The sequence below is a fragment of the Pseudomonas sp. Irchel s3h14 genome (genome assembly GCF_900187425.1).
In the GTDB taxonomy this organism is placed as follows: Bacteria; Pseudomonadota; Gammaproteobacteria; order Pseudomonadales; family Pseudomonadaceae; genus Aquipseudomonas.
Genome location: NZ_FYDJ01000012.1, coordinates 1 through 113,279, shown reverse-complemented (window position 1 = coordinate 113,279; position 113,279 = coordinate 1). Strand labels below are relative to the sequence as shown.

Below are 113,279 nucleotides of genomic sequence, written 5' to 3'. Positions count from 1 at the left end.
TTTGGCGTGAGGACGCAGGGCCATCAAGACTTTTTCCAGCGCATCCGGTGTGTGGGCGTAATCGACCACGACCAGCGGCTGAGTACCGCCGCCGAGGCGCTGCATGCGTCCGGCCGGGCCTTCGAGTTTCGGCAGCACGCTGAGGATTTCGTCCAGCGCGTAGTCCAGCCCCAGCAAGGCACCGACCGCGGCCAGCACGTTGCTCAGGTTGAAGCGACCGAGCAAGGTGCTGCGCAAGTGATGCTCACCCTGCGGCGTGACCAACGTGGCGCGCACACCTTCGTCATCGAACTGCGCTTCACGGCAATAAAGGTAAGCGCTGGCATCTTCCAGGCTGTAGGTGATCAAGCGTGACTCGCGTTTATCGGCTGCCAGTTGGCGGCCGAATTCGTCGTCGAGGTTAACCACCCGGCACTTCAAATCGTTCCAGGTAAACAGCTTGGCCTTGGCTTCGCCGTAAGCTTGCATGGTGCCGTGATAATCCAGGTGATCGCGGGACAGGTTGGTCATCACCGCCACATCGAACGCCAGTGCGGTAACGCGGCCCTGATCCAGACCGTGGGAAGAAACTTCCATGGCGACGGCTTTGGCACCCGCCTTTTTCAGGTCGGCGAGGGTTGCCTGCACGGCGATCGGGTTCGGCGTGGTGTGCAAGCCGCTTTCGAGCGCGCCGTAAAAACCGGTGCCCAACGTGCCGACGATGCCGCAGTGCTGGCCGAGCAAATCCAATGCTTGCGCAACCAACTGCGTCACGCTGGTTTTGCCGTTGGTGCCGGTCACGCCGATCAGGTTCAGGTGACGACTAGGGTCACCGTAAAAACGCCCGGCGATGTCCGACAGCTGCGCCGCCAGGCCTTTGACCGGAATCAGCGGAACATCGGTAATCGGCAATACGGTCGCACCTTCGACTTCATACGCCACAGCGGCAGCGCCGCGTTGCAGGGCGTCGGCAATGTGCGCGCGACCGTCGAATTTGCCGCCAGGGACGGCGAGAAACAGATCGCCAGCCCGCACGTTGCGGCTGTCCAGGGTCAGTTCGCGGATCAACAGATCGCGGCCGGCGTGGGCGAAAATCTTGTTCAGACTCAGAGACATCAGCCTCGCCCTCCATTGGCTTTCAGCGGAACGACCGGTGCTGCGTTCGCTTGTTGAGTAGGTGGCAGGTTGTCCGGGGTGATGTTCATCAGACGCAAGGTCCCGGACATCACTTTGCTGAACACCGGGGCCGATACCAGACCACCGTAGTAGCCGGCTTTGGTCGGTTCATCGATCACCACCACGATGGCGTAGCGCGGATCGCTCATCGGGCCGAAGCCGGCGAACAGCGAGCGGTAGGAATTCTCGGCGTAGCCTTTGGTACCGACCGACGTTTTACGTGCGGTACCCGACTTGCCGCCCACGTGATACGCCGGCACTTGCGCACGGAATACACCGCGCGGGGCTTCGATCACTTGTTGCAGCATGGTTTGCATGGTTTTCGCGACAGCTTCCGGCAATACCTGTGTGGTTTGCGGCGCCTTGTCGGTTTTGATCAGGGTCAGCGGCGCGAGGCGACCATTGTTGGCCAGGGCCGAGAAGGCGTGGACCAACTGGATCGCGGTCACGGAAATACCGTAGCCGTAAGACAGCGTGGCGGTTTCAGCCTTGCGCCATTCGCGGTAGTTCGGCAGGTTGCCGACGCGCTCGCCCGGGAAGCCCAGGCCGGTGTCCTGGCCGAGGCCGACTTTTTGCGCCAGACGGAAAATCGTTTCGCCGCCGATATCGAAGGCGACCTTACTCATGCCGACGTTACTGGAGTTGATCAGGATGCCCGTCAGGTCGAGCACCGGACCTTCGCTCTTGGAGACGTCCTTGATGGTGTATTTACCAATCTGCAAAGTGCCCGGGTACACCTCAACGGTATCGGTCGGCTTCCAGCGCCCGGTTTCAATCGCGGCGCTCATGGAGATCGCTTTCATCGTCGAACCCGGTTCGAACACGTCGATCATCGCGCGGTTACGCATCATCGCCGGTTGCAGGTTGCGACGGTTGTTCGGGTTGTAGGTCGGCTGGTTGACCATGGCGAGGATCTCGCCGCTCTTCACGTCCATGATCACCAGGCTGCCGGCCTTGGCGCCGTTCTCGATGATCGCGTTACGCAGTTCACGGTTGGCCAGGTATTGCAGACGCAGGTCAATGGACAACGCCAAGGGCTTTCCGGCCTTGGCGTTTTTGGTGACCTGGACATCCTTGATCAGCCGGCCACGCCGGTCCTTGATCACCTGCCGCTTGCCGGGGACCCCGGCCAGCCATTCGTCATAGGCCAGCTCGACGCCTTCACGACCGTGGTCGTCGATGTCGGTAAAACCGACCATATGGGCAGTGACTTCACCGGCCGGGTAGAAACGCCGGAATTCTTCGATGCCATAAACGCCCGGCACTTTCAGATCGAGCACGGACTGGCCCTGTTCGGGGGTCAGCCCACGCACCAGATAAATGAATTCTTTGTTGGCCTGGGCCTCGAGACGTTCGGCCAGGGCTTTCGGGTCCTGCCCCAAGGCAGCTGCCAGTGCAGGCCACTTCTCTTTGGCCGTTTGCATTTCCTTGGCATTGGCCCAAAGGGTGGTGACTGGGGTACTCACGGCCAAAGGCTCGCCGTTACGGTCGGTGATCAGACCACGGTGAGCCGGAATCGGAATATGACGAACACTGCGCGCATCGCCCTGACCTTTAAGAAAGGCACGGTCGACTACTTGCAGATCGATAATGCGCCAGGCAATCGCTGCGACCATGACGCTGAGCAAACCCACCACCAGGCGGAACCGCCATGGAAAGAGTGCGCCCTCGAGTTTCATCATGGCGCCACCATCTGCACTTCAGCGGCGCCGGGAATGCGCATCTTCAGTTGCTCGCTCGCCAGGACTTCGATACGGCTGTGGGCGGTCCAGGTGCTCTGCTCGAGAATCAAACGGCCCCACTCCGCTTGCGCCTTGTCGCGCACGCTCAACTCGTTGTACAGCGAGTTCAACAGTTGACGGTTCCAGTGGGCGCTATAGGAAACACCGATGGCCGACACGAGCACGCCAATAAACAGCAGAAACATGAAAAAGCTTCCGCCGGGAAGTGGCTTGGCGAAAAGCTTACTCACCGCAGCTTCTCCGCGACGCGCATGACGGCGCTACGGGAACGTGGGTTGGCTTTGAGTTCGGCCTCGGAGGCGGACTGCGCTTTGCCATGGATTTTGATTATTGGTTCGAAGGCGACGTGACGTACCGGCAGGTTGCGCGGCAAGTTGTCGGCTTCGCCTTTCACCAGTTTGCGCATGAACAGTTTGACGATGCGGTCTTCCAGCGAGTGGAAGCTGATGACGACCAGACGTCCACCGACTTCCAGGCATTCCAGTGCGGCTTCGAGGCCGGCTTCCAGATCACCCAGTTCGTTGTTGACGTGAATACGCAGGCCCTGAAACGCACGGGTCGCCGGGTTTTTGCCCTTTTCCCATGCAGGGTTGGCAACTTTCAGGACTTCAGCCAGATCGGCAGTGCGCTCGAACGGCTTGATGTCGCGACGCTCGGCCACGGCACGGGCCATGCGGCCGGAGAAACGTTCTTCGCCGTATTGCTTGAACACCCGGGCGATTTCTTCCACGGGGGCCGTGTTGACGAATTCGGCAGCGCTGATCCCGCGGGACGGATCCATGCGCATGTCCAGCGGGCCATCATTGAGGAAACTGAAGCCGCGCTCAGGGTCGTCGAGCTGCGGCGAGGACACGCCGAGATCGAGCAAAACGCCGCTGACCTTGCCGTCCAGACCGCGTTCGGCAACTTCCGAACCGAGCTCGGCAAAGCTGCGCTGTACAACGACAAAGCGGCCGTCTTCGGCCGCTAGCGTTTGCCCGGTGGCAATCGCTTGAGGATCTTTGTCGAATCCGAGTACCCGGCCATCAGGGCCGAGCTGGCTCAGGATCAACCGACTGTGGCCGCCGCGCCCGAACGTACCGTCCAGATAGCAGCCATCAGGACGTACGGCGAGAGCCTCCACGGCTTCGTCAAGCAGTACGGTGATGTGGTTAAAGCCGCTATCAATAGTCACAGGATCAAATCACGCAGTTCATCAGGCATGGCGCCCGGTTGTTGAATGGCAGCCAGGTCAGCGGCAGAAACCGCATCCCAGGCATCCTCGTCCCACAATTGGAACTTGTTCAGTTGGCCTACCAACATCGCGCGCTTATCCAACTTGGCATATTCACGAAGACGCGGTGGAACCAGAAAACGACCACTGCCATCGAGCTCGAGGTCGACGGCATTACCAATCAGTAAACGTTGCAGGCGGCGGCTCTCTTCGCTAAACGAAGGGAGTGTGCGCAGTTTGGTTTCAATAATTTCCCACTCATCGAGGGGGTAAACACACAAACACGGATCAACGGCATCAATTGTGACGATTAACTGACCGGAACTACGCGAAACGAGCTCGTCACGGTACCGGCTCGGCATAGCGAGACGGCCCTTTGCGTCGAGACTGATAGCGTTAGCTCCGCGAAACACGTCAGCGTTTCTCCAAATATTAGCGTTTTGAGCTCAAAAAACCCACTTCATGCCACTTTCCGCCACTTGTGCACACTATAGGAATGCGGCCACCGCACCGTCAAGGCGCGGATTAAAGGAAAAGCCTTACAGAACTGAGATTTAGGAGCGTATTAGGAGGGGTAAGGAGAATCAGACGTGTAATCCCGCTCAATAACTTGAACCAGCACTGATGGCTGCGCTCGAAAGTTAAAGTAATTTGTTAAGAGTAAGATTTTTTTGGTATTACGAAAGTGCTTCTGCTGTTGATTCTGTAAGGAGGGAAATTGCTACTACAGGCGCCCTGCTCAATGATTAAAGCAGGGAGGGGAAAAAGGTGGAGAGTCGATCTGTAAGCCGGGTTCTGTCTTGAACAGTCATTCGTCTACGATGGCCATCACTGGACATCTTTAGCAACCTACCCGGTCCCAGCGCGGGCCACGCCTTGGGACCCTATTTGGTCTTGCTCCAAGTGGGGTTTACCTAAGCCACGAACTGTTGCCAGACGTGCGGTGCGCTCTTACCGCACCTTTTCACCCTTACCGGCGCCGAAGCGCTTAGGCGGTTATTTTCTGTGGCACTTTCCGTAGGCTCACGCCTCCCAGGCATTACCTGGCACTTCGCCCTATGGAGCCCGGACTTTCCTCCCCCCCCTAATTTTCATAGAGGGCAGCGACTGTCCGATCGACTCTCCGCCGCGAAGATTAACGGCAGAGCAGCCGAAGGACAAGCGCTAAACGCCTCGGGCTACGCCTGCACGTCGGTTTTTACTCGCCCTTCTGTTTATCCAGCGCGACCTGATAGAGCACATTCTTGCGCTCGCCGGTAATTTGCGCCGCCAACGCTGCAGCTCGCTTGAGCGGCATCTCTTCAAGCAACAGATTCAGAATGCGCATCGCCTCACTGCTGACGGCGTCCTCGGTCTCGGGGGCAGACCAACCCGCCACCAACACCACGCACTCACCGCGCTGCTGATTGCTGTCCGACTCGACGAACTCGCGTAACTCGGCCAGCGGCAAGCCCTTAAGGGTTTCAAAGGTTTTAGTGATTTCACGGGCCAGCAAAGCCGGGCGCTCCCCACCGAACACCAGTTCCATGTCTTGCAGACATTCAAGGATCCGGTGCGGGGCTTCATAAAAAATCAGCGTGCGCGGTTCTTCCTTTACCAACTCAAGACGGGCGCGTCGACCGACAGCCTTGGCCGGCAGGAAGCCTTCGAAGATGAAACGGTCCGACGGCAACCCCGCCGCTGACAACGCTGCGATCAACGCGCAGGCGCCCGGAACCGGCACTACATTGATACCCGCAGCACGAGCCTGACGCACAAGGTGATAACCCGGATCGGAAATCAACGGCGTGCCGGCATCTGAAATCAGCGCCACATCGTCGCCGGCAAGCAAGCGAGTGATAAAGCGGCTACCTTCATCCCGCTCATTGTGTTCATGGCAGGCCGCCAGCGGCGTAGGAATGCCGAAATGCTGCATCAATCGCTGAGAGTGACGGGTATCTTCGGCGGCGATCAGCGCGACGTCGCGCAGGATTTTCAGCGCACGCGCACTGATGTCGTCCAGGTTGCCGATGGGTGTCGCCACCACATAAAGCGAGCCAGCAGCGGAATTCAAAGCACCTGGAGCAGTCAAAGCGCACACCTCATGATCGGTAAAAGCCGCCATTGTAGCGCGTCGTGAGGTTCGCGATACGCGCAAGCAACCCTCGGTTTTGCAGCCTTTTGTGCAGTGCCGCAACATTTGCACGAGCTAAATTGATCGATTCACACCAGTAACATCGCGCCCCGGCCAGTGCTTGGGTACAATTCCACGCTAATTTGATCGAGTATCAGGAACACTTACATGATCGCTTGCCTGCGGCTGCTCACTGCCCTCTGCCTCGCTGCCTTGCTGGCGGCTTGCGCCAGCTCGCCCTCCTCCAGCCTTGGCGAACTTCCACGGACCCCGGATGCCAGTATCGAGCAGTTGCTCGCACAGGCTGCTCAAAGCAAAGACCCGGAAAAAGCCTCTCTGTTGCGCCTGAGTGCGGCAGACCTGGCCTATCGTCAGGGGAATGCCGGCCAGTCCGCGCAAATCCTGCAACAAGTCCCCGTCGAAACACTCAAGCCTGGCCAACAGGTTTTCGCCAGTACCCTGGCGGCTGAACTGGCCATGGTTCGCAATCAGCCCAAAGCGGCGCTGACTGCCTTGAGTCATCCGAGCCTGCAACGCCTGAGTGAATTGCCGGTTGAGCAACAGGTTCGCACCGGCACTGTTCATGCCCGCGCCCTTGAAGCTGATGGCCAGACGCTGGCCGCCGCACGGGAGCGCATCTTCATCGCGCCAATGCTTGAAGGTGAAGCCGCGAGCAAAAACCACGAAGCGATCTGGACCCTGATCGCCTCGCTGCCGACTGATCAATTGCAGCCAACCGCTACCGACGACCTCGGCGGCTGGATGGGCCTGGCGCAGGCGGTGAAAACTGCCGGCACCCTGGAACAGCAGCAAGCCGCGATCGACAACTGGCGCGAACAGAATCCAAAGCACCCGGCTGCCATCCAGCTGCCGTTGCCACTGACCAAACTCAAGGAACTGGCCAGCCAGCCTCTGAGCAAAATCGCCCTGCTGCTGCCACAAGACGGCCCGCTGGCGTCGGTCGGCAAAGCACTGCGCGAAGGTTTCATGGCTGCTCACTACCAGGCCCAACAAGCCGGGCAGAAGCCGCCAGCCATCGAGTTCTATGACAGCTCGCGCCTGACGTCCCTCGACGAGTTCTATCGCAAGGCTCAGGCCGACGGCGTGCAACTGGTCGTTGGCCCGCTGGAGAAACCGCTGGTCAAACAGCTCAGCGCTCGCCCGCAACTGCCGATCACCACCCTGGCGCTGAATTACAGCGAAGGCGCACAAGGTCCGGCCCAACTGTTCCAGTTCGGTCTTGCGGCTGAAGACGAAGCCCGCGAAGTGTCCCGCCGTGCTCGCGCCGATGGCCTGCATCGCGCAGCCATCATGGTGCCGAAAGGCGAATGGGGCGATCGCGTCTTGAGAGCATTCAGCCAGGATTGGCAGGCTAACGGTGGCAGCATCGTCGCTACCGAACGCGTCGATCAACCGGTTCAACTGGCCCAGCAGATTGCCGACATGTTCCAGCTCCGTCAGAGCGAAGGTCGTGCCAAGAGCCTGCAAAGCACCGTTGGCGGGCAGGTAGCCGCCCAGCCTTCGCGCCGTCAGGACATCGAGTTCATCTTCCTGGCTGCAACGCCTCAGCAAGCCCAGCAGATCAAGCCGACCCTGAACTTCCAGTACGCCGGCGACGTGCCGGTTTATGCCACCTCCCACGTGTTCAGCGCCAGCGGCGATGTGAACCAGTACAACGACATGAACGGCATTCGCTTCTGCGAAACCCCATGGTTGCTGGAGGCCAATGATCCACTGCGCAAACAGGTCACTGCACAATGGCCACAGGCTGCTGGCAGCCTAGGTCGTCTGTACGCGATGGGTGTTGATGCCTATCGCCTGGCACCACGCCTGGGTCAACTCAAGGCTCTGCCGGACAGCCGCATCGAAGGTCAATCGGGCAGCCTGGGCATGACTCAGAACCAACGTGTGGTCCGCCAGTTGCCGTGGGCACAGTTCGTCAGCGGCCAGGTTCAACGCCTGCCGGACACCCCGCGCTGATGCCCGACAGATCACGCCAGCAAAGCGGTAAAGATGCCGAGCGCCATGCGCTCGAGCATCTTCAACAACAAGGTCTGCGCCTGCTGGCGCAGAACTGGTTGTGTAAACGCGGTGAGCTTGATCTGGTCATGCTTGATGGCGATACAGTAGTATTCGTTGAAGTCCGCTACAGAAAAAACACTCAATGGGGTGGCGCGCTCGATAGCATTGATGAGCGCAAACGGCAGAAACTGATTTTTGCCGCGCAGTATTTTCTTCAGCGCGAGTCGCGTTGGGCCAATTCCCCTTGCCGTTTCGACGTGGTTGCCATCGACAGCAACCTCGATCAGTTGAACTGGTTGCAGAATGCCTTCGACAGTTGATCGCGAGCACCCCGAACCGGACACTTTCACCCAACACTTTTGCTCTTTGCTTTGCGGGCTGCACATTCATGTGCCGAGTAGCCGCGCTAATTAAGGTCACACAGATGGACATGCAATCCCGAATTCGCCAGCTTTTTCAGGCCAGTATCGATACCAAGCAAATGGCGATGGACGTACTTGCACCGCACATCGAGCAAGCCAGCCAAGTGATGGTCAACGCCCTGCTCAACGAAGGCAAAATGCTGTCCTGCGGCAACGGCGGCTCTGCCGGTGATGCCCAGCACTTCTCGTCCGAGCTGCTCAACCGTTTCGAGCGCGAGCGTCCGAGCCTGCCAGCGATTGCGCTGACCACCGACAGCTCGACGATCACCTCGATCGCCAACGACTACAGCTACAACGAAATCTTCTCCAAACAGATCCGCGCCCTCGGCCAGCCGGGTGACGTATTGCTGGCGATTTCCACCAGCGGCAACTCGGCAAACATTATTCAAGCGATCCAGGCCGCACATGATCGCGAAATGATTGTCGTAGCATTGACCGGTCGCGATGGCGGCGGCATGGCGTCGCTGCTATTGCCCGAGGACGTCGAGATTCGCGTACCGGCCAACGTCACCGCACGTATTCAGGAAGTCCACCTGCTGGCGATCCATTGCCTTTGCGATTTGATCGACAGCCAACTGTTCGGGAGTGAAGAATGACCCCTAATCGCCTAGGCCTTCTGGCCTTGACCCTGTGCCTCGGCATCAGCGGCTGCACCTCGGTGGTTAACGCCAGCCGTGAAGCACCGATTGAAGATGACCGCGGCACCCGCACCTTCGGCAGTAAGATCGACGACTCTCTGATCGACACCAAGGTCGGCGTGAACATCGCCAAGGCCGATCCTGCCCTGGACAACGACTCACACATCGTCGTCACCAGCTTCAACGGTGTCGTGCTGCTCGCCGGGCAAACCCCGCGTGCCGACCTCAAGGCCAAGGCCGAACAGGCCGCTGCGGCTGTTCAGCGGGTGAAGACAGTCCACAACGAACTGCAAGTCCTGCCACCTTCCGGCTTCCTTGCCCGCCAGAACGACACCTGGCTGACCTCCAAGATCAAGACCCAGATGCTCACCGATCCGAACATTCCGGGCTCGCGCATCAAGGTTGTCACCGAGAACGGCATCGTCTACCTGCTGGGCCTGCTGACCAAGCAGGAAGCTGCCCAAGCCACCAACCTGGTGCAAGGCGTTTCCGGGGTGCAGAAGATCGTGAAACTGTTCGAGTACATCGACTGATACTTGCTTACCGGTGATGGCACTCTTGAGATCGCCATTGACCCGTAGGAGCACAGCTTGCTGGCGATAGCGCCTTCAAGATCGCCATCGCCGGCAAGCCGTGCTCCTACACGTAATAAAAAAGGCGATCCTTGCGGATCGCCTTTTTTATTACTTCACCACCTTCAAACTCGGTCGACCGCTGGGACGCGGCGGCTCGCTGTCGGGTGGCGGAATATCGTCATCCGGCTCGATCTCTTCCTCGTCTTCCATAGGCGATTCCAGATCAAACACCATGCCCTGACCGTTCTCCCGGGCGTAGATGCCCAGGATCGATGCGATAGGCACGAACAGGGTGTGCGGCACGCCACCGAAGCGCCCTTCGAAGCTGACCGCTTCGTTGTCCATGTGCAGATGACGCACGGCTGCCGGCGATACGTTCAGGACAATCTGTCCGTCACTGGCAAAACCCTGAGGCACCTGCACCGACGGATACTCGGAATTGACCAGCATGTGCGGGGTGCAATCGTTGTCCACAATCCACTCGTAGAGCGCGCGGACCAGATAAGGTCGACTGGAGTTCATAGCGGCTCCTTAAGCCTTAGCGCATATCGCGTTCGACACCAGACAGACTCGCCTGGAAAGCCTCACGCGCAAACGAGCGCTCCATGTAATCAAGCAGCGGCTTGGCAGGCCGCGGCAGTTCTATACCCAGAATCGGCAATCGCCAGAGTATTGGTAATAGGCAGCAATCCACCAGACTTTGTTCCTCACTGAGGAAAAACGGCTTGTCGGCGAACAACGGCGACACGCCGGTCAGGCTTTCGCGCAGCTCTTTCCGAGCCACGACACGGGCTGCTTCCTTGGACCGGGAATCCAGGATCAGATCCACCAGACCACACCAGTCACGCTGAATACGATGAATCAGCAGACGGCTGTTGGCACGCGCCACTGGATAAACCGGCAGTAAAGGCGGGTGCGGGTAACGCTCATCCAGATATTCCATCACCACGGTCGACTCCCACAACGCCAGGTCACGATCGACCAGGGTGGGCAAGCTGCCGTAAGGGTTCACTTCAATCAGTTTAGGCGGCTGGCGACCAGCTTCCACGTAAATGATCTCGGCGCTGACACCCTTCTCTGCAAGTACGATACGCACTCGGTGGGAATAGTGGTCGGCGGGGTCGGAGTAACAGGCCAACCGATTGGTCACGCCCATGGCGGTCCTCCTCGCTTGTTGAAATTATCGGAAACGGAAAAACGCGCGCGCCCAGAGGGCGCCTCTCGTAACGCCTGGATCACCAGGCTCGTTACACCTTCAGAGACGCCCTTGGGCGCGCGCGATTGACAGCAATTTTACAGCAATATCAATGGACGTCTTTCCAGTATTCACGCTTGAGCAAGTATGCGAATACGAAGAAGAACGCCAGGTACAGCAACACATAGGTACCGATGCGCTGATGCTGCAGCTTCACCGGGTTGGCCGAGTAGGCCAGGAAGGTCACCAGATTCTTGACCTTCTCGTCGAACTGCTCTTCGTTCAGCGTGCCGGTTTTCGGCAGCACGGTCAGCTGGTCGCAGGCTTCATGAGTCAAAGCCGTGCCCGTCAGCGGATCGTATTGCTTCTTGCCGTCTTCGACGATTTGAACTTGTTTACAGCCTACCACCTGACGACCCTGCAGGCCGACCAGAACGTTAGGCATCCCGACGTTCGGGAACACCTTGTTGTTCACGCCCCAAGGACGCGATGGGTCTTCGTAGAAAGACTTCAGGTAACCGTAGAGCCAGTCAGTGCCACGAACGCGGGCGACCAGGGTCAGGTCGGGCGGCGCCGCACCGAACCAGGTCTTGGCGTCAGCCGGCTGCATGCCGATGCTCATGTGGTCGCCAATCTTGGCGCCGGTGAACACCAGCTTCTCAAGCATCAGCTCATGAGGAATGCCCAGATCATCGGCCACACGCTCGTAGCGCTGGAACTTGGCGCTGTGGCAGCCCATGCAATAGTTGGCGAACGTACGTGCGCCGTCCTGCATGGCCGCTTTGTCGGAGACGTCGATATCGACCTTTTCCAACTCGGGAGCGCCAGCTGTCGAGGCGAACGAGAACACAGGCATCGCCGCAAGAATCAGTACAGCAAATAGCTTTTTCATCAGCCAGTCACCCTTTCCGGAACCGGTTTGGTCTTCTCGAGCCTGGTGTAGAACGGCATCAGAATGAAGTAGGCGAAGTACAGGAAGGTACATACCTGCGACAGCAACGTACGGCCTGGAGTTGGAGCCAATACGCCCAGCACGCCCAGGATCACGAACGAGATGCAGAACACCCAGAGCCAGATCTTGCTCATCCAGCCTTTGTAGCGCATCGACTTGACCGGACTACGATCGAGCCATGGCAGGACGAACAGCACAGCGATAGCCGCGCCCATGGCGATAACGCCCAGGAGCTTGTCCGGAATCGCCCGCAGAATCGCGTAGAACGGGGTGAAGTACCAGACCGGAGCGATGTGCTCTGGCGTCTTGAAGGCGTTCGCCACTTCAAAGTTCGGCTTCTCGAGGAAGTAGCCGCCCATTTCCGGGAAGAAGAACACGATCGAGCAGAAGATAAACAGGAACACCACCACGCCGACGATATCTTTCACGGTGTAGTACGGGTGGAAGGCAATGCCGTCCAGCGGTACGCCGTTTTCGTCTTTGTATTTCTTGATGTCCACGCCGTCCGGGTTGTTCGACCCGACTTCGTGCAGCGCCAGAACGTGCAGCACCACCAGCCCGAGGATCACGATCGGCAAGGCCACAACGTGCAGGGCGAAGAAGCGGTTCAGGGTGATACCGGAAATCAGGTAGTCACCACGGATCCACTGAGTCAGATCGTTGCCGATGACCGGGATCGCACCGAACAGCGAGATGATCACCTGGGCCCCCCAGTAGGACATCTGACCCCACGGCAGCAGGTAACCCATGAAGGCTTCAGCCATCAGCGCCAGATAGATCAGCATACCGAAGACCCACACCAGCTCACGCGGCTTCTGGTACGAACCGTAGAGCAAGCCACGGAACATGTGCAGATAGACCACGATGAAGAACGCCGAGGCGCCGGTGGAGTGCAGCAGACGTAGGATCGAGCCGTACTCGACGTCGCGCATGATGTATTCGACGGAAGCAAATGCCTCTTCCGCCGACGGGGTGTAGCTCATGGTCAGCCAGACACCGGTAACGATCTGGTTGACCAGAACGAGCAGCGCGAGGGAACCAAAGAAATAGAAGAAGTTGAAGTTCTTCGGGGCGTAGTACTTGCTGAGATGGTCTTCCCACATTTTGGTCGCGGGAAAGCGCGCATCAACCCAATCCATGAACTTGCTCATCACGCTTTCTCCGTATCGACGCCAATGACAATGATGTCATCGGTCTCATAGGAATGCGGGGGAACTGGCAGGTTCAAAGGCGCAGGTTGCGACTTGTAGACGCGGCCAGCCAGATCGTAGTGGGAACCGTGGCAAGGGCAGAAATAACCACCTACCCAGTCCTTGCCCAGATCCGCAGGTGCCACTTCTGGACGGAAGGTCGGCGAGCAACCCAGGTGCGTGCAGATACCGATCAGCAGCAGAACCTCTGGCTTGATCGAACGCGTTTCCGGGTCGACATAAGTCGGTTGTGTCGAGTTCTTGGAGGTCGGGTCAGACAGCTGGCCCTCGATCTTTTTCAGATTCCCCAGGATTTCCTCAGTACGGCGGACAATGAACACCGGCTGACCGCGCCACTCAGCAATCATCTGCTGGCCTGGCTCGATTTTGCTGACATTCACCTTCACCGGTGCACCTGCGGCTTTCGCCTTGGCACTGGGAAACCATGACCCCACGAACGGGACCGCAGCCCCCACCGCTCCTGCAGCACCCACCACGGATGTGGCTGCTACCAAGAAGCGACGCCGGCCTGCATTCACGCCGTCATTGCTCATTCAGTCCTCTCCCATCAGCTTTGTGGCCTGTTAAATCAGGCGTCTACTAAGTAAAAATCTGAACTTATAAAAATTTTGCCGAATGGTAATGAAAAGCCCCAATTCTGACAAGGTAATTACCGAGGGGCTCCACTGCCAAGCCTTGCAGTATAGGGCTTCTACGGCTGTGGCAAGTTGTCACAGAGCAATTCTTTGATAAATCGCGCCCATAAAAAAACGCCCAGCTTCGCGAGGAAACTGGGCGTTCTTTTTGAACGTAAAAGCGAATTAACGCTTCGAGTACTGCGGACGCTTACGCGCTTTACGCAGACCAACTTTCTTACGTTCAACTTCACGTGCATCGCGAGTAACGAAGCCAGCTTTGCGCAGAGCGCCACGCAGGGTTTCGTCGTACTGCATCAGTGCGCGAGTGATACCGTGGCGGATTGCGCCAGCTTGACCACTTACACCACCACCGATCACGGTGACGTAGATGTCGAATTTCTCGACAGTCTCAGTCAGTTCCAGCGGCTGACGAACTACCATGCGGGCAGTTTCGCGGCCGAAGAAATTTTCCAGGGTGCGGTTGTTGATGGAGATGTTACCAGTACCCGGACGCAGGAAAACGCGTGCGGTTGCGGTCTTGCGACGGCCAGTGCCGTAATTTTGAGTCGCCGACATAATGAACTATTCCGTTAAAACTTCAGTTCTTGGGGCTGCTGAGCAGTATGAGGGTGTACAGCGCCCGCATAGACTTTCAGCTTACGATACATGTCGCGACCCAGCGGGTTCTTAGGCAGCATGCCTTTGACCGCGGTCTCGATCACGCGCTCAGGGGCTTTAGCGATCAGCTTTTCGAAGTTGATCGACTTGATGCCGCCCGGGAAACCGGAGTGGGAGTAGTAGATCTTGTCGGTGGTTTTAGCACCAGTTACACGAATCTGCTCGGCATTGATAACGACGATGTAATCGCCGGTGTCAACGTGAGGAGTGTACTCAGCTTTATGCTTGCCACGCAGACGGCTCGCGATTTCGGTGGCCAGACGACCCAGGGTCTGACCTGCAGCGTCGACGACAAACCAGTCGCGCTGTACTGTTTCCGGTTTAGCAGTAAAAGTTTTCATTCTTTATAGCCTCAGGGGCCGCCCTGTAAATTAGACGGCGGATCTTACTGAATAGTGCGTACTTTGACAAGTCAAAGGCAGCCGGATACAGACGCTTTCGGGGGCTCGGGTCGGCGCGTCCGTTCAACGGCAAGATTCTTCGGCGGCGGCGCATCACTTCCACTGCAGAAAGAGGTGCGCAATTATGCAGATTGCGAAAAATAATTCAACCTGCTTTTATGATTGTTTTGCCCAAGGAGCACCCGATGGACTATCGACAGCTAGGCCGAACCAATCTGAACGTGAGCGCCATCTGCCTCGGAACCATGACCTGGGGCGAGCAAAACAGCGAGGCTGAAGCCTTCGCCCAGATTGAACGGGCCAAGAGTGCCGGGATCAATTTCATCGATACCGCCGAGATGTACCCGGTGCCGCCCAAGGCCGAAACCTACGCCACCACCGAGCGCTACATCGGCAATTACTTCAAAAGCCGTGGTGATCGCGCCGACTGGATCCTGGCCAGCAAGATCGCCGGCCCCGGCAACACCATCGACTACATCCGCGACAAAAACCTGCGACACAACCGCCAGCACATCACCGAAGCCGTGGACGCCAGCCTCAAGCGCTTGCAGACCGACTACATTGACCTCTACCAGCTGCATTGGCCGGAGCGCAGCACCAATTTCTTCGGCCAACTCGGTTACAAACACCAGACCGAAGCCAACCTCACGCCGCTGGAGGACACCCTCGAAGCGCTGGACGAGCAGGTCAAGGCCGGCAAGATCCGCCACATCGGCCTGTCCAATGAAACGCCATGGGGCACCATGCGTTTCCTCGCCCTGGCGGAAGCCCGTGGCTGGCCGCGCGCGGTGTCGATCCAGAACCCGTACAACCTGCTCAACCGCAGCTTCGAAGTCGGTCTGGCAGAAATTGCCATCCGCGAACAGTGCGGCCTGCTCGCCTATTCGCCGCTGGCGTTCGGTTTCCTGTCGGGCAAGTACGAAGGTGGCGCGCGTCCGCCCAAAGGCCGCTTGAGCCTCTACAGCCGCTTCAGCCGCTATTTCAACCCGCAATCGGAAGCAGCGTGCAGTCGTTATGTGGCACTGGCGCGTGAACACGGCCTGGACCCGGCGCAAATGGCGCTGGCGTTCGTTACGCAGCAGCCGTTTGTGACCAGCAACATCATTGGCGCGACGACGATGGAGCAGCTTGAAAGCAATTTAGCGAGCTTCGAGTTGAAGCTGTCGGATGAAGTACTGGAGGGGATTGAGGCGATTCACAAGGATCACCCGAACCCTGCTCCGTAACTTACGACAATGATCGTTCCCACGCTCTGCGTGGGAATGCATCCCGTGACGCTCCGCGTCACTTCCAAAGCGGACGCAGAGCGTCCATGGCGGCATTCCCACGCAGAGCATGGGAACGATCAACGCTGCATTACAGCGACCGCGCAATAATCTCCTTCATGATTTCGTTGGTCCCCGCATAAATCCGCTGCACCCGCGCATCCGCCCACGCCCGGGCGATCGGGTATTCCCACATGAAACCGTAGCCGCCATGCAACTGCACGCACTCGTCGAGCACCTTGCATTGCAGGTCAGTGCCCCAATACTTGGCCATCGCCGCGGTCGGCACGTCGAGCTTGCCTTGCAGGTGCAGTTCCAGACAGCGATCGACGAAGACCCGACCGATCTGAATCTCGGTCGCCATCTCCGCCAGTTTGAAACGGGTGTTCTGGAAGTCGGCGATCGCCTTGCCGAATGCCTTGCGCTCGCGGGTGTAATCCAGCGTCCATTGCAACGCAGCTTCAGCCGAAGCCAGCCCGCCGATGGCAACGGTAAGACGCTCTTGAGGCAATTCCTGCATCAGGTAAGCGAAGCCCATCCCGGTCTGCCCCAGCAGGTTTTCCTTGGGTACCCGAACGTCCTGGAAGAACAGCTCCGAGGTGTCCTGAGCCTTCATGCCGACTTTTTCCAGACGCTTGCCCTTGGCGAAGCCTGGGGTGTTGGCTTCCACCAGAAACAGGCTGGTGCCTTTCGCGCCAGCCTTCGGATCGGTCTTGGCCACGACAATCACCAGGTCAGCGAGAAAGCCGTTGGTGATGAACGTCTTCGAACCGTTGATCACATACTCGTCGCCATCGAGCACCGCGGTGGTTTTCACCCCTTGCAGGTCGGAACCGGCACCCGGCTCTGTCATGGCAATCGCCGTGACCATCTCGCCAGACACCAGTTTCGGCAGGTATTTGTGTTTCAGCGCTTCACTGCCGTAATGCAGGATGTAAGGCGCGACGATGTCCGAATGCAGGGAAAAACCGATACCGGTCAGGCCGAGACGACCGACCTCTTCGATCACCACCGCACTGTAGAGAAAGTCCGCCCCCAGGCCGCCGTATTCTTCCGGCAGATGCGAACACAGCATCCCCGCCTCCCCTGCCTTGTTCCAGAGTTTGCGGTCGATATAGCCTTGTTTCTCCCATTGCCCATGGAACGGCACGGCCTCTTTTTCGAGGAACGTTCGCACGCTGTCGCGAAAAAGTTCGTGCTCGGAACTGAACAAGGTTCTGGGGATCATGCGGCACCTGTCGTTATTGTTAGCCGGAATTGACCTTCAGAGACTATGCCCTGCATCCGATACAGGACACTGGACACATCCGACAAAAAATAAGACGATCCAGCCGTCTGGTGACCACTTTCCCCTATAAGAATAAAGTTGAATTATGTCTAACCAAGTCTCCACGCCCTTGCGGCGCGTCAGCATCCTGGCTATCGACCGGGTTTTCGCTTCCACCCTCATGCAAGCCAAGGATTTCTTCCACCTGGCCAGCCTGCGTTACGGCAAACAACTGGGCCAAGGCTTGACTCCGGCGTTCGAAACCCGCCTGGTCAGCCCCGACGGCAAACCGGTGAACAGCTTCAGCGATGTGATCATCCCGGTGGACGGCGGCCTGGAAAACGCCGACATAATTGTCCTTCCAGCCTTCTGGGACGATTTCGACACCCTTTGCCAACGTTATCCACAAGTCCTGCCCTGGCTGCGTCAGCAACATGCTCGCGGCGCGGTACTGTGCGGCGAGGCCACCGGGGTGTTCTGGCTGGCCGAGGCCGGGCTGCTCGACGGCAAGGAAGCGACCACTTACTGGCGCTTCTTCAATGCGTTTGCCGAACGCTTCCCGCGGGTTCAGCTCAATCAGGACAAGCACCTGACCGATGCCGACAACCTGTATTGCGCGGGCGGCACCACCTCGGCCTGCGACCTTTACATTTACCTGATCGAACGCTTCTGCGGCGCCAACGTGTCCCAGGCCGTGGCGCGGGACATTCTTTATGAAGTGCAGCGCAGCTACTCGCCAGGACGAATCGGTTTCGGCGGTCAGAAGCTGCACCAGGATGTGATCATCCTGCAGATCCAGCACTGGCTCGAAGAACACTTCGCCGACAAATTCCGCTTCGAAGACGTGGCTCGCGAACACGGCATGAGCATCCGCAATTTCATGCGGCGCTTCCAGACCGCCACCGGTGACAAGCCGCTGCATTACCTGCAACGACTGCGCATCGAAACCGCCAAGGGTCTGCTCTCCGGCAGCCGCAAGAGCATCAAGACCATCAGCTATGAAGTCGGTTACGACGATGCGAGCTTCTTCGCTCGGCTGTTCCGCCAGCATACCGAGCTGTCGCCGAACCAGTATCGGCAGCAGTTTCAACAGGCTGCATAACTGTTGATACAGGCGTCGCCACGGAATTGCCGAGCGGCGCCTGCTTCAGAATTAAACTGCAAACACCAACAACGTTTAAAGTTAACGATCGAGTGATTATTTCCCTTACATGAAAAACGGAATGCGGAGTACCGAACTAGTCCTTTGGACGCTTGCGAGCCGCTGACCGAAAACCCACTCTATTCTTCCCGCCAGCTGAACTGCATTTCAGGGAAGATCAACAATGACAATAGATACAAGTTCCCAGCTTCTCTCACTTAACGACAAGACCGAAAATCTCCAGGCTAAAAATAAATGGTCAGGCCGATTCCCAAATCCGCCAGACTTATGCTTTGACTACCGGGCGTTAATTGAACAGGAACACGGCGTAGCAAAGGCAACTGATCCCACCCATAAAATATGCATCATTGGCGCAGGCGTTACCGGACTCACTGCTGCCCGAGAACTTTATCGTTGCGGTTTTACCGACGTGACACTGATAGAACAATCGACACGCATTGGCGGCAGGCACCTGACCGTCCATGGCAGCCATCCAATAAAAGAAAGTCATACACCTTTCGAGATGGGCGCCATGCGCCTGCCATTCTTCAATAGAGAAAACGAGCCACCCAAAGAAGGTCGATCGCTGATGGCTTACTACGCCAAGGCATTTGACCTGACGTTATCGGACTTCCCCAATCCGGGAAGTCAGTGGGTGAGTTCGACAGGCATTTATCTTCAGGAAGGCAGCCTGGGTGGTCGCGCGGATCCGCACATGTTGATCTGGACGAATGAAGACGGCTTGACGCCTCCACCCGACGAGGCGCTGCAAACGGTTTATGCCAAGTGGAAAGCCTTTGCCGCCAGGATGACTCGCCAGATTGCGCTGATCTACGCCACACAGGAGTGGGAAGCCGTCTGGGCGGCCATCGTCGATAGGTACGAGCGTGTTTCGTTTCGCGACCTGGTCTGCATGCCGGTGCTGGAAACCTGGAACAAGGACAAACCCGGGGATTTCGGCGGAGTCGGAATGACTTCGCATGAATCAACCCTGTTCTATTCGATCGGCATCGGCGATGGCAGCTGGGGCGCTTTTTATGACGTGTGCGCACTCTACCCGCTGCGTACCGCCATTTTCGGATTCAGCAGTCGCCTGCAACTGGTTCACGGTCGGGTCGATTCGTGCGGCGAACCGCTTCCCGCGCCTTACTTGCACAGCGACGCTGTTCTCGATGCGAAGGGCCTGCCTTTCGACAGCCCGCGCTACATCGGCCTCGCGGCGCTGGACGAATGCCTGCTGTTCATGAACACCGACAGCGCGCACACGTCGTTCTACGAACATTGTCTTGAAAGAGGCGACGGTTTTTTCACCGATTCATCCGTCAACAAACTGAAGAAGCTGGACGATCAAAAAGTACGCGTCTACTACACATGGAAATTCAGCCAGCCCTGTCAATCGCAGGAACTGTTCGATGACTTTGACGCTGTCATCATGACCCTGCCTTCATGGTTGATTGAAACAAGTATCCGGCTCGAAAACTTCAATCAGCAGATGCTGCCATTCGCGATGATCAACGCTTACAAAACAGCGCACTGGGAAACAAGTTGCAAAGTGTACGCCCCCTTGAACAAATCATTCCTTTCAAGCCAAACCCGAATCCCCCACGCCATTGTGACCGACAGTTTCATTCACGACGTATACAGCTATCGCTATAACGAGAATTATCCATACGACTGCATATTATTAAGTTACACATGGGAGGATGACGCCACCAAACTGGCGCTGTTTAACGACCAGGAACTGGTGACGAAGTGCGTGGAGGAACTCGACCGGATACTGATGAATTCCGCCAATATCCAGCAGAAGATTTCTCCCTACATTAAAACTGAACATGCCGTGGTCCAACGCTGGATGACGGACAGAAACGCTTTGGGCTGCGCAAAGCTATACAGGCCCGGCACTTATTACGACGCGGTGAGCCTGATGAAGTACAACCGGGATTTCTCGCCTGTGTCCGGCCTGTATTTTTCCGGCGAATCGTTTTCAGTCGATGCCGGCTGGACAGAGCCCTGCTTTCGCGGCGCCGTGGATGCCGTGATTCATATCTGCAATAAAACCGCAGCGGTATTCAACGGCGGATTCTGCATGAGCGACTACCCGCACTACCGCATCCGCAACTGACACCCGGCTCCATCTCGGAACCAATGCGCCCTGCGCGTTGGTTCTGTCTCTGCGTAACCGCTCTATTACGCCACCTTGCGCCCCGACAGAAGTATTCGGGCGCTCTGCCCTGCGCGATCTTCGGACACGGACTACAGCTCAAACGGAAGCCGCTGACTTACGTAAAAACGCCATTTCAACTCTTATAAACACGCAACTAAACAGCGTGAAAAACAATAAAAAAGAGGTCATCGAGAATGAGCGAGCCAACAAGTCCTGTTCGTGTAGCCGTCGTGCAATTCGACCCACAAGTCGGCAAAGAGAAACGCGCAGGTAATCTGCGTCATGGTCTGGAGTTGGCCCTGGAAGCGGTAAACGGCGGTGCCAATCTCATCGTGCTGCCCGAGCTTTGCAGCACAGGTTATTTCTTCAGCAATCGGCAAGACGCGTTCGACCATTCGGAGGTGATTCCCGACGGGCCGAGTGTGCAAATCTGGGTGGACTTCGCCCGCCAGCACAAGGTTTACCTGGTGGCCGGCTTGACCGAGCGCGATGGCATGCGGCTGTTCAACACCGGCGTTCTGGTCGGGCCTGACGGTTTTATCGGCAAGTATCGCAAAGCCCATTTGTGGAACCTGGAGAAGCTGTGGTTCACACCGGGAGATCAGGGCTTTCCGGTTTTCGATACGCCTATTGGCCGTATCGGATTGTTGATCTGCTGGGATATCTGGTTCCCGGAAGTGCCGCGAATCCTCAGTCAGCAAGGCGCGGACATCATTTGCAGCCTGAACAACTGGGTGTGGACGCCTCCGCCGCTGTTCGATGACGCCGGCAAGTGCATGGCGTCGTACCTGACGATGACGGCAGCTCACGTCAACAATGTGTTTATTGCGGCGGCGAGCCGGATCGGCGAAGAGCGAGGTGCACGTTACCTGGGCTGCTCGCTGATCGCGGGCACCAACGGCTGGCCGATTGGCCTGGTGGCCTCAGCAGACAAGCAGGAAATCCTGTTTGCCGACATCGACCTGACCAGCTCGCGCAGCGCGCCCATCTGGAACAACCTGAACGATTTGCATCGCGATCGTCGAACCGACCTCTACGATCAAATGCTCGGTTACACCCAGCACCCTTGTCTGCCGCGCTGATAAGGGGAATGACTGATGGAAACCACAAACGAAAAACCGCAAAACCGGCTTGCCGCCAGGTCGCGGCTGGATATGGCGATCATCTGGCTGATGCTCAGCACGACTCTGTTGATCATCTGGCTCTCATTCACCTACCGGACATCCTGGTCAGCCCATTGGCCAGACTACAGTCACATGGTGTCGAGCCTCCCGGAGCCCAGTGCCTGGCTGCGTTGGGTCTTGGGAGACATCAGCGAGGTGGCGTTCTACAAACATGAGTTCGCTTCGATCGGGTTGCTTGCAGGCGCCTACCTGGCCTACTGGGCGAATAGAACGGGAAAAGCCTGGCAAGGCTTTGCCATCTCCTACGGGACGGGATTATGGCCGTGGCTCGTCACCAGCTCGTTGCTGGGCCTGTTGTTGAGCAACCTGCTGTGGGGCTGGACGGTCACGGCCACCCGTTGGCAACCGACGTTTGCGGCGTTTGTTTCGCTGCCGGCGGCGATGGTGCTGATGTTTGGCGGCGGCTGGAAGGTCACAATCAATGGCGCAATCATGGGCGCCGTGTTCGTCACTCCGATGTGCTTGTTGATCGTCAATTACGTCTGCAACCCCCTCGGATTGCCGGCGGTGATCGGCAATGTCACGGGCATGGCGGTCGCCAGCGTCGGCGCTTTTCTGCTCTGTCGTTACCTGCCGAGCCTGGTGAAGTCCGACCCACCCAAGAAACCGTCCCCCCCTGTGCCCGTACCCGCCATCACCAAAACGCCCGATTATGGTGTCGTGTGGAGCCTGCGCCGGGTGTTGGCCGACTTTTCGGAAGCGCCGTTCTTTGGCAATGAATGGGCCAGTCTCGGTTTGATCGCGGGCGCCTTGATGGCTTACACCTTGAACCCCACAAGCCCGGTGTATGGCACGGGCTTGCTGCCCCAACTGATCGCCGCGCAAGCCTTGACCTCGGCGTTAGGCGTAGTGATCTGGCGTCAGCAATGGATATTGCGCGGCTGGTATCCCACCTACGTTCCGTTGGTGTCAGTCGTACCGGCGGCCGTTCTGACGTACGGCGGCAGCTGGCAGGTTATCGCCTCAAGCGCACTGCTGGGGGCATTGATTGCGCCACCACTGGCATGCGCGATTGCCAAGCGGTTGCCGGCCGACATGCACGGTTTCATCGGCAATGTACTGGCCATGGCCATCAGCACGTTGCTGATCATTCCGTTTATTGGACTGCTGGTAGCCCGCTGACGAACGTCGCGACCGGGCTGTATCACGGACTCAAATCCGGATACAGCCACCTCTCATCACACGCTAATGAGGTATCACATGGACCTGCCCAAACTGGCCATTGCAGCGCTCGGCGGCACCGTGAGCATGCAAGCCAGGAACGCTGGCGAAGGGGTAATCCCGACCGTCAGCGGCGAAACCCTGCTGGCCTCGGTGCCAGAGTTGGCGACCTTGGCACGGGTCACCGTAGAAACGCTCGGACTGTTGCCCAGCGCCTCACTGGATTTCGACTTTTTGCTGAGCGTCCTTTCCTGGGCGAATTTCCAGATCAAGCAAGGTGCCGTCGGTGTCGTCATTACCCAGGGCACGGACACACTTGAAGAATCAGCCACGTTTTTTGACCATTTGTGGGACCACGAAGAACCGCTGGTCCTGACCGGTGCCATGCGCTCGGCAGCCCAGCCGGGAGCCGATGGCCCGGCAAATCTGCTGGATGCTTGCCGAGTCGCACTGGCTGAAGACAGTCGACTGCGAGGCGTTCAGGTGGTTATGAACGGGCAGATTCACCCGGCATGCCGCGTGCGTAAAACCGATTCATTGGCAGTGCAGGCGTTTTCCTCTCCAGTCTTTGGCCCCGCCGGCATGCTCGTCGAAAACGCCGTCCGCTATGTGCGCCCACCGGCCCAGCGAACGGTTTTGCCGTTGCCGCAACAGACCACACAGAAGGTTGCGATGCTGGAGGCGTCGCTCTCTGCCGACACGCTGTTACTGGAGAACATTCTCGATCTTGGCTATGACGGACTGGTGATCGGCGGTTTCGGTGCCGGACATGTTTCGGAGCGTTGGGCCGAGGTTATCAAGCACATCGCCAAGAAGATTCCGGTGATCATCGCAACCCGGACCGGTTCCGGTTCCACCGCGCAATCTTCCTACGGTTTTATTGGCGGCGAGATGGACCTGATTCGTAAAGGTGCATCAATGGCCGGATTCCTCTGCCCGCGCAAAGCCCGGGTCTTGTTGTGGCTGCTCATTGGCTGCCAGCGACAAGATGAACTGGCGCGGTATCTCTTGGAAGACTGACACAGGGGTACAGCAGCCAGTAGGGATCTACAGCGCACAAAAAAGGCCTGCAATGCAGGCCTTTCTCATTTACCGAAATGTCCTACGGCTTGTGTGCCCGAGACAGGAATTCGTGAGACTGCATTTCCAGCAGACGACTGAGGGTGCGCTGGAACTCGAAGTTCAGGCGACCGCCGGTGTAGAGGTCTTTGAGCTCGACTTCAGCGGAAATGATCAGCTTCACGTTGCGGTCGTAGAACTCGTCGACCATGTTGATAAAACGTCGGGCGATGTCGTCGGTGGTGACGCTCATCTGCTCGACACCGCTGAGCAACACGGCGTGGAAGATCTTGCCCAGTTCGATGTAGTCGTTCTGGCTGCGCGGGCCGTCGCAGAGTTCGCGGAAGTCGAACCAGGCCACGTCATCGCAGGTGCGCACGGCACGGATTTCGCGGTTCTCGATCATCAACACATCGTTCTCGATGGCTGCCGTGCATTCCGGCGTCAGGGCGCGGAAGCTCTTGCGCAGGCTTTCGTGGGACGCATCATCCAGCGGAAAGTGGAACAGCTCCGCTTGCTCAAGGTGACGCAGACGATAATCGACGCCGCTGTCGACGTTGACGATCTCGGTGTTCTGCTTGATCAGCGCAATGGCTGGCAGGAAGCGCGCACGTTGCAGGCCGTCCTTGTACAAACCGTCCGGCACGATGTTCGAGGTCGCGACCAGGGTCACGCCGTTCTTGAACAGCTCTTCCATCAGCGTGCCGAGGATCATCGCGTCGGTGATGTCAGACACGAAGAACTCATCGAAACAAATCACCCGGGCTTCATCGGAGAAGCGCTTGGCGATGATGGTCAGCGGGTTTTTCTCGCCGCCGAGGGTCTTCATCTCTTCGTGCACGCGCTTCATGAAGCGGTGGAAGTGAGTGCGGACCTTTTCCTTGAACGGCAGCGCTTCGAAGAAGGTGTCGACCAGATAGGTCTTGCCACGGCCGACGCCGCCCCAGAAGTACAGACCCTTGACCGGTGCCGCGTCTTTCTTGCCAAACAGTTTGCCGAACAGACCCGGTTTGCTGTGCGAGGCCGCGACCAGATCGTCGTACAGGCGCTGCAAATGGCGCACCGCAGTTTCCTGCGCGGCGTCATGGAAGAATTCCGGGCGTTTCAGATCAGCTTGATATCGTTCTAGGGGCGTCATAATTCGTTAGCAAGGCAACAAAAACGGGCCGTCACTGTAGCGACGGCCCGTGGGAATGGCAATCGGCCCTTGGTCGGGCCGAGCCGCTGATTTATTCCTGAACCGGCGTCAGAGCAACCCGCAGGGTCTCGATGGCAGCATCGCGAGCGGCGCTGTCAGCAAAGGCCGGGCTGTCGGCAACGCACTCGCCTTCGAGCCAGACGCTGAAGCTCAGGTCTTCGTTGCGCACGTCCAATGGCTGACCCGATTGCAGTTGCTTGGTCACCTGGCCTGCGGTTTTACCGTCGGCGAAGTTGCGCGACAGCAGCAGTTGCTCGCCGTCGGCCGCCAGCAGACGGAAGCGGAAACTGCCGTCGTCTTCACGGAAGCTGACGAAACGCGCGGCTTTCGCGGCTTTCTTCTTGGTGGTGGCAGCGACTTGAGTTTGAGCGACGAAAGAGCGCAGGCCAACCGCTTCACGCAGTTCGTGGAGGAACGGTGTCGCCACCGAACGAGCCTTTTTGGCGCCGATCTGCAGGATGTCTTCCAGGTCTGCCGGACGTTCGATCAGCTGGTAATAACGCTCGCGGGACTCGCCCAGCTCGCTGTCGAGCAGCTGGATCAGACGATTCTTCGCCTCACCCCAACCCAGGCCCTGCAACAGTTCGCTGCGGAATTCGTCGGACTGCGCCGGGGTGGCGAAGGCCTGGAACAAGGTGAACAGGTGCGAGTTGTCCGGATCTTTCGCCTCGCCCGGTGCACGGGAGTCGGTAACGATCCGCGAAATGGCGTCCTTCATTTCCTTGGCGCTGCTGAACAACGGAATGGTGTTGTCGTAGCTCTTCGACATCTTGCGACCGTCGAGGCCTGGCAGCGTGGCGACGCTTTCTTCGATCAGCGCCTCAGGCATGGTGAAGAACTCTTTGCCCTGACCGAACAGATGGTTGAAGCGTTGACCGATGTCACGGGCCATTTCCACGTGCTGGATCTGGTCACGGCCGACCGGCACCTTGTGGGCGTTGAACATCAGAATGTCCGCGGCCATCAGCACCGGGTAGCTGTACAAGCCCATGGTGATGCCAGCGTCCGGGTCTTCGCCGGTTTCGACGTTCTTGTCCACCGAAGCCTTGTAGGCGTGGGCGCGATTGAGCAGGCCCTTGGCGGCGACGCAGGTCAGCAGCCAGGTCAGCTCGGGGATTTCCGGGATGTCGGACTGGCGATAGAAGGTTACGCGGTCCACATCCAGGCCACCGGCCAGCCAGGTCGCGGCGATTTCCAGACGCGAGCGCTGGATGCGCAGCGGGTCATCGCATTTGATCAGGGCGTGGTAGTCGGCCAGGAAGTAGAACGAATCGGCATTGCTGTCACGGCTGGCGATGATCGCCGGACGGATGGCGCCGGCGTAGTTGCCCAGGTGCGGCGTGCCGGTGGTGGTGATGCCGGTGAGGATACGGGTACGAGTCGTCATGGGTAATCGCTTGTCAGACTGCAATCAATTCGAAAGACGCGGCAGGATCAGATCCTTGAGATCGGTCAGCTTGCCATGAAAAAAGTGTCCGCATTCTGCCACTTTCAGCAGCTCATGGGGGCGCTCGAGTTTCGAGGACCAGTCGTAGACGGCTTGCGGGTCGATGACTTCGTCGGTTTCTGGCTGGATCAGGGTCAACGGGCAGTTGACCGGCAACAGGTCATAACCGTTGAGGCGAGTGACAGCAGCCGCGACCATGAACAAATGTTTCAGCTGTTCGCCCTTCGCTTCCAGGCGTCCGCCGAGACTGGCGGCAACAAAACCGCCGAAGGAGAAACCGAACAGCGTCAGCGGCAATTCCGGGTGCTTGGCCCGCAGCCATTCGGCGGCGGCCTGGGCATCATCGACTTCACCCGTGCCCATATCGTGAGTGCCTTCACTGGCACCGACGCCACGGTAGTTGAAACGCAAAGTAATCAAACCGGCGTCGCGCGCGGTGCGCTGCAAGGTCGAGACGACTTTGTTGAGCATGGTGCCGCCCTGCACCGGGTTCGGGTGGCAGATCAGCGCAATGCCGCGTGGCTGCTCATTGTCCAGGTAAAGGGCTTCCAGTTGGCCGACCGGGCCATCAATCACTACAGGGGTTTCGCGCATAAGCAAGGAAGGAACTCCGTGACCTCAAATCGGGTCGACTCGTCTAGCAAATTGTCTGTGCCAATCTATTGCGAGTGAATCGCGGTATACAGCGCAGGTTCGAGCCGTTAACGTAAAGCAAAGCCGTTTATAGAGGAAGGACTCGTGGAACACTCGCTCTTAGTTTGGTTGTTGCCGACTCTTGCCCTGGTTGTGGGTGTCGCCATTGGTTTCCTGATCGCTCGCCTGGTGCCGAATGCCGCGCCTAGCAGCACACAACGTCAGCTGGATGACATTCAGGAACGTTTCGACAGTTATCAGAACGAGGTGGTCACCCACTTCAACAGCACTGCAACCCTGGTCAAGAAACTGACTGCGAGCTATCAGGAAGTGCAGGATCATCTCGCCGAGGGTGCCAACCGCCTGGCCCTGGACGAGCAAACCCGCCAACGCCTGCTGGCCTCGCTGCACGCCGATGCGGCAGCCGCCCCACGGGAACGCCTGACGCCGCCGCGCAATCAGGAGCCACCTCGCGACTACGCCCCCAAAGCCCCGAACGCACCGGGCATGCTCGATGAGCATTACGGCCTGAAGAAGTAATCAGGTTTCGCGCGACACAAAAAAGCCCGCCCGATCTGTTGAGGATCGGGCGGGCTTTTTTACGCCTGGAGTTCAGTCAGGCTGTTACTGGTACTGCTGGGTCGGTTGCTGATACTGCTGACCCGGAATCGCCTTCAGGTTGACCTCGACCCGACGGTTCTGCGCCCGGCCATTGACGTCACCGTTGCTGGCAATCGGGTTATCCGGCCCGGCACCGCGAGCCGACAGGTTGGCACCGCTCACGCCCTGCGACGTCAGGTAAGTCGCCACGCTCTGGGCGCGACGCTGGGACAGGTCCATGTTGTGCTGGCGGCTGCCGGTGCTGTCGGTGTAGCCGACGATCTCGATCTGGTTCTGGCTGAACTCCTTGAGCGAGCCCGCCAGATTGTTCAGCGGCTGATAGAAACCCGACGCGATGTTCGCCGAATCGGTAGCGAAGGTGATGTTACCCGGCATGATCAGTTTGATCTGATCGCCCTGGCGCTGCACTTCCACCCCGGTGTTGGCCATGCTGGCGCGCAGCTTTTTCTCTTGCTGGTCGGCGTAATAACCGTAACCGGCGGCGGAAGCACCCACCACCGCAGCGCCAATCAGCGCGCCCTTGCCACGGTTATCGTGACTGATGGCGGCACCGGCCAAAGCACCGGCCAGAGCGCCGAGGCCACCGTATTTAGCGGTTTTGCTCATGCCCGTGGAACCACCGTCGGCCTGGCCCTGGTTGTCGTAAGGGTTAGGCGAGGCGCAGCCAGACAGCAAGGCCACAGCCGTAGCGACAATAATCAAACGCTGCTTGGTGAACATGAAGAGCTCCTGGTTTTTGCATTCTGTGGTGCAACGGACTAAGGCATTAAACCTTTGCGGGCGTTGGATCATTGCGGATGAAAATAATTCCGCCACGCCCCTCACAACGCTAGATATCACACCCGCACAAAAGGGTTCTCGCGCATTTCATCGCCCAGACGGGTGTCCGGACCATGCCCGGTCACCACCGTCGCCTCTTCGTCGAGGGTGTACAGCCGCTGCTTGATCGACCGCACGATGGTCGCCTGATCGCCACCCCACAAATCCGTGCGCCCTACCCCGCGACGAAACAACGTGTCACCGGCAATCAGCAGCTTAGCCTCTGAAAACCAAAAGCTCATGGAGCCCGGCGTATGACCCGGCGTGTGCAACGCCACGCCACAGCCGCAGGCCAGTTCTTCATCATCGGCCAACCAGCGATCCGGCGGTGGCACCGGCGTGTAGGGCACACCGAACATCTGGCACTGCATTTCCAGGTTGTCCCACAGAAATTGATCTTCTTTATGCAGGTGCAGGGTTGCGCCGGTTTTCTCCTTCAACTGACCGGAAGCCAGGAAGTGATCGAGGTGTGCATGGGTATGGATGATGCTGACCACCTTCAAGCCCAGCGCGTCGAGCCGCGCGAGGATCAGTTCGTGATTACCGCCCGGATCCACCACGATGGCCTTTTTGGTGATCGGATCGCCGATGATCGTGCAGTTGCACTGCAAAGGGCCGACGGGGAAGGTTTCGCGGATGAGGGCTGTATTCGGGGTTTGCATGGGTTTAATCCTGGTGCCAAGGCTGGGTACTGCGGTTATGATCCGCAAAATTGATAGGTTATCCTCGCGCCGCGCCTATTTGAAACAGGACGGCAGGAAGCCAATGCCTGGTTCAAACGACTCTTGAAGCGTTTTTTGTAACGCTCAGCCCAAAAGGATAATCCCATGCAAGAAGACTATCTCCTTCGTCAGGACATTAAAGGTATCGAAGCCTGGGCACAGGTCTGAACCATGCCTGAGATTCCGGAAGACTTCAGCTGTAAAACGGCCTGCGCGTTTGTGGCAGGACGCGAACACCTCAGAACTCAAACGCCTTGCCAGGACTATGCCGCGGCCAGAGAGTCCAACGAGGTGACCTGCATTTCATTGGCGGTTGGGGCTGGCTCCAGTTCCGAAATCGGCGCCCAAGTAGCGGTCACGGCCACCCTGGCCTTTGTCTGCAAAAACTTTGAAAGCCTCTGGCAAAACATGGACAAACACAACGCGAAGGCAGCCCAGCGCCTGGTTAATCGCTGCCTGGACGCGTTCAGACGCAAAGCTGCAAAGCTTGGCGGCGATATCAACGACCTGGCCTGTACCTTGTCGTTCGTCGCTTACTCACGAGGCCGCTACCTCGCAGGTCACTTGGGCGATGGCGTCATCGCAAGCGTTGATGCGGACGGACAACTTCAGGCCCTTTCTCATCCAGAAAATGGTGAGTCGGCCAATACCGCCCCGTTGCTGACTGACCATAAAGCGGCGTCGCGGCTCAGGTTGTACCGTGGGCAAATCGAAGCCACGACGGGCTTCGCGATCATGAGCGACGGCACCGCGCAAAGTCTCTATGACAAATCCAGTGGCGTCCCTGCCCCAGCGATCCAAAAGCTGCTGGAGTGGAATGCAACGTTGCCCAGAAAAAAAATGAGGGAAGTGTTGGGTGACAACTTGCAACAGTCCATTGCCAGTAAGACCGGAGATGACTGCTCCATCGGCTTACTGTCGATCCTGAAGCGCTCCATCGACGTGGGGCAGACATCCGGAGTAACTGTCTCAGAGGAGACATGACCGAAAACCTCTGATCGCAAGACCCAACTTGCTTCGGAGGTCTTCAAACGGCGATTACTGCAATACACCCAACTCTTTCGCCCTGGCGACCGCTTGCGTTCGCCGCTCCACCCCAAGCTTGCTGTTGATATGGCTGGCGTGAGTTTTTACAGTGTGCAGCGAAATAAACAGCTGATCGCTGATCTCTTGATTCGAACAACCTTGGGCGATCAGTCGCAGGACAGCCATTTCCCGCGTACTGAGTTGTTCCGCGGCGGCGGATGACTCCGCTGCGGGACGGGCTGCCACTGTCGGAAGATGCTCTGAAAGACTCTGTGAAACGGGCGTCGGCGCACCGAGTTGAAGTTGTCCACGCAGCCAGTCCGGATGTTCAGCCAACAACCTGTCAAACAGTTGTAGCACTCCACCGGCCGCAGTTTCCAGCGCCTGACTCAGGGCCTTGCGGGCCTCGGGTTCGCGTCCGCACCCCAGCAATAACGTCACTTTCTGAGTCAGTGCCATCACGCTGAGCAGCTGCCTGCCGGTTTGCTGCCCATGCTCAAGCAACGCGTTCAATCGTCCTTCGGCCAGCATCGGCTGTCCCTGAATGACCTCCAGCAAGGCTTGCTGCAACTCGATATGCAGCGGCAGTTGCGGATGGAACTCCGGAGGGGCTGCGGCGTGTTCGCCGTTGTAGGTCTGGCCCAAGCGAGCAAGCCAGGCTTCGGCCAGATCGGTACGCCCCTGCGCCAGCCAGAGTTCGCATTTGACCAGGGTGATCATCGCCAGGTAGTAGATCGGTGGCACGTCCCAGATGTGCATCAGGCGCTCGGCTTCGGCGAGTTCAGCGAAGGCTTTGGCGAATTCGCCGCTGATGCCCTCAAGCCTGGCGATCACGCAGTGGCCGATCAATACGCTGATATCACGACAGGCGCGTGCTTCATTCAAACCGGCTTGCAAGCGTGCCCGCGCAGCTTGGGGCTGCAAGCGCAGGGCCAGTAAAAAGCCTTCGTACAAAGTCAGTCGGGCGCGGACGGCATACAGCCGTTGCGGGGATAACCCTTGCAGGCGTTGCAGCCCCTGGCGCACCTCATCCTGCGCACGAAGGATTTCCCCTCGCGCTTGCAGCACGCGAGCGCGGTCGTAGTGGGCCAGCGCTTCGAACAACGGGTTGCCGACCCGTTGCGCCAACTCCAGAGATTCACGGTTCAACCCGCGGGCACGCCACAAGTCGCCGTCGGCAATGGCCAGGTTAGACAGGGTCGAGAGGCACATCAGGCGTTGCCCGTAGCGTTTGGCGGGCAGGCTCTCCTGCGCTTCGGTGCAATAGAGCAGCGTCAGCTCACGATTGCCGCGCCCGCGGGCGATGATCCCGCTCAGGGCCAGCCATTGCGCCAGCATGGATTTCTGCGCAGTGGCCGACGGGGCCGGCAGGAAGCGGCTCAAATGACTGGCCAGCTCCTCGGCGGCGTCCAGCTGACAGGCCAGCCCCAACGCCCAGCTGTACAGCACGATCAGCCGTGGCGTGCTGATCAGCAGGCTGTCGGGCAAGTCCATTTTCCAGCGCAGCAACATGCCGACGTTCTGTTCGGCCAACAGTTGTTCTTCGGAGAGGTTCTGCACCAGGTTCGCCGCGACGTCGAGGTGCCCGGCACGCAATGCCTGCTCAACCGCCTCGTCGAGCAGCCCCTGGGCATTGAACCAGCGACAGGCGCGCAGGTGCAGGCTGGCCGCCGGTACTATCGCTTGCGCGGTGGGCCGGGTGCGCAACAGGTCGGAAAACAAATGGTGGTAGCGATACCAGTGACCGTTTTCATCCAGTGGCACCAGGAACACCTGATGAGCCAGCAGAAAACGCAGGATCTCGGCACTGTCATGGGCTTCGCGAACGGCGTCGCACAGTTCGCTGCAAAAGCGTTCCTGAGGTGCTGTGTCGTAAAGGAATGACTGCACCTCGGCGGGCAGACAATCGATGACTTCTTCCAGCAGATAATCGCGGATCAGCCCTTCCCCGCCATGCAAGGCCTGCGGCATAGCACCCTGGGAGCCCGCTTCAGACGCTGCCAGCAGCCAGAAACGCAGTCCGGCGACCCAACCTTCGCTGCGCTGGATGAGGCTCTCCAGCGCTTCGCCGCGCAAGGAACTGCTGTGCCGATCAAGCAGGGTCAAGGCTTCATCGTGAGTCAGGCGCAAGTCCTGTTCATTCAACTCGAGGAGTTGCCGCGACAGCCGCAGGCGCGCCAGATGCCAGTCCGGTCGCTGCCGACTGGTGACCATGACCAGCAAACCGTCAGGCAGGTGATTGAGGAAAAATTGCAGGCAGCGATCGAGAACCGGGCCCTGTGCCAGATGGTAGTCATCCAGCACCAACAGCAGGGGCGTACTCGCAGACAGGTGCACGGCCAACTCATCGAGCAAACCGTCCAGCCATTCTTCAAAGGCAAACGGTTGATGCCGCTGGCGCATTTTCAGCAGGCCCAGGGACTTGCTGCCCAGTTGCGGAAAAAAGTCCTGGAGGCCTTCGAGCAACCGCTCGAGAAAACGTCCGGGATCGCTGTCTCGCGGACTCAACCCCAGCCACAGACTTTGCCAGTGAGCCGGCAAGCCCTGACAGAACTCCACCGCCAACGAACTCTTGCCAAACCCCGCCGGTGCGCTGACCAGCAACAGCCTGCCACCGAGGCCCGCACTCAGGCGCTCGCACAGACGAGGCCGCAGCACATGGCCGTCGGGCAACGGAGGCCGAAAAAAACGCCCGTCCAGTGCCGCGACGGCAACGCTTGCAGGGCCCGGGTGTGGGGACAGATCAGTCATGGCCGGCTCTTGTTTGAATGGCGGTTGGCGGCGTTGCAGATGTCCGCAGCCTAGCGGTAAACGAAGAGGGAATGAAGGTTATTGCTACAAATGGCTACAAAAAGACCGTAGGAGCATGGCTTGCCCGCGATTGCGGTTGACGCGGTGTATCGACAATCATGCGGTGGTGATACGGACGCCATCGCGAGCAAGCTCGGCTCCCACAAAAAAAACGCCCCGAACCAGTCGGGGCGTTTCTCGAGGATGCGGCCTCTGTTCAGGGCAGCTTAGCGAACACCATCCTGGCGCAGAGCGGCCGGAGTGAAGTCGCTGGTGGTGGCGGTGAAGCCGAAGTCATACGCCGATTTCTCTTCGTTCTTCATGCCCAGTGCCAGGTAGCGGCCCGATTGCAGGTCGTACAAGGTTTCCAGGGTGTACCACGGCACTTGAACGTTGTAGTAATTCTGAGAGTGAGCTTCCGCCACACGCCACAGTTGATTACGACCGTCGTAGTGGTCGATCACGGCCGCTTGCCAGGTGTCTTCGTCGATGTAGAAGTCACGCTTGGCATAGATGTGGCGCTGACCTTCCTTCAAGGTAGCCACCACATGCCAGACCCGACGCAGCTCGTAACGAGCCAGGTCCTGGTTGATGTGACCGGCCTTGATGATGTCGTCGTACTTGAGTTGCGGCGAGTCGAGTTTGTAGGCGTCGGAGGCGATGTACATCTCTTTCTTGCCTTCGAGCTTCCAGTCGTAACGATCCGGTGCACCGTTGTACATGTCCAGGTTGTCGGAGGTACGCAGGCCATCGGCTGCGGTACCCGGCCCGTCATAGGACACTTGTGGTGCGCGACGCACACGACGCTGACCGGCGTTGTAGACCCACGCCGAACGCGGCTCTTTCACCTGGTCGAGGGTTTCGTGCACCAGCAGCACACCACCGGCCAGACGTGCCGGCGCGGTCACTTTCTGCTTGAAGTAGAACAGGATGTTGCCCGGGTTCGCCGGATCGTAATCCTTCATCTTGTCGCGGAACACGAACTGGTCCTGGAAGTACACCAGGCTGTATGAGCCGTTCGGCTGCGGCGTGGCCTGGGTCACCAGACGGGTCACGCTGCCACCGCGATAGCGGGTGATGTGGTTCCAGATGACTTCGACGCCGGTCTTCGGAATCGGGAATGGGATTGCGGTTTCGAAGTTCTCCAGACCGTTGCCGCCGGACACCAGGTTAGTGGCGGTGGCGTTTTTCTTGATGGAGGCAAACACGGCATCCGGCACGGTCGCGCCGCGATGGGACGGGTAGACCGGCATCTTGAAGGTTTCCGGGTAGCGCTTGAACATCGCGTACTGGCCCGGTGCGAGTTTGTCCTTGTACTGGTCAACGTTCTGCGCCGTGATGGTGAACAGTGGTTTTTCACTGGCAAACGGGTCGGACAGGAAACCTTTGCTGTCGGCGGTGCCGGCATTTTTCGCCATCGGCTTCCAGGCCGGGATCGATCCGTCAGCGTTGCCCGCCATCTCCGCGCCCATCGGGGTCAGGCTCTTGCCCAGTTTGTCCGCTTCGGCCGCAGGGACCGCCGCCATGACGCCGGTCGCCAGCAGCGAAAGCCCCAGAACACCGACGTGGAACAGACTCTTTGTTATTTTCATAGGTGTGTTCGTCCTGATAATGCAGTGCTTAGAAGTTCACGCCGAAGCTGAGCGCAACGAAGTCGCGGTCATCGACGGTGGTGTACTTGCCATCAAAGAAGTTGGTGTAAGCCAGGCTCGCGGTGTAGGTGTTCTGGTACTCGGCATCGACGCCCAGGCTCACCGCTTTACGACCTTCCTCGAAGTTGCCGCCAGGGCCAGGCGAGTAGCCTTCCACGTCATGAGACCAGGCCACGTTCGGCTTGAGGTTCACACCGGCGAATACGTCGTTGTATTCCCAGATGGCACGACCGCGGTAACCCCAGGAGTTTGCAGTGGTGAACCCGTCGTTTTCGCAGTAGCGACTCACGTTGTTTTGCGGTCCGCCTGCCAGGGTGCCAGTGTTCAATGTCTGGCACTGACCACCTGGCAATGGACCAGGGCCGTAGCTCGGGTCACGGCCGTAACGCGCTTTGTTAGTGCTTTCCAGACCACCAACGTGAGTAAAGCCGACCTCGCCCACCAGGGTCAGTCGCTCGGCGCCCATCACCTGGTCGAAGAAGTGAGTGAGGGTCGTCTGGAGCTGGGTCACTTCCTTGCGGCGGTAGCCTTTTTGATCCTCCCCTGGCGTACCCTGGAGCACGGAAACGTTAGGGTTCAGAGGTGTCAGACCGGAAAAGAGAATGTCGGTGGTGTTGAGCTGAACCGGAGCATTCGGCCGGTAGCTGACTTCACCACTCCACGCAGTACCTGTCGGTAACGTGGTAGAGAAGCTCAAGCCATACAGGCGAATATCTTCAGGGTACTCGACGTAGTAGCTGGAGTTACCGGCCACATTCAATGGCAACAAGGTCGGTGCCAGGTTACGCGCGACAGCGAGAGGAACACCCCTGGCCACCAGCGAGCCCACCAGGCCCGCCGCGCTGTAAGCGCTCGCCGGAGCACCTTGGCCGCTGAAAATCGGCGCACGGCTGTGGTAGTTCATGAAGTAGGCGCCGAACTCGGTGTCCAGCGGATCGAACATGTATTTGAAGGACACGCCAAATTGACCGCTGTCACGGGCATCGCGATCCGGACCGCGACGAACGATGACGCCTTCATCCGGGTCACCCCAGGTCACGCCCCTGGCAGCCAGGGTGTTGATGCTGGCGTTACGCAACGAAGCCGGCAGCCCCGCAGCCGCCAGTGCGCTGTTGAGCCCGTTACGGGTGCGCAGTACGGCCAGGTTGTTGTCGCAGCCATCCGAAATCACGTCCGGTTGCGAGAAGAAGGTGCCGCAGTTGTCGGTAACGGTCTGGTCCCATTCGAGCTGGTAGAAGGCTTCGGTCGAGAGGTTCTCGGTGAGGCTCTGGGACACGTAGAACATGTTGACCGGGATCAGGCCTTCCTTGATCTCGGCACCTGGACGACGGAACGCGGACACGTCGATAGGGTTGATCGAGTTGATACCGCCACCGATGAAAGTACTTTCACCCCAACTCACTACTTGCTTGCCCAGACGCACGGAGCCCGGCTGATCGGCAACGGAGTAGTTGTGGTAGACGAAGGCGTCGAGGATCTGGCCGCCGGAGGACTTGGCGCCTTCCTTGCGGTTGCTGTCGCTGATGTCCTTGAACGGACGACTTTCGTCCTTGAGTTCAAAGTCGTACCAGTATTTGCCACGGACGAAAACGCCGGTATCGCCATATTTCAATTCAAGGTCATGGATGCCCTTGAAGATCTTGGAGAACGTTTCGCCGCTCTTGAAGTTCAGGTGACCGTCGTCGGAAGTCTGGGACAGGCCGCGGCCGCCGTTGTTGACGCCGATGAGGTTCTTGTTGGCGCTTTCAGTCGACCAACTGGCACCGATCGACAGGGACGAGTCGAACTGACCTTCGATTTCACCAACGTTGAAACTGACGCCGAATGCTGGCCCGGCGAGCGTAGAGGCAAGACTGACCGCCAGGGGCAGTTTTGCCCGGCGCCAGAACTGGTTTACTGATGTCATCGACGCTACTCCATGTGCATTATTGTTATGGCAGTGAGCACTTCTAAAAACGCTGTGGATGACTGGGAGCCAAGGTGTCCCTAAGTCATGCCAAAGTTGCATCGCCCCGGTTTGTGCGTTTGCTCCGTTCTTAAAAATCCTTGAGCGGACTATAGCCAGCAGGTAGTACTGCTTGATCCCTCTAAAGTGTGATTTGCAGCTGCCAACCACTCTGGAACAGTCCTTTGCCAAGCCGACACCCGTCGGCACGGCAAGGATGGCTGAAATTTCAGATTTGACAAGCCAAGCGCTTGCTTGGTGGGGCTGGCGTGCCCTTTTGGGCACGCCAGGTGACGCTTAAAGCGTCGAGAGGAAGGTGCTGTTGTTGGCTTGCCATTCGGTGATGTCGACGCGAATACGCTTCTTGTCGAGTTTGCCGACACTGGTCTTGGGAATTTCAGTAACAAGGGCGATCTGGCTCGGGATGGCCCACTTGCTCAGGTGCCCCAGTTCCACGAACGGCTTGAGGTGTTCCTTCAGTTCTTTGGCCCCGATCTCATGGCCTTCGCGGACCACCAGCAGTGCGAACGGACGTTCGCCCCACTGCGGATCGGCGATGCCCACAACTGCTACTTCGCGTACCGCAGGGTGACGGCTGATCAAGTCTTCAAGGTCCAGGGAGGAGATCCACTCGCCGCCGGTCTTGATCACGTCTTTGATCCGGTCGCGAATGTCGATCACACCCATGCTGTCCAGGGTCGCAACATCACCGGTGTGCAGCCAGCCCCCGGCCCAGAGCTCGGCGCCCTTTTGCGGTTCGTTGAAATAGCCCTCGGTGAGCCACGGTGCACGCAGCACCAGTTCGCCCTGGGTCTCGCCATCGGCGGGCAGGAAGTTGCCGTCGGTGTCGACGATCGCCGCCTCCACCAATGGCCCCGGCACACCGGCCTTGATCCGGTACGTGGTGCGTTCGTCTTCGGTGCCGGCCATCAGCTCATCGTTGAGGTGTGCACACGACACCAACGGCCCGGTTTCCGACATGCCGTAAGCGGCGGTCAGTTGAATGCCCTTGGCCTTGGCCGCGTCGTAAAGCGCACGGTTCAGCGCACTGCCGCCGATGACGATTTTCCAGCCACCGAAATCCGTGCCTTGCGCCGCTTTGGAATTGAGGACCATTTGCAGGATGGTCGGCACGCAATGGGAAAAGGTGACCTTCTCCTTGCGCCACAGCTCCACCAGGTACTCAGGGTCATAGCGACCGGGATAGACCTGTTTGAGCCCGAGCATGGTCGCCACATACGGCAGGCCCCAGGCGTGCACATGGAACATCGGGGTGATCGGCATGTAAACATCGTTGGTGCCCAGCAACCGCACGCTGTCGATAGCGCCCATGATGGTCGACACACCCATGGTGTGCAGCACCAATTGCCGATGGGTGAAGTACACACCCTTGGGATTACCGGTGGTGCCGGTGGTGTAGAACGTGGTCGCGACCGAGTTTTCGTCGAAATCCTGGAAGTCGTACTGAGTGCTCGCCGCCGCCAGCAACTGCTCATACTCGCCGATGAGGTTCGGCAGGTCGGCGGTTTTCTCTGGCAGGTCGGTCAGCAGCAGGGTTTTCTCCACCGTGGTCAGGTGTCCGGCAATCGCCTGGTACAACCCGACGAACTCGCTGTTGACCAGCACAAAGCGGTCCTCGGCGTGGTTCATGGTGTAGAGAATCTGTTCCGGCGACAGGCGCACGTTAATGGTGTGGATCACCGCGCCGATCATCGGGATGGCGAACATGCATTCCAGATAACGATGGCTGTCCCAGTCCATCACCGCCACGGTATCCCCGGCCTTGACGCCGGCCGCCGTCAGCACGTTGGCCAGCCTCGCGACCCGTTCGATCAGGGTCGGATAGCTGTAGCGCAACTGGTCGCGGTAAATGATCTCGCGGGTTTTTTCATAACGAGCGCCGGACATCAGCAGCCGTTTAATCAGCAGCGGATACTGGTAAGCCCCTTCGGCTGGAGGGATAACGCGAGTCTGCAACATAAGAGTCCCTTTTCTGACTGCACGGTCGTGGCTGAAAGTAAGCACTTTAGTGCGCTTGGACGCCAGCCAAATCAGCCAAAGGAATGATTTGCAAAGTCGTGCAAATGCTAGCGTTGCGCCAGCACCTGCTGGTATTTCTTATCCATGACGCGTAGCGCGATCAATGCATCTCGGTAAACGCGAGTTTCACGCCGATGGCGATCAGTACCGCGCCCATCGTCCGATCGAACCAGTGGCCCATCCGGGCAAAACCTGCGCGCACGCGCTGCTGGCTGAACAGCATCGCCACCAGGCAGAACCACACAGCGGTGGCCACCGCGAGGTAGATGCCGTAGCCCGCCTGTACCGCCAGCGGCGTGTGCGGATTGATCACCACGGTGAACAGCGAAAGGAAGAACAGCGTCGCTTTCGGGTTCAGGCCGTTGGTCACGAAACCCGAAGTGAAGGCGCCGCGAGCAGTGCGCTCGCCCGCTTCCTTGTGCAGATCGTCAGCCGCAGGTTGGGCCGGCCGTGCTCGCAGGGCCTTGAAGCCGATGTACAGCAGGTATGCGGCGGCCGCCCATTTCAGGGCATTAAACAACACGATCGACTGGGACACGATCAGGCCAATGCCGAGCAACGAATAGCCGACGTGCAGGAAAATCGCCGTGCCGACACCCAGCGCCGTCCAGGTGCCAGCGCGACGACCATGGGTCACGCTCTCACGCACCACCACGGCAAAGTCCGGGCCGGGGCTGGCCACGGCCAGCAAGTGAATCAGGGCAACGGTCAAAAACTCTGTCCAGTACATGGGGGATCCTTTTGGCCAAGCGTAACTGTTTGTTTCATCTGGTAGGCTCGGCAGATTACGCCTTCAGTTCATTGCACAAAAGGTACAGTTGATGACGAACACTCTCCGCGCCGTTTTTCTCGACCACCCGTCCCTGGACCTGGGCGACCTCGACCTCAGCCCGCTGCAAGAGTGTTTCAGCGACTTACAGCTTTTCGCCCAGACCACGCCGGACCAGGTGATCGAACGCCTCAAGGGCGCCACCGTTGCCATCAGCAACAAAATCCTGATCGACGCCGCCGCCATCGCTGCCAGCCCCGAGCTGAAGCTGATTCTGATCACCGCCACCGGCACCAACAACGTCGACCTTGCCGCCGCCCGCGCCCACGGTATTACCGTCTGCAATTGCCAGGGTTACGGCACGCCGTCGGTGGCGCAGCACACGATCATGTTGCTGCTCAACCTGGCAACGCGCCTGGCCGATTATCAAAAGGCTGTCGGCGAAGGTCGCTGGCAGCAGGCGAAACAGTTCTGCCTGCTGGATTACCCGATTGTCGAACTGGAAGGCAAAACCCTCGGCCTGCTCGGTCACGGCGAACTGGGCGGCGCGGTCGCACGACTGGCCGAAGCCTTTGGCATGCGCGTATTGCTCGGTCAAATTCCTGGGCGCCCTGCCCGGCCGGATCGTTTGCCACTGGATGAGCTGCTGCCGCAGATCGACGCGCTGACCCTGCATTGCCCGCTCAACGAACACACCCGCCACTTCATAGGAGCCCGTGAACTGGCCTCGATGAAACCCGGTGCGTTCGTGATCAATACCGCACGCGGTGGCTTGATCGACGAACAGGCGCTGGCCGATGCCTTGCGCAACGGTCACCTGGGTGGCGCGGCCACCGACGTGTTGAGCGTCGAGCCACCGACCGCTGGCAATCCGCTGCTGGCCCATGACATTCCACGGTTGATTGTCACCCCGCACAACGCCTGGGGCAGTCGCGAGGCACGCCAGCGGATCGTGGGCCAGTTGACCGAAAACGCGCAGGGATACTTCAGCGGTAAAGCACTGCGGGTCGTCAGTTGATAGACTGCGGCACTTTTTTTCACAGGAGCAGAGTATGGATCCGCGCAGTGAAGTACTGCTTCGTCAGGCCGAGTTATTCCAGGGTTCGGTGCTGCTGGCCGGTTTGCCCGCCGATGACCTGCTAGGCCGCCTGCCCGACGCTCATGGCTGGTGCTGGCATGCCGGCGATCAAGCAGCGCTGGATGCCCGCTTTGCCGAGCGCAGCCATTTCGGTGTGAATGCACCGGAGCGCGCGTTCGACACCGCCGTGGTGTTTCTGCCCAAGTCCAAGGACCTGACCGACTACATCCTCAACGCCCTCGCCTCCAGACTGGCCGGTCGTGAACTGTATCTGGTGGGTGAGAAACGCAGCGGCATCGAAGGCGCGGCCAAGCAACTGAACCCCTTCGGTAAACCGCGCAAGCTCGACAGCGCGCGGCATTGCCAGCTGTGGCAGGTCACCGTGGCCACTGCGCCAGAAGCCAAGTCGCTGGAAAGCCTGGCCCAGACTTATGAGTTGCCGCTGGCCGAAGGTCCGCTAAAAGTCATCAGTCTGCCGGGCGTGTTCAGCCACGGTCGGCTGGATCGCGGCAGCGCGCTGTTGCTGGAGCATCTGGACAAATTGCCGAGCGGCCATTTGCTGGACTTCGGTTGCGGCGCCGGTGTGTTGGGAGCAGCGGTGAAACGTCGTTATCCACACAACCAGGTCACCTTGCTTGATGTGGATGCGTTTGCGGCTGCCAGTAGTCGCCTGACATTGGCTGCCAACGGTCTGGAAGCTGATGTGATTACCGGTGACGGTATCGACGCAGCACCGATGGGCTTGAGTGCGATTTTGAGCAACCCACCGTTCCATGTCGGGGTTCACACTGACTACTTCGCTACCGAGAACTTGCTGCGAAAAGCAGCAAAACATCTGAAAAACGGTGGCGAACTGCGTTTGGTAGCCAACAGCTTCCTGAAGTATCAACCGCTGATCGAAGAGCACCTCGGCGTGTGCGCAATCAAGGCTGAGGGACAGGGTTTCAGAATCTATCGGGCCAAACGCGGCTGATAAATAAGTGCTTGCCTAACGGATTTTGCCTAGGCAGAATCCGCTCCGTCCTAGGGGAGTAGTCTCCCACGAGCGCCATGCTCGTCCGGCATACGTCAACATACTTGGTCAACAGACCATGGCGTATGCGACCCAAGCGTCCGCATCAGACGGATCGCAGGGTTTGACAAGACCTATGACACGAACACCTTACCCGGGGCGGGAAGGCTGTACGTGTCATAGCCGTGTCGACCCGCCCCTTAGGAAAACCCTGATGCTGGATTCACTTCTCGTTCCCACCGCAATCGTTGCCTTGGCCGAAATCGGCGACAAGACGCAACTGCTCGCGCTCATTCTCGCCGCTCGCTTTCGCAAACCCTGGCCGATCATCGCCGGCATCGTCGCTGCAACCCTGGCCAACCACGCGGCAGCCGGTGCGGTAGGCGCCTGGGTCGGTAGTTTCTTCTCGAATGCGACGCTGCACTGGATCCTCGCCGCGAGCTTCGCCGCGACGGCATTGTGGACCCTGGTGCCGGACAAGATGGACGATGACGAAGCCAGCACCGCCCGCAAGTTCGGACCGTTCCTGACCACGCTGATCGCGTTTTTCCTTGCGGAGATGGGCGACAAGACTCAAGTCGCCACCGTGATGCTCGCCGCGCAATACCCGGAACTGTGGCTGGTGATCATCGGCACCACCGTCGGGATGTTGATTGCCAACGTGCCAGTGGTTTTGGCGGGTAATTTTGCGGCGGATAAATTGCCGTTGACGTTAATTCGTCGCCTGGCGGCGTCGGCATTCTTCATCCTCGCCATTGTCGCGGTGTACAAGGCGATGCAGAGCAGCGGTTGGGTGTAACTCGGGACACTGATCGTTCCCACGCGGACGGTTCGACGCCTCGACGTGGGAACGATCATTGGCTCAGGATTTCCTGGCTTTCTCGTACAACGGCATGACTTTCGGGATCGCCGCCTGCAACGAAGCAATACGACTGGCCGACGCCGGGTGAGTGCTCAAGAATTCTGGCGGCGCGCCATTCGAGGCTTTGCTCATCTTGTTCCACAGGGTGATCGCCGCGTTCGGGTTGTAACCGGCGCGGGCCGCCAGTTCGAGACCGATCAGGTCCGCCTCGTTTTCATTGCCGCGACTGTTGGGCAAGGTCATGCCGTATTTCGCCACGGTGTCCGCCAGCGCGAGGCTGCCCTGACCCAGACCGAACAAGGCACCGGCGCCCTGCTTGGCCATTTCGATGCCGTAAGCCTTGGACATCGCTTCACGACCGTGCTCACGCAAGGCGTGAGCGATTTCATGGCCGATGATGGCGGCGATCTCGTCATCGGTGAGTTGCAGAGTGTCGATCAACCCGCTGTAGAAAATGATCTTACCGCCAGGCCCGCAGGAGGCATTCAGCTCGTCGCTCTTGATCAGGTTGACTTCCCAATTCCACTGGGCCGAATCCGGGCGGAAAATCGGCGCCTGTGCAATCAGGCGGTCGGAAATGATCTGGACACGTTTGGCCTCGTTACTGGTCTTGTCCAGCACGCCTTTGGTGTTCGCCTCGCCGATAGTCTTTTGATAGGACTGGGCGTACATCTGGTTGACCTCGTCAGTCGACAGCATGCTGAACATGTACTGTTTACGCTCAACGCCCACCGCGCCACCGCTGGTGGTGTTGACCGACTGACAACCGGCGAGCAGCAAACCTGCGCTCAGCACACACAAAACCAATGTCTTGTTCATCAAAAAACCCCCTGAAAACATGCCGCGTATCCTAGGCATGGAATTGTATCGACGCCAGATACAACAGAGGTGTAGACGCACATTTCAGACAAAGCTCTCATGGACGTAGGAAAAAATTCACATAACGGTGCCCACCGCGGTCGATAACGGCCCGCAATGATTCGTTTGCGACATCAAACCCTCCAAAACAGCCAATTCGCCAACCTCCGCTCATGGCCATCGACACCCCTGCCGATACAGCACCGCAGACGTCCTCTTGCGTGCGGAGCACCCATGAAATTCAAGTCGATCCAGTTTTCCGTGGCGGCCCTCGCCGGCGCCATCGTTCTTAGTGTCGTGGCAGCCCTGGTGCTGTATGCGCTGTTTTCCGGCGCACGGACACAAGACATGGTCCAGCAGCGGACCCAGGCACAATTCGAGCAAGTCATCGAACAACGCCTGACGTCACTGGCGCAAACCCAGGTCAGCCAGATCCAGCGCGAGCTCGAAGCGCCACTGCTGATTGCCGGCGGACTGGTGCGAGTCAACGCATTGATCGGCACACCGGGCGCCGATGGCCAGCCACAATTGAACCTGAGCCGCGAGCAATTGATCAGCCTGATCAAGGAAAACGTCGTCAAGAACCCGAAAATTCTCGGCACCTACATCGGCTGGGAAAAAAACGCCCTCGATCACAACGACGCGGCCTACGTCGACACCCAGGTTGCCGGCATCGACGCCAGCAACGGCCGCTTCCTGCCGTGGTGGTTCCGCAACGAAGACGGCAGCCTGGGCCTGGACAAACTGGTGGACGTCGACGACCAGAAAACCCTGTCCACCGGCGTACGCGCCAGCGAGTACTACCTGTGCTCGAAAGAAACCAAAAAATCCTGCGTGATCGATCCGGCGCCCTACAAGGTCGGCGACAAGATCGTCATGCTCGCCTCCTTTATAGAACCGATCATGCTCAACGGGGCCTTCCAGGGCATCGTCGGCGCCGACCTCTCGGTGAACTTCATCCAGGAAATGCTCCTCGGCGCGAATCAGAAGTTGTATAGCGGCGCTGGTGAAATGGCCCTGATTGGCGGCAACAGTCGGATCGTTGCCTACACCAAGGACCCGAGCAAATTCGGCGAGAAGGTCAGCGACATCCTCGACAGCCAGCAGATCGCCAACATGGCCAATCTCAAGCGCGGCGAAGTCACCTATACCGTCGACAAGGCCCAGGGCCGGATCGAGTTGTACCTGCCGTTCGGCATCGGCCAGACCGACGCTCGCTGGACCCTCATGCTGCAACTGCCGTTGAACGCGGTGATGGCCGACCTGCAAAAGCTTCAGGGCGATCTGGATGCTCAGCGCAAGTCCGACACCTTCGGCATGGCCATGGTCGGTTTGTTGATTGCCGGTATCGGCTTGCTGGTGATCTGGCTGGTGGGCCACGGCATTGCCCGGCCGCTGAAGCAGATGGTCGCGATGCTCGACGACATCGCTCAGGGCGAAGGCGACCTGACTCGCCGCCTGACCAGCGACCGCGCCGACGAACTGGGCTCTATCGCTAAAGGCTTCAACACCTTCCTGGCCAAGTTGCAGGTGATGATCACCCAGGTGGTGACTTCGGTGCAGAGCGTCAGCGATTCATCGGAACACACTGCCGATATCGCCATCCGCACCAACATCGGTGTGCACAAGCAAATGGCCGAGATTGATCAAGTCGCCACTGCGGTGCATGAAATGACAGCGACCGCCCAGGACGTGGCGCGCAACGCGACCCAGGCTGCGCAAGCCGCCAGCCATGCCGATCAGGCAGCGGCGCAAGGCATGCAAATCGTCCGCGATACGTCGAACTCGATTGGCGTGCTGGCGATAGAAATCGGTAAGGCTGTCGGCGTGGTGCAGACCTTGGCCAAGGACAGCGAGAACATCAATGCGATCCTGACAGCGATTCGCGGGATCGCCGAACAGACCAACCTGCTGGCCTTGAACGCGGCCATCGAAGCGGCCCGCGCTGGCGAACAAGGACGTGGTTTTGCGGTGGTAGCCGATGAAGTGCGCAACCTGGCGCAGAAGACTCAGAAAGCCACTGAAGAAATTCAGACCATGATTCAGCAGCTGCAACAAGGCACGCGCGATGTGGTGCGGGTGATGGAGGACAGTCAGAACCGTACCGACGAAAGCGTGCAGCACGCGGCGAAAGCGGCCGAGGCACTGGAGACGATTACTCAGGCGGTGTCGGTGATCAACGACATGAACACCCAGATTGCCAGTGCGGCAGAGGAACAGAGTGCGGTGGCAGACGACATTAATCGGAACGTGATCAACATCGGGCAAGTGGCCAATGAAGTGGCGGGCGGAGCGGATGAGTCGAGTGCGGCGAGTGCGGACCTGACCAAGTTGGCTGAACAGCAGCGGCGGTTGATCAATCAGTTCAAGGTTTAAAAATAGCTTGATCGTTCCCACGCTCTGCGTGGGAATGAATCCCGTGACGCTCTGCGTCACAGTGGACGCGGAGCGTCCATGGCGGCATTCCCACGCAGAGCGTGGGAACGATCATTTCGAGGTTAGCCGGGGGTAATACACTCCGGCCCATTGAGCTTCGGATCATTCACCAGATTCGCCAACACCCGCTCGCGCAACGCCGCGGGTTCACTGGCGAGCAATGCCTGCAAGGCATGCAACGGAGTCTCTGGATTGAGCCACGCCTCCTGCCCCGCCGCATCGAGAATCAATGGCCGGCGCTGACTCGCCGCCGGCTGCGTGATCACCGCCGTGCTCAGCCACACCTGCTCTTGCACCGGATACGCTTCCCAGATCGCAGCAAAAAACAGCGTCGAGCCCTCCCCCGGTGTCAGCCAATACGGACGCTTGCGGGTCGTGCCGCGCCATTCGTAAAAACCGTTGGCCGGCAGCAGGCAACGGCGTTCGCGCAGGGCCTGGCGAAACATCGGTTGTTCGGCAACGGTTTCGGCCCGGGCATGAGCTGGCGTGCGAGACAAATCGGTCAGCCATGGCGGCGTCAACCCCCAACGCGCACGGGCCAACTCGCGCTGACCGTCAACACCCGCGCGCAGCATCAACACCGAATCGTTGGGAGAAATATTCCACTGGGCCTGCTGATCGGCGGGGAAGCCAGGCAGGGCCGCGAAGGCGGGGTTCCAGCGAAACAGGGCATAACGTCCACACATGGGGCAACACGACTCTTGATAAAACGAACACCAGCCTAACAGACCAGCGTGCCGGGAAAACTTTCCGGTTCATCGCCGGGCAGTGGCAGCGCGGCATTGTACGCGCTGATTAACTCCCGGGCGTACTCGGCCTCGTCGTTATCGACTGACAGGCCCAGCAGGCCAAAGATCGGCAATTCGCCGCTGCCACCGAGTAAATCGCGGCCCACCAAATGGGCCTCAATGCCCTCGCTGGCCAACATGCTTTGCAGCAACTCACCTTCCATGAGGTTTTCCGGCTCGTAGATTCGCTGCATGGGGTGCCCCTTTCATTCGTTTTCGCTGTGAACTTCGAGCAACCATTCCTGACCGTCAGTCTGCAGAACAAACGTGATGGGGCGACAACACACCGGACAGTCTTCGATATAGGTCTGATCGCCACCGGACAAGTCCAGAACAGCCTCAGCCTCTTCACCACAATACGGACATTCGTAGCGCTCGGTTTCCAGCATCGCGGTCTCCCAGGTGACTTGTGCGTATAATCGCCGGTCTATTTGCAGGGCTATTTTTGTCTGGCTAACTTTTCAGACCGTACCCCGTTGGATTTCGATCAAAACCTTTACTTACCCTAGCCGTTTCTAACAAGAGAGCATGATGGGCGAATTCGATGCCATCCGACCTTACAATGACAGCGAAGTCCCGGCAGTGCTGGACCGGCTGCTCGGCGACAAGGCGTTTCTAGATATCCTCATCCACTTCCGCTTCCCGCGTTTTGCCGGTGCTTTCGGCTGGATGCTCAAACCTCTTATAGCTCATCGGCTGCGCCGTGAGTTCGCCGGCGTTACATCGGTGGCCACGTTGCAGGACAAAGTCGAGATGTACGTCGACCACACCATCGAACGAGCCACGGACGGTGTGACGTACACCGGCGTCGAGCAGTTCAAGTCCGGCAGCGCTTACCTGTTCATCGCCAACCATCGCGACATCGTAATGGACCCGGCCTTCGTCAACTACGCCGTGTACCACGCCGGCCTGCCGACACCGCGCATCGCGATCGGCGACAACCTGCTGCAAAAGCCCTTCGTCAGCGATCTGATGCGCCTGAACAAGAGCTTCATCGTGCACCGTTCGATCGCCGGTCGACGCGAGAAGATGGCGGCGTACCAGTTGCTGTCGGCCTATATCAACCACTCGATCCGCAAGGATTGCGCCTCGATCTGGATCGCCCAGGCCGAAGGCCGGGCCAAAGACGGCGACGACCGCACTGAGTCGGCCATCCTCAAGATGTTCCACATGAGCCGCAAGGACGAGCCGTTTGGCGAAGTCATTCAGTCGTTGAACCTCACCCCGGTGTCGATCAGCTATGAATACGACCCGTGCGATCAAGCCAAGGCTCGCGAGCTGTTCATCCGCGCCACCACCGGCAGCTACACCAAAGTGCCGGGCGAGGACGATGTAAGCATTGCCAAGGGCATCACCGGCTACAAGGGCCGCGTGCATGTGAACTTCGCCTCGCCGATCACCGAGCTGTTCGATGACACCAAGCAATTGGCGATCGAGATGGACCGGCAGATCCTCGGCGGCTACCGCCTGTTCCCGGTGCACTACCTGGCCTACGCCCAGTGGAAAGATGCCGACCCGCAATTGCAGGTGCCGAAAGCCGCTGAGGTGTTTGCGGCCGACGAACTGGCCAAGGCTCAGGAGCAATGGCAACAGCGTCTGGACGCGTGCCCTGAGGAGCATCGTCCGTTCATGGTCCTGCAATACGCGACGCCGGTGCGCAATCAGTACCGTGTGAAAGCAGGTTTGCCGCTGTAAGGTTTTTGGCTGGATACGACAACGGCGCCCTCGGGCGCCGTTTTCATTGCTGCGTACTTTGCTGTCAGAAGCGTGTGCTGATCCACGACACCAGCAGCGCCAATCCCAGGCAGGCAAAACCGAATCCATAGAAAAACCGGTTCATGCGCAAGGTCGCGCCATCCAGCATCAACGTCGGTTCATCGATACGACGGCTCTGGCTTTGCGCTTGGAGAATGGCCAACGCGCGCTGTTCGCGACGACGAGTGGCATGCAGCAACCAGCCGCCCGGAAAGGCAAACAACAAGGCCAACAGGTTGATCAACTTGGCGGGATGGTTGGTAAACAGCGAAATCAAATGCAACGACATCACGAACCTCGGCAAAACAGGTGTGGCAGACGCCGAACCGACGACCGCGGCGCGGATTCTACCGAAAGCCTCGCTTCGTGCCCTTGCTTTCCGACAAGTAACGAACCATTTGACCGATTCCTGTCCTGTGTCACGGCGCCGTCATCTGAATACGCCAGTCTGGCGCCCCTCGAAACCGACATGGAAACCGTCATGCTGCACGCCGAAAACCAGGATCGCCTCTACCTCATTGCCCAAAGCGACGAACAACAAAACCTCGTTGGCAGCCTCGCCTTCAACGTCCAGGACCGCCACTGGCTGGTGTATTGCGCATTGGGTGGGCATCAGCATGCGGATTTGCCGGAGACGGATTTGCTGACGGGCGTGAGTGTGCTGGACTTCTACTCCGAAGCCGCCTGACACCGCGGATCCCTTGTGGGAGCGGGCTTGCTCGCGAAGTCGGTGTGTCAGCTGCATTGATGTTGACTGACACACCGCCTTCGCGAGCAAGCCCGCTCCCACAGTTGTTCAGTGCAGGTCCGTGGGAAATCGACAGGCATGAAAAAGCCCGGGGCCATTGCTGGCACCGGGCTTTTTTGAATCCAGCGAATGTTTATTCGCCGAGAACCTGACCAATCGTCGGATCCTTGAACAGACGCGTCAACGCATCACTCAGCACATCACTGACCAACTTGGTGTTGGTTTCCTGATTCGGCGCCATACCAAAACGTTGATCCAGGGACGCACCGTAACGACCGCTGTAACGACGATTGGCATTCTGCACATCGGAGCGGAACGTCGCGCCGATGGTCGCTTCGGTCACGTACATGCCTTCTTTAGGCGACTGATACTTCAGCTCGGCCAGGGTCACGGTTATTTGCGGTGCATTCGGTGCATTTTTGGTTGGCGTAAAACCCAGCAACCGCACGGCCGCTTCGGCCTGAGCCTGCAACTTCGGCAGAATCTGCGCGCCCTGCACGGTGATCGCGCTGGTCTCAGGGTACAGGCCACCACGGGTGCCCAACGTCGGCGACGGACGACCGTCCACCACACGCACCACCACCGGTTGACCATGACCGACCGGTGCCAGCTGAGCCGTCAGCTTGGGTTCCGGGTTCAGTTGTTGCGGGCTGTGGGCGCAGCCGACCAGCGTCAAGCTGGTCACAGTGATCAAACCGAACAACAGGCGTTGCAACATGCTCTTCTCTCCAGAATCAGGCACAAACAGGCCCGCAGTATAGCGGTGGGCCACTGCGGGTAACTAGCACCTCACAGTGATTACTGAAATCTCTGACAAACCCTTCAGACCGCGGTTCCTGTCACAGAGATGTCACCGCCCATACACTTGCTCGTCACGGCTCGCTGGCAACCTTCACAGCAGTCACCCCACACGGTACTTCGCCATGCGCTATCTCATCTCGCTGTTCACCCCACGCCCTCTGCATCGCTGCTTCGCCCTGCTCGACCGCAACGGCCATTGCCAGGCATTCAAACAGTGCAGCCTCCAGCCGATGGGTGATGACTGGGTCGAAATCGAAGAAATCCGTCTCAACTGGTTACACCATCCCCTACCCCCTAGCGCCCGTGTCAGCCAGCGCCAGCCACGTGCACGGGCTCAGCAACTGTTGACCACCTGACCGAACACCTAATAAAAGTCATTAAACACGACCATTTCCCTGCGTTTCTTCGCTACAATCTCCCCCCGATTATAAGGACGTCTCCTGATCGGGCCTCGCAGCATCGTCAATGCGCTTGTATTGACACCCCGCACCGCCCTACAGAGAGCCGCCCACACAGATCGAGTGAAGCTGGCGCGCTTGCTGTTCCTTGAGCAAAACCCCCACTTTTCGCGAATCTGCAGAGCTGTCATTACGCTCGGTCACTGAGCTGTTTGCCCGTTTTGCCTGTCATGTATCCCATGGCGGCAATCCATCCGGGCACGGTGCCAGGCTGGGGCAGCCCTTTTTTGAGGTTCACGTCTTCAAAAGAGCGTGAAAAAAACGGGTTTTCACAACTTCACAAGAGTGTGGCGAGCAAATGAATAGTTTTGCGTCTGAACATGCACCATTAGCGTCTGAAACAGCCCAACGACACAGGACCGAGTACGCCTCGAATACCGGATCCTGAAGCCTGTCCTCTACGGATTTGGTTGCACAAACGGATGTATCGACCATAAGTCGAATTGTCAGCCGCGCGTCGAAGTGAGTTCATGTAACTCTTTTAGACCCGGCCGGTAGCGTCCGTCGAAGTTGCGAAAAATTGCGAAGATTCGGACATGGCGATTACTGCCATGGGTACCTGGGGCATCACTGACACGCCCCTGAACACCTGGCAGCCATGCCGACAATTTGGTGCTGCAGATTTTGGAGACGCGTTAAATGGCGCATAACGAAGCAGTCGACGTAGTATTGGTTGGGGCCGGCATCATGAGTGCCACCCTCGCTGTACTGCTCAAAGAGCTCGACCCCGCGATCAAGCTGGAAGTCGTCGAGCTGATGGATTCCGGTGCCGCGGAGAGTTCGAACCCGTGGAACAACGCCGGTACCGGTCACGCCGGGCTGTGTGAGCTCAACTACACGCCGCAGGCCGCCGACGGCACCGTCGACATCAAGAAAGCCGTGCACATCAACACCCAGTTCGAGGTGTCGAAGCAGTTCTGGTCCTATCTGACCAGGAAAAGCACCTTCGGCTCGTGCAAGACGTTCATCAGCCCGGTGCCGCACCTGAGCTTCGTCCAGAACGACGATGGCGTTTCCTTCCTCAAGGAACGCTTCAAGACACTGAGCAAGCACCACGCCTTCTCGGACATGGAATACACCGAAGACAAGGCCACCATGGCCGAGTGGATGCCGTTGATGATGCCTGGCCGGCCGGCCGACGAAGTCGTCGCCGCCACCCGCGTCATGAACGGCACCGACGTCAACTTCGGCGCCCTGACCAATCAACTGCTCAAGCACCTGACCAGCGCACCCGATGCCCAGGTCAAGTACTGCAAGCGCGTGACCGGCCTCAAGCGTAACGGCAACGGCTGGACCGTCAGCATCAAGGACGTCAACAGCGGCAATTCCCGTGACGTCGACGCGAAATTCGTGTTCCTCGGCGCTGGCGGCGCGGCATTGCCGCTGCTGCAAGCTTCGGGCATCGAAGAAAGCAAAGGCTTCGGCGGCTTCCCGATCAGCGGCCAGTGGCTGCGTTGCGACAACCCGGAAGTGGTCAAGCACCACCAGGCCAAGGTTTACAGCCAGGCGGCCGTGGGTTCGCCACCGATGTCGGTGCCGCACCTGGACACCCGCGTAGTCGATGGCAAGAAGTCCCTGTTGTTCGGGCCTTACGCCGGTTTCACCACCAAGTTCCTCAAGCACGGCTCCTTCATGGACCTGCCGATGTCGGTTCGCGCCGGCAACATCGGCCCGATGCTGGCCGTGGCGAAAAACAACATGGACCTGACCAAGTACCTGGTCAGCGAAGTGATGCAGTCGATGGAACAGCGTCTGGATTCCCTGCGTCGCTTCTACCCTGAAGCGAAAGCCGAAGACTGGCGCCTGGAAGTGGCCGGCCAACGGGTGCAGATCATCAAGAAAGACCCGAAAAAGGGCGGCGTTCTGCAGTTCGGTACCGAACTGGTCGCGGCCAAGGACGGTACCCTTGCTGCCCTGCTCGGCGCTTCGCCAGGTGCATCGGTGACTGTTTCGATCATGCTTGAGCTGATCGAGAAATGCTTCCCGAACAAAACTTCTGGTGAATGGGCTGCCAAGCTCGCGGAAATCTTCCCGGCTCGGGAAAAGGTTCTGGAAACCGATGCTGCGCTGTATCGCAAGATCAACGTGCAGAACAACGTCGCGCTGGAACTGGTTGAAGCCAGCAACGAGACCGAAAGCTACGCTTGATTCGGCCGCATAAAAAACGCCCCGTTCTCATTGAGAGCGGGGCGTTTTTTTGTGCCTTTAAAAGATCGCAGCCTCGCTACGCTCGACAGCTCCTACAGGAATGAGCGAACCATTTGTAGGAGCTATCGAGCGTAGCGAGGCTGCGATCTGTTGATCTTAACCGCGAGCCTTTTCGATCAGTTCGATGTACTCGGCCGCGTTACGCTGATCCTTGATCAGGGCGACGAAGTCATTGCCGTGCTCATCCTTGCCGTCCAGATCCAGACCGGCTTCGACGAAGAACGTCAGAAAACGCTCGAAGTCGTCGATGCGCAGGCCGCGATAGGCCTTGATCAGTTTGTGCAGCGACGGCGACGTGGCGTCGACCGGTTCGAAATCGAGGAACAGCTTGATCTGCTCATCGCCGATCTCGTCACCAATCACTTGCTTCTTATCTTTACGCATTGCCGACTCCAGCTCGCAGACATTTCACGGGGCAGGCAGTTTACCCCTCCCCGGGCATAGGGCTCAACGCGGACGAACAGCGCCCGTGTGCAGATCGGCCCAGACATGGCCGTTGGCGTAGCTGAGGAACTGGCAATACACCGTGTCATTGCGCAACAAGTCGATCACCACCCGGGACTGAGCCATCGGGTAAAACAGCGTCAGGGTTTTGCTTTTGTCGTCGTAGATCGGCTTTTTCAGGCTTTTGCTTTCGCCATCGAAATTGACCAGTACCTGATTGATGGTCGCGCCCTTGTTCAAGGATTTGCCCTTGAGACGGATCAGCAAGGGTGAGGTCACCGGAATCGGCTGCTGGTTGGACTGGCGTTGACTGCCGACCACCACCGAGTACTCGGTGACCTGCAACAGCTGTTGCTGCTCGGGCTCCGCGTCACGCAGGGTCAGTTCATCGGGAGGCAGGAACTGCGCGTGCATCGGCGCCGGGGCGGCAGCCAGAGGCAGGCTGACGGTCAGCAACAGGGCGGCGCAGCTGCGGATCAAAAAGCTCATGACGGGCTCCGAAGGGCGGGGCCGAGCACTCTAGCATGGGTGCACAAAAGTGGATCTGTGAACACAGTTCCCTGTGGGAGCGGGCTTGCTCGCGAAAGCGGTCTGACTGACACATTTATGTTAAATGTACCGACGCTTTCGCGAGCAAGCCCGCTCCCACAAGGGTTTGCTATCCGGGCTTACATTCCTTTAACAGCAAAAATCCCGTTGGCGTTACGCCAGTAGCCTTTGTAGTCCATGCCGTAACCGAAGATGTAACGGTCGATGCATGGCAGGCCGACGAAATCGGCTTTCAGGTCCGGGCGAGCCTTGCGGTCGTGGTCCTTGTCGATCAGCACGGCGGTGTGCACAGCACGGGCGCCGGCGTGTTTGCAGAAGTCGATGATCGCGCCCAGGGTGTGACCTTCGTCGAGGATGTCGTCGATGATCAGCACGTCACGGTCGATGAACGACACTTCCGGCTTGGCTTTCCAGAACAGATCGCCGCCGCTGGTTTCGTTGCGATAACGAGTGGCGTGCAGGTAGGACGCTTCCAGCGGGAAGTTCAGATAGGTCAGCAGCTTGCCGGAGAAAATCAGCCCACCGTTCATCACGCAGAACACCACCGGATTGCTTTCAGCCAGCTGGTCGTTGATTTGTGCACCGACGCGGGCGATGGCCGCCTCGACTTCAGCTTCGGTGTACAGGCAGTCAGCCTCTCGCATGATTTGACGGATATGCTCGAGATCAGCGGACATGGCGCTCTCCAGGGGGTGGCGGATTCAGGAAAAGCGGGCAAAGGTACGCATCAAGCGAGGCCAGATCAAGCGTTTGTGGACTAACGTTCTGTATGTCTATAGGACAACACCCTCGGATAGATTAATCTAGGCCGGTTTTTTTGCCCGCCGCCGGAGCCTTTCCCATGCCCATCCTCGAGATCCGCCATCCGCTGATCCGCCATAAACTCGGCCTTATGCGCCGCGCCGACATCAGCACGAAGAATTTCCGTGAGCTCGCTCAGGAAGTCGGTGCCCTGCTGACCTATGAAGCCACCAAAGACCTGCCGCTGGAAAGCTACGACATCGAAGGCTGGTGCGGCACGGTGTCGGTCGAGAAAATCGCCGGCAAGAAAATTACTGTAGTCCCGATCCTGCGCGCCGGCATCGGCATGCTCGAAGGCGTGCTGAGCCTGATCCCGGGCGCCAAAGTCAGCGCCGTCGGCGTGGCCCGCAACGAACAAACCCTGCAGGCCCACACCTACCTGGAAAAACTGGTTCCGGAAATCAACGAACGCCTGGCGATGATCATCGACCCGATGCTCGCCACCGGCAGCTCCATGGTCGCGACCATCGACCTGCTGAAAAAGGCCGGTTGCCGGGATATCCGCGCGATGGTGCTGGTGGCTGCCCCTGAAGGCATTGCCGCCGTAGAGAAGGCTCACCCGGACGTGACCATCTACACCGCTTCCATTGACGAGAAACTCAACGAACACGGTTACATCATTCCAGGCCTGGGCGATGCCGGTGACAAGATCTTCGGTACCAAGCAGAAGGACGCTTGAGCATGCAGCAAGAGTTCAACGATCCGCTCTGGCGCACGGTGCTGTCGGGTGCGCAGATGCTGTTCGTGGCCTTCGGCGCCTTGGTGTTGATGCCGCTGATTACCGGCCTCGACCCGAACGTGGCGCTGTTCACCGCAGGCCTGGGGACGATTCTGTTCCAGATCGTCACCGGGCGTCAGGTGCCGGTGTTCCTGGCGTCGAGCTTTGCCTTCATCACCCCGATCATTCTCGCCAAGGGCCAGTTCGGCCTCGCGGCGACCATGGGCGGCGTGATGGCGGCCGGTTTCGTCTACACCTTCCTCGGCCTTGCCGTGAAGATCAAAGGCACCGGTTTCATTGACCGTCTGCTGCCACCGGTGGTGATTGGCCCGGTGATCATCTCCATCGGCCTGGCCATGGCGCCAATCGCCGCCAACATGGCGATGGGCAAGGCTGGCGACGGCACCGAGCTGATTCACTATCAGACGGCAATGCTGATCTCGATGCCAGCGCTGCTGACCACCCTGATCGTCGCGGTGTTCGGTAAGGGCATTTTCCGCCTGGTGCCGATCATCTCTGGCGTGCTGGTGGGTTTTGCGATGGCGTTCTATTTTGGCGTCGTTGATACCGCGAAAATTGCCGCCGCACCGTGGTTTGCGATCCCGCACTTCACCGCGCCGGAATTCAACTGGCAGGCGATTCTGTTCATCGTTCCGGTGGCCCTGGCTCCGGCCATCGAACACATCGGCGGCGTGATTGCAGTCGGTAGCGTGACCGGTCGCGATTACCTGAAGAAACCCGGCCTGCACCGCACCCTGCTCGGCGATGGCATTGCCACCACCGCAGCCGGCCTGTTTGGCGGCCCACCCAACACCACCTACGCCGAAGTGACGGGCGCGGTGATGCTGACCAAGAACTACAACCCGAAGATCATGACCTGGGCGGCGATTTTCGCCATCAGCCTGGCGTTCGTCGGTAAGTTCGGCGCGTTGCTGCAAAGCATTCCGGTGCCGGTGATGGGCGGGATTCTGTGCCTGTTGTTTGGTTCGATCGCGGCGGTGGGCATGAACACGCTGATTCGCCACAAGATCGACCTGGGCGAAGCGCGCAATCTGGTGATTGTCTCGGTGACCCTGGTGTTCGGGATTGGCGGCGTACTGGTCGGCACCGGCACTGGGCCGGACGACTTCGGCCTCAAAGGCATCGCACTGTGCGCGGTGACGGCGATTGCGCTGAACTTGTTGCTGCCGGGTAATGACAGCTGGAAGCACAAGAAGGCGAATGAGTCACTGCTGTAAGCCGATCTTGAGATTGCTATCGCGGGCAAGCCTTGCTCCTACAGGTTTTGTGTCGATCACATTAGTGTGGAACGACTTGAATCCTGTAGGAGCAAGGCTTGCCCGCGATGCTTTTAAAGCGCCAACGGTGCTCTTTCGCACAAGGCATTCAACGCCCGCGCCCACTGCGGATCGTCGTTGAGGCACGGCACCAGCACCAACTCCTCCCCTCCCGCCTCGCGGAACAGCTCTTTGCCGCGATCACCGATTTCTTCCAGCGTCTCGATGCAATCGGCAACGAACGCCGGGCACATCACCAGCACTTTCTTCACGCCCATTCCAGCCAACTCATCAAGGCGCGCTTCGGTGTAGGGTTCAATCCATTTGGCCCGCCCCAAACGCGACTGGAACGACACTGACCACTTACCGTCCGGCAAACCCATGCGTTTGGCAAATTCCGCCGCGGTACGCAGGCACTGCCCGCGATAACAGGTCGCGACCACTTCCGGCGGCGCACCGGCGCAGCAATCGCCGCCCCCTTCGAAACTGTGACCCGGATTAAGCTTCTTCAAGTGTCGTTCCGGCAAACCGTGGAAGCTCAACAGCAAGTGATCGTAATCCTGCTGCAAATGCGGCTTGGCGCTGGCCACCAACGCATCGAGGTATTCCGGTTGATCATAGAACGGCTGGAGAATCGAAAACTGCACATCCAGCTGCTTATCACGCACCACCCGCTTGGCCTCCTCGATCACTGTGGTCACAGTGCTGTCGGCGAACTGTGGATAGAGCGGCGCGATCGTGATCCTCTTGTGACCCTGAGCCGCCAGGCGCACCAGCGCCGATTCAATAGACGGCTCACCGTAACGCATCGCCAACTCCACCGGACCGTGGGTCCACTGGGCCGTCATGGCCTGTTGCAGGCGACGGCTGAGCACCACCAACGGAGAGCCCTCCTCCCACCAGATCGAGGCGTAGGCGTGGGCAGACTGCTCCGGGCGCTTGAACAGGATCAGCGACACCAGCAAACGTCGCACCGGCCATGGCAGGTCGATTACATACGGGTCCATCAGAAATTGATTGAGGTAACTGCGCACATCCGCCACCGAGGTGGAGGCCGGTGAGCCCAGATTGACCAGAAGCAATGCGTGATCGGTCATGCAACGTCCTATTTCAAAGGCGGCTGGAAAGGTCGTCCAGAGCCGCGCGCAAATCAGTGAACTGGAAAGTGAAACCCGCTTCCAGCAAGCGAGCCGGTACGGCCTTCTGGCCGCCCAGCAACAGCAACGACAATTCGCCCAGACACACCTTCAACGCAAGGGCCGGCATGGGCATGAACGTTGGGCGGTGCAGCACGCTGCCCAATGTCTTGGCAAACTCGCGGTTGCGCACCGGCTTGGGTGCGCAGGCATTATAAGGACCACTGGCGTCTTCCTGACGCAGAAGAAAATCAATCAGGGCGATTTGATCGTTGATATGGATCCACGGCATCCACTGCCGGCCACTGCCAATAGGCCCGCCCAGCCCCACTTTGAACGGCAGCAACAGCCGCGACAAAAAGCCGCCCTCGGCCGACAACACCAGCCCGGTGCGAATGAAGATTACGCGAATGCCCAAGCCTTCGGCACGCTGGGCGGTTTCTTCCCAGGCGATGCACAACTGGCTGGCGAAATCATCGATGACCGGTGGAGACTTCTCGGTCAATTCCCGTTCGCCCCCGTCACCGTACCAACCGACCGCAGACCCCGAAATCAACACCTGCGGTTTTTGTTCACGGGTTTCGAGCCAGGCCAGCAGGGTTTCGGTCAGGGTGATGCGGCTGCTCCACAACAGCGCTTTGCGTCTGGTTGTCCAGGGGCGATCGGCAATCGGTGCACCCGCGAGGTTGATAATCGCATCCACCGGCTCCTGGCCGATGTCCTCGAGGCGGGCCACTCCGCGCACTTGGGCACCGCAGATTTTCGCAACTTTTTCAGGCTTGCGACTCCAGACTGTCAGGCGATGACCCTGACTCAACCAGAGGCGGCAGAGTTGACGTCCTATCAAACCAGTACCGCCGGTCAGCAATATGTGCATGACTACTTCCTCGCGTAGCGTTTTACCCTGATCACTAGTCTATTTTTATAAGCAGGGATCTTTGGTATCGGGCAGGCTCTGTGATTAACAATAGGCCAAGCTGTCAGAACGAGAACGCTAAAAGTTATACCAAAAAACAATATTGTACAGGTTTCAACCACGGCGTAGTCTGTACAGAAAGGTAAACGAGGCCCCTATGACTGTACCTATCGCAATCATCGGCACCGGCATCGCCGGGCTCTCAGCCGCCCAGGCCCTGACAGAGGTCGGGCATGTCGTTCAACTTTTCGATAAAAGCCGCGGCAGTGGCGGACGCATGTCGAGCAAGCGCAGCGATGCGGGTGCTCTGGACTTGGGCGCGCAATATTTCACTGCCCGCGACCGTCGCTTCGTCACTGAAGTCCAGCGCTGGCAAGGCAACGGCTGGGTTGCCGAATGGATGCCGCAGCTCTACACCTACCATGGCGGCCAGCTCAGCCTGTCGCCGGACGAACAGACGCGCTGGGTCGGCACGCCGCGCATGAGCGCCATCACCCGTGGCCTGCTCGGCGACCTGGAAGTGCATTTCGCCTGCCGCATCACCGAGGTCTATCGCGGCGAGGAGCACTGGCATCTGCAGGACGCCGAAGGCTTCACCCACGGCCCGTTCAGTCATGTGATTATTGCCACGCCGGCGCCTCAGGCGACTGCACTGCTGGCCTCCGCGCCGAAACTCGCCGGTGCCGCCGCCGGGGTGAAAATGGACCCGACCTGGGCTGTCGCGCTGGCGTTCGAAACACCACTGGATACACCCATGGAAGGCTGCTTCGTACAGGACAGCCCGCTCGACTGGCTGGCTCGCAACCGCAGCAAACCGGGACGTGACAACACGCTGGACACTTGGGTTTTGCACGCCACCAGCGCCTGGAGCCGGCAACATATCGACCTGTCCAAGGAAGCGGTGATCGAGCAATTGCACGGCGCATTTGCCGAGCTGCTGCACGACGCCATGCCCGCCCCGACCTTCAGCCTCGCCCACCGCTGGCTCTACGCCCGGCCCGCCAGCAGCCATGAATGGGGAGCCCTGGCCGATGCCGATCTGGGCCTCTATGTGTGTGGCGACTGGTGCTTGTCCGGTCGTGTGGAAGGCGCCTGGCTCAGCGGCCAGGAAGCCGCCCGCCGCTTGCATGCCCATCTGCAGTGAACCGCATCGATCCGAGTCAATTGCTGCTGTCAAAATGGACAGCAGCCCTCCCGCAAAACCGCTAAAAACATTTTCTGGTCACCCAACTCTTCCGCGACGAAGAAGGCACGGTGCTGGATGACTCACGTTGGTGTTAATGATCGTTCCCACGCTCTGCGTGGGAATGCAGCCCGTGACGCTCTGCGTCACAGCCGAAGCGGACGCAGAGCGTCCAATGAGGCATTCCCACGCAGAGCGTGGGAACGATCTTTACTCGCGAAAACCTATACAAACAATTTGACTTGTACACCTTTGAATCTATGATGAAGTTATGTTGTACAGACCGAGCAGTCTGTACAGGTTTGGATTCGAGGTGCTCCGATGCCCCACGTCACCGTGAAACCGAAGATCGCCATCAGCGCCTGCCTGATGGGCGCAGAAGTGCGTTACAACGGCGGGCACAAGGCGTCGCGGCTGTGCAGTCGCACCCTTACTGACTATTTCGATTTCATCCCGGTCTGTCCGGAAGTCGCCATCGGTCTCGGCATTCCCCGCGAACCGATCCGTCTGGTGGGCGATCCACAAGATCCAGAAGCCATCGGCACCGTTAACCCAACACTCAATGTCACCCGGCCGCTGGCCGAGTACGGTCAGAAAATGGCCGCGGAACTGGGTGACATCTGCGGCTACATCTTCATGCAGAAATCCCCGTCATGTGGCCTGGATCGGGTCAAGGTCTACCACGCCAACGGTGCGCCGGTGGACGGTGGTGGCCGTGGCATCTACGCCCAGGCGTTCTGCGCGCAGCATCCGGATTTACCGGTGGAAGAAGACGGCCGACTCAACGACCCGGTGCTGCGAGAAAACTTCCTCACCCGCGTGTTCGCCTATAGCGCCTGGCAGCAGTTGCTGCGCGACGGCCTGACTCGCCGTGGCCTCACGGACTTTCACTCGCGCTACAAATACCTGCTGATGGCCCACAACCCGGTGCAATACAAAACCCTGGGCAACCTGTTGGGCAACATGGGCCAGACCGCCCCGAACGAGCTCGGTCCACGCTATTTCAGCGAGCTGATGGCGGCCTTGAAAAAATGTGCCACACGCCGCACCCACACCAACGTCCTGCAACACATCAGTGGCTATCTCAAACAGACGATCAGTCCTGAAGACAAACAGGAAGTGCAGCACGTCATCGGTCAGTACCGCCACGGCATCGTACCGCTGGTGGTGCCGTTGACGCTGCTCAAACACTACTTCCGTCAACACCCGGATCCCTACATTGCGCAACAGGTTTACCTGCAACCGCACCCGGAAAATCTCAGTCTGCGAAACGCGATCTAATGACAATCCAATGAAAAGCCCACTCGACACCAGCGCCAGCGAAGACCTCGGCGCCGACTTCAAGAAAGCCCTCGACGAAGGCTGGCTGCCGATCCGTGAGGTCGCGCGGCAGACCGGCGTGAACGCCGTCACCTTGCGGGCCTGGGAACGGCGTTATGGCCTGATCGTGCCGCAACGCACGCCCAAGGGGCATCGGCTGTTCTCTGTCGAACACGTTCAACGCATCCTGACGATCCTCACCTGGCTCAACCGCGGCGTGGCCGTCAGCCAGGTCAAGCCACTGCTCGACACCCCGCAGGCCTTTACCGAGTCCGTCGAAAACGATTGGCAAGTGATGCGTCTTACGCTGCTGCAAGCGGTCACTCAACTGAACGAGCGCACCCTCGATGACACCGTCAATCAGGCCATGGCGTTATATCCACCACGGACCTTGTGCGCACAACTGCTGATGCCATTGCTGGCTGAACTGGAGCAACGCTGGCAAGGTCAGTTCGGCGCGCAGATGGAGCGGGGGTTTTTTTACTCCTGGTTACGCAGCAAATTTGGCGCACGCATCTACCATAACAACCGTCAGTTACGCACCGCGCCACTGTTGTTGATCAATCAATCGGACCTGCCACTGGAACCTCACCTGTGGCTGACCGCCTGGCTGATCAGCAGCGCCGATTGCCCGGTGGAGGTGTTCGACTGGCCACTCCCCGCCGGCGAACTCGCGCTGGCGGTCGATCATCTGCAAGCCCGCGGCGTACTGCTGTATTCCAGCAAAGCCATAAACCTTTCGCAGCTACCGAAACTTTTGAATGGTGTCAGTTGCCCAAAAATGATTGCCGGACCCACGGTATGCATCCACCACGCCGAGTTGTCCGCACGAACGTTCAAGATTACTGATTTGCTCCTGGCTGAAGATCCGTTAGCGGCGCATCAGGGCCTGGTTCAGCGTGGGCTCATTTAATGGCGAATTTTCAATGAATCGTGCGGATTCCTCTTTGCAATTGATCTGGTTGCGCAGCGACTTGCGCCTCCATGACAACACCGCCCTCTCGGCCGCCGCAGCCCGCGGCCCGACTGTGGCGGTGTATCTGCTGAGCCCGGAGCAATGGCTGGAGCACGATGACGCGCCGTGCAAAGTGGATTTCTGGCTGCGCAACCTGAGCGAGTTACGCAGCGCGTTGGGTGAGCTGAACATTCCCTTGTTGATCCGCAAGGCATCTCACTGGGATGAGGCACCCAAGGTGCTGCTCGATCTTTGCCAACAGTTGAAGATTGACGCGGTGCACGTCAACGAGGAGTACGGCATCCATGAATGCCGTCGTGACGCAGCTGTGGCCGAAACACTGAAAGCCAATGCCATCGACTTTTATAGCTACCTTGATCAACTGCTGTTCAAACCGGGCACCGTGCTGACCAAAACGGACACTTACTTCCAGGTGTTCAGCCAGTTCCGAAAGGTGTGCTACGACCGCCTGCGCGGGTCGTTACCGAGGCGGGTCACCGCACCCGCCGTACAGGCGCCGCTGGCGATCAGCAACGACAAGATCCCATCAAACGTAGAAGGCTTCGCAACGCCCAGCGACAGCTTGCGCAGTCTTTGGCCTGCCGGTGAAGCCGAAGCCCAGCGCCGCCTCGACACCTTCGTCGATGCCCAGATCGACGACTACAAAAACGAACGCGATTTCCCGGCCAAACCGGGCACCAGTCAGCTGTCGGCCTATCTCGCCGCCGGAGTGATTTCCCCCCGTCAGTGTCTGCACGCCGCACTGCAAAGCAATCAGGGCGAGTTCGAAAGTGGCAAGGTCGGCGCCATCACCTGGATCAACGAATTGCTGTGGCGCGAATTCTACAAACACATTCTGGTGGGTTACCCACGGGTCTCGCGTCATCGCGCCTTCCGCCCGGAAACCGAAGCCCTCGCCTGGCGCGATGCCCCGGATGAACTCCTGGCCTGGCAAGAGGCCCGTACCGGCCTGCCGATTATCGACGCGGCCATGCGCCAATTGCTTGAAACCGGCTGGATGCACAACCGCCTGCGCATGGTGGTGGCGATGTTCCTGACCAAGAACCTGCTGATCGACTGGCGTGAAGGCGAGCGTTTTTTCATGCGTCATCTGATCGATGGCGACCTGGCGGCGAACAACGGTGGCTGGCAGTGGAGCTCGTCCACTGGCACCGATTCGGCGCCCTACTTCCGGATTTTCAACCCGCTGAGCCAGTCGGAGAAATTCGACAGCGAGGGGTTGTTTATCAAGCACTGGCTGCCGGAGCTGGCCAAGCTGAACAAGAAAGAAGTGCACAACCCGGCCAACCTCGGCGGCCTGTTCGGCGTGGCGAAATATCCGTCGCCGATCGTCAATCTGAGCAGCTCTCGCCAACGGGCGCTGGCCGCGTTCAAGAACCTGCCATCACGACAACCTGCCGGGCAATTGCCTGACTGAAAAGGAGAATGGGATGAGTTTTACACCTCCACGGCGATACTGGTTGACTGGCGCCAGCAACGGCATTGGCGCCTCGCTGGCCGAAGAAATACTGAAAACCGGTGCTCACCTCGCGGTGAGCTCTCGCTCGGTGGCGCCACTCAAAGTCTTGTCCCAGCGTTATCCGGGACAAGTGCTGGTGGTGGCCGGTGACCTGACCAACAGTCAAACCGTGCGAGAAATCGGCGAGCAGATCGCTGAGGCGTGGGGAGCTCTGGACACGGTGATCCTCAACGCCGGCACTTGCGAATACGTCGACGTTCAGCAGTTCGATTCGTCGATCGTCGAGCACGTAGTGCGCACCAACCTGCTTGCCAGCAGCTATTGCATCCAGGCTGCCCTGCCACTCTTGTGCGCCGGCACCGCGCCGCATCTGGTGGGCGTCGCCAGCTCGGTCACCTACCTGCCGCTGCCGCGGTCAGAGGCTCATGGCGCCTCAAAGCCCGGGTTGCGTTACCTGTTTGAATCGTCGCGAATTGATCTTGCACCGCAAGGCATCGAAGTCACCGTGGTCAGCCCGGGGTTTGTCGAGACGCCGTTGCCGGCGCAAAACGCCCCCATGCCACTCAGCTGGCCGGTGGACAAGTCCGCACGCTACATCTTTGCCGAACTCAAAAATCGTCCGTTGGAGATAGCCTTTCCGGCGTTGTTCATGGCCGACCTCTGGCCATTGTCGAGAATACCCAACCGAGGGAAACTGGCGATCGGCAAACGCATGGTACGCAGCAATCCGCCGATCAAGGACCAGCCATGAGATCACCCTGTTCGAGCCCGGCGACCAAGCGTCCGTCAGGCCTTTCACACAGCGTGGGCCCACTGCCTTACACTGGGCGTCATGAAAACCATTCCCCATACGCAAATCGCCGAGCCTGCGGTCACATGCTCGACCTGCGCAGCTTGCTGCTGTCAGCTCGAAGTCATGCTGATCACGGACACGGGCGTGCCCGAACGTTTTATCGATACCGATGACTGGGGTGGGGAGGTCATGCTGCGCCTGGATGACGGCTGGTGCGCCGCGCTGGATCGCAACACGATGATGTGCACCATCTATGAAAAACGCCCGTTGATCTGCCGGGAATTCGAGATGGGCGCACCGGAATGCATCGACGAACGCCAAGGGATTACCACGGCGTATCGGTGATCGAGAAAATACCGAAGATCTAATGTGGGAGCGGGCTTGCTCGCGAAAGCGGACTGTCAGCTGACATCATCGTTGACTGACACACCGTTTTCGCGAGCAAGCCCGCTCCCACATTGATTGGCAGTGCGCTTAGAGCGGCATCGTGTAATGCAGCGCGTAGCTTTCTACACCATCGTTCGGGCTGCTCAGCCCGGCATTTGAATAGTGCGTCGCACGAATCCCGACTTCATGTCCGCCCGTAAAGCGCAGCCCAAAACCGAACCGGTCTTCAAACTGAAAGGCATTGCCGAGTTGATTGTTTTCGACTTCGGTATTGGCGAACACCGCTACGCCAACCCCCAACTCAACATAAGGTTTGACGGTCTGCCCGGCAAACTCGTAAACCAGCACCGGCGCGAACGACAGGCTGTGGTTGCTGGAGGTCTTTTCGCCATCCCAATAGGTGTAGGCACCACTCCAGTAACCAGTCAAACGACCGATATCACTCTGCAACCAGCTCTTGTCCCAATCGAACTGCATGCCCAGTCGATAGGTCATGGTCGACTCGCTAGTCTGGCCGACCGCGAACTCCACGCCTGCCGCCTGTGCGGTAAAACTGTGCCCCATCAGTGCGGCCGCAATCGCGGCCAAGCAGAATAGTCGCTTCATTAGAAACTTCCTTTTCCGAACGATTTCGTATGGTTTTTTTGTTGCTTAACGCTATAGAAGTCGACGCTTAATCAGAAGTTCACCCCAATTACTCGCTTGCCCCGAGTCTTGTTTACTCCTTGAAGCTTCGCACAACGCCAGCGGTATTCCACAGTATCGGCAAGATATTTCTGAAATGCTCCGGATCGGCACTCGTCCAGAACTGTGCAGCACGAGCAGGCTCCTCGGCGAGTAATTCACGCTCGACCAATAGACGCTGAAGTTGCCGCGCTACAGCGGCGCCGGTATCAATCAGGCTGATGTCATCGGGGATCATCTGCTTTAGCAACGGCTTTAGGAAGGGATAATGCGTGCAGCCAAGAATTATCGTGTCGCACCCGGCGCCGAGCAGCGGTTCGACATACCTGGCCAGCAACTGGCGCAATGCCTCGCTGTGCAGATCGCCGTTTTCAATCAGCTCCACCAGGCCGGGGCACGGTTGGGTGATGACTCGCACATCGGTGGCGAATCGGTCGAGCAACGCGGCGAACTTGGCACTCTGCAAGGTGCCGGTGGTGGCGAGCACACCGACCACACCACTGCGGGTGGCGGCAGCGGCCGGTTTGACCGCCGGCTCCATTCCGACGATGGGCCACTCGGGATAATCGCGCCGCAAGTCTGCAACGCCAGCGACCGTCGCCGTGTTACACGCCAGCACCAAGGCCTTGGCGCCCTGCTGCTGAAAAAAACCGGCCATCACGCTGCAGCGATGACGGATGAATTCCGGGGTTTTCTCGCCGTAGGGAATATTCCCGCAATCGGCGACGTACAACAGTGACTCGTTGGGCAGCAAACGCTGGATCTCGGCCAGCACCGAAAGCCCACCGACACCGGAGTCGAACACGCCAATCGGCGCTTCACGCATGCTTCGAACCACAGACGCTGCAGCCCGGATCACGCTTGACCCGCAATTCGCGAAAGCGCGAGCCCAAGGCATCGATCAACAACAGGCGTCCCACCAGCGGCTCGCCGAAACCCACCAGCAACTTCATGGCTTCCAGCGCCTGAAGGCTGCCCACCAGGCCAACCAAAGGCCCTACGACGCCGGCTTCGCTGCACGTCAGTTCGGCTTCGCTGCCGTGACCATATAAACAGTGGTAGCACGGACTTTCTTGACGGCGCGGGTCAAACACCGACAACTGCCCTTCCAGCCGAATCGCTGCGCCACTGACCAAGGGTTTGCAGGCGGCGACACACGCAGCGTTGACCGCTTCGCGGGTGGAGAAATTGTCGGAACAGTCCAGCACCAGATCCACCGCGGCCACGGCGGCGGCCAGGGAATCTTCGTCCAGCGCGGTGCGATGGGCGATTAACTGAATCTCGGGATTGATTGCAGTCAGTCGGCGGATCGCCGAGTCGACTTTGCTCAGGCCGACGCTGTCGGTGTCGTGAACGATCTGACGTTGCAGGTTGGTCAGGTCGACGGTGTCGAAGTCCGCCAAATGCAACTCGCCGACGCCGGCGGCTGCCAGATACAGCGCAACCGGCGAGCCGAGGCCGCCGAGACCGACGATCAATACGCGGCTTTCTTTCAGTCGCAACTGGCCGTCGATGTCGACGTGTTGCAACAGAATCTGCCGACTGTAGCGCAACAATTCCTGATCATTCAGCACGGCAGGCGCCCCAGGCTGATACGTTCGTGACCGCCCAGATCGGTGCGGCTGTGGACTTCTTCAAAGCCGCGGGTCAGCAGCAAATCGCGTACCGCAGTGGCTTGATCGTAACCGTGTTCAAGCATCAGCCAACCGCCCGCCTCCAGATAATCCGGCGACTGGGCGACGATCAGACGCAGATCGTCGAGCCCGTCGATGCCGGCCACCAAGGCACTGGCCGGTTCGAAGCGCACATCGCCTTCCACCAGATGCGGATCGGCTGAGGCGATGTAAGGCGGATTGCTGATGATCAGCTGAAAACGCTGACCTTCCAGCGCACTGAACCAATGACTGCTCAGCACGGTGGCGTTGTTCAGGTGCAAGCGCTGGCGATTGCGCTCGGCCAGGGCCACGGCTTCGAGCACGCGATCCACGGCGGTAACCTTCCAGGCCGGACGCTCGCTGGCCAGGGCCAACGCAATGGCGCCGCTGCCGGTGCCGAGATCGAGGACCTTGGCAGGTGTGGCTGGCAGGAGTTCAAGCGCCGCTTCCACTAACAACTCGGTGTCCGGGCGCGGGATCAGCGTATGCGGCGCCACTTCCAGATCAAGCTTCCAGAAACCTTGCTGACCGAGGATGTAGGCCACTGGCTCACCGCCACGGCGGCGTTGCAGGTACTCGGCAAACTTCAGCGCCGCTTCGCTCGGAACGATGCGCTCGGGCCAGGTGTGCAGAAAACTGCGGGACTTGCCCAACGCAGCGGCCAGCAACAATTCGGCATCCAGGCGCGCGGAGGGCGAATCCGGCAGGTCGGCGGCGCGTAACAAACTGGCAATGATCGTCATTTACTCACCTATCGCTGCCAATTGGTCGGCCTGGTATTCGGCCAGCAACGGCTCGATCACCGCATCGACGCCACCCGCGAGGATTTCGTCGAGGGAATACAGCGTCAGGTTGACCCGATGGTCGGTGACCCGCCCTTGGGCAAAGTTATACGTGCGGATCCGCTCCGAGCGATCGCCCGAACCGACCAGCAATTTTCGCTCGCTGGCGATAGCGTTCGCGGCGGCGCTGGTCTGCTGATCGTTCAGTTTGGCCGACAGCCAGGACATCGCCCGGGCGCGGTTCTTGTGCTGGGAACGCTCTTCCTGGCACTCGACGACAATACCGGACGGCAAGTGCGTGATGCGGATCGCCGAGTCCGTCTTGTTGACGTGCTGACCACCGGCACCGGAGGATTTGTAGGTATCGATGCGCAAATCCGAAGGGTTGATCTCGATCGCCTCTTGCTCGTCCGGCTCGGGCAACACGGCTACGGTGCAGGCCGAGGTGTGGATGCGCCCCTGGGATTCGGTAGCCGGAACCCGCTGCACGCGGTGCGCACCAGATTCGAATTTCAGCTTGCCGTAGACGTTGTCGCCTTCGACGCGAGCGATGACTTCTTTAAAGCCGCCGTGTTCACCGATGTTCTCCGAGAGGATTTCCACCCGCCAGCCGCGACGCTCGGCGTAACGCGAATACATGCGGAACAGGTCGCCAGAGAAAATCGCCGCCTCGTCACCGCCGGTGCCGGCGCGGATTTCGAGGAACACGTTGCGCCCATCGTTCGGATCCTTGGGCAGCAGCATGCGTTGCAGGCTGGCTTCGATGTCGATCAGTTGCTCTTTGGCTTCGCGGACTTCTTCCACGGCCATTTCGCGCATGTCCGGGTCGCTGTCCTTGAGCAGCGCCTGGGCACCCTCGAGATCGCTTTGTACCTTGAGCAACTGTTTATAGGTTTCGACAATCGGTTCGACTTCCGCGTATTCCTTGGAATAGGTGCGGAATTTGGTCTGATCGGAAATGACTTCGCCGTCGCCAAGCAAGGCGGTCAATTCCTCGAAACGGTCCTGGAGGATGTCCAGCTTATTGAGCAGTGACGCTTTCATTGCGGTTTTTTATCCGAAAAGCTATCCGATGAGCCCTCATTCAGGGCAAAGAGTTCCTGGGCCATGGCCAGCGCATCGAGGCGGCCTTCGGCAGAGAGCTTTTTCAACTGCACGCTCGGTGCGTGCAAGAGTTTGTTGGTCAGGCCCCGCGCCAGTTGCACCAGCACGTCTTCGGCGCTGCTGCCGTTGGCCAGCATGCGCTGGGCCTTCTGCAATTCTTCGTCGCGCATGCGCTCGCTTTGTTGGCGATAGGCCTTGAGCACATCCACCGCCGCCAGTTCACGCAGGCGGACCATGAAATCTTCGGCACCGATCGAGACCATCTCTTCCGCCGCCTGGGCTGCACCCTGGCGACTCTTGAGGTTCTCGGCGACCACTTCATGGAGATCGTCGACGCTATAAAGGTAAACGTCGTCCAGTTCGCCGACTTCCGGCTCGATATCCCGGGGGACAGCGATGTCTACCATGAAGATCGGCTTGTGCTTGCGCAGTTTCAAGGCGCTTTCCACCGCGCCCTTGCCAAGGATCGGCAACTGGCTGGCGGTAGAGCTGATAACGATGTCGCTGCGCACCAGTTCCGCCGGGATGTCCGAGAGCAGCACCGCGTGGGCGCCGAACTGCTCGGCCAGAATGCTCGCGCGCTCCAGGGTGCGGTTGGCAACGACGATGCGCTTTACACCCAATTCGTGCAGATGGCGGGCGACCAGGGTGATGGTCTCGCCGGCGCCGATCAGCAAGGCCTGGCTGCGTTGCAGGTCGCTGAAAATCTGTTTCGCCAGACTGACTGCGGCAAACGCCACGGACACCGGGTTCTCGCCAATGGCAGTGTCGGTGCGCACCTGTTTGGCCGCATTGAACGTGGCCTGGAACAGCCGCCCGAGCAACGGACCGATGGTGCCGGCCTCGCGGGCCACGGCGTAGGCCGATTTCATCTGTCCGAGAATCTGCGGTTCGCCCAACACCAGCGAATCGAGCCCGGAGGCCACCCGCATCATGTGACGAACTGCCGCATCATCTTCGTGCACATAAGCACACGCGCGCAGCTCTTCGAGGCTCAAATGGTGATAATCGGCCAGCCAGCGCAATATGATGTCAGCCGAAAGGTGATCCTGTTCTATATAGAGTTCACTGCGATTGCAGGTGGAGAGGATCGCAGCTTCGCGGCTGTCGGTGAGTCGGCAGAGCTGCTGCAAGGCCTCCACCAGCTGCTCAGGGGTAAAGGCCACGCGCTCGCGGACGTCTACTGAAGCAGTCTTGTGGTTAATACCGAGTGCAAGGAAGGCCATTCAAAGTCGCTGATGGTGACGTGAAGCCGGCAATTGTCCTACTTCGACAGAGCCAGAACAACTACCGCTGACTATTGTCCCAATGACCTGCCTCTATAAAGACACCAATTGAGACTCGGTTATGTTTGGCCGAAGGCTTGTGTCATGATGATCCGACCGCAGGTTAGTCGTCCTCTTCCTATATGAATAGATCTTCCGCGTTGCTCCTCGCTTTTGTCTTCCTCAGCGGCTGCCAGGCCTTGGCACCCGTTTCGTCGGACGGTACGCCGCCGGTCGAAGACAGCACTCCGGCCCCTGAAAAGCCCAAGGTTTACAGCTCATTCAGTGAAGAAACCATCTTCAGCCTGTTGAGTGCCGAACTGGCTGGCCAGCGCAATCGTTTCGACATTGCCCTGGACAACTACGTGACCCAGGCGATCAATACTCAGGATCCGGGCATCTCCGAGCGGGCATTCCGTATCGCCGAGTACCTGGGCGCCGATCAGGCTGCCCTGGACACCGCGTTGATCTGGGCGAAAAACGCGCCGCAAGACCTTGAGGCGCAACGGGCCGCTGCCGTGCAACTGGCTCGTGCCGGGCGTTACGACGACTCCATGGTCTATATGGAGAAAGTCCTGCAAGGCAAGGGCGACACGCATTTCGACTTCCTCGCCCTGTCTGCGGCCGATACCGACCAAGACACGCGCAACGGCCTGATGAAAAGTTTTGACCGTTTATTGCAGCGCCATCCGAACAACAGTCAGCTGATTTTCGGCAAAGCCTTGCTGCTGCAACAGGACGGTGACGCCAAGGGTGCGCTGGGCCTGCTGGAAGACAATCCTCCGGACGAAGGCGAAATAGCGCCCATCCTGCTGCGCGCACGCCTGCTGCAGACGCTCAGTCGTGGCGATGAAGCCTTGCCGTTGCTGCAAAAAAGCATCAAGAAATACCCGGACGACAAACGCCTGCGCCTGACTTACGCGCGCATGCTGGTTGAACAGGACCGCATGGACGACGCCAAAACCGAGTTCTCGAGACTGGTTCAGCAGTACCCCGAAGACGACGAACTGCGTTACTCCCTGGCGTTGGTCTGCCTGGAAGCCAAGGCCTGGGATGAGGCCAAGGGCTATCTGGAAGACCTGATTGCCCGGGAAAGCCACGTCGATTCGGCGCACCTGAACCTCGGTCGTATAGCTGAAGAGCGCAATGACCCTCAAGGCGCGCTGATCGAGTACGCCCAGGTCGGCCCGGGCAACGATTACCTGCCGGCGCAATTGCGTCAGGCCGATATCCTGATGAACAACGGCAAGACCGCCGAAGCCCAAAGCCGTCTGGCTGCGGAGCGCGATGAGCAGCCCGATTACGCGATCCAGTTGTATTTGATCGAAGCCGAAACCTTGTCCGCCAATAAACAGCCCGACAAGGCCTGGAATGTATTGAAGCAAGCCTTGCAGCAATACCCGGACGATCTGAATCTGCTGTACACCCGCGCCATGCAAGCGGAAAAACGCAATGACCTGGCGCAGATGGAAAAAGACCTGCGCCTGATCATCAAGCGCGACCCGGACAACGCGATGGCGCTTAACGCCCTCGGTTACACCCTGTCCGACCGTACGACGCGCTACGCCGAAGCCAAGGCCTTGATCGAACAGGCGCACAAGATCAATCCGGAAGACCCGGCGGTACTCGACAGCCTCGGCTGGGTGAACTTCCGCATGGGCAATCTCGACGAAGCCGAACGCCTGCTGCGCCAGGCGCTGGAGCGCTTCCCCGATCAGGAGGTCGCCGCGCACCTGGGCGAAGTCCTGTGGGCCAATGGCAAGCAACGGGAAGCCAAGCAAATCTGGAGCAAGTTCCTCAAGGATCAGCCCGACAGCCCCATCCTGCGCAGCACCATCAAGCGCCTGACCGGATCAGAGACTCTTTAAGATTATGTTTTTGCGCCACCTCATCGTTTTCAGCTTCATCGCCCTGCTCGCCGGTTGCGCGGGCTTCGGTGCCCGCGAATCAGTCCAGGGTAAAGGCAACACGGCCCAATGGCGCGAGTACAAACAGCAACTGGCCAGCCTCGACGGCTGGCAGATCAACGGCAAGATCGGCATTCGCGCCCCGAAAGACTCGGGCAGCGGCACACTGTTCTGGCTGCAGCGACAGGATTACTACGACATTCGCCTCTCCGGCCCCTTGGGCCGCGGTGCAGCACGCCTGACCGGTCGCCCCGGCAAGGTCTCGCTGGAAGTCGCCAACCAGGGCCGCTATGAAGCGCCGACGCCTGAAGTGTTGGTCGAAGAACAGCTGGGCTGGAAGTTACCGGTGTCCAATCTGGCCTGGTGGGTTCGCGGGCTCCCGGCTCCGGATAGCAAAAGCCGTCTGACGCTGGATGCCGACAGCCGCCTGGCTAATCTTGAGCAGGATGGCTGGCAGGTCGAATACCTCAGCTATGCCGAGCAAAATGGTATTTGGCTGCCCGAGCGAATCAAACTGCACGGCACCGACCTTGACGTCACGCTGGTGATCAAGGAATGGCAACCACGCAAATTGGGGCAGTGAACATGACCGCTCCGCGCTTGACCCTGCCCTCCCCGGCCAAACTCAATCTGATGCTGCACATCCTCGGTCGCCGTGAAGACGGCTACCACGAGTTGCAGACTATTTTTCAGTTTCTCGATTACGGCGATGAAATCACGTTCGCCGTTCGTGATGACGGTGTGATTCGACTGCACACCGAATTCGATGGCGTTCCTCACGACAGCAATCTGATTGTTCGAGCCGCAAAAAAACTTCAGGAGCAATCCGGTTGTTCGCTCGGTATCGACATCTGGATCGAAAAAATTCTGCCAATGGGCGGTGGAATCGGTGGCGGCAGTTCAAATGCCGCGACGACTTTGCTCGGCCTCAATCATCTCTGGCAACTGGGTTGGGATGAGGATCGACTAGCCGCGCTGGGCCTGACGCTTGGCGCCGACGTCCCGGTTTTCGTGCGTGGGCACGCGGCTTTTGCCGAAGGCGTGGGGGAGAAACTGACCCCTGTAGACCCCGAAGAACCGTGGTATCTCGTGCTTGTGCCGCAAGTCTCTGTAAGTACAGCAGAAATTTTTTCAGATCCGTTGTTGACACGTAACTCTTCTCCCATTAAAGTGCGCCCCGTTCCCAAGGGAAACAGTCGAAATGACTGCTTACCGGTGGTAGCAAGGCGTTACCCAGATGTACGTAACGCATTGAATTTGTTAGGTAAATTTACCGAAGCAAAACTCACCGGAACTGGAAGTTGTGTGTTTGGGGGCTTCCCAAGCAAAGCTGAAGCTGATAAAGTCTCGGCCCTTCTTACAGAGACCCTTACAGGGTTTGTAGCAAAGGGAAGCAACATTTCGATGTTGCATCGCAAGCTGCAAAGTCTGCTCTAAAAGGAATCGAGTACTGGGTACTCGTTGCAACAGATACAGGGGCGTCGCCAAGCGGTAAGGCAGCAGGTTTTGATCCTGCCATGCGTTGGTTCGAATCCAGCCGCCCCTGCCATTTTCTATACTCATCCAGGTTACCCTCAGCCTCTAGGTACTGCGCGTGTCCAAGATGATGGTCTTTACGGGGAACGCTAACCCCGATCTGGCTCGGCGTGTTGTACGTCAGCTGCATATCCCTCTCGGTGACATCTCTGTCGGTAAGTTCTCCGACGGCGAAATTACAGCCGAGATCAATGAAAACGTCCGCGGTAAAGATGTCTTCATTATTCAGCCGACTTGCGCTCCGACCAACGATAACCTGATGGAACTGGTAGTGATGGCTGATGCCTTCCGCCGCTCCTCGGCTACTCGTATCACTGCTGTTATTCCTTACTTTGGTTATGCCCGTCAGGATCGCCGTCCGCGTTCCGCACGTGTGGCTATCAGCGCGAAAGTCGTTGCTGACATGCTTACCGTAGTCGGCATCGACCGTGTTCTCACGGTTGATCTGCATGCTGACCAAATCCAGGGTTTCTTCGATATTCCGGTAGATAACATCTACGGCTCCCCAGTATTGGTGGATGACATTGAAGATCAGCGCTTCGAAAACCTGATGATCGTGTCCCCGGACATTGGCGGCGTCGTGCGTGCACGTGCTGTTGCCAAATCCCTGGGTGTGGATCTCGGGATCATCGACAAACGCCGTGAGAAAGCCAATCACTCTGAAGTGATGCATATCATCGGTGATGTCGAAGGGCGTACCTGTATTCTGGTCGATGACATGGTCGATACCGCCGGCACTCTGTGCCACGCGGCCAAGGCCCTGAAAGAGCATGGCGCTGCCAAGGTTTTCGCCTACTGCACACACCCTGTGCTGTCCGGTCGGGCGATCGAAAACATCGAAAATTCAATGCTGGACGAACTGGTGGTGACTAACACCATCCCGTTGTCCGCTGCTGCTCAAGCCTGCTCGCGTATCCGTCAACTGGATATCGCGCCGGTAGTTGCCGAAGCGGTTCGCCGCATCAGCAACGAAGAATCGATCAGCGCGATGTTCCGCTAAGGGCCCTGCCCTTCTCGAATATCTCGTTGACGAAAAGCGCCCCGCCCCGGCATTCCTGTCGGGGCGGGGCTTTTTTGCCCATATCGCCTTTAGCGCTGGTCGCAAACGCTGGGGCGAATGTGGTTATTTTGGAGATACAACATGAACGAATTTACTCTGAATGCTGAAGTGCGTTCCGACCTGGGGAAAGGTGCGAGCCGCCGCCTGCGTCGTCTCGCAAGCCTGGTACCTGCTGTAGTTTACGGTGGCGAAAAAGCCCCTGAATCCATCAGCATGCTGGCTAAAGAAGTTGCCAAACTGCTCGAAAACGAAGCGGCTTACAGCCACATCATCGAGCTGAACGTTGGCGGCACCAAGCAAAACGTAATCATCAAAGCTCTGCAGCGTCACCCGGCCAAAGGCCACGTGTTGCACGCTGACTTCGTACGCGTTGTAGCTGGCCAGAAACTGACCGCTATCGTGCCTGTACACTTTGTTGGTGAAGAAGCGCCGATCAAGAAAGGCGGCGAAGTTTCGCACGTTGTTGCTGAAATCGAAGTGACCTGCCTGCCGAAAGACCTGCCTGAGTTCATCGAAGTCGACCTGGCTAACGCCGAAATCGGTTCGATCATTCACCTGTCTGACCTCAAAGCCCCTAAAGGCGTTGAGTTTGTTGCTCTGGCACACGGCGATGACAAGGCTGTTGCCAACGTCCACGCTCCACGTGTTGCTCCAGAAGCTACTACTGAAGGCGCAGCAGAGTAATTTCACTCTGTTCGCCGGAGTGACCGGAAACATCGCGGACTAGAGCGTAGCGAGAAAGCGGGCGAGAACGCGGAGTTTACATAATGGTAAATGAGCACTTGTCGTCCACTTTCGCCGCACACAACTGTCGCGGCGATGTTATCCACCACTCCAAGGAAGGGCCCCTATCGTGACTGCCATCAAACTGATCGTTGGCCTGGGAAATCCAGGCGCTGAATACGAACAGACCCGGCATAACGCAGGGGCCCTTTTTGTTGAGCGCATCGCGAACGCACAAGGCGTAAACCTTGTGGCGGATCGCAAATATTTCGGCCTGACCGGGCGCTATTCGCATCAAGGTCAGGATGTTCGTCTGCTGATCCCCACCACCTACATGAACCGCAGCGGCCAGGCCGTCGCGGCACTTGCCGGCTTCTTCCGCATTACGCCTGAAGAAATCCTGGTGGCGCATGACGAACTCGACCTGCCACCGGGTGTAGCCAAGCTCAAACAGGGCGGCGGCCATGGCGGTCACAACGGGTTGCGCGACATCATTGCGCAACTGGGCAATCAGAATACCTTTCACCGCTTGCGGCTTGGCATTGGCCACCCGGGCGTTGCCAGTATGGTTTCAAATTTCGTCCTGGGTCGTGCGCCACGCGCCGAACAGGAAAAACTCGATGCCAGCATCGACTTTGCCCTCGGCGTGCTGCCGGATATCCTCGCCGGTGAATGGAACCGCGCGATGAAAAACCTGCACAGCCAGAAGGCCTGACTCACTCCTCGGGGAAAACACCATGGGATTCAATTGCGGCATCGTCGGCCTGCCTAACGTCGGCAAGTCCACCCTATTCAACGCCCTGACCAAATCCGGGATCGCGGCCGAGAACTTCCCCTTCTGCACCATCGAACCGAACACCGGTATCGTGCCGATGCCGGATCCGCGTCTGGAAGCCCTGGCGGCCATCGTCAATCCCAAGCGCATCCTGCCGACCACCATGGAATTCGTCGACATCGCTGGCCTGGTGGCTGGCGCCTCGAAAGGTGAAGGCCTGGGCAACAAGTTCCTCGCCAACATCCGTGAAACCGATGCCATCGCGCACGTAGTCCGCTGCTTCGAAGACGAGAACGTGATTCACGTCTCCAACAGCGTCGACCCGAAACGCGACATCGAAATCATCGACCTGGAACTGATCTTCGCCGACCTCGACAGCTGCGAGAAGCAACTGCAGAAAGTTGCCCGTAACGCCAAGGGTGGTGACAAGGACGCCGTGGTCCAGAAAGGCCTGCTGGAGCAACTGATCGCTCACTTCACCCTCGGCAAGCCTGCGCGTACGCTGATGAAGACCATGGGCGCCGACGACAAAGCGGTGATTCGTGGTTTCCACCTGCTGACCACCAAGCCGGTCATGTACATCGCCAACGTCGCTGAAGACGGTTTCGAGAACAACCCGCTGCTGGACATCGTCAAAGCCATCGCCGAAGAAGAAGGCGCCATGGTGGTTCCGGTCTGCAACAAGATCGAAGCCGAAATCGCCGAACTGGAAGACGGCGAAGAGAAAGACATGTTCCTCGAAGCCCTGGGCCTCGAAGAGCCTGGCCTGAACCGCGTAATCCGCGCCGGCTACGAAATGCTGCACCTGCAGACCTACTTCACCGCCGGTGTCGAAGAAGTCCGCGCCTGGACCGTCCGCGTCGGTGCCACCGCACCACAAGCTGCTGGTGTGATCCACACCGACTTCGAAAAAGGCTTCATCCGCGCCGAAGTCATCGCCTACGACGACTTCATCCAGTACAAGGGCGAAGCCGGCACCAAAGAAGCCGGTAAATGGCGTCTGGAAGGCAAGGACTACATCGTTAAAGACGGCGACGTGATGCACTTCCGTTTCAACGTGTAACAGCTTCCGTGGAATACCACGGAGCTTGATAGTCCTCGAAACCCCCGTAATCACTAGGTGATACGGGGGTTTCGCGTTTAAGCACCACCAGGCTCATCCGTTGTGTCGACCGGTTGAATCCATAGCCAATAGCCGTCGCTCGTTCCAGATATGCAGCGCCTTTAACTAAACGCTGATCCGTTTCAGACAGGATTGCACTGTCGCTCATCACACAGGTACCATTGAGAACGATTCACACTAACATCTGGGAAGCCGACCAGTGCAATCTCCTCCGTCCAGTAAGCTGGGATTCTTTTTCAGCGATCATCATCGTTGGCTGCTGCAGCATATTCATCGCCACCTGCGCAATCACGCGGACGCAGAGGACACCGCCGCCGATACTTTTTGCCAGATGCTGGTGGCTCGCGTCGATCCCGACAGCATCGAACAGCCTCGTGCTTACCTTTCGACCATTGCTCGCCGGTTGATTTTTGACCGTCATCGTCGGCGCAAGTTGGAGCTGGCCTACCTTGAGCGCTTGTCCATTCTGCCCGAGGCGCTGGCCCCCTCCCCCGAAGAACAGCTGCAGTTGATCGAAGCCCTGGTGGCCATCGACCGGGCTATCGACGGCTTGCCAATGGTCGTCAAGGCTACTTTCCTCTATAGCCAACTGGATGGTCTGAGCTATGTCGCGATTGCGCAAAAGCTGGGGCTGTCGGAGCGCACTGTCAGTCGTTACATGAAACAGGCATTGCGTCAGTGCTATCTATGCGAAATATCGCCATGAGCAAGCCGCGCCTGGACCCCATCAGTGAGCAGGCCATCGACTGGATGGTAAAGCTTCGCGCCGGTACGCCCGATGCTGCACTGCAGGAACGTTTCAACACGTGGCTGGCGATGGATCGTGCGCACAGACAGGCCTGGACAAAATTGCAGGACCGTCTCGGCGGTTCGTTCAACACGGTTCGCGCGCTGGATCGACGCTTGCCCGGTCACGCCAGCGAAGCCCGCCAAGTGCTCTTGCAGCCTCATGCTTCGCGCCGCGACGCCCTGCGCGTGATCGCCGGTCTGGGCCTGCTCGGAGGCGGTGTGTGGCTAGGCGCCAGGAGCCAGCTGGGTGACGCGCTGCTGGCTGATCTGCACACCGGGCGCGGCGAGCGTCAAAACTTCAAACTGGCCGACGGCAGTAGCCTGAGCTTAAACGCCAACAGCGCAGTGGATCTGCGCTTCGATGACAAGCAACGGCTGGTGATCCTGCGCCACGGTGAACTGGTGATTGAGGTGCAGCCCGATCCCCGCCGTCCGTTGCGCGTGCGCACCGCTGAAGGTGAAGTGCGCGCGCTGGGTACCCGGTTTCTCGTTGCCCAGGAGCAAGGTGCCAGCCGAGTGGTGGTGTTACAGCATTCGGTCGAAGCACGGTTGTTCGACGGCACAGTGCAAGTTGTGCAAGAAGGTCAGTCGGTTCTGATGCACGCCCGGCAAATTGCCCTCGTTAGCAGCGATCAGCGCCAGCGTGCCGACTGGTTGAGCGGGAGGCTGAATGTGCTGGACGAATCCCTTGAGCACGTGGTCGACGCCCTACGCCCTTACAGTCGCGGTTTTGTGCGCGTGGCTCCCGAGGTTCGAGGCTTGCGCGTCCAGGGTATGTTCCCGCTTGACGATCCCGACCGGGCGTTCAGTGCTCTGGCAGAAACCCTGCCTATACGGGTGGATCGCTACAGCCCTTGGCTGACGTTGATTGGTTCGAAGTAAAGCGGTGATTTTTTTTGAAAATCGATCTTATTTGTGTCCGGTTCTCATTTCTCATCCCACCTATCTCCTGAGACTTCCATACAAACAGGAGAATGTTGTGTTTAACACATGGCCCCACGCCCTTTCCGTCGCCGTTGCCCTGGCAACCCTGGCGAGCCCTGCCCTGGCGCAAAACTTGACCTTCAATCTGCCGGCCGGTCCACTCGCCAGCACGCTTAATGCGATCGCCGGCCAGAGCGGGCAAATCATCTCGCTGGATCCATCGCTGGTGCAGGGCAAACAGGCGCCATCGGTGATCGGCCAGATGCCGGCCGAGGAAGCGATGCAGAGGGCACTGTCGGGCAGCGACTTGCAGTTACGCGTGACGGATCAAGGCAACTTCAGCGTTGAACCGACCCCGGAGAACAGCGCAGCACTGCAATTGGGTGCCACCAACATCGTTGAACGCAGCACCGACGCCACTACCGAAGACTCGGGTTCCTATACCGCGCGGGCAGTGACCATCGGCAAAGGCACCCACACCCTCAAGGAAATTCCGCAGTCGGTCACGGTGATGACCCGCAAGCAAATGGACGATCAGGATATCGTCGATCTCAAGGATGCGGCCAACAAGACCACCGGCCTGGTCGGCGCCCAAGGCGTCGGCAGAGGCTTGATCCTCTCTTCGCGCGGTTTCCAGATCGATGACTGGCAGTACGACGGTGTGCCGATCCCGCGTAACACTTATGCGCTGGGCAACTGGGCCACGCAGGATTTGATTTTCTTCGATCGCATGGAAGTGCTGCGTGGCGCATCCGGTTTACTGCAAGGCACCGGCAGCCCCGGCGGCGCCGTCAACCTGGTGCGCAAGCGCGGTCAGGCCGTACCGAAAGTAACCCTTACCGGCAAGGCCGGCTCCTGGGATCACTACGGTCTGCAACTGGATGCCGGCGGGCCGCTGAACCAGAGCGGCACAATCCGTGGACGTTTCCTGGCCGACCAGGACGACAGCCACTCGTTTGTCGATTCCGAATGGTACAAGACCACCTCACTGTACGGTGCGCTGGACTTTGATCTGAGCGAAGCCACTACCTTGGGCGTGGCGGTCAGCCAGTCCGACGGCGAATCGCGCTCGAATGTCCGTGGCTTCCCGCGTTATTCCGACGGTAAACCCATCGACCTGTCGCGCAAGACGTACACCGGGGCGAAGTGGAACCATTCGGATATCGACGTCACCACGCTCTACACCGATCTGGAACACCGTTTCAACGACGACTGGGCCTTCAAGGTCGGCGCCGTGCGCATGACTGAAACCAACAAGGCGAAGAACCAGCGGGTGCAATCCTCCGGCTCTGGCATCAGACCCGATGGTACCGGCGTGCAGTACGCTGACTTCGTGACGGACCTGGACTCCACCAAAGTCGCGCTGGACATGAACGTTATCGGCAAGTTCGAAGCCTTGTCCATGCAGCAGGAAATCATGGTGGGCGGCAGCTATTCCAAATACACCTCGGACGACAAATTCGCCCGAACCTTCAACAACAGCACCGACAGCATCTTCGACATTGATCACGACCGTCCCGACATCAGTTACGAGGGTTTGATCGATTCCGGTGGCCGTGGGGTTCCCAGCCAATACGACATCCGCCAGAAAGGCCTGTACGGCAGCTGGCGGGTCAAGCCGATCGAGCAGTTGACCCTGGTGCTCGGCTCCCGGGTCAGCTGGTACGACTACAGCTACAAATCGTCTACCGAAACCTTGTCTGGCACTACCGTCAATCCTGAGAGCACCGCCAACGAAACCGGGGAAGTCACACCCTACGCCGGTATCGTCTATGACCTGAGCCGCGAATGGTCGGTCTACGCCAGTTACACCGACGTATTCACACCGCAGACCGAACGCGATACAGCCGGTTCGGTCATTAAACCGATTATCGGTAGTAACTACGAGATTGGTCTCAAGGGCGAGTTGATGGAGGGTCGGATCAATACATCCCTGGCCCTGTTCCGTTACGATCAGGAGAACCGTGCTGTTCTCGATAGGCAGGGTGAGCAAATCTGCAACGGTTGGTATTGCTCGACGGCATCGGGGAAAGTGCGCAGCCAGGGCCTTGACGCTGAAATCAGCGGTGAAGTGATCGACAATCTGCAACTGTTTGCCGGCTACACCTACAACACCACCAAATACCTGAATGACCCTGACAACGAGGGCAAAATCTTCAGTTGGTGGACGCCTAAACACATGCTGCGTGTGTGGGGCAATTATCAGTTGAGCGGCGACTGGAGTCGTGTGAGTACCGGCCTGGGCTTTACCGCCCAGACCCACACGGTGGGTTACGACCACTCCGTCAACGTTCCGGGTTATACCGTGTGGAATGCCCGTGTCGGTTATCAGCTCACCCCGGAAATCGAGCTGGCGATGAATGCCAACAACCTGTTTGACAAGACGTACTTCACTGCGGCCTACAACCAGATCAATGGCAACAACAACTACGGTGATCCGCGCAACGTGATGTTCAGCGTGAAGTACACCCCGACGTTCTAACACTTGTCGCGTCCTGAATAAGGTTTACACCTGTTTCAGGACTAGACATGAAATTCCTGTAGGAGCAAAGCTTGCTCGCGATGGCCGTTACGCGATTTGCCTTATGCACCGCGTCATCGTTCATCGCGGGCAAGCCTTGCTCCTACGGGACCGCGTGTTTTCAGGCTTTTTTAGTTCTTGGCAGAAAGATCGCCAGCACACCCAACAACGGCAGGAACGAACACAGGAAGTACACGTATTCGATGCCATGAATGTCGGCCAAATGCCCAAGCAACGCCGCACCAATCCCGCCAAAGCCGAACATCAATCCGAAGAACACCCCGGCAATCATCCCGACATTGCCCGGCACCAGTTCCTGCGCATACACCACGATCGCCGAAAATGCTGACGCCAGGATGAAGCCGATCACGACGCTGAGGATGCTGGTCCAGAACAGGTCCACATGAGGCAGGATCAGGGTGAACGGCGCTACGCCGAGGATCGAGAACCAGATCACCGCCTTACGCCCGATCTTGTCGCCGATCGGCCCACCGAAGAAGGTCCCCGCCGCTACCGCTCCGAGAAACAGGAACAGGTGCAACTGCGAACTCGCCACCGACAGGTCGAATTTCTCGATCAGGTAAAAGGTGAAATAACTGGTGAGGCTGGACATGTAGAAATACTTGGAGAACACCAGCAGCCCGAGCACCACCAGTGCACTGATGACGCGGTTCTTCGACAAGCCATGCGTCGCCGCCTGGCCTTGCTTGAGTTTGAACAGGCTCAAGTGATTGGCGTACCAGCGACTGATTCGATAAAGCACGAACAGCGCAAACACCGCGAACAATCCGAACCAGGCCACATGGCCCTGACCGAAAGGAATGATGATCGCCGCAGCCAGCAACGGACCGAAGGCTGAGCCTGCATTGCCGCCGACCTGAAACGTTGACTGCGCCAAACCAAACCGCCCGCCAGACGCTAATCGCGCCACGCGAGAAGCTTCCGGGTGAAAGGTCGAGGAGCCGATACCGATCAACCCTGCCGCCAGCAAAATCATCGGAAAACTGCCGACCACCGACATCATCAAAATGCCGATCAGTGTGCAAACCGTCCCGGCCGGTAGCAGCCAGGGTTTGGGGTGCCGATCGGTGTAGTAACCGACCCACGGCTGCAACAGCGAAGCTGTCAGCTGGAACGTCAAAGTGATCAGGCCAACCTGAGTGAAGGTCAGGCCATAGTTGGCCTTGAGCATCGGATAGATCGACGGCAGCACCGACTGGATCAAGTCGTTGATCAAATGCGCCAGCGCCACGGCGCCGATGATGCGCATGACCAAAGGGCTGCTTTGTGAAGTCGCGGATGCCGGCTGCGCGCCGGTCTGGACATTGCTGATAGCCATAAGAGTTTCCGTACAACAGATGGGTGCACACAGGCAGGTGCGTCAATGTGCCATTTTTCGGTGCAGCAGCGCCATCCCCTTAGCCTGCTAACGACTTCGATTTTCATCACTGAAAAGGTGATAGCGCAACGCCATGGTCTGAATCTTGCCTTGGTAATCCGCTTCAACGCGGCCCCTTACAAAGGGGACCGAGAATGGGAAGTTTCGCTACAGAGCCGGCCTACAGAGCTGGCGAGGGTGAACTTTCGAGGCCTTTTAAAAGGGCACAGGTCGCGGCCGCAACGGTCTCGACGCACGCCAATGGCGCGTGGTGTCCAGAGGAGTCATGGGGCATGCAGGCTTTTTTATCACCGGGGATCGGGTTACTGGGGCGTTTTGGCTTCGCACGCAAATTTCAGCTGTTATTTCTACTGTTTATCCTGCCGCTGGCGGGCAGTCTGTGGATGATCGGTCAGGACTATCGCGACAAACTGAACCTGATCTCCGGCGAACGTGCCGGGGTTCGGCAACTGCTCGCCCTCGATGCACTGGATAATCTGCTCGCCGCCCAGCGTGACCGCGCGGCTCGCTGGCGCGCCACGGAAACCAATCGTCAGCCGACACCCGCGACGATCGCGGCGATGGCTGCTTTCGATACGGTTCAGCCAGCCGTCGCCCAAGCCACCTCGGACCTCGGCAACGCACTGCAAACCGAAGGCGCCGAGGGCGAAACCCTGGCCCGTTATCAAGCCCTGCAAACCGCCCTCAACGGCCTCGACTCGAAAAGCTTGAGCAGCGTCGGTTGGTGGCCGGACGGTTACGATCGTTTCACCAATGCCTTGAGTGCGCTGCAAGCCTTGCGCGAGCAGATCGCCATGGACAATCGCCTGACGCTGGCGCCGTGGCTGGAAACCTATCTGCTGACGCAAATCTCCACGCAACACGCGCCAGACCTGATTGAGCGAGTCGGCCGTCTCGCCAGCGTCGGCCAGGCCTCTGTAGTGTCCGGGCAGTTCACCCTGCAAAGCCGCCTGCAATTGCGCGACTTACGCAGCCGCATCGGTGATGCCCGGGAGCAGCTGGTCAAAACCGCCAGCCTGCTGGAAGCGCGACTGCCCAGCGCGTTGCAAGCCTGGGCCGGGCAATACCATGACAGCCTCAAGCACCTGGACGCCGAATTGAAAGTCCTCGATGACGGCGTGTTCGGCGGCAGTATCAAGCTCAAGCCGGAAGAATTTGAACGAAGTCTCGACGGCCTCCTCTCCGACCTCGCTTCGTTGCGTCAGCAGTCGTTGGTGTCACTGGATCAACGTCTGGACTATTACCACGGTTCTGCCATCCGCCAGTTCATCCTGGTAGCGACCATTTTCGGCTGCCTGCTGCTGGCCGCGCTGTATCTGTTCATCTGCTTGCAAGCCTCGATTCGCCGTAGCACCAGCGGCATTACCCTGCTGGCCGAAGCCTTGCGCGACGGCAATCTGAGTCTGCAAGTACCGGTGGAGGGCCGCGACGAACTGGCCGCCATCAGCACCGCCCTCAACGTCGCGGTGGTGCAACTGCGTAACAGCTTACTGGGGGTCGATCATGAAACCTTGCAACTGAGCAACGCGGTGCGCACCCTCAACCATCACTCCAGCGGCGCCCTTGGGGAAGTCGAAGCTCAGCAGTTGCAGATCAGCCAGATCGCGGCGGCGGCCACGCAATTGGCCGCGACCTCGCAAGGGGTCGCCCAGAGTTGCGAACAGGCTTCTGGCAGCGCTCAGCACACCCAGCGCATCGCCGCCGACAGCAGCCGTGACAGCCAGCGCACGACGGCGAGCATTCAGCAACTCAATCAACGCTTGAATGACACCGCTGCGGCACTGGGCCGGGTCAGTGAGCAAGGGCAGCAGATTCAGTTGGTGGTGGACACCATTCGCGGGGTGGCCGAGCAGACCAACCTGTTGGCACTTAACGCCGCCATCGAGGCCGCTCGCGCGGGTGAGCAAGGTCGTGGCTTTGCGGTGGTGGCCGATGAAGTACGCAGCCTGTCGCAACGCACCCAATCCTCCACCGCACAGATTGCCGGCACTGTCGACAGCCTGCGCAGTACCGTGAACGAAGCGGTGAGCCTGATGGAAGCCGCTTGCGGCCAGGCTCAGTCCGACGCCCAGGCCGTCACTGGCCTCGGCGAACGCTTGGGGGAAATTGCCAGTGCTGTGCAAAGTGTCACCGACACCCTGGCGCAGATCGCCACAGCGGTCGACGAGCAAGCGACCACCGCCGACGAGGTCAGCGGCAACATCCAGCAAGTCGATCAGGCGGCGGTACGCTTGCTCGAAGGCGCGCGGGCGGTGAATCTGGCGGCGGACACTTTGAGCCAGGGCAGCAAGGCCTTGAGTGCCAATACCGGGAGATTTCAGCTCAGTTGACGCCCTCCCCTGGCCCGTTTTTTCGGGTCAGGTGGATAAGCGGTTGAAAGCGTAGAGAAATATTTTAGATTTACGCTTGACACATCTCAGTTACGAGCCAATAATGCGCGCCACTTGGCTACATAGCTCAGTTGGTTAGAGCATAGCATTCATAATGCTGGGGTCCGGGGTTCAAGTCCCTGTGTAGCCACCAAGTACTAAAAACGGCTTACCGAAAGGTAGGCCGTTTTTTTATGCCTCGAGAAAAGTGCTCCCGGCCCACAGAGCGGTTAATGCCCGCTCTTCGCGGTTCTCTCCTACAGTTAATGCCAAAGCTTAAACGCAGAGAGACCACCCTATGCACTGGGGCCTGGACGAGATCATTCTGTTTTTCATCGTGGTCGCCATCTTCTGCGTGGTGCTGGAACTCGCTTTTCGTCTCGGCCGTCATCACCGAACCCACAGCAGTGATTCGAACCGATCCCACCTCACCGTTTTGCAAACCGCCCTCCTCGGTCTGCTCGCGTTGTTGCTGGGTTTCAACTTCGCCATGGCCACCTCACGTTTCGAAGCGCGCAAAACACTGATTCAAGATGAAGTCACGGTGATCGGCTCGACCTATTTGCGGGCGAAGCTACTGCCGTCTGATCTGCGCGGGAAGATGTCGGCGCTGCTCAAGGATTACGTCTCGGCGCGGATTGAATTCATGCGCGCCGGCACGGACGAGATACTGTTGAAGGCGGCCAGCGAATCGTCCCGGACGATCGAGGACCAGTTATGGAATCTGGCTGCCACCGCCGAGGCCCAGGGCGAAGCGACAGCCGCCATGAACCTGGTGATCCAGTCGTTGACCGACGTCTACAACGTCAATGAAAAGCGCCGCGCCGCGCAGGACAATCATGTCCCGGCAACCGTCATCAATCTGCTGTTCGTCGTGGCCATCGGTGCGCTGGGTTTGATCGCTTACAGCTATGGCCTGGGCCACCGTCGACGGCACGGTTCGACGGCCGTCTTCGCGATCCTGATTGCCATGGTCTTCACCGTCATCCTCGACCTGGATCAGCCCCGCAGCGGCTTCATCCGCGTCGGCGAAGAAAGCATGCTGCGGTTGCAGGAAGATTTGAACCGCATGAGTTCGGGCAACCAGAGGCCACTTCCCCGTAAATCACGTCAGGAACGAATTGCCGGCAATGCTGACAACGCCCGTTCCCAAATCTGCCAGGTGCGCAGCCAGACCATCGCCTGCCAGTCGCTGTCGGCGGGATAGAACTGCTCCACCAGATTCAGTTTGATCCCGCGCCCCACGGCATCACTCGGATTGCCATGCAGATGCAGCCAGTGATCATCGCGCAGATGACGATGAACCTCGGCGCCGGGATACGTCCCACACTCGATCACAAAGGGCATCAACCGCACGTGTGGCAGCGCGTTGATCAACGCTTGCGAGGTGTAACCGGTGGCGGTGGCTGCAACGCCGGTTTCGCTCAGCGTGTCGGCCCCTGTGTGCAAGGTATAGAGCCAGGGACCATAAATGGCCTGCGCATCTGCAAGCGCTGGATACGCCGCTTCGGTGATGGTCAGCAACATCGGATGACCGTACTCCCCGGCGCCGGTGTGCAAGTCGAAACACATGGCCACTTCGGCATGGGAAACATGTTTTTGAATGATCTGATGCAACGTGCGGTTCGACCAGCTCGGGGCCAATCCGCCGTAAAACAAACCCTCGGGATGACGGTGCTGGCCGCCCTCGACAATCGACATCACCGCTGGCCAGCCGTGTTCGGCGATTTGCTCATTGAGCAAGGCATCGGCGCGATCACGCTCCGGGCCCTGCAATTGCGTGCAGGCATAGATTTCATGCAGCGCTGCGTAGGCCTGATTATCTGGCAATGCGTGGTCGAAGTTCAGGTGATTGCGGTTCAGGTCGATGTTGTCTTCGTTGACCCGACGCAGCCATGCAGTGCCCCACGGATTGATCAGGTGGATCATCACCACCGCGACATCGGCCGGCAGCGAACGCTTGCCCAACTCCTGCAACCACTTGATCTGGCATCCCGAACCATAGAAGCCTTCGACGCCATGGGTGCCACTCAGCGCAATCAGCAAACGCTTGGCGCGCGGATCACCCAGCACGGCCACATCGGTGCTCAACGGCTCACCGAACGGCCCTTTGAGCGGATGCGGGTACTCGGTCAGCGTCGCACCGGCCGCGGTCGCGACGGCCAGGAATTGATCACGCTGGGTACGGTAACTTGGCTGGGTGGGGAACTCGGTCTGCATGTCTGCCTCTTGTTGATCTTCTGGCCAGTCTGTTGCCCTCGACCCTACAGAAAATCCGTGGAGTCATGAAGGGCAAAAGCAACTTTGCTGTAGGCCTTGGTTTGCGTCACTCCCTTTCGGCCGATAAAGTCCCCTGATCTTTCCCACGGACGGAGTGCCCCCCACGTGTTCTCAACCTTCCACTTGAGCCACTATCGCCTGTCAGCCTTTTCGCTGATCACCGCTGCATTAACCCTCGCAGCCTGTAGCGCCCCGACCACTTCGACACTGCCTGTTGCGCCGGAAGTCGCGTCGGGTTATCGCGCTGACCTGCAAACCCAATACGCCTCAAAACACATGGCGGCCGCGGCCAATCCGCTGGCGGCCGAGGCCGGGCGGGAGATGTTGCGTCGGGGCGGTTCGGCAATCGATGCCGCGATTGCGATGCAAGCCGTGCTGACCCTGGTCGAGCCGCAATCCTCGGGCATTGGCGGTGGGGCGTTTGTCGTGCTGTGGGATGGCAAGGCTGTGCGCACTTATGACGGTCGCGAAACCGCTCCGGCCGGCGCCACCGAGAAGCTTTTCCTGCAAGCCGACGGCAAACCAATGCCGTTCACCCAGGCTCAGATTGGCGGTCGTTCGGTGGGGACACCGGGCGTGTTGCGAGCGCTTGAGTTGGCCCATCAGAAACACGGTCGTCTGCCGTGGGCGCAGCTGTTCGAACCGGCGGTCAAACTCGCGGAGCAAGGCTTCGCCATCTCGCCACGCCTTCACCGGTTGATCGCCTCGGACTCATCCATACGAAGTTCACCGGACATGGCGGCCTATTTCCTGAACGTCGATGGCAGCCCGAAAGCCGCAGGCACGCAACTGAAAAACCCGGAACTGGCCGCGGTGCTCAAACGCATCGCCAAGGAAGGACCGGATGCGTTGTACAAAGGCCCCGTCGCACAGGAGATCGTCGCCAAGGTTCAAGGCCACGCCAACCCCGGCAGCCTGTCGCTGAACGACCTCAACGGCTACAGCGCCAAGGAGCGCGCGCCGCTGTGCACCGACTACAAACGCTGGCAGGTCTGCGGCATGCCGCCACCGTCGTCAGGCGGGATCGCCGTGGCGCAGATCCTCGGCACCTTGCAGGCTCTGGAAACCCGTGACCCGCGTTTTGCCCTGGCGCCACTCAAACCGATCAAGAACAGCCAACCTGCGGGCGTTGAGCCGACGCCTGAAGCCGTTCACCTGATCTCCGAGGCCGAGCGCCTGGCCTACGCCGACCGCGCACAGTACGTGGCCGACGCAGACTTCGTGCCCGTCCCCGTCAAAGGTCTGGTGGACCCGACTTACCTGGCCAGCCGCGCCGCGCTGATCAGCGATCGCAGCATGGGCACGGCCAAACCCGGCACCCCGCCGGGCATTCAGGTCGCCTACGCCCCGGACCGTTCGCCGCTGCGCATCTCCACCTCGCAAGTGGTGGCGGTGGATGATCTAGGCGGCGCCGTGTCCATGACCACCACCGTGGAATCCGCGTTTGGCTCGCACCTGATGGTTCAGGGTTTCCTGCTGAACAACCAGATGACCGACTTCTCGTTCATCCCCGAAGAGAATGGCCAGAAGGTTGCCAACCGCATCGAACCCGGCAAACGCCCACGCTCGTCCATGGCACCGACGCTGATCTTCGACCGCCAGAGCGGCGAATTCCTCGCCACCATCGGCTCCCCCGGCGGCTCGCAGATCATCGAATACGTCGCCAAATCCACCATCGGCCTGCTCGACTGGAACCTCGACCCACAAGCCGCCATCAGCCTGCCCAACTTCGGCAGCCGCAATGGCCCGACGGAGCTGGAACAGGGGCAGTTCAGCCCGACACTGATTCAGGCGCTGAAAGACAAAGGCCACAGTGTGAACGAGATCGACATGACCAGCGGGACCCAGGCGATTGTCCGGGTGAAGGATGCGCAGGGGAAAGCGTCGTTGGCGGGCGGGGCCGATCCGCGGCGTGAGGGGGCAGCGTTGGGGGATTGAGTCCTACGTGGGAATGAGCAAGGGCTTACCGAGAGGTAGGCCCTTTTTTATACCTGATAAATCCTGATCGGCCATTTCACGCAGCCTTTTCCTACCCGCAAGTGACTGCTTCTTGGATAGAGTTGGCACTCACAAACAGTACGACGCAATCGACGCTGATACCGTCGAGATGGAGTAACCCATGAACATTCGCCCCATTCACACTGACGAGGACTATCGTGCAGCCCTTAAGAACGTGTCAGCGCTGTTCGACAACGAACCAGAGCCTGGCACCCCTGAGGGTGATTACTTCGACATTATGATCACGCTTATTGAAGCCTATGAATCGAAGCAGTTTCCGGTGGATCTGCCCAATCCGATCGATGCAATCAAGTTTCGTATGGAGCAGTCCGGTCTGTCTGCTGCTGACCTCGCACCCGCCATTGGCCGCACAAACCGAGTGTATGAAGTGCTCAATGGCAAACGTGCGTTGACGCTTCCGATGATCTGGAAACTTCACGATTTGTTCGGGATACCCGCGCAAAGCCTGATCAAGCCGATAAAGCAGGGTTGATCAGGTGCCAGTCGTATTCAGCCTAGCGAGAGATCTTCAGCGCCTGTCGCACCTGATGCTTCTCCAGCGCCAGCTCGATCAAACGGCTGACCAGCTCGCTGTAAGTCATACCGGTGGCCTGCCATAACTTGGGGTACATGCTGATGCGGGTGAAGCCGGGTAACGAGTTGATCTCATTGATCAGCACTTCGCCGCTGTCGGTCAGGAACACGTCGACCCGCGCCAGCCCGGAACAGCCCAACACCTGAAACGCCTCGACGGCCAGGGCACGGATGCGTTCACTGGCTTCGATGCTGATGTTAGCCGGCACCACCACTTCCGCCGCTTGAGCATCGATGTATTTGCTGTCGTATGAGTAAAACCCGCTGCGCACCACGATCTCGCCACAACCGCTGGCGATGGCGTTTTCGTTGCCGAGCACTGCGCATTCAATCTCGCGACCGCTGACGGCGGACTCGACCAGGACTTTCTCATCGAAACCGAGGGCCAGTTCTACTGCTGCCGCGTACTCGGCTTCGTCATTCACCTTGCTCACGCCCACGGAAGATCCCTGGTTTGCCGGTTTGACGAACAATGGCAGACCGAGTTTGCCTTGCACCTCGGCGAATCCGGTACGCGCCGCGGTGGCGCGGGTCAGGGTGACAAACGGCGTGACCGCCAACCCGGCGTCACGCAGCAGGCGCTTGCTGATGTCCTTGTCCATGCAGACGGCCGAACCGAGCACGTCGGAGCCGACAAACGGCAGATCGGCCATACGCAGCAAACCTTGCAGGCAACCGTCTTCGCCCAGGGTGCCGTGGACGATCGGGAAGATCACGTCGACGTGCCCCAGCATTTCCTGACTGGAGGTTTCCACCAATTGCTGACTGACCTTGCCCGGCACGACGGCCAGTTCACGGTTGGACTGGTTAAGAGCAATCAGGGCCGGGTTTTCCTGGTTGAGCAGGAAGTTCGAAGGGTCGTTCAGATGCCAGTGACCTTGCTTGTCGATGCCGATCAGCACCGGCTCGAAGCGCGAACGATCCAGCGCATCGACGATGTTTTTCGCCGATTGCAGCGACACTTCGTGTTCGGCCGAACGACCGCCAAAAATAATGCCTACCCGCAGTTTGCTCATTCAGAACTCCTCAACGATTGGCCACCAGATGTGCGCCGAACAACAGATAGCAACTACCGGCGAAGCGATCCAGCCATTTACGCGAACGATCATAGGCACCCGCAACCCGACGGCTGGCGAACAGCAGCGCCACGCTGCAATACCAACTGAATGACAAGGTCGCCATGGTCAGCACGGCCAGCGCCAGCAACATCGGTGGCGGCGAGGCCGGCATGGCCGTGGCGAAAATAGTAGCGACGAACAGCGCTGCCTTGGGATTGGTCATGTTGCCCACAAAGCCCCGGCCATAAGCCGATAGCAGCGTGCGACCTGCTCCGTTCAGCGAGTGGCTATCGCCCGGCACACTCGGTGGTTTGCGCTTGAACTGCTTCAATCCCAGATAGATCAGGTAACAACCGCCGGCAATCTTGAAGCTCAGGTAGAGCGTCGGCGCAGCGCTGAACAGCGACTTGATGCCCAGGCCACCCGCCAACCCCCACAGCACCGTGCCCGTGGCCACGCCGAGTGCGGCGACAACCCCGTGGCGCCGGGAGCAACTGGCAGCCAGTTGCGCGGTGTTGAAGAAGTTCGGCCCCGGCGTCACCACTGCAACCGTCCACAACAGCGCCAACGACAACAACGGAGCGGCGTAACTCAGGTGGGACATTTCCATAATGTGGGGCGCCTTCGTGGCTTAAAAAATATGCAACACCTTGCAACATTAGTCCGGGATTTTCTACCCGCCGGGTGATTCGAACGGCAGCAGACAGGCGGTTGGTCAGTGGGGTAACGTGTTCAGCATCGAGTTCAAGGCAACACCACCATGGCCAAGCACATGCCCCCCATCGACTGGTTCCACCGCGCGCCCGACGTCGGCGGGCTTCAGCGTTTCGAGGCGTTTTTTGCAGGCCACGGCTACGACCTTCACCGCCACGACACCTACGCCATCGGCCACACACTGGCCGGTGTGCAGAGTTTTCAGTACCGCGGTGGCTGGCGCCACAGTCTGCCGGGCGGGACCATGGTGCTGCACCCGGACGAAGTTCACGATGGCGAAGCCGGCACCGAGACCGGGTTCCAGTACCGAATGATGTACATCGAGCCGGCACTGATCCAGCAGATGCTCGGTGGGCAGCCGTTGCCATTTATCAAGACCGGCCTGTCGGCCGATCCACGGTTGTTCGCCGCGACCGCCGTGCTGCTGCGAAGCCTCGATTGCCCCCTCGATCCTCTGGAAGAGCAGGATGCGCTGTTCGATCTGGCACAAGCCTTGAACAGCGTTTCCGGAGTGCCTGCCACTCGCCAGAGCTTCGACTACGTGGCCGCCGAACGCGCGCGGGAATTCATCCACAGCGCGCTGGATCGCACCGTGACGCTGGAAGAACTGGCGCAACACAGCGGCCGCGATCGCTGGAGTCTGTCGCGGGATTTTCGCCTGTTGTTCGGCACCAGCCCTTATCGATACCTGACCATGCGCCGCCTCGACCTGGTCCGCTCGCTGCTGATTCAGGGCCAGTCACTGGTCAGCGCTGCGCTGATCGCCGGCTTCACCGATCAGAGCCACATGACCCGGCAGTTCAGTAAAACCTACGGCCTGTCGCCAGCCCGCTGGATGAAAATGCACCGCCGCTGAGCCACGCACAATCGTTCAAGAAGCACGCCGATGTGCCGGCTATCGTGGATGCACGATCAACCACGAGAGCTGCTTCATGAAAGCTTACGAAAGCCTGAACTTCGCTGAAAAAATCGCCAGGATCGACCCGTACTGGACGCCTCGGGTCATCGCCGAAATGAACGACTACCAGTTCAAGGTAGTGAAACTGCTGGGGGATTTCATCTGGCACGATCACCTTGATACCGACGAAACCTTCATCGTCCTCGAAGGGCAACTGCGCATCGACTTTCGCGATGGTCACGTGCTGGTGAACGCCGGTGAAATGTATGTGGTGTCAAAGGGTGTCGAGCACAAACCGTTCGCCGAGCAGGAGGTGAAACTCCTGCTGATCGAGCCCAAGGGTGTGCTGAACACGGGTAACGAAGGTGGCGAGCGCACTGCGCAGAATGACGTCTGGGTGTGAAAGGCCGGCTGCTTATGGCTGCAAGGTTTTGCCGTCCACTGGATCGCCGATTTTCAGGAAATGCCCGCCAGCCACATGGTGCAAGGTGCGCAACGCGTCTTGCCCTTCGAAGTGCCAGCGACCGTCACTGAACACGCGCTCGTCTGCCTGAGCGGCAATCACTTCGGCCAGGAACAGATCGTACTGCTGGTGATTGCCGGGCTCCGGCAGCAGTCGGCATTCCAGCCAGGCGACGCAGCCTTCGAGCATCGGCGCATCGATCAATTCAGCGCTGAAGGTCGTCAAGCCATAGACCTGGAACTTGTCCCGGCCTTGGTCCCGGGTCAATTCCAGGCCGGACGTCGAGCCAACGGTCTGGACGATATCGGCCTGGGCGGCGCAGGGAACATTCAGCACAAACGTGCCCGAAGACTCCAGCAATTGTCGTGTCCAGGTGGACTTGTCCAGCACCACGGCAATTTTCGGCGGCTCGAAATCCAGCGGCATGGCCCAGGCCGCCGCCATGATGTTGCGCTGGCCATCATGAGCCGCGCTGACCAGCACGGTCGGGCCATGATTGAGCAATCGATACGCCTTGGACAAGGGAACCGGACGGCGGTGAGAAACGCTCATGATGGCTGCTCCTGGGGAAATCGCCGATTGTAGCGATTTACGCCGCGAAGGCAGGCATCAAGTCGCCAACTGATTGGCAAACTGCCCGACCGCGTTCACCACTTTCTGTGCACCGTCCTGAATCTCGACAATCACCGTCCCCGCCTCTGCCGCCAGCGCCAGCCCCTGTTCAGCCTGGAGTTTACCCTCGGTCATCAGCGCCACGGCGTTGCGCGCCATGTCCTGGTTCTGACGCACTACACCGACAATCTCATCGGTTGCCTGGCTGGTGCGCGAAGCCAATTGCCGGACCTCATCCGCCACCACCGCGAAACCACGCCCCTGTTCCCCGGCCCGAGCCGCTTCGATGGCCGCGTTGAGCGCCAGCAGGTTGGTCTGTTCGGCAATCCCGCTGATGGTTTTGACGATGGTTCCGATCACCAGCGACTGCTCGTTCAGCGCTTCGATGCCTTCACCGGCGGCCTGCATGTGCGTGGCAAGGTCACGCATCACATTGACCGCCTGAGTCACCACGGCGTTACCGCGCTGCGCGCTGCTGTCGGTTTGCTGCGAGGTGCTGTAGGCAATGTTGGCCGCTTCGGCGACGGCTTGCTCCTGATTGACCTGATCGGTAATTACCGTGGCGAACTTCACCACTTTGTAGAGCTTGTTGTTGGCATCGACCACCGGGTTGTAGGAAGCCTCCAGCCAGACCACGCGACCGTGGCTGTCGATGCGCTTGAAACGAGCGGCGACGAACTCGCCTGCATTCAGGCGACGCCAGAAGTCCTGGTACGTGGTGCTGTTGTATTCCTCGGGTTCGCAGAACATGCGGTGATGTTTGCCCTTGATCTGCGCCAGGCTGTAACCCATGCCGCTGAGGAACCGTTCGTTGGCCGCCAGCACGTTGCCATTGAGGTCGAACTCGATCACCGCCGTGGAACGCACAAGCGCACCGATCAGGTTCTCATGCTCACGAGACGCCTCGATGGTGCGGGTCAGGTCACTGGAGTAAATCGAGAAGTGCTTGATCCGGCCGTCCGCGGACCGAACCGGCTGCACGATCGAGCGCAGCCAGGCCTCCTGACCATTGCCGCGCAACAAACGCACCGTGCCGGCAAAGTGCTCGCCACGGGTCAACGCGACCTTGAAGCGCTGGTGGAATTCGTCCGGCTTCACATGGGCCGGGACGATGTCTTCGATGTGTCGCCCTATCAGGTCGCTGCTTTTGTAAAGCATCTCGCCGATGAAGTTCTGGTTGACCGATTGAATCCGCCCATCGGTGTCGAGGGTCAGGACCAGCATCTCGCTTTCCAGACTTTCCTTCACTTGCTGGAGGCTGGAGAGTTCTTCGCGAAGAGCCGACAGCTCCTGCTTCAAGCGTTTGTTGAACATGGGGATACACCGATGGACAGGGATAAAAAGCGGCATGCAGCCTAGCCATCGGCTTGGGGGATGTTTTCTGAAGAGTGTTTCAGGCTTGTCCTACAAAAATAGTTAGGCATGTTGATGCGCGTCTTGTCGCCAGAAGCCGAATGGTTGTCGAACATCGTTTCTTCCCAACAATTCCGGAAATTAAACACCGCTCGACAGCACTTGTTGAAAACGGCTCAAGGTTACTTCCTGCAAGCTACAACACCTTGCGTCGTTGCCTACAGCTACGCCAGAATTCGCCGGCTTGTGCGCCTTGGGGGTGGTCGGTAACTTGGTTCCTGTCACTGCCCATCAGTGATCGGGTTTAGTAGCCCGTCGATGTCAAGACGCACAACGTCTCTATCTAGCAGGCAGCCCATGCCCGCATTTGATGGCGGTTGTGTGCAGGGCGCTTCGGCGCGCCGATTTCTTGGCTCATCGGTCTACTAACCTGTGCACAGCTGCCACCCTTACGTTTAGTAGCGAACGGGTTGCAGCCTCACTCATATGAGGATTGAGCCAATGTTCAAGGTCACACCAAATCCGCCGGAAACCGATCCGGCATCGCCCTACGAATCACTCGACTCCAACAAGCTCCACGAAGCCGCCGAGCGCGCCCTCGACCATCACTTCCCGCCAGCCGACCCCAAACCACCAAAACGCAACGGCCAGCTCTTCAGCGTCTGCCCGGGTATCAACCCTGAAACCCTTCTCGCCAATGCCTCGGAAGATTTGCTGTCCATCAGCGCTATTGCCGCCAACCTCGCCGATGATGTGGACGGCTCACGCCGCTCCGTAGCCCTGGCGCTCAGCCGCATGGCTGACGGGGTGCATTTGTTGGTAGAGCGAATGCTGGATCATCTGGATGAACCCGAGATAGCGGCGATTTTCGCCAAGCAACAAAGCCGCGTCATCTAATCCGCCACCCCATAAAAAAATGGGCACTCAACCTGGTTGGCGTGCCCATTCTTTTTTCCGCTCCCCGCTACGCGGGATATGGATGCCTGTTACGGATTAACGCAGTCTTTCAACGATTTGCCCTGGCTTGAAGCCACGCTGCGGTTCCCGACATTAGGCATCCGCGCCCCAAAATACGCGGCACAACTCACCCCCACAGCCCCCATCACCGCGCAGAAGATCACGCAGATCCATGGGCTCCACGGCATCAGACCGATCAGCAACAACGGTGTGATACTCGCCCAGACGGCGTAGGCAATGTTGTAGGTGAAGGAAATCCCCGAGACACGAATCCGCGCAGGGAACAGGCTGACCATCACCGACGGCACCGCGCCGACCACCCCGCAACCGAGGCCGGCCACCGCGTACGCCAGACCGATCCAGCTGCCACCGATGATCAGGCAGGTATAGAGCACGCCAATGCCCAATGGCAGCAGCAGGCTATAGAGCATCACCGTGCGCCAGGCGCCAATGCGGTCGACCAGCAGTCCGGCGAGTACACAGCCGATATTCAGAAAAACAATGCCCAAGGCACTCAGGGCGAAGGTGTGACTGGCGGTCATACCGAAGGTTTTCTGCATCATGGTCGGGGTGATCACCACGAACACCACCACCGCCGAGGTCAGTACACAGGTGAGGATCATCGCCGGCAGCATGGCCAGGCGATGCTCACGCAAGACCGTGCGCAACGGCAGTTCGACGGCCGCATCCCGTTGCGCCTGCATGGCCATGAACACCGGGGTTTCGCTGAGCCAGCGGCGTAGCCAGACGCCGATTACGCCGAACACGCCGCCCAGCAGGAACGGGTAACGCCAGGCGTAATCAAGGATTTCTGCCGGGGTAAATGCCTGTGCCAGAAACGTCGCCGTCAGGGCGCCGATCAGGTAACCAAACGTCAACCCGGCCTGCAGGAAACCGAGGGCATAACCGCGATGCCCGGCGGGTGCATGTTCAGCGACGAACACCCAGGCGCTCGGCACTTCACCGCCCACCGCCGCGCCCTGGAGGATTCGCAGCGCCAATAGCAGCAGCGGTGCGAAATAACCGATTTGGGCGTAGGTCGGCATGATGCCGATCAGCAGGCACGGCAGCGCCATCATCAGGATGCTCAGGCTGAAGACCTTCTTGCGGCCCAGTCGGTCGGCGAAATGCGCCATCAGAATCCCGCCCAACGGCCGCGCCAAATAACCGGTAGCGAAGATCCCGAAGCTTTGCAGCAGTCGCAGCCACTCAGGCATTTCCGGCGGGAAGAACAACTGGCTGAGGGTCAGGGCGAAAAATACGAAAATGATGAAATCGTAGATTTCCAGCGCGCCGCCCAGGGCCGCAAGGCCGAGAGTCTTGTAGTCCGAACGGGTGAACGGCGTCGGGTGCGAGTGGATGTTGGCAGTCATGAAAAGAACTCTGGCATAGGCAAAAAACCAAGGCGCCCATGGTCTACGCAAACGCGCCAACGGACAACCCGTTAGACCAAAGTCCTAGATTCGTAAAACCTGGTCACAAAATAGAACCGATTGTTTTACTGTTGGCACCTCTCTAGACGGGCCTTTGCGGCCCGGAAGACCACAACAAACATAATAATTCGAGGTACACCCGTGGCCGCTGATATCGAAGATACCCGCTCTGCCCGCTTTGCCCTGCGCTGCTCAAGTTTTGCCGAACGCTGGTTTCCCGACTCCTGGGTGTTTGCCGCACTGGCGGTGATTATCGTCGCCGTGGCCACTCTGTTCATGGGCGCCAAACCCACCGACGCCGCCATGGCCTTCGGTGACGGCTTCTGGAGCCTGATCCCGTTCACCATGCAGATGGCTTTCGTGGTGATCGGCGGTTATGTGGTTGCCAGCTCGCCACCGGCGGTGAAACTGATCGACCGGCTGGCGCGGATCCCGAAAAACGGCCGCTCGGCCGTGGCCTGGGTTGCGTTGATCTCCATGGTCGCTTCGCTGCTGAACTGGGGGCTGTCGCTGGTGTTTGGCGGTTTGCTGGTGCGCGCCCTCGCCCGCCGTACCGATTTGAAAATGGATTACCGTGCCGCCGGTGCCGCCGCCTATCTGGGTCTCGGCGCGGTGTGGGCCTTGGGCCTGTCCTCGTCCGCCGCGCAATTGCAGGCCAACCCGGCCAGCCTGCCGCCGTCGATTCTGTCGATCACCGGGGTGATTCCTTTCACGCAAACGATCTTTCTCTGGCAATCCGGCGTGATGTTGCTGGCGCTGATCGTGATCTCGCTGATCATTGCCTACGCTACTGCACCCGGCCCGAGCTCGGCCCGTGATGCCGAAGCCTGCGGCATCGATCCAAGCTTTAACCTGCCGCCGTTGCAACCGCGCACCCGCCCCGGCGAATGGTTGGAGCACAGCCCGCTGCTGACGATTTTGCTGGTGCTGCTGGCAGCCGGATGGCTGTTCCATGAGTTCTCGACCAAACCGGCGATCAGTGCGATTTCCGGGCTGAACACCTACAACTTCCTGTTCATCATGCTCGGTGCCCTGCTGCACTGGCGCCCGCGCAGCTTCCTTGACGCGGTGAGCCGTGCGGTGCCGACCACCACTGGCGTACTGATTCAGTTCCCGTTGTACGGCTCGATCGCCGCGCTGATGACCACCGTCAAAGGGACTGACGCTCAGTCGCTGGCTCACCACATCTCGACCTTTTTCGTACAAATCGCGTCCCACGACACCTACGCGCTGCTGATGGGCGTGTACTCGGCGATCCTCGGTTTCTTCATCCCGTCCGGCGGGGGCAAATGGATCATCGAAGCGCCGTACGTCATGCAAGTGGCCACCGACCTGAACTACCACCTGGGCTGGGCCGTGCAGATCTACAACGCCGCCGAAGCCTTGCCGAACCTGATCAACCCGTTCTACATGCTGCCGCTGCTGGGCGTGCTCGGGTTGAAGGCGCGGGACCTGATCGGGTTTTCGTTCGTGCAACTGCTGGTGCACACGCCGCTGGTGCTGTTTCTGCTGTGGGCGCTGGGGACGACGCTGACGTATACGGCACCGGTCATGCCGTAACATTCACCCTGCTTGAGCATGAAACAAACGCCTGGATTTATCCTACAAACAGGCTCGATTGCGCCTGACATGAAACCCGGAGAGTTCTTATCTCCAATCTAAAAAGCGCTGAGTAAACTCCGACAGCTCACAAACTTTTCAAAGCAAGACAGCACTGACCAAGGATGAACAAACACATGTCTTTAATATCGAAAACGCTGGAAGAGATGATTAACGAGATTTACCAGGACGGTAGGGTTTCAGTCGTTGAATATAAAAAGCTGCGTGATGATGCAGATCGCCGTATGGACGCTGTCGTCCGCGAGTTCGGCCAGCACAACAATTTGACCGCTCTACAAAAAGCGATGGATGTAGTCATGCAATTAACGCAAACGTCCATCATTGATGCCAAAAAAGCCAAACTGACCGATACAGGAGAGGCCATCGTCAAGGATGCCGTATTTGCACAGGTCGAGTACTTGCGCGCCGGTACTCATCTGGCACTAAAGCTGTTGTAACGCTTCAACCTCCGTCCGGCCCATAGACATCAAGCCCGGGCCGGACTCCATAACCGAGCGTTCCTGGCAGACACACCGCAGGCTCTACGCAAAAAAAACTACACGCAAACACTATTCTGTAAAACGCCGCTGATCCAGTATGGCGCGTACCCCAATCAACGGGACCACGCTGAAAAGGATCTGAGCATGTTCAAATTCGCAGGATTCACCCTCGCGGCCCTCACCCTGAGCGCCGCCGCCCATGCCGATGTCGGCCTGAAGCTGGGCAGTACCGAACGCGTCACCCGCCTGTTCGCTTACCCCAACAACTGCAACGTGATTTGTTTTCGCAACTGGACGCTGGAACAAACGGTCGAGCATTACCTGACCCAAAGCGTGCAGCGCGATGGTTACAGCGCGGCGAAAGTGCTGGTCAAAACCGATAACAATCAGCTCTACGCCGAAATCACCGGCGTACCTCGTGGCTATGAAAAACCGTTGGCGGCGTTGCTCGATGCCGGTGATCTGGCCTATACCGGCGCCAGCAAGCTGAATGCCGATGGCAAGTGGGCTTACAGCTGGTATCTGTTCCTGCCACTGGGCATGGCCCTGGAAAACCGCAAAAGCGTTGAACTGTTGCACTTCCCACCCGACTATTCGTTGACCCAGGCTCAGGATTACCTGCGATCCGCCACCACCGATCGCTGGGCCACACTGCTGACTGTCAACGGAATCCCGGCCGACCAGACGCCGGGCTACCAGACCATCATCGACATCGCACCGATTGCCGCACCTTCCAACGCCGGCAAGGATCTGGAAGGCGTCTACGACTACTTCAAGGACTACCAGACCACGATGGTCAAGCAACTCAGCCAGAACGCCAGTGGTACGGCGTTGCCGATGGTCGCCTTCGGCGCGCCAGTGCGTAACTGGATCAAGCAGCAATACGGGCCAACCGTGAACGTGCTGGGCCTGGTCAGCATCAGTCCGAGCGACGGGGTGAAAGTGCCAGTGCTGGGTTCCAACCACCCAAGCTACATTTGGTACGCCGCCGACCCGGAAAGCTATACCGGCAACGATGCCCAGGCCAAGGCCGATGCCGCTGGCCTTAAAGTCATGGGCCAGGATTTGAGTGCCTCGTGCTGGCAGGCCGCCATGGGCCGCCAACCGGACAGTAATCCCGACATTGAACTGAGAAGTTGCACCCAAACCTGGCAAGTGGCCCAGTCAGAAAAAACCTGCGAGCTGTTCTACACCTCGATCCGCAACCTGACGCCCGAAAAAGCCGTGGCCAAGTGCGCGACGGCACCGATCAAATCTCAGCTCAAACAGCTGAAAGCTCCGGTACCCGCGACTGCGATCCCTGTCCCTCCTCTGTAAAACGATGAACGGCGGGTCTACTGTCATAACTGACAGTAGACCCGCCGTTTCATTTGCGAGAGGCTTGAGTCGTACCCATGTGTTGCAGAGCTGACAGGATCGTCAGCTGATGGAGGTCGCAGCACCCAGCCGACAAGGACCGTTATGAAAGCCCAGACCCTGCACGGGACGCTTGCGCAACCACCCGATGGGATTTATCCATTTAAGGAGTTGCCCGTTCGCCTTGGATTCCCCTCCAGGGCCGACTTCGAGATTATCGACAACACCAACGGATCGGCGGCAGCCGTCGCAGTACTTCGGGATTTTCCACGCATCAGCCGAATTTGTCGGGCGTCGGGGCATCTGCTGCCTTATCGGTGTCGGCATACCCGGCAACTGGCCCGTGGCATCCATGTCTACGACCCGCGCTTCTGCGGGCTGCTGCGACACTCCTGCGACCCAAACGTATTTCTCGACATGAGCGAGCTGTGGTTGTGGGCGCTGAAGGACATCAAAAAAGGCGACCGACTGACGATGGACTACGCTTCCACTGAAGACAAACTCTTGCGTCAGTTCGCCTGCCAGTGCGGCTCGTTCGACTGCCGAGGCTGGATCACCGGCTACGATGAACCGCCGAACGCCGACGGCCAGTTGTTTCTGCAACACTGGCGCCGGCGGAGTCTCTGCTGAAGGGCGTTACAACGCCTCGACCGGACGCAGACGGTATTGCGGCGGCAATTGCTCGAAACCGCTGATGGTGGCGTTCAGGCTTTTCCAGCGACCGTCCTTGATGCCATAGATGCAGCCGTGAACAGACAGGCTCTGCCCGCGGTGCCAGGCGTTTTGCACAATGCTGGTGTGCCCGACATTGGCCACTTGCTGGATCACGTTGTATTCGCAGAGGCGGTCGACCCGCTCTTCTTCGGTGGGCAACTTGGCGAGTTCTTCGCGTTTTTCATAATAGAGATCGCGAATCGAGCGCAGCCAGCCGTCGATCAGGCCCAGCTGACGGTCCTGCATCGAGGCGCGCACGCCGCCGCAGCCATAGTGGCCGGTAACGAGGATGTGTTTGACCTTCAGCACGTCGACCGCGTACTGAATCACCGACAGGCAGTTGAGGTCGGTATGTAGCACCACGTTGGCCACGTTGCGGTGTACAAACAGATCGCCGGGCAGCATGCCGACGATCTCGTTCGCCGGCACCCGGGCGTCGGAGCAACCGATCCACAGGTATTCCGGGGTTTGCTGACGGGCCAGCTTGGCGAAGAAATCAGGATCTTCTTTGGTGATCGCGTCAGCCCAGCGCTCGTTGTTATCAATCAGATCTTGTAATTCGTTCATGCAATGAAGCCTCGAGAATGATGCGCTTCTATGACAGACAACCATCTGTCGGGGTCACGCGCCAGATGCAGAAACCCGGTTTTCCATGCCGGAGGAATTCTCAGCAGCCCAGGGGGTCCACCCTAGTAAGGCCTACAGTATGAGGAATTGCCATGACTGAATCACGACGTCCGTACGATGCGGTGCAACCCGAGCCCATCGATGACAACGAAGACCGCATGGGTTCGATGCATGAGCTGGATTTCGACGAGGAAGAACCCAGCGCCAAAATTGGCGACGAGCTGACGCAAACGGAGCGTGAACGCCTGATGCCTCGGCAACGCGTACGTGAAGCCGGCATGACCGGGGCCTCGACCGATGACCATGAGTCCACCGACGACGACATGAGCCCGGAAACCCTGATCCGTGAAGACGGCGCACGGGACGCCCACGAAGCGGGTGAAGGTGGCCAGGCCGATTGGGATTTGAGCATTGTCGATGAAGACGACATCGGCGGGGGCAATGGGCTGGATGAAGAGGAACTGGCGCGGCGGGATCCGATGGACGGTAATCGTTGATTCTCTAGCGTCTGACAGTACGCCATCGCGGGCAAGCCATGCTCCTACAGGTTTGGTGGCGCTCACACATTTTGTGTTCGACGCCAAACCTGTAGGAGCATGGCTTGCCCGCGAAGCTTTTAAGGCTCAGTCGACCAAAGTGCAGGCCATGACGACAGCATCTTCACGCCCACCTACCGCCGGGTAGTAATCGCGTCGACGACCAATCTCGTTAAACCCATAACGCTCATACAACTTGAACGCGCCACGGTTGCTGTCGCGCACTTCCAGAAAACACTCCCGCGCCTTGGCGTCATACGCCCGGGACATCAAATGCTCCAGCAACGTCAAGCCCAGGCCACGGCCCTGGTTCTCCGGTTTGACGGTGATATTCAACAGATGCGCTTCATCAAGGATGATCTGCACCACCCCGTGGCCAACCTGCTGCTGGCCTTCAAACATCAGCCATATCTGATATTTACCCAGCCCATCGAGAAAAATCCCGCGAGTCCAGGGATGGCTGTAAGCCGCGTATTCAATTTTCAGTACAGTGTCCAGGTCCGCCTCGGTCATCGGGCGGAACGATACAGCGTCACTCATTCGATTCTTTCCAGCGCGCCATCAGCCGACGCATGGCTTGCCAGACATCAGCCTTACGCTGTGGCTCTTCCATTAATAATTCCAGACCCGGCAGGGCCCAGACCGAGCCCAGGCCTTCGACCTGGAGTTCACGGTTGAAGGATTCGGCGTTCGCCTCACCGGCGAAACGCACCGCTGGCAGGCCGATCAGCCACACGCAGACACACGGTGCGTCTTCCAGCCGGGCCGAGAGAAAACCTTGCACGAAGTCGCGAGCCGCTTCCCGGCCTTGATCCATGGTGCCCCGAGACAACAGCGGCCAACGCACCGGCTCGCCGACGATTTGCGGGCTGTCCGGCAGACCGGCGGCGCGCAGCATGTCTTTGAGCAATAGATAGGCAGGGTCGCGGGTCTGGAAGGATTCGCCTGTGGGTAACTCCACCAACAGCAGGCAACGCCCGGCCCGCAGCAATTGCAGGGCGAAACGCGGTGGCGGCACGACTGGCGCCTTGGCCACAACCGGAGCGGCCTCTTCTTCAACCTTGGCATTCGTGCGCGTGCTGGCCAGCGATGGCCGCGGCACCTCGATTTTCACCCGTTCGACCGGTTTGACCAGCGGTTCCACGGGCGAATCAGCCACAGGCACGGGCGCAACCGGAGCAACCGGAGCAACCGGCGCGACGACCAACGGCTCGGGCATCTCCAGCAACTCAGGGCGCGAGGGCGCAGCAAAGGGCAATTCGGTGCGCGGCAGCCAGTTGACCACCTGCATGGCGGTCAAATAAGCGCGGCGACGGGACTCGATAAGCAAAGGTCGGCCACTTGTGGATAACTAAAGTGCGGTGATTCTACCGCCCTTCGCTCAAGATCGCCCACGCTTGATCGATAGAAAGCCAACTGTCCGTCCCGAGAGTGAATCGCAACGGGCGTGATGCAGTACAATCGCGACTTTTAATCGCCAACCAGCCGGCCATTCCGATGATCGAACCCAAGCGCGTCTTGCGCGCCCTCGCTGAACACTGGGCACTTCTGGAGCCACTGTGCGAGCACTTCGACCAAGGCACCCTGAGCCTCAACGAATTGCGTTCACAGTTGGCCGCCCAGCAACTGGACAGTACGCCGCAGGACATCACCAGCCTGCTGGATGTGTGGATCCGCCTCGACATTCTGGTTCCCGTGGCGAAAAGCCCGAACCGTTTCGAGCTCAATGCGCAGATCCACGACTTCCTCGCTTACCTGCGCCGTGAGCACCGTCTGGGCCTGTGCCTGGAGATCGAAGCCTATCTGCGCCATCTCGAGCGTCTGGCCGGTTATATCCAGGACGCCTTCGACATCCGCGACGGCCACGACCTGGCGCGCCAGTTGCGCCTGCTCGACATGCGCGTACGGGACGTATTGAAAAAACTCGCCAACGACGAACAGGCCCTGGTGGCCGTCGCCGAGCGCGCCAAGACCAGCGACCGACAGATTCCGCTGCGTCAGCGTTACGCTGAAGTACTGGCGACCTGGGACGAATACGTCGAGCCGATGATTCAGCTGGTGAACGCCGACGGCGCCTTTGAACAAGGCGTGCGCAAGGTCGAGAACGTGCTGTTGAAGATGCTCACCGAGCAGCAGCGCCTTGGCCATCTGGTCGATGACGACATGCTGCTGCGCACCCACGCGCGCATCCTCGAAATGCAGACCAGCGCCCAGCTGACGTTGCGTCACGCCCGCGAGCTGTTGCTGCCGCTGCGTGAAGAAGCCCGTCGGCACAACGCCGTGACCCGTGGCGCGGCGCTGGCCCTGTCGGCCATCCGTCGTAAAGGCATCGATGCGGTGCCACAAGCGGCGATGCCGATGTTCACCCGACCGCAAAGCACCTTCCTCGGCAGTGCCAGTCAGGTCGAAGCCTACGTTTACGCGTTGGCCCGTTTCGAGCCGAAACCGGCGCGCTTCCCCAAGGCCCACAAGACTCAGAAAGGCGAAGCGCCGCGCGCGCCACGCACGGTTCGGGAAATGCTCGAACGCTGCGAAGACGCCTTGCCGATGCCGGACCTGATGACCTGGCTGCTGGAGCAGGAGCCGGACGGCGCTACCGACGAATTGCTTTATTGGTTCTCGCGCCTGTCGCGGGAAAAGCGCTTCACACGCGAGCGTCTGGAACGCCGCAATTACCACACTCACGAGCACCAGGTCAGCCTGCGCTCCTTCGCCCTGCTCTCGGCCCGCGACACCGCCGCCGAGGATTCTGCGAGCACCCCACATGCATCTTGATCTAAACGAACTGTCCCAGCTGGCGCCGATTTTTCGCGAGCTGTTCAAGGGCTACCACGTCAGCCGCCGCGACCCTGAGCTGTACGCGCAACTATCGAACTTCCAGGACCAGTACCGCACGCTGTTCAAGGCGCTGGGCTTTGAACTGGTCTGCGACACCCGTGGTTTCTACTACTTCGTGCCGGACCTCGCCGCTGCAGCAGTGAACAAGACCGCACAACGTCTGGCGCTGTTCACCTTCATCCTCGTCGAGCATCTGGCCGATCAGGGCCGTGACCCGGTCGCCGTGCTCGACGGTGGCAGCCTCGGCCGCGACGAGTTGCCATCGTTGCTGGAAAAGTACCGCGACCTGTTTATCCAGGCCGAAGTGCAGACCGTCGAAGAACTCGAAGAAAAAATCATGCGCCGCATGACTCAGCTCGGTTTTGCTGGCGAAGAAAACGGCATCTACCGTTTCCTGCCGCCGATGCACCGCTTCCTCGATGTCTGCCTGTCGGTCCAGCAGGACCGCGACCTGGCAGCCAGTCTGCACAGTGTGTTGCCATTGCCGGTGCCAGTGCTGATCGATGACGACAGCGACGAAAAGCTTTTGGAAACCGATGACCCGCTCGATCTGAGCGACTTCGCTGAAGAAAGCGAAGAAGACGCCATGGCCCGCGCCATTGCCGAAGAACAGGAGACCGACGCATGAGCAAGGAACGCTACGGCATTCGCCGCTTTGCCCTTTTGAACACCGCAGGTTACAGCCTCGGCCTGTTCCCGCTGGAAGAACCGTTGTCGGTTTACGGCGCGAACAACCTCGGCAAATCCGCCTCGATCAACGCCTTGCAGTTCCCGATCCTGGCGCGCATGTCGGACATGAGTTTCGGCAAGTACAGCCTGGAACAATCCCGGCGCTTCTACTTCGCGTCGGACACCAGCTACATCCTGGTCGAAGTGTCCCTGCCCCACGGTCCTCACGTCATTGGCGTGGTCGGTCGCGGCCCGGGCGGTGGTTTCGGTCACCAGTTCTTTGCCTACGCCGGCAAACTGGATCTGGCCCATTACCAGAAAAACGACACCTGTCTGCGTCAGAAAGAATTGTTCACCAACCTTGAGCGCGAAGGACTGAAAGCCTACGAGTTGAAGCCTGATGAGCTGCGTCGTTTGCTGGTCGGCGGTCACACCTCAATTCCACTCGACCTGACCCTGATCCCGCTGCGCTCCACCAGCGAGCAGAGCCTGAAGACCTTTCGCGCGCTGTTCATCAACCTGCTGCACATGCGCGAAATCACCGCGGCCAAGCTCAAGCAGCTGTTTCTCGATGCGTTCGAACACAGCCTGCGTTCCGGCAGCGTCGACTACATCGCCGCGTGCGAAGAAGCGTTCCGCGATGTACGACGCATGGAGCAGGACTACAACTCGCTGGTCACTGCCGGCCCATTGGTCGAAGCCCTTGCGGCAGGCGTGACCCAGCGCAATATCCTGCGCGGCAAACTGCACCGCATCTCGCCGCTGCTCGATTCCCTGCTTGGCACCTGGTCGGACTACGCCAGTGCGCGCAAAGAAGAGCTGACGATTCAGGCCGAGCACTACCGCAACGAACAAGACGCACTGCAAAACGATCAACGTGGCGGTACTCAGGAACTGATGCGCCTGGAGCGGGAAATCACCGGCATCCAGCGCTGGCTCGGCGAGCTGTCGGTGCTCAAGCATCGCTTCGCACTGGTCGATGACGTCAAAGTGCTTGAGCAGCAACTGCTCGCGGCCAAGGACGCGCACGATGAACTGGCCGGTGCGCTGGCGCAGTCACGGCAGTTCAGCGCCGAAGATCTGGAAGAGCGTCTGCGGGATCTGGAAAAACGCCTGAAGTCGGTGAAACAGCAACTCGATCACGCCGACAACAACAGCTACGCCCGTCTGCGTGAAGAGTTCTCGCAACAGGATGTCGAGCGCCTGATGCGCCTGTTCAACAGCGCGTTGTTCAGCCTGCCGTTGGGTGAGCACGGTATTACGCTGGACGAGGACGGTCAGTGGGTCAAATCCATGGAGCTGATCCTTGACGGCTTCAAGGGCGAGCGTTTCGAAGTGCCGGGCCTGTCCATCGACATCTCGCACATCGAACCGCCAGCCCTGCAAGCCTTGGCCGACCGCGCCGCGTTGCGCGATCAGAAAGAGCGTCTGGATAAAGAACTCAAGCAACTGAAAACCCAGCAAGCCGTGGCCGCCGACCGCGCTGCGAGCAAGACCCAGACCGAAGCGCTGTACCAGCAAGTGCTGGATGCGCAGAAAGCGCTGGAAGATTTCCGCCGCGCGCAAACCCTGAGCGCCGAGGAAGGCGACAAGCTGGAACAACTGGCGCAGATGGAAGCGGCGCAGGACGAGTTGAAGCGTTCCAGCGACGCCTTCACCGAACGCGTCCAGCAACTGTCGGCCAAACTGCAACTGGTCGGCCGGCAGATCGGCGACATGGAAGCCAAGCAACGCACCCTCGACGACGCGCTGCGCCGCCGTCAGCTGTTGCCGGCAGACCTGCCGTTCGGCACGCCGTTCATGGACCCGATCGACGATTCCATGGACAACCTGTTGCCGCTGCTCAATGACTATCAGGACAGCTGGCAGGGTTTGCAGCGCAGCGATGGTCAGATCGAGGCGCTGTATGCGCAGGTGCGCCTCAAGGGTGTGGCCAAGTTCGACAGCGAAGACGATATGGAGCGTCGCCTGCAACTGCTGATCAACGCTTACGCACACCGCACCGACGAAGCCCTGACCCTCGGCAAGGCGCGTCGTGCGGCCGTTACCGATATCGCCCGGACCCTGCGCAACATCCGCAGCGACTACGACAGCCTCGAGCATCAACTGGCGTTGTTCAACCGCGAGATCAACAAGCGTCAGGTCTCCAACCTGCAAAGCTTCCGCATCGTGCTGGCCCCGAACAAGGAAGCGCTCAAGCACATCGACCAGATCATCCACAGCGCCGGCCAATACGAAGAAGGCGAAACCCTCTCCGTCTTCGACCTGAGCCAAAGCGCCGATCAGGACAACAAGAACGAAGAAGCCAAGGAATATCTGGCGCGCCTGGTAGCAGCGAACCACAACCAGCTCGGCCTCAAGGACTTGTTCGAGCTGGCGTTCGAGATCACCAAGGTCAACGGTCAGCCGGTTATCCACACTGACATCGATGGTGCCGCTTCCAACGGTACGACCATGACCATCAAAGCGCTGACCAACATGTACTTGTTGCTGCACTTGATGGACCGTGACCAGGCCGGTCGCGTGCGCCTGCCGTACTACCTCGACGAGGCAGCGGACATCGACGAGAAGAACCAGGCAGCGCTGCTGGAAACCAGTCTGCAACTGGGCTTCGTGCCGATCCTGGCGAGTGTGAAGCCGCAGGTCTGCGCCAGTGTCGCCATCGACCTGGAAGGCGGGAGCGGCCCGAACGGGATCTACATCGACGAGGCGGACTGGAAGTACATCCGTCGTCACGATGAGGTGAAGGCTACCGCTACCGTTAAAGCGGATGAACCGGAGCTGGATGCGGTCTGATTTGCATTAATCGACAGCAATAAAAAAGGCCGCGATCCAATGGATCGCGGCCTTTTTCATGCCTGTTTTTTGGGCTTACTTGCCGATTGAAATCTTCGGCGCCCAGGTCAGCCATTCGTCTTCGAACTTATCGAACAGCGGGAACGTTTGCTCAGCTCGCGCCGGACTGCCCATGCGCTCGCCGTCCGGCGTGGCGAAAGCGATGCCGCCCTGAATCAGCGTCTCCAGCGATTCGGTACGCATCGTGGCCCCTTTGAACAAGCCGTAATCAAAGCCAAAACCACTGGAGTTCCAGAACCGCGTGCCGCTGCGCACCAACGGCGCGTACTTCGGTTCGATCAGGATGTGCACCAACACACGATCCGCCGTCTGGCCGAGTTCATAGCCTGTCACCTTGCCCACGGTGATTTCGCGATAAGTGACCGGCACACCTGTTTTCAGCGAACCACGGCGGGCAGCGCTCAACACCAGACTCAAACCGGCTTCTTGTTTAGCGGTTTCCGGCGGATTGGTCAGGGCCACAAAGTTCTTCTGCGGGCCGAGGTTTTTCGCGGCAGGTTGCACTTCGATGTATTGGCCAGTGACCAGCGTTTCGAGGTTGGATGTCTTGATCAGGCCCAGTTCAGGTTTGACCACCCAGAATTGACTGCCCACCCGAGCAATACGCTCCGGTACTTCGGTGATTCGCGCCGTCAGCAGAACCGATTGCAGGTCATCACTCAGATCGACGTCTTCAATCTTGCCGACATCCAGGCCTTTGAATCGAATCGGCGTGCCGCTGCGCAAACCATCGGCGCGATCAACCCTGATCGTTACCACGGCGCCTTTTTGCGTCGCCTCATCATGACTGGCGAATAAACGGAAACGCGGAATCCGCTTCTGCAACGGTGCCTTGGCTTCCGGGGTTTCGAAGGCAATGCCGCCTGCCATCAGGCTTTGCAGCGACTCACTTTTGACCTGGATTCCACCCGTCAATCCCCCCGTGAGCGTGATGCCGCTGGCATTCCAGAACCGTGTCGAGGCGTTGACCAGCCCTTCGTATTCCTTCTCGATGTGTACACCAATCACCAACTGCTTTTTGGTGCGTGAGAACTGATAACTCTGGACCGAACCGACCTTGACCTGTTTGTAGAGAATCGGGCTGCCAACCTCCAGCGAACCGAGGTTTTCGGTGAACAGCACCAGGTGCAATCCTGGCGCACGCAAGTCGAGCGGCGGTGCCTTCGGCCGCGCCACAAACTCGCGCTGCGGTGCGGCGCCTTTGTCTCCTGGACGCACGGCGATGTAGTTACCTTTGACCAACGCTTCGAGACCGGTGATACCGGCAAGCGAGATCGACGGTTTGACCACCCAGAACTGGGTGCCTTCGACCAGGTAATCTTCAGCCAGAGGATCGAGGGTCAATTCTGCGGTGGCACTGGATAGATCTGGATCGATCTTGAGCGCTTTCAGATTGCCGACCTGGATGCCTTTGTACATAACCGGTGTGCGACCAGCCTGCATTCCTTCGAAGTCGCTGAGTTTGACCTTGACCCGAATACCGGCGGCGGCTGCATCGAAATCTTCGTAGAGACGGAACGGCAGGCTCGGGTCGGTGGGCGGGCTGTCCTTGCGGTTCTCCGGCGTGGCGAACGCGATACCGCCGGCGACGATGCTCGCCAGGGATTCGCTGCGCACCTTCACACCCGACAGGTTGGCGTCGATGCTGATGCCGCTGGCGTTCCAGAAACGCGTGTGTTTACGCACCAGTTTGGCGTACGTGGGCTCGATGAAAACTTTGAGTTGAACGGTGCTTTGGTCTTCGGAGAGCAAGTAGCTTTTGATCTGGCCAACCTTGATCTGCTTGTAGAACACCGGACTGCCGCGATTCAGCGAGCCAAGGCGATCAGCCTTGATGGTCAGGTGCAAACCGGGCTGGGCGTCCGACAGCGGCGGCTCTTCGGCCAGAGCTTTGAACTTGCGCGTCGGCTCACCCTCGCCCGGGCTTATCGCGACGTAGTTACCCGAGACCAGTGTCTCCAGACCTGTGATACCGGCCAGTGTCACGCTCGGCTTGATCAGCCAGAAACGGGTGCTGGTCCTCAAGTATGGCTCCACGTCCTTGTTCATTTCGACGGTGGCGATCACGCCTTTGGAGTTCCCTTCGTCATCGAGTTTGAGGGTCTTTACCTTACCCACCGACATGCCTTTGTAGACAACTTCGGTCTTGTTGGCCTGAATGCCTTCACCACTTTCGAAACGCACCTGAATCTCGATGCCGGTCTCGTTGTAGGCACGCCAGCCGAGCCAGCCACCGATGATCAGGGCGATCAGGGGCAACACCCAAATAGCTGACCAGTTCGAGGCCGGTCGGGTTTTTGCTGTAGGCAAATCAGTCATGGTCGTCGTCCGACTCCGTGTTATCCCAAATCAGTCGGGGATCGAAAGTTACTGCGGCAAGCATCGTCAGAATCACCACACTGGCGAAAGCGATGGCGCCAAGATTGGCTTCGACGCTGGCAAGCCGTCCGAAATTCACAACCGCCACCAGGATGGCGATCACAAAAATATCGAGCATTGACCAGCGGCCAATGAACTCAATAAAGCGGTACATCCAAATGCGCTGGCGAGCCGACAGTGGCTGGCGCCGCTGCACGGAAAACAGCAGCAGTGCGATGCCCACCAATTTGAACGTTGGTACCAGAATACTGGCGATGAAAACCACGGCGGCGATTGGAATCATGCCGTGTTGAACCAGTTGAATCACACCGGACATGATAGTGCTGGGATCGCCCTGCCCCAGTGAACTGACGGTCATGATCGGCAGCACATTGGCCGGGATGTAGAGAACCGCCGCGGTAACCAGCAACGCCCAGGTACGCATCACACTGTTCGGGCGACGGGCGTGAACCAGCGCACCGCAACGGGTGCAGACCTGCTCGTCAGTGTCGGCTTCCTGCTTGTTCAATTCATGGCATTCGGCGCAAATCAGAATGCCTGCATCAATCGCCCGCATGGGCATCCTCTCCTGATAAAGCCTGCCAGATCTGATGGGGCGACATCACAACCTCCAACCAGACCTGAACCAACAACAAACCGATAAAGCACGCCAGGCCAAGCCCGACGGTAATTGCTGCCATATCTGCCAGTTTAACGATCGCCACCAGTACGCCCATGAGGTAGACCTCGAGCATCCCCCAATCGCGTAAATGGTGATAAATGCGGTAGAGCAACAGGCCGTAACTGCGTCCGATATCAAAACGAATACTCAGCAGTACAACCAGTTGGCAAAGCAACTTGAGCAGCGGGATTCCCATGCTGCAGAGAAACACCACGACTGCAACGCCCTGCATTCCGGTATCGAACAGGCCAACAACGCCGCTCCAGACGGTGTCGTGCGATGACTGCCCGAGTAGATGGAGCTGCATGATGGGTAAAAAGTTCGCCGGGATATACAACAACAGAGCGGCGAGAACCAACGCGAGACTGCGCTGTACGACGTTATGCCGATGGGCGTAGAGCTCGTAACCGCAGCGCGGACAGAGCGCTTTCTCGCCATGGGCGAGTTCGGGCTTGCGCATCAGCAAGTCGCACTCATGACACGCTACCAAGTCGTCCAGCGGTAATTCTGACAGCCCAGGGGCGTCAACCGGATCTGGCATAAAGGCTCTGGCTCCGAAAAAGTTGGACCTATTCTAGTGTCATGGATCGAAAATAACTGTGCAAATTTGTGCTTTAACTGAAAGCCACTTTCCTGCGGACAAAACAAAACCCCTACCTGCATACGCAGATAGGGGTTTCGGAATTTAATCTTGACGATGACCTACTCTCACATGGGGAAACCCCACACTACCATCGGCGATGCATCGTTTCACTGCTGAGTTCGGGA

106 protein-coding genes, 2 tRNA genes, 1 other RNA gene, 3 pseudogenes and 1 riboswitch (1 of these 113 running past the window's edge) are annotated in these 113,279 nt (G+C 59.0%); of the genes and pseudogenes, 56 read left to right on the top strand and 56 right to left on the bottom strand.

Annotation, left to right across the window (positions count from 1 at the left end; all coding sequences use genetic code 11):
- From CKW16_RS21500 to rsmI, 7 genes are all read right to left on the bottom strand, one after another.
- Window positions 1-1,095, bottom strand: the 5' portion of a protein-coding gene (locus tag CKW16_RS21500; protein ID WP_095130478.1) for a UDP-N-acetylmuramoyl-L-alanyl-D-glutamate--2,6-diaminopimelate ligase. It extends 369 nt beyond the left edge of the window; 1,095 of the gene's 1,464 nt are visible here — the first part of the coding sequence; its start codon is at window positions 1,093-1,095; its stop codon lies beyond the left edge, outside the window.
- Window positions 1,095-2,834: a penicillin-binding protein 2 gene (locus CKW16_RS21495; protein WP_176471586.1), complete on the bottom strand. Its 1,740-nt coding sequence runs from the start codon at window positions 2,832-2,834 to the stop codon at window positions 1,095-1,097. Before CKW16_RS21495 ends, CKW16_RS21500 begins: the two co-directional genes overlap by 1 nt.
- Complete coding sequence (gene ftsL / locus CKW16_RS21490; RefSeq protein ID WP_095130474.1) at window positions 2,834-3,127, bottom strand: cell division protein FtsL; 294 nt, start codon at window positions 3,125-3,127, stop codon at window positions 2,834-2,836. The genes CKW16_RS21495 and ftsL overlap by 1 nt, the downstream gene beginning before the upstream one ends.
- Window positions 3,124-4,071 carry a 16S rRNA (cytosine(1402)-N(4))-methyltransferase RsmH gene (rsmH, locus tag CKW16_RS21485; protein ID WP_046048256.1) on the bottom strand — a complete coding sequence of 316 codons (948 nt, stop codon included), beginning with the start codon at window positions 4,069-4,071 and terminating at the stop codon, window positions 3,124-3,126. The genes ftsL and rsmH overlap by 4 nt, the downstream gene beginning before the upstream one ends.
- On the bottom strand, window positions 4,068-4,523 hold the full coding sequence (gene mraZ / locus CKW16_RS21480; protein WP_095130472.1) for a division/cell wall cluster transcriptional repressor MraZ: 456 nt from the start codon (window positions 4,521-4,523) through the stop codon (window positions 4,068-4,070). The genes rsmH and mraZ overlap by 4 nt, the downstream gene beginning before the upstream one ends.
- A gap of 355 nt (window positions 4,524-4,878) precedes the next feature.
- Window positions 4,879-5,233, bottom strand: an RNA gene (rnpB, locus tag CKW16_RS21475) — RNase P RNA component class A.
- A gap of 75 nt (window positions 5,234-5,308) precedes the next feature.
- Complete coding sequence (rsmI, locus tag CKW16_RS21470; protein ID WP_167370436.1) at window positions 5,309-6,214, bottom strand: 16S rRNA (cytidine(1402)-2'-O)-methyltransferase; 906 nt, start codon at window positions 6,212-6,214, stop codon at window positions 5,309-5,311.
- Between the two features lie 177 nt (window positions 6,215-6,391).
- On the opposite strand from rsmI, the gene CKW16_RS21465 reads away from it, so the two are divergent.
- From CKW16_RS21465 to CKW16_RS21450, 4 genes are all read left to right on the top strand, one after another.
- A complete protein-coding gene (locus tag CKW16_RS21465) occupies window positions 6,392-8,203 on the top strand; it encodes a penicillin-binding protein activator (protein WP_095130470.1) in 1,812 nt (603 codons plus the stop codon).
- Window positions 8,203-8,565 carry a YraN family protein gene (locus tag CKW16_RS21460; protein WP_019582357.1) on the top strand — a complete coding sequence of 121 codons (363 nt, stop codon included), beginning with the start codon at window positions 8,203-8,205 and terminating at the stop codon, window positions 8,563-8,565. The genes CKW16_RS21465 and CKW16_RS21460 overlap by 1 nt, the downstream gene beginning before the upstream one ends.
- A gap of 104 nt (window positions 8,566-8,669) precedes the next feature.
- Window positions 8,670-9,263, top strand: a complete 594-nt coding sequence (locus CKW16_RS21455; RefSeq protein WP_008025961.1) for a phosphoheptose isomerase — start codon at window positions 8,670-8,672, stop codon at window positions 9,261-9,263.
- Window positions 9,260-9,838 carry a BON domain-containing protein gene (locus tag CKW16_RS21450; RefSeq protein ID WP_008147477.1) on the top strand — a complete coding sequence of 193 codons (579 nt, stop codon included), beginning with the start codon at window positions 9,260-9,262 and terminating at the stop codon, window positions 9,836-9,838. Before CKW16_RS21455 ends, CKW16_RS21450 begins: the two co-directional genes overlap by 4 nt.
- A gap of 150 nt (window positions 9,839-9,988) precedes the next feature.
- On the opposite strand, the gene CKW16_RS21445 is transcribed toward CKW16_RS21450, so the two are convergent.
- The 7 genes from CKW16_RS21445 to rplM form a co-directional block, all read right to left on the bottom strand.
- Window positions 9,989-10,402 (bottom strand): ClpXP protease specificity-enhancing factor, encoded by a 414-nt coding sequence (locus CKW16_RS21445; RefSeq protein ID WP_095130467.1) that lies wholly within the window; start codon window positions 10,400-10,402, stop codon window positions 9,989-9,991.
- A gap of 16 nt (window positions 10,403-10,418) precedes the next feature.
- Entirely contained in the window at window positions 10,419-11,036 is a 618-nt protein-coding gene (locus CKW16_RS21440) for a glutathione S-transferase N-terminal domain-containing protein (protein WP_008155978.1), read from the bottom strand.
- A gap of 148 nt (window positions 11,037-11,184) precedes the next feature.
- A complete protein-coding gene (locus CKW16_RS21435) occupies window positions 11,185-11,967 on the bottom strand; it encodes a cytochrome c1 (RefSeq protein ID WP_095130465.1) in 783 nt (260 codons plus the stop codon).
- Window positions 11,967-13,178 carry a cytochrome bc complex cytochrome b subunit gene (locus CKW16_RS21430; RefSeq protein WP_095130463.1) on the bottom strand — a complete coding sequence of 404 codons (1,212 nt, stop codon included), beginning with the start codon at window positions 13,176-13,178 and terminating at the stop codon, window positions 11,967-11,969. The genes CKW16_RS21435 and CKW16_RS21430 overlap by 1 nt, the downstream gene beginning before the upstream one ends.
- Entirely contained in the window at window positions 13,178-13,771 is a 594-nt protein-coding gene (gene petA / locus CKW16_RS21425) for a ubiquinol-cytochrome c reductase iron-sulfur subunit (RefSeq protein WP_007905300.1), read from the bottom strand. The genes CKW16_RS21430 and petA overlap by 1 nt, the downstream gene beginning before the upstream one ends.
- Window positions 13,772-14,038: 267 nt before the next feature.
- Window positions 14,039-14,431 carry a 30S ribosomal protein S9 gene (gene rpsI / locus CKW16_RS21420; protein ID WP_003216038.1) on the bottom strand — a complete coding sequence of 131 codons (393 nt, stop codon included), beginning with the start codon at window positions 14,429-14,431 and terminating at the stop codon, window positions 14,039-14,041.
- A gap of 14 nt (window positions 14,432-14,445) precedes the next feature.
- A complete protein-coding gene (gene rplM / locus CKW16_RS21415; protein ID WP_007905295.1) occupies window positions 14,446-14,874 on the bottom strand; it encodes a 50S ribosomal protein L13 in 429 nt (142 codons plus the stop codon).
- Between the two features lie 245 nt (window positions 14,875-15,119).
- On the opposite strand from rplM, the gene CKW16_RS21410 reads away from it, so the two are divergent.
- Window positions 15,120-16,160 (top strand): NADP(H)-dependent aldo-keto reductase, encoded by a 1,041-nt coding sequence (locus CKW16_RS21410; protein ID WP_095130461.1) that lies wholly within the window; start codon window positions 15,120-15,122, stop codon window positions 16,158-16,160.
- Between the two features lie 130 nt (window positions 16,161-16,290).
- On the opposite strand, the gene CKW16_RS21405 is transcribed toward CKW16_RS21410, so the two are convergent.
- Window positions 16,291-17,427: an acyl-CoA dehydrogenase family protein gene (locus CKW16_RS21405; RefSeq protein WP_095130459.1), complete on the bottom strand. Its 1,137-nt coding sequence runs from the start codon at window positions 17,425-17,427 to the stop codon at window positions 16,291-16,293.
- Between the two features lie 244 nt (window positions 17,428-17,671).
- On the opposite strand from CKW16_RS21405, the gene CKW16_RS21400 reads away from it, so the two are divergent.
- From CKW16_RS21400 to CKW16_RS21380, 5 genes are all read left to right on the top strand, one after another.
- Window positions 17,672-18,568 carry a GlxA family transcriptional regulator gene (locus tag CKW16_RS21400; RefSeq protein ID WP_176471585.1) on the top strand — a complete coding sequence of 299 codons (897 nt, stop codon included), beginning with the start codon at window positions 17,672-17,674 and terminating at the stop codon, window positions 18,566-18,568.
- Window positions 18,569-18,791: 223 nt separating this feature from the next.
- Window positions 18,792-20,729: an NAD(P)/FAD-dependent oxidoreductase gene (locus CKW16_RS21395; RefSeq protein ID WP_095130457.1), complete on the top strand. Its 1,938-nt coding sequence runs from the start codon at window positions 18,792-18,794 to the stop codon at window positions 20,727-20,729.
- A 236-nt stretch (window positions 20,730-20,965) separates the two neighbouring features.
- On the top strand, window positions 20,966-21,853 hold the full coding sequence (locus CKW16_RS21390; protein WP_095130455.1) for a nitrilase family protein: 888 nt from the start codon (window positions 20,966-20,968) through the stop codon (window positions 21,851-21,853).
- 15 nt (window positions 21,854-21,868) lie between these two features.
- Window positions 21,869-23,077: a hypothetical protein gene (locus CKW16_RS21385; RefSeq protein WP_095130453.1), complete on the top strand. Its 1,209-nt coding sequence runs from the start codon at window positions 21,869-21,871 to the stop codon at window positions 23,075-23,077.
- Between the two features lie 78 nt (window positions 23,078-23,155).
- A complete protein-coding gene (locus CKW16_RS21380) occupies window positions 23,156-24,136 on the top strand; it encodes an asparaginase (RefSeq protein ID WP_095130451.1) in 981 nt (326 codons plus the stop codon).
- Window positions 24,137-24,218: 82 nt separating this feature from the next.
- Here CKW16_RS21380 and zapE read toward each other — a convergent pair whose 3' ends face one another.
- The 3 genes from zapE to CKW16_RS21365 all read right to left on the bottom strand — a co-directional run bounded on the left by zapE (window position 24,219) and on the right by CKW16_RS21365 (window position 27,414).
- Window positions 24,219-25,313: a cell division protein ZapE gene (zapE, locus tag CKW16_RS21375; protein ID WP_046048269.1), complete on the bottom strand. Its 1,095-nt coding sequence runs from the start codon at window positions 25,311-25,313 to the stop codon at window positions 24,219-24,221.
- Between the two features lie 91 nt (window positions 25,314-25,404).
- Window positions 25,405-26,760 (bottom strand): tryptophan--tRNA ligase, encoded by a 1,356-nt coding sequence (locus tag CKW16_RS21370; protein ID WP_095130449.1) that lies wholly within the window; start codon window positions 26,758-26,760, stop codon window positions 25,405-25,407.
- A 24-nt stretch (window positions 26,761-26,784) separates the two neighbouring features.
- On the bottom strand, window positions 26,785-27,414 hold the full coding sequence (locus CKW16_RS21365) for an alpha/beta hydrolase (RefSeq protein ID WP_095130447.1): 630 nt from the start codon (window positions 27,412-27,414) through the stop codon (window positions 26,785-26,787).
- 144 nt (window positions 27,415-27,558) lie between these two features.
- On the opposite strand from CKW16_RS21365, the gene CKW16_RS21360 reads away from it, so the two are divergent.
- Entirely contained in the window at window positions 27,559-27,993 is a 435-nt protein-coding gene (locus tag CKW16_RS21360; protein ID WP_046053408.1) for a YhcB family protein, read from the top strand.
- An 84-nt stretch (window positions 27,994-28,077) separates the two neighbouring features.
- On the opposite strand, the gene CKW16_RS21355 is transcribed toward CKW16_RS21360, so the two are convergent.
- Both CKW16_RS21355 and CKW16_RS21350 read right to left on the bottom strand, forming a co-directional pair.
- Window positions 28,078-28,794: an OmpA family protein gene (locus CKW16_RS21355; RefSeq protein WP_095130445.1), complete on the bottom strand. Its 717-nt coding sequence runs from the start codon at window positions 28,792-28,794 to the stop codon at window positions 28,078-28,080.
- Between the two features lie 116 nt (window positions 28,795-28,910).
- Window positions 28,911-29,555 carry an MBL fold metallo-hydrolase gene (locus CKW16_RS21350; protein WP_095130443.1) on the bottom strand — a complete coding sequence of 215 codons (645 nt, stop codon included), beginning with the start codon at window positions 29,553-29,555 and terminating at the stop codon, window positions 28,911-28,913.
- A 231-nt stretch (window positions 29,556-29,786) separates the two neighbouring features.
- On the opposite strand from CKW16_RS21350, the gene CKW16_RS21345 reads away from it, so the two are divergent.
- Window positions 29,787-30,599 carry a PP2C family serine/threonine-protein phosphatase gene (locus tag CKW16_RS21345; protein ID WP_095130441.1) on the top strand — a complete coding sequence of 271 codons (813 nt, stop codon included), beginning with the start codon at window positions 29,787-29,789 and terminating at the stop codon, window positions 30,597-30,599.
- 54 nt (window positions 30,600-30,653) lie between these two features.
- Here CKW16_RS21345 and CKW16_RS21340 read toward each other — a convergent pair whose 3' ends face one another.
- The 5 genes from CKW16_RS21340 to CKW16_RS21320 all read right to left on the bottom strand — a co-directional run bounded on the left by CKW16_RS21340 (window position 30,654) and on the right by CKW16_RS21320 (window position 39,798).
- Entirely contained in the window at window positions 30,654-33,392 is a 2,739-nt protein-coding gene (locus tag CKW16_RS21340; protein ID WP_095130439.1) for a LuxR C-terminal-related transcriptional regulator, read from the bottom strand.
- Between the two features lie 266 nt (window positions 33,393-33,658).
- Entirely contained in the window at window positions 33,659-35,023 is a 1,365-nt protein-coding gene (locus CKW16_RS21335) for a DUF1329 domain-containing protein (protein WP_095130437.1), read from the bottom strand.
- 28 nt (window positions 35,024-35,051) lie between these two features.
- Window positions 35,052-36,989, bottom strand: a complete 1,938-nt coding sequence (locus tag CKW16_RS21330; protein ID WP_095130435.1) for a DUF1302 domain-containing protein — start codon at window positions 36,987-36,989, stop codon at window positions 35,052-35,054.
- A gap of 336 nt (window positions 36,990-37,325) precedes the next feature.
- Window positions 37,326-39,008 carry a fatty acid--CoA ligase gene (locus tag CKW16_RS21325; protein WP_095130433.1) on the bottom strand — a complete coding sequence of 561 codons (1,683 nt, stop codon included), beginning with the start codon at window positions 39,006-39,008 and terminating at the stop codon, window positions 37,326-37,328.
- A 160-nt stretch (window positions 39,009-39,168) separates the two neighbouring features.
- Window positions 39,169-39,798, bottom strand: coding sequence for a LysE family translocator (locus CKW16_RS21320; protein WP_095130431.1), 630 nt, complete (start codon window positions 39,796-39,798; stop codon window positions 39,169-39,171).
- A 91-nt stretch (window positions 39,799-39,889) separates the two neighbouring features.
- Here CKW16_RS21320 and CKW16_RS21315 point away from each other — a divergent pair, with 91 nt between their 5' ends.
- From CKW16_RS21315 to CKW16_RS21305, 3 genes are all read left to right on the top strand, one after another.
- Entirely contained in the window at window positions 39,890-40,855 is a 966-nt protein-coding gene (locus CKW16_RS21315) for a 2-hydroxyacid dehydrogenase (RefSeq protein ID WP_095130429.1), read from the top strand.
- Window positions 40,856-40,889: 34 nt separating this feature from the next.
- Window positions 40,890-41,888: a class I SAM-dependent methyltransferase gene (locus CKW16_RS21310; protein ID WP_056740842.1), complete on the top strand. Its 999-nt coding sequence runs from the start codon at window positions 40,890-40,892 to the stop codon at window positions 41,886-41,888.
- A gap of 41 nt (window positions 41,889-41,929) precedes the next feature.
- Window positions 41,930-42,052, top strand: a riboswitch (yybP-ykoY riboswitch).
- An 89-nt stretch (window positions 42,053-42,141) separates the two neighbouring features.
- On the top strand, window positions 42,142-42,726 hold the full coding sequence (locus CKW16_RS21305; RefSeq protein WP_095130427.1) for a TMEM165/GDT1 family protein: 585 nt from the start codon (window positions 42,142-42,144) through the stop codon (window positions 42,724-42,726).
- A 63-nt stretch (window positions 42,727-42,789) separates the two neighbouring features.
- Here the strand turns inward: CKW16_RS21305 and CKW16_RS21300 are convergent, their stop codons facing one another.
- Complete coding sequence (locus CKW16_RS21300; protein ID WP_095130574.1) at window positions 42,790-43,608, bottom strand: M48 family metallopeptidase; 819 nt, start codon at window positions 43,606-43,608, stop codon at window positions 42,790-42,792.
- A 156-nt stretch (window positions 43,609-43,764) separates the two neighbouring features.
- On the opposite strand from CKW16_RS21300, the pseudogene CKW16_RS32920 reads away from it, so the two are divergent.
- Together CKW16_RS32920 and CKW16_RS32915 are read left to right on the top strand one after the other, a co-directional pair.
- Window positions 43,765-45,165: pseudogene (locus CKW16_RS32920) on the top strand (HAMP domain-containing protein); the annotation flags it as partial.
- 15 nt (window positions 45,166-45,180) lie between these two features.
- On the top strand, window positions 45,181-46,023 hold the full coding sequence (locus CKW16_RS32915; RefSeq protein WP_370695251.1) for a methyl-accepting chemotaxis protein: 843 nt from the start codon (window positions 45,181-45,183) through the stop codon (window positions 46,021-46,023).
- 122 nt (window positions 46,024-46,145) lie between these two features.
- On the opposite strand, the gene CKW16_RS21290 is transcribed toward CKW16_RS32915, so the two are convergent.
- Genes CKW16_RS21290 through CKW16_RS21280 form a run of 3 tightly spaced genes read right to left on the bottom strand, consistent with a single transcriptional unit; the run spans window position 46,146 to window position 47,260 of the window.
- Entirely contained in the window at window positions 46,146-46,769 is a 624-nt protein-coding gene (locus CKW16_RS21290; RefSeq protein WP_095130423.1) for an SOS response-associated peptidase, read from the bottom strand.
- 35 nt (window positions 46,770-46,804) lie between these two features.
- On the bottom strand, window positions 46,805-47,065 hold the full coding sequence (locus CKW16_RS21285; protein ID WP_095130421.1) for a putative signal transducing protein: 261 nt from the start codon (window positions 47,063-47,065) through the stop codon (window positions 46,805-46,807).
- 12 nt (window positions 47,066-47,077) lie between these two features.
- Entirely contained in the window at window positions 47,078-47,260 is a 183-nt protein-coding gene (locus CKW16_RS21280; RefSeq protein ID WP_008153387.1) for a CPXCG motif-containing cysteine-rich protein, read from the bottom strand.
- A gap of 142 nt (window positions 47,261-47,402) precedes the next feature.
- On the opposite strand from CKW16_RS21280, the gene CKW16_RS21275 reads away from it, so the two are divergent.
- Window positions 47,403-48,566 carry a 1-acyl-sn-glycerol-3-phosphate acyltransferase gene (locus CKW16_RS21275; RefSeq protein WP_176471583.1) on the top strand — a complete coding sequence of 388 codons (1,164 nt, stop codon included), beginning with the start codon at window positions 47,403-47,405 and terminating at the stop codon, window positions 48,564-48,566.
- Between the two features lie 64 nt (window positions 48,567-48,630).
- Here the strand turns inward: CKW16_RS21275 and CKW16_RS21270 are convergent, their stop codons facing one another.
- Window positions 48,631-48,915 (bottom strand): hypothetical protein, encoded by a 285-nt coding sequence (locus CKW16_RS21270; protein ID WP_095130417.1) that lies wholly within the window; start codon window positions 48,913-48,915, stop codon window positions 48,631-48,633.
- A gap of 192 nt (window positions 48,916-49,107) precedes the next feature.
- On the opposite strand from CKW16_RS21270, the gene CKW16_RS21265 reads away from it, so the two are divergent.
- Window positions 49,108-49,314 carry a hypothetical protein gene (locus CKW16_RS21265; RefSeq protein WP_054045634.1) on the top strand — a complete coding sequence of 69 codons (207 nt, stop codon included), beginning with the start codon at window positions 49,108-49,110 and terminating at the stop codon, window positions 49,312-49,314.
- A 193-nt stretch (window positions 49,315-49,507) separates the two neighbouring features.
- Here CKW16_RS21265 and CKW16_RS21260 read toward each other — a convergent pair whose 3' ends face one another.
- Window positions 49,508-50,092: a YajG family lipoprotein gene (locus CKW16_RS21260; protein ID WP_095130415.1), complete on the bottom strand. Its 585-nt coding sequence runs from the start codon at window positions 50,090-50,092 to the stop codon at window positions 49,508-49,510.
- 205 nt (window positions 50,093-50,297) lie between these two features.
- On the opposite strand from CKW16_RS21260, the gene CKW16_RS21255 reads away from it, so the two are divergent.
- Both CKW16_RS21255 and mqo read left to right on the top strand, forming a co-directional pair.
- Entirely contained in the window at window positions 50,298-50,531 is a 234-nt protein-coding gene (locus CKW16_RS21255; RefSeq protein WP_095130413.1) for a hypothetical protein, read from the top strand.
- Between the two features lie 741 nt (window positions 50,532-51,272).
- Window positions 51,273-52,781, top strand: a complete 1,509-nt coding sequence (gene mqo / locus CKW16_RS21250; RefSeq protein WP_095130411.1) for a malate dehydrogenase (quinone) — start codon at window positions 51,273-51,275, stop codon at window positions 52,779-52,781.
- A gap of 156 nt (window positions 52,782-52,937) precedes the next feature.
- On the opposite strand, the gene CKW16_RS21245 is transcribed toward mqo, so the two are convergent.
- The 3 genes from CKW16_RS21245 to CKW16_RS21235 form a co-directional block, all read right to left on the bottom strand.
- Window positions 52,938-53,225 (bottom strand): PA4642 family protein, encoded by a 288-nt coding sequence (locus CKW16_RS21245; RefSeq protein WP_095130409.1) that lies wholly within the window; start codon window positions 53,223-53,225, stop codon window positions 52,938-52,940.
- Between the two features lie 63 nt (window positions 53,226-53,288).
- Window positions 53,289-53,774 (bottom strand): hypothetical protein, encoded by a 486-nt coding sequence (locus tag CKW16_RS21240; RefSeq protein ID WP_095130407.1) that lies wholly within the window; start codon window positions 53,772-53,774, stop codon window positions 53,289-53,291.
- A 179-nt stretch (window positions 53,775-53,953) separates the two neighbouring features.
- The gene (locus CKW16_RS21235) at window positions 53,954-54,511 is read right to left on the bottom strand and encodes a hypoxanthine-guanine phosphoribosyltransferase (protein ID WP_033061274.1); all 558 of its coding nucleotides are present in this window, start codon (window positions 54,509-54,511) and stop codon (window positions 53,954-53,956) included.
- 164 nt (window positions 54,512-54,675) lie between these two features.
- Here CKW16_RS21235 and upp point away from each other — a divergent pair, with 164 nt between their 5' ends.
- Together upp and CKW16_RS21225 are read left to right on the top strand one after the other, a co-directional pair.
- Entirely contained in the window at window positions 54,676-55,314 is a 639-nt protein-coding gene (gene upp, locus CKW16_RS21230) for a uracil phosphoribosyltransferase (protein ID WP_008025893.1), read from the top strand.
- A 2-nt stretch (window positions 55,315-55,316) separates the two neighbouring features.
- On the top strand, window positions 55,317-56,591 hold the full coding sequence (locus CKW16_RS21225) for a uracil-xanthine permease family protein (RefSeq protein ID WP_076029807.1): 1,275 nt from the start codon (window positions 55,317-55,319) through the stop codon (window positions 56,589-56,591).
- A gap of 113 nt (window positions 56,592-56,704) precedes the next feature.
- On the opposite strand, the gene hemH is transcribed toward CKW16_RS21225, so the two are convergent.
- A complete protein-coding gene (hemH, locus tag CKW16_RS21220; RefSeq protein ID WP_095130406.1) occupies window positions 56,705-57,727 on the bottom strand; it encodes a ferrochelatase in 1,023 nt (340 codons plus the stop codon).
- Between the two features lie 13 nt (window positions 57,728-57,740).
- Entirely contained in the window at window positions 57,741-58,643 is a 903-nt protein-coding gene (locus tag CKW16_RS21215) for a TIGR01777 family oxidoreductase (RefSeq protein ID WP_095130404.1), read from the bottom strand.
- 196 nt (window positions 58,644-58,839) lie between these two features.
- On the opposite strand from CKW16_RS21215, the gene CKW16_RS21210 reads away from it, so the two are divergent.
- The 6 genes from CKW16_RS21210 to CKW16_RS21180 all read left to right on the top strand — a co-directional run bounded on the left by CKW16_RS21210 (window position 58,840) and on the right by CKW16_RS21180 (window position 64,758).
- On the top strand, window positions 58,840-59,826 hold the full coding sequence (locus tag CKW16_RS21210) for an NAD(P)/FAD-dependent oxidoreductase (RefSeq protein WP_095130402.1): 987 nt from the start codon (window positions 58,840-58,842) through the stop codon (window positions 59,824-59,826).
- Between the two features lie 360 nt (window positions 59,827-60,186).
- On the top strand, window positions 60,187-61,146 hold the full coding sequence (locus tag CKW16_RS21200; protein ID WP_095130400.1) for a DUF523 and DUF1722 domain-containing protein: 960 nt from the start codon (window positions 60,187-60,189) through the stop codon (window positions 61,144-61,146).
- A gap of 10 nt (window positions 61,147-61,156) precedes the next feature.
- On the top strand, window positions 61,157-62,098 hold the full coding sequence (locus tag CKW16_RS21195; RefSeq protein ID WP_095130398.1) for a MerR family transcriptional regulator: 942 nt from the start codon (window positions 61,157-61,159) through the stop codon (window positions 62,096-62,098).
- A 34-nt stretch (window positions 62,099-62,132) separates the two neighbouring features.
- Window positions 62,133-63,578 carry a deoxyribodipyrimidine photo-lyase gene (phrB, locus tag CKW16_RS21190; protein ID WP_095130572.1) on the top strand — a complete coding sequence of 482 codons (1,446 nt, stop codon included), beginning with the start codon at window positions 62,133-62,135 and terminating at the stop codon, window positions 63,576-63,578.
- A 13-nt stretch (window positions 63,579-63,591) separates the two neighbouring features.
- Window positions 63,592-64,371, top strand: coding sequence for an SDR family oxidoreductase (locus CKW16_RS21185; protein WP_095130395.1), 780 nt, complete (start codon window positions 63,592-63,594; stop codon window positions 64,369-64,371).
- Window positions 64,372-64,452: 81 nt separating this feature from the next.
- The gene (locus CKW16_RS21180; protein WP_008153413.1) at window positions 64,453-64,758 is read left to right on the top strand and encodes a YkgJ family cysteine cluster protein; all 306 of its coding nucleotides are present in this window, start codon (window positions 64,453-64,455) and stop codon (window positions 64,756-64,758) included.
- A 129-nt stretch (window positions 64,759-64,887) separates the two neighbouring features.
- Here CKW16_RS21180 and CKW16_RS21175 read toward each other — a convergent pair whose 3' ends face one another.
- The 6 genes from CKW16_RS21175 to hemA all read right to left on the bottom strand — a co-directional run bounded on the left by CKW16_RS21175 (window position 64,888) and on the right by hemA (window position 70,251).
- Entirely contained in the window at window positions 64,888-65,406 is a 519-nt protein-coding gene (locus tag CKW16_RS21175) for an acyloxyacyl hydrolase (RefSeq protein WP_095130393.1), read from the bottom strand.
- 112 nt (window positions 65,407-65,518) lie between these two features.
- Window positions 65,519-66,310: a glutamate racemase gene (murI, locus tag CKW16_RS21170; RefSeq protein WP_095130391.1), complete on the bottom strand. Its 792-nt coding sequence runs from the start codon at window positions 66,308-66,310 to the stop codon at window positions 65,519-65,521.
- Window positions 66,303-67,058, bottom strand: a complete 756-nt coding sequence (locus tag CKW16_RS21165) for a molybdopterin-synthase adenylyltransferase MoeB (protein WP_095130389.1) — start codon at window positions 67,056-67,058, stop codon at window positions 66,303-66,305. The genes murI and CKW16_RS21165 overlap by 8 nt, the downstream gene beginning before the upstream one ends.
- Window positions 67,052-67,882 (bottom strand): peptide chain release factor N(5)-glutamine methyltransferase, encoded by an 831-nt coding sequence (gene prmC / locus CKW16_RS21160; RefSeq protein ID WP_095130387.1) that lies wholly within the window; start codon window positions 67,880-67,882, stop codon window positions 67,052-67,054. Before prmC ends, CKW16_RS21165 begins: the two co-directional genes overlap by 7 nt.
- Complete coding sequence (gene prfA, locus CKW16_RS21155) at window positions 67,883-68,965, bottom strand: peptide chain release factor 1 (RefSeq protein ID WP_095130385.1); 1,083 nt, start codon at window positions 68,963-68,965, stop codon at window positions 67,883-67,885.
- Window positions 68,962-70,251, bottom strand: a complete 1,290-nt coding sequence (gene hemA, locus CKW16_RS21150; protein WP_095130383.1) for a glutamyl-tRNA reductase — start codon at window positions 70,249-70,251, stop codon at window positions 68,962-68,964. The genes prfA and hemA overlap by 4 nt, the downstream gene beginning before the upstream one ends.
- Window positions 70,252-70,433: 182 nt before the next feature.
- Between hemA and CKW16_RS21145 the strand changes: the two genes are divergently transcribed.
- From CKW16_RS21145 to CKW16_RS21095, 11 genes are all read left to right on the top strand, one after another.
- Window positions 70,434-72,158: a tetratricopeptide repeat protein gene (locus CKW16_RS21145; RefSeq protein WP_095130381.1), complete on the top strand. Its 1,725-nt coding sequence runs from the start codon at window positions 70,434-70,436 to the stop codon at window positions 72,156-72,158.
- A 4-nt stretch (window positions 72,159-72,162) separates the two neighbouring features.
- On the top strand, window positions 72,163-72,780 hold the full coding sequence (gene lolB, locus CKW16_RS21140) for a lipoprotein insertase outer membrane protein LolB (protein WP_095130379.1): 618 nt from the start codon (window positions 72,163-72,165) through the stop codon (window positions 72,778-72,780).
- A 2-nt stretch (window positions 72,781-72,782) separates the two neighbouring features.
- The gene (gene ispE, locus CKW16_RS21135; protein ID WP_095130377.1) at window positions 72,783-73,634 is read left to right on the top strand and encodes a 4-(cytidine 5'-diphospho)-2-C-methyl-D-erythritol kinase; all 852 of its coding nucleotides are present in this window, start codon (window positions 72,783-72,785) and stop codon (window positions 73,632-73,634) included.
- Between the two features lie 37 nt (window positions 73,635-73,671).
- A tRNA-Gln gene (locus CKW16_RS21130) sits at window positions 73,672-73,746 on the top strand.
- A gap of 45 nt (window positions 73,747-73,791) precedes the next feature.
- A complete protein-coding gene (locus CKW16_RS21125; protein ID WP_003208392.1) occupies window positions 73,792-74,733 on the top strand; it encodes a ribose-phosphate pyrophosphokinase in 942 nt (313 codons plus the stop codon).
- A gap of 141 nt (window positions 74,734-74,874) precedes the next feature.
- Entirely contained in the window at window positions 74,875-75,477 is a 603-nt protein-coding gene (locus CKW16_RS21120; RefSeq protein WP_095130375.1) for a 50S ribosomal protein L25/general stress protein Ctc, read from the top strand.
- Window positions 75,478-75,646: 169 nt separating this feature from the next.
- A complete protein-coding gene (pth, locus tag CKW16_RS21115) occupies window positions 75,647-76,231 on the top strand; it encodes an aminoacyl-tRNA hydrolase (protein ID WP_008153430.1) in 585 nt (194 codons plus the stop codon).
- Window positions 76,232-76,253: 22 nt separating this feature from the next.
- Window positions 76,254-77,354: a redox-regulated ATPase YchF gene (gene ychF, locus CKW16_RS21110; RefSeq protein ID WP_008153431.1), complete on the top strand. Its 1,101-nt coding sequence runs from the start codon at window positions 76,254-76,256 to the stop codon at window positions 77,352-77,354.
- Window positions 77,355-77,613: 259 nt separating this feature from the next.
- Entirely contained in the window at window positions 77,614-78,120 is a 507-nt protein-coding gene (locus CKW16_RS21105) for a sigma-70 family RNA polymerase sigma factor (protein ID WP_095130373.1), read from the top strand.
- Window positions 78,117-79,085, top strand: coding sequence for a FecR domain-containing protein (locus CKW16_RS21100; protein ID WP_095130371.1), 969 nt, complete (start codon window positions 78,117-78,119; stop codon window positions 79,083-79,085). The genes CKW16_RS21105 and CKW16_RS21100 overlap by 4 nt, the downstream gene beginning before the upstream one ends.
- Before the next feature lie 97 nt (window positions 79,086-79,182).
- Complete coding sequence (locus CKW16_RS21095; RefSeq protein WP_095130369.1) at window positions 79,183-81,609, top strand: TonB-dependent receptor; 2,427 nt, start codon at window positions 79,183-79,185, stop codon at window positions 81,607-81,609.
- Between the two features lie 160 nt (window positions 81,610-81,769).
- On the opposite strand, the gene CKW16_RS21090 is transcribed toward CKW16_RS21095, so the two are convergent.
- Window positions 81,770-82,987 carry an MFS transporter gene (locus CKW16_RS21090; protein ID WP_095130367.1) on the bottom strand — a complete coding sequence of 406 codons (1,218 nt, stop codon included), beginning with the start codon at window positions 82,985-82,987 and terminating at the stop codon, window positions 81,770-81,772.
- A gap of 194 nt (window positions 82,988-83,181) precedes the next feature.
- On the opposite strand from CKW16_RS21090, the gene CKW16_RS21085 reads away from it, so the two are divergent.
- The 3 genes from CKW16_RS21085 to CKW16_RS21075 all read left to right on the top strand — a co-directional run bounded on the left by CKW16_RS21085 (window position 83,182) and on the right by CKW16_RS21075 (window position 86,623).
- Window positions 83,182-85,377 carry a methyl-accepting chemotaxis protein gene (locus CKW16_RS21085; RefSeq protein WP_371918044.1) on the top strand — a complete coding sequence of 732 codons (2,196 nt, stop codon included), beginning with the start codon at window positions 83,182-83,184 and terminating at the stop codon, window positions 85,375-85,377.
- A gap of 116 nt (window positions 85,378-85,493) precedes the next feature.
- Window positions 85,494-85,570 (top strand) — tRNA-Met (locus CKW16_RS21080).
- A 144-nt stretch (window positions 85,571-85,714) separates the two neighbouring features.
- Entirely contained in the window at window positions 85,715-86,623 is a 909-nt protein-coding gene (locus CKW16_RS21075) for a hypothetical protein (RefSeq protein WP_095130363.1), read from the top strand.
- On the opposite strand, the gene CKW16_RS21070 is transcribed toward CKW16_RS21075, so the two are convergent.
- The gene (locus CKW16_RS21070; protein ID WP_095130361.1) at window positions 86,527-87,636 is read right to left on the bottom strand and encodes a DUF2817 domain-containing protein; all 1,110 of its coding nucleotides are present in this window, start codon (window positions 87,634-87,636) and stop codon (window positions 86,527-86,529) included. The genes CKW16_RS21075 and CKW16_RS21070 overlap by 97 nt on opposite strands.
- A gap of 165 nt (window positions 87,637-87,801) precedes the next feature.
- Here CKW16_RS21070 and ggt point away from each other — a divergent pair, with 165 nt between their 5' ends.
- Window positions 87,802-89,634 carry a gamma-glutamyltransferase gene (gene ggt / locus CKW16_RS21065; protein WP_095130359.1) on the top strand — a complete coding sequence of 611 codons (1,833 nt, stop codon included), beginning with the start codon at window positions 87,802-87,804 and terminating at the stop codon, window positions 89,632-89,634.
- Between the two features lie 181 nt (window positions 89,635-89,815).
- Entirely contained in the window at window positions 89,816-90,187 is a 372-nt protein-coding gene (locus CKW16_RS21060) for a type II toxin-antitoxin system HigA family antitoxin (RefSeq protein ID WP_095130357.1), read from the top strand.
- Between the two features lie 22 nt (window positions 90,188-90,209).
- Here CKW16_RS21060 and ddlA read toward each other — a convergent pair whose 3' ends face one another.
- Together ddlA and CKW16_RS21050 are read right to left on the bottom strand one after the other, a co-directional pair.
- Complete coding sequence (gene ddlA / locus CKW16_RS21055; protein ID WP_095130355.1) at window positions 90,210-91,304, bottom strand: D-alanine--D-alanine ligase; 1,095 nt, start codon at window positions 91,302-91,304, stop codon at window positions 90,210-90,212.
- Between the two features lie 10 nt (window positions 91,305-91,314).
- The gene (locus CKW16_RS21050) at window positions 91,315-91,956 is read right to left on the bottom strand and encodes a LysE family translocator (protein ID WP_046048320.1); all 642 of its coding nucleotides are present in this window, start codon (window positions 91,954-91,956) and stop codon (window positions 91,315-91,317) included.
- Between the two features lie 150 nt (window positions 91,957-92,106).
- Here CKW16_RS21050 and CKW16_RS21045 point away from each other — a divergent pair, with 150 nt between their 5' ends.
- Complete coding sequence (locus CKW16_RS21045) at window positions 92,107-92,916, top strand: AraC family transcriptional regulator (protein ID WP_095130353.1); 810 nt, start codon at window positions 92,107-92,109, stop codon at window positions 92,914-92,916.
- 76 nt (window positions 92,917-92,992) lie between these two features.
- Entirely contained in the window at window positions 92,993-93,361 is a 369-nt protein-coding gene (locus CKW16_RS21040; RefSeq protein ID WP_046048322.1) for a cupin domain-containing protein, read from the top strand.
- Between the two features lie 12 nt (window positions 93,362-93,373).
- Here the strand turns inward: CKW16_RS21040 and CKW16_RS21035 are convergent, their stop codons facing one another.
- The 3 genes and pseudogenes from CKW16_RS21035 to CKW16_RS32905 form a co-directional block, all read right to left on the bottom strand.
- Window positions 93,374-93,973 (bottom strand): flavin reductase family protein, encoded by a 600-nt coding sequence (locus tag CKW16_RS21035; protein WP_095130351.1) that lies wholly within the window; start codon window positions 93,971-93,973, stop codon window positions 93,374-93,376.
- Window positions 93,974-94,030: 57 nt separating this feature from the next.
- Window positions 94,031-94,468, bottom strand: a pseudogene (locus CKW16_RS32910) (methyl-accepting chemotaxis protein); the annotation flags it as partial.
- Window positions 94,469-94,618: 150 nt separating this feature from the next.
- A pseudogene (locus tag CKW16_RS32905) lies at window positions 94,619-95,257 on the bottom strand (PAS domain-containing protein); the annotation flags it as partial.
- Window positions 95,258-95,887: 630 nt separating this feature from the next.
- Between CKW16_RS32905 and CKW16_RS21025 the strand changes: the two are divergent.
- Window positions 95,888-96,283 carry a DUF6124 family protein gene (locus tag CKW16_RS21025; RefSeq protein ID WP_095130347.1) on the top strand — a complete coding sequence of 132 codons (396 nt, stop codon included), beginning with the start codon at window positions 95,888-95,890 and terminating at the stop codon, window positions 96,281-96,283.
- An 89-nt stretch (window positions 96,284-96,372) separates the two neighbouring features.
- Here CKW16_RS21025 and CKW16_RS21020 read toward each other — a convergent pair whose 3' ends face one another.
- Window positions 96,373-97,716 (bottom strand): MFS transporter, encoded by a 1,344-nt coding sequence (locus CKW16_RS21020; RefSeq protein ID WP_095130345.1) that lies wholly within the window; start codon window positions 97,714-97,716, stop codon window positions 96,373-96,375.
- A gap of 201 nt (window positions 97,717-97,917) precedes the next feature.
- On the opposite strand from CKW16_RS21020, the gene CKW16_RS21015 reads away from it, so the two are divergent.
- The 4 genes from CKW16_RS21015 to CKW16_RS21000 all read left to right on the top strand — a co-directional run bounded on the left by CKW16_RS21015 (window position 97,918) and on the right by CKW16_RS21000 (window position 101,861).
- Window positions 97,918-99,336: a short-chain fatty acid transporter gene (locus CKW16_RS21015; RefSeq protein ID WP_095130343.1), complete on the top strand. Its 1,419-nt coding sequence runs from the start codon at window positions 97,918-97,920 to the stop codon at window positions 99,334-99,336.
- A 176-nt stretch (window positions 99,337-99,512) separates the two neighbouring features.
- Entirely contained in the window at window positions 99,513-99,833 is a 321-nt protein-coding gene (locus CKW16_RS21010) for a hypothetical protein (RefSeq protein WP_008153466.1), read from the top strand.
- 186 nt (window positions 99,834-100,019) lie between these two features.
- Complete coding sequence (locus CKW16_RS21005) at window positions 100,020-101,192, top strand: hypothetical protein (RefSeq protein WP_095130341.1); 1,173 nt, start codon at window positions 100,020-100,022, stop codon at window positions 101,190-101,192.
- A 144-nt stretch (window positions 101,193-101,336) separates the two neighbouring features.
- Window positions 101,337-101,861 carry an SET domain-containing protein-lysine N-methyltransferase gene (locus tag CKW16_RS21000; protein WP_095130339.1) on the top strand — a complete coding sequence of 175 codons (525 nt, stop codon included), beginning with the start codon at window positions 101,337-101,339 and terminating at the stop codon, window positions 101,859-101,861.
- A 6-nt stretch (window positions 101,862-101,867) separates the two neighbouring features.
- Here CKW16_RS21000 and can read toward each other — a convergent pair whose 3' ends face one another.
- Entirely contained in the window at window positions 101,868-102,512 is a 645-nt protein-coding gene (gene can, locus CKW16_RS20995; RefSeq protein WP_008145531.1) for a carbonate dehydratase, read from the bottom strand.
- A 152-nt stretch (window positions 102,513-102,664) separates the two neighbouring features.
- Here can and CKW16_RS20990 point away from each other — a divergent pair, with 152 nt between their 5' ends.
- Window positions 102,665-103,069 carry a serine kinase/phosphatase gene (locus CKW16_RS20990; protein ID WP_095130337.1) on the top strand — a complete coding sequence of 135 codons (405 nt, stop codon included), beginning with the start codon at window positions 102,665-102,667 and terminating at the stop codon, window positions 103,067-103,069.
- A 126-nt stretch (window positions 103,070-103,195) separates the two neighbouring features.
- On the opposite strand, the gene rimI is transcribed toward CKW16_RS20990, so the two are convergent.
- Window positions 103,196-103,648, bottom strand: coding sequence for a ribosomal protein S18-alanine N-acetyltransferase (gene rimI, locus CKW16_RS20985; RefSeq protein WP_095130335.1), 453 nt, complete (start codon window positions 103,646-103,648; stop codon window positions 103,196-103,198).
- Entirely contained in the window at window positions 103,641-104,399 is a 759-nt protein-coding gene (locus CKW16_RS20980; RefSeq protein WP_095130333.1) for an energy transducer TonB, read from the bottom strand. Before CKW16_RS20980 ends, rimI begins: the two co-directional genes overlap by 8 nt.
- A 206-nt stretch (window positions 104,400-104,605) precedes the next feature.
- Between CKW16_RS20980 and mksB the strand changes: the two genes are divergently transcribed.
- From mksB to mksF, 3 genes are read left to right on the top strand one after another with little or no spacing between them, the layout of a single operon-like run.
- A complete protein-coding gene (mksB, locus tag CKW16_RS20975; protein ID WP_176471582.1) occupies window positions 104,606-105,883 on the top strand; it encodes an Mks condensin complex protein MksB in 1,278 nt (425 codons plus the stop codon).
- Window positions 105,873-106,574, top strand: a complete 702-nt coding sequence (mksE, locus tag CKW16_RS20970) for an Mks condensin complex protein MksE (protein ID WP_008145537.1) — start codon at window positions 105,873-105,875, stop codon at window positions 106,572-106,574. Before mksB ends, mksE begins: the two co-directional genes overlap by 11 nt.
- Window positions 106,571-109,411, top strand: coding sequence for an Mks condensin complex protein MksF (gene mksF, locus CKW16_RS20965; RefSeq protein WP_095130329.1), 2,841 nt, complete (start codon window positions 106,571-106,573; stop codon window positions 109,409-109,411). Before mksE ends, mksF begins: the two co-directional genes overlap by 4 nt.
- A 75-nt stretch (window positions 109,412-109,486) precedes the next feature.
- On the opposite strand, the gene CKW16_RS20960 is transcribed toward mksF, so the two are convergent.
- The 3 genes from CKW16_RS20960 to CKW16_RS20950 are packed head-to-tail and all read right to left on the bottom strand — an operon-like array spanning window position 109,487 to window position 113,052.
- Window positions 109,487-111,790, bottom strand: a complete 2,304-nt coding sequence (locus tag CKW16_RS20960) for a PqiB family protein (RefSeq protein ID WP_095130327.1) — start codon at window positions 111,788-111,790, stop codon at window positions 109,487-109,489.
- On the bottom strand, window positions 111,783-112,406 hold the full coding sequence (locus tag CKW16_RS20955; protein WP_008145542.1) for a paraquat-inducible protein A: 624 nt from the start codon (window positions 112,404-112,406) through the stop codon (window positions 111,783-111,785). Before CKW16_RS20955 ends, CKW16_RS20960 begins: the two co-directional genes overlap by 8 nt.
- Window positions 112,393-113,052 (bottom strand): paraquat-inducible protein A, encoded by a 660-nt coding sequence (locus tag CKW16_RS20950; RefSeq protein WP_095130325.1) that lies wholly within the window; start codon window positions 113,050-113,052, stop codon window positions 112,393-112,395. The genes CKW16_RS20955 and CKW16_RS20950 overlap by 14 nt, the downstream gene beginning before the upstream one ends.
- Window positions 113,053-113,279: the final 227 nt, after the last annotated feature.

What these genes read in the sequence shown, in the direction of transcription:
- CKW16_RS21265 (WP_054045634.1), top strand. Translation starts at nt 49,108, where the DNA reads ATGCTGCACGCCGAAAACCAGGATCGCCTCTACCTCATTGCCCAAAGC.
- CKW16_RS21335 (WP_095130437.1), bottom strand. Translation starts at nt 35,023, where the DNA reads ATGAAAATAACAAAGAGTCTGTTCCACGTCGGTGTTCTGGGGCTTTCG.
- CKW16_RS20990 (WP_095130337.1), top strand. Translation starts at nt 102,665, where the DNA reads ATGACTGAATCACGACGTCCGTACGATGCGGTGCAACCCGAGCCCATC.
- mksE (WP_008145537.1), top strand. Translation starts at nt 105,873, where the DNA reads ATGCATCTTGATCTAAACGAACTGTCCCAGCTGGCGCCGATTTTTCGC.
- zapE (WP_046048269.1), bottom strand. Translation starts at nt 25,313, where the DNA reads ATGACGCCCCTAGAACGATATCAAGCTGATCTGAAACGCCCGGAATTC.
- CKW16_RS21290 (WP_095130423.1), bottom strand. Translation starts at nt 46,769, where the DNA reads ATGTGTGGACGTTATGCCCTGTTTCGCTGGAACCCCGCCTTCGCGGCC.
- upp (WP_008025893.1), top strand. Translation starts at nt 54,676, where the DNA reads ATGCCCATCCTCGAGATCCGCCATCCGCTGATCCGCCATAAACTCGGC.
- CKW16_RS20950 (WP_095130325.1), bottom strand. Translation starts at nt 113,052, where the DNA reads ATGCCAGATCCGGTTGACGCCCCTGGGCTGTCAGAATTACCGCTGGAC.
- CKW16_RS21280 (WP_008153387.1), bottom strand. Translation starts at nt 47,260, where the DNA reads ATGCTGGAAACCGAGCGCTACGAATGTCCGTATTGTGGTGAAGAGGCT.
- CKW16_RS21120 (WP_095130375.1), top strand. Translation starts at nt 74,875, where the DNA reads ATGAACGAATTTACTCTGAATGCTGAAGTGCGTTCCGACCTGGGGAAA.
- CKW16_RS21385 (WP_095130453.1), top strand. Translation starts at nt 21,869, where the DNA reads ATGGAAACCACAAACGAAAAACCGCAAAACCGGCTTGCCGCCAGGTCG.
- rplM (WP_007905295.1), bottom strand. Translation starts at nt 14,874, where the DNA reads ATGAAAACTTTTACTGCTAAACCGGAAACAGTACAGCGCGACTGGTTT.
- hemH (WP_095130406.1), bottom strand. Translation starts at nt 57,727, where the DNA reads ATGACCGATCACGCATTGCTTCTGGTCAATCTGGGCTCACCGGCCTCC.
- CKW16_RS21000 (WP_095130339.1), top strand. Translation starts at nt 101,337, where the DNA reads ATGAAAGCCCAGACCCTGCACGGGACGCTTGCGCAACCACCCGATGGG.
- CKW16_RS21020 (WP_095130345.1), bottom strand. Translation starts at nt 97,716, where the DNA reads ATGACTGCCAACATCCACTCGCACCCGACGCCGTTCACCCGTTCGGAC.
- CKW16_RS32915 (WP_370695251.1), top strand. Translation starts at nt 45,181, where the DNA reads ATGATCACCCAGGTGGTGACTTCGGTGCAGAGCGTCAGCGATTCATCG.
- CKW16_RS21085 (WP_371918044.1), top strand. Translation starts at nt 83,182, where the DNA reads ATGGGAAGTTTCGCTACAGAGCCGGCCTACAGAGCTGGCGAGGGTGAA.
- rimI (WP_095130335.1), bottom strand. Translation starts at nt 103,648, where the DNA reads ATGAGTGACGCTGTATCGTTCCGCCCGATGACCGAGGCGGACCTGGAC.
- lolB (WP_095130379.1), top strand. Translation starts at nt 72,163, where the DNA reads ATGTTTTTGCGCCACCTCATCGTTTTCAGCTTCATCGCCCTGCTCGCC.
- CKW16_RS21025 (WP_095130347.1), top strand. Translation starts at nt 95,888, where the DNA reads ATGTTCAAGGTCACACCAAATCCGCCGGAAACCGATCCGGCATCGCCC.
- CKW16_RS21395 (WP_095130457.1), top strand. Translation starts at nt 18,792, where the DNA reads ATGACAATAGATACAAGTTCCCAGCTTCTCTCACTTAACGACAAGACC.
- CKW16_RS21175 (WP_095130393.1), bottom strand. Translation starts at nt 65,406, where the DNA reads ATGAAGCGACTATTCTGCTTGGCCGCGATTGCGGCCGCACTGATGGGG.
- CKW16_RS21465 (WP_095130470.1), top strand. Translation starts at nt 6,392, where the DNA reads ATGATCGCTTGCCTGCGGCTGCTCACTGCCCTCTGCCTCGCTGCCTTG.
- CKW16_RS21260 (WP_095130415.1), bottom strand. Translation starts at nt 50,092, where the DNA reads ATGTTGCAACGCCTGTTGTTCGGTTTGATCACTGTGACCAGCTTGACG.
- CKW16_RS21215 (WP_095130404.1), bottom strand. Translation starts at nt 58,643, where the DNA reads ATGCACATATTGCTGACCGGCGGTACTGGTTTGATAGGACGTCAACTC.
- CKW16_RS21075 (WP_095130363.1), top strand. Translation starts at nt 85,715, where the DNA reads ATGCACTGGGGCCTGGACGAGATCATTCTGTTTTTCATCGTGGTCGCC.
- CKW16_RS21350 (WP_095130443.1), bottom strand. Translation starts at nt 29,555, where the DNA reads ATGCAAACCCCGAATACAGCCCTCATCCGCGAAACCTTCCCCGTCGGC.
- ychF (WP_008153431.1), top strand. Translation starts at nt 76,254, where the DNA reads ATGGGATTCAATTGCGGCATCGTCGGCCTGCCTAACGTCGGCAAGTCC.
- hemA (WP_095130383.1), bottom strand. Translation starts at nt 70,251, where the DNA reads ATGGCCTTCCTTGCACTCGGTATTAACCACAAGACTGCTTCAGTAGAC.
- CKW16_RS21275 (WP_176471583.1), top strand. Translation starts at nt 47,403, where the DNA reads ATGGGCGAATTCGATGCCATCCGACCTTACAATGACAGCGAAGTCCCG.
- CKW16_RS21450 (WP_008147477.1), top strand. Translation starts at nt 9,260, where the DNA reads ATGACCCCTAATCGCCTAGGCCTTCTGGCCTTGACCCTGTGCCTCGGC.
- CKW16_RS21345 (WP_095130441.1), top strand. Translation starts at nt 29,787, where the DNA reads ATGCCTGAGATTCCGGAAGACTTCAGCTGTAAAACGGCCTGCGCGTTT.
- CKW16_RS21325 (WP_095130433.1), bottom strand. Translation starts at nt 39,008, where the DNA reads ATGTTGCAGACTCGCGTTATCCCTCCAGCCGAAGGGGCTTACCAGTAT.
- CKW16_RS21045 (WP_095130353.1), top strand. Translation starts at nt 92,107, where the DNA reads ATGGCCAAGCACATGCCCCCCATCGACTGGTTCCACCGCGCGCCCGAC.
- CKW16_RS21285 (WP_095130421.1), bottom strand. Translation starts at nt 47,065, where the DNA reads ATGCAGCGAATCTACGAGCCGGAAAACCTCATGGAAGGTGAGTTGCTG.
- CKW16_RS21390 (WP_095130455.1), top strand. Translation starts at nt 20,966, where the DNA reads ATGAGCGAGCCAACAAGTCCTGTTCGTGTAGCCGTCGTGCAATTCGAC.
- CKW16_RS21100 (WP_095130371.1), top strand. Translation starts at nt 78,117, where the DNA reads ATGAGCAAGCCGCGCCTGGACCCCATCAGTGAGCAGGCCATCGACTGG.
- prfA (WP_095130385.1), bottom strand. Translation starts at nt 68,965, where the DNA reads ATGAAAGCGTCACTGCTCAATAAGCTGGACATCCTCCAGGACCGTTTC.
- mksB (WP_176471582.1), top strand. Translation starts at nt 104,606, where the DNA reads ATGATCGAACCCAAGCGCGTCTTGCGCGCCCTCGCTGAACACTGGGCA.
- CKW16_RS21340 (WP_095130439.1), bottom strand. Translation starts at nt 33,392, where the DNA reads ATGACTGATCTGTCCCCACACCCGGGCCCTGCAAGCGTTGCCGTCGCG.
- CKW16_RS21060 (WP_095130357.1), top strand. Translation starts at nt 89,816, where the DNA reads ATGAACATTCGCCCCATTCACACTGACGAGGACTATCGTGCAGCCCTT.
- CKW16_RS21365 (WP_095130447.1), bottom strand. Translation starts at nt 27,414, where the DNA reads ATGCGCGAAACCCCTGTAGTGATTGATGGCCCGGTCGGCCAACTGGAA.
- CKW16_RS21430 (WP_095130463.1), bottom strand. Translation starts at nt 13,178, where the DNA reads ATGAGCAAGTTCATGGATTGGGTTGATGCGCGCTTTCCCGCGACCAAA.
- CKW16_RS21240 (WP_095130407.1), bottom strand. Translation starts at nt 53,774, where the DNA reads ATGAGCTTTTTGATCCGCAGCTGCGCCGCCCTGTTGCTGACCGTCAGC.
- CKW16_RS21310 (WP_056740842.1), top strand. Translation starts at nt 40,890, where the DNA reads ATGGATCCGCGCAGTGAAGTACTGCTTCGTCAGGCCGAGTTATTCCAG.
- prmC (WP_095130387.1), bottom strand. Translation starts at nt 67,882, where the DNA reads ATGACGATCATTGCCAGTTTGTTACGCGCCGCCGACCTGCCGGATTCG.
- CKW16_RS21145 (WP_095130381.1), top strand. Translation starts at nt 70,434, where the DNA reads ATGAATAGATCTTCCGCGTTGCTCCTCGCTTTTGTCTTCCTCAGCGGC.
- CKW16_RS21315 (WP_095130429.1), top strand. Translation starts at nt 39,890, where the DNA reads ATGACGAACACTCTCCGCGCCGTTTTTCTCGACCACCCGTCCCTGGAC.
- CKW16_RS21305 (WP_095130427.1), top strand. Translation starts at nt 42,142, where the DNA reads ATGCTGGATTCACTTCTCGTTCCCACCGCAATCGTTGCCTTGGCCGAA.
- murI (WP_095130391.1), bottom strand. Translation starts at nt 66,310, where the DNA reads ATGCGTGAAGCGCCGATTGGCGTGTTCGACTCCGGTGTCGGTGGGCTT.
- CKW16_RS21380 (WP_095130451.1), top strand. Translation starts at nt 23,156, where the DNA reads ATGGACCTGCCCAAACTGGCCATTGCAGCGCTCGGCGGCACCGTGAGC.
- CKW16_RS21180 (WP_008153413.1), top strand. Translation starts at nt 64,453, where the DNA reads ATGAAAACCATTCCCCATACGCAAATCGCCGAGCCTGCGGTCACATGC.
- CKW16_RS21320 (WP_095130431.1), bottom strand. Translation starts at nt 39,798, where the DNA reads ATGTACTGGACAGAGTTTTTGACCGTTGCCCTGATTCACTTGCTGGCC.
- CKW16_RS21210 (WP_095130402.1), top strand. Translation starts at nt 58,840, where the DNA reads ATGACTGTACCTATCGCAATCATCGGCACCGGCATCGCCGGGCTCTCA.
- CKW16_RS21235 (WP_033061274.1), bottom strand. Translation starts at nt 54,511, where the DNA reads ATGTCCGCTGATCTCGAGCATATCCGTCAAATCATGCGAGAGGCTGAC.
- CKW16_RS20955 (WP_008145542.1), bottom strand. Translation starts at nt 112,406, where the DNA reads ATGCGGGCGATTGATGCAGGCATTCTGATTTGCGCCGAATGCCATGAA.
- CKW16_RS21245 (WP_095130409.1), bottom strand. Translation starts at nt 53,225, where the DNA reads ATGCGTAAAGATAAGAAGCAAGTGATTGGTGACGAGATCGGCGATGAG.
- CKW16_RS20980 (WP_095130333.1), bottom strand. Translation starts at nt 104,399, where the DNA reads ATGCAGGTGGTCAACTGGCTGCCGCGCACCGAATTGCCCTTTGCTGCG.
- CKW16_RS20960 (WP_095130327.1), bottom strand. Translation starts at nt 111,790, where the DNA reads ATGACTGATTTGCCTACAGCAAAAACCCGACCGGCCTCGAACTGGTCA.
- CKW16_RS21040 (WP_046048322.1), top strand. Translation starts at nt 92,993, where the DNA reads ATGAAAGCTTACGAAAGCCTGAACTTCGCTGAAAAAATCGCCAGGATC.
- CKW16_RS21050 (WP_046048320.1), bottom strand. Translation starts at nt 91,956, where the DNA reads ATGGAAATGTCCCACCTGAGTTACGCCGCTCCGTTGTTGTCGTTGGCG.
- CKW16_RS21370 (WP_095130449.1), bottom strand. Translation starts at nt 26,760, where the DNA reads ATGACGACTCGTACCCGTATCCTCACCGGCATCACCACCACCGGCACG.
- CKW16_RS21410 (WP_095130461.1), top strand. Translation starts at nt 15,120, where the DNA reads ATGGACTATCGACAGCTAGGCCGAACCAATCTGAACGTGAGCGCCATC.
- CKW16_RS21300 (WP_095130574.1), bottom strand. Translation starts at nt 43,608, where the DNA reads ATGAACAAGACATTGGTTTTGTGTGTGCTGAGCGCAGGTTTGCTGCTC.
- CKW16_RS21090 (WP_095130367.1), bottom strand. Translation starts at nt 82,987, where the DNA reads ATGGCTATCAGCAATGTCCAGACCGGCGCGCAGCCGGCATCCGCGACT.
- CKW16_RS21455 (WP_008025961.1), top strand. Translation starts at nt 8,670, where the DNA reads ATGGACATGCAATCCCGAATTCGCCAGCTTTTTCAGGCCAGTATCGAT.
- CKW16_RS21035 (WP_095130351.1), bottom strand. Translation starts at nt 93,973, where the DNA reads ATGAGCGTTTCTCACCGCCGTCCGGTTCCCTTGTCCAAGGCGTATCGA.
- CKW16_RS21405 (WP_095130459.1), bottom strand. Translation starts at nt 17,427, where the DNA reads ATGATCCCCAGAACCTTGTTCAGTTCCGAGCACGAACTTTTTCGCGAC.
- CKW16_RS21225 (WP_076029807.1), top strand. Translation starts at nt 55,317, where the DNA reads ATGCAGCAAGAGTTCAACGATCCGCTCTGGCGCACGGTGCTGTCGGGT.
- CKW16_RS21460 (WP_019582357.1), top strand. Translation starts at nt 8,203, where the DNA reads ATGCCCGACAGATCACGCCAGCAAAGCGGTAAAGATGCCGAGCGCCAT.
- rsmI (WP_167370436.1), bottom strand. Translation starts at nt 6,214, where the DNA reads ATGGCGGCTTTTACCGATCATGAGGTGTGCGCTTTGACTGCTCCAGGT.
- CKW16_RS21195 (WP_095130398.1), top strand. Translation starts at nt 61,157, where the DNA reads ATGAAAAGCCCACTCGACACCAGCGCCAGCGAAGACCTCGGCGCCGAC.
- CKW16_RS21200 (WP_095130400.1), top strand. Translation starts at nt 60,187, where the DNA reads ATGCCCCACGTCACCGTGAAACCGAAGATCGCCATCAGCGCCTGCCTG.
- mqo (WP_095130411.1), top strand. Translation starts at nt 51,273, where the DNA reads ATGGCGCATAACGAAGCAGTCGACGTAGTATTGGTTGGGGCCGGCATC.
- CKW16_RS21495 (WP_176471586.1), bottom strand. Translation starts at nt 2,834, where the DNA reads ATGAAACTCGAGGGCGCACTCTTTCCATGGCGGTTCCGCCTGGTGGTG.
- mksF (WP_095130329.1), top strand. Translation starts at nt 106,571, where the DNA reads ATGAGCAAGGAACGCTACGGCATTCGCCGCTTTGCCCTTTTGAACACC.
- CKW16_RS21005 (WP_095130341.1), top strand. Translation starts at nt 100,020, where the DNA reads ATGTTCAAATTCGCAGGATTCACCCTCGCGGCCCTCACCCTGAGCGCC.
- CKW16_RS21010 (WP_008153466.1), top strand. Translation starts at nt 99,513, where the DNA reads ATGTCTTTAATATCGAAAACGCTGGAAGAGATGATTAACGAGATTTAC.
- CKW16_RS21355 (WP_095130445.1), bottom strand. Translation starts at nt 28,794, where the DNA reads ATGTTCACCAAGCAGCGTTTGATTATTGTCGCTACGGCTGTGGCCTTG.
- CKW16_RS21435 (WP_095130465.1), bottom strand. Translation starts at nt 11,967, where the DNA reads ATGAAAAAGCTATTTGCTGTACTGATTCTTGCGGCGATGCCTGTGTTC.
- CKW16_RS21070 (WP_095130361.1), bottom strand. Translation starts at nt 87,636, where the DNA reads ATGCAGACCGAGTTCCCCACCCAGCCAAGTTACCGTACCCAGCGTGAT.
- can (WP_008145531.1), bottom strand. Translation starts at nt 102,512, where the DNA reads ATGAACGAATTACAAGATCTGATTGATAACAACGAGCGCTGGGCTGAC.
- CKW16_RS21440 (WP_008155978.1), bottom strand. Translation starts at nt 11,036, where the DNA reads ATGGGCGTGACCAATCGGTTGGCCTGTTACTCCGACCCCGCCGACCAC.
- CKW16_RS21255 (WP_095130413.1), top strand. Translation starts at nt 50,298, where the DNA reads ATGCGCTATCTCATCTCGCTGTTCACCCCACGCCCTCTGCATCGCTGC.
- CKW16_RS21270 (WP_095130417.1), bottom strand. Translation starts at nt 48,915, where the DNA reads ATGTCGTTGCATTTGATTTCGCTGTTTACCAACCATCCCGCCAAGTTG.
- CKW16_RS21185 (WP_095130395.1), top strand. Translation starts at nt 63,592, where the DNA reads ATGAGTTTTACACCTCCACGGCGATACTGGTTGACTGGCGCCAGCAAC.
- petA (WP_007905300.1), bottom strand. Translation starts at nt 13,771, where the DNA reads ATGAGCAATGACGGCGTGAATGCAGGCCGGCGTCGCTTCTTGGTAGCA.
- ispE (WP_095130377.1), top strand. Translation starts at nt 72,783, where the DNA reads ATGACCGCTCCGCGCTTGACCCTGCCCTCCCCGGCCAAACTCAATCTG.
- ddlA (WP_095130355.1), bottom strand. Translation starts at nt 91,304, where the DNA reads ATGAGCAAACTGCGGGTAGGCATTATTTTTGGCGGTCGTTCGGCCGAA.
- rpsI (WP_003216038.1), bottom strand. Translation starts at nt 14,431, where the DNA reads ATGTCGGCGACTCAAAATTACGGCACTGGCCGTCGCAAGACCGCAACC.
- CKW16_RS21330 (WP_095130435.1), bottom strand. Translation starts at nt 36,989, where the DNA reads ATGACATCAGTAAACCAGTTCTGGCGCCGGGCAAAACTGCCCCTGGCG.
- CKW16_RS21445 (WP_095130467.1), bottom strand. Translation starts at nt 10,402, where the DNA reads ATGAACTCCAGTCGACCTTATCTGGTCCGCGCGCTCTACGAGTGGATT.